We start from the raw sequence: 115,343 nt of genomic DNA on the forward strand, positions 1-115,343 counted from the left end.
GCGAGCCGGGCGGCCGCGGCCCGCACCCGCAGATCCAGCCGGCGCCAGGTCAGGGTGCGGTGGACGCCGCGCGACTGCGGCGCGGGATGGTCGACGAAGGTGAACGCCCGGCGGTCGGGAGTGGTCTCGGCCCAGTGGCGCACATACTCCGGCAGACTCCGGAAGGCGGGCGCGAGCGGGGGGCGGCGGCTGTCCATCGGGCATGGCTCCTCACGGCGCGGGACGGCTTGCGGTCGCGGCGGCCACGGCGGAAGACGGCGGTGACGGCCGTGGCGGGGTTCGGCGGATGGCGGCGCCGGGCGCGGGACTCGGCGCGCACGACGGGGCGCGCTCAGGCGGGGCACGCTCAGAGCGGGATGTTGCCGTGGCGCCGTTCCGGCATCGGGGCCCGCTTGCCGCGCAGGGCGCGCAGGGCGCGGCAGATGTGGGCCCGGGTGTCGCGCGGGGCGATGACGGCGTCCACGTAGCCGCGCTCGGCGGCGAGGTACGGCGTCCCGTACGTGCTCTCGTACGCGGTGACCAGGCGGGCCCGCAGCGCCTCGGGGTCCTCCGCGGCGGCGAGTTCGCGGCGGTGCAGGACCCCCACCGCGCCCTCGGCGCCCATGACGGCGATCCGGGCGGTGGGCCAGGCGAGGTTGATGTCGGCGCCGAGGTGCTTGGAGCCCATCACCGCGTATCCGCCGCCGTACGCCTTGCGCACCACCACCGTGACCTTGGGGACGGTCGCCTCGGCGTAGGCGTACAGCAGTTTGGCGCCGCGCCGGATGATGCCGGCCTGCTCCTGGCGGACGCCGGAGAGATAGCCGGGGACGTCGGCGAAGGTCAGCAGGGGGATGCCGAACGCGTCGCAGAACCGCACGAACCGCGCGGCCTTCTCGGAGGCGTCGATGTCGAGGACCCCGGCCGAACGCAGCGGCTGGTTGGCGACGACGCCGACCGGGGTGCCCTCGACGAGAGCCAGCGCGCAGATGATGTTCGGCGCGAACAGCCCGTGGATCTCCAGGAGTTCACCGTCGTCGACGACCGCGCGCAGCACGTCCCGCATGTCGTAGACCTGGCCGAGCCGGTCCGGCACCACCGTGTCGAGGCACGGCCCGGCGGGCGCGGCCCCCGGCGCGTACCGCGGGGGCCGCTCCAGGTTGTTGGCGGGCAGGTACGACAGCAGGTCGCGTACGGTGTCGAGGGCGTCGACCTCGTCGGCGGCGAGGAAGTGGGCGTTGCCGTTGACGGTGTTGCTGGCGCGGGCGCCGCCCAGCTCCTCGGCGCTGGTGCGTTCTCCGGTGACCGTCTCGATGACGTCGGGTCCGGTGACGAACATGTGCGAGGCGCCGTCCACCATCACGGTGAAGTCGGTGATGGCCGGGGAGTACGCGGCCCCGCCCGCGCAGGGGCCCAGCACGACCGAGATCTGCGGGATCACCCCGGACGCCTGGACGTTGCGGCGCACCAGTTCGGCGTAGAGGGCGAGGGAGGTGACGCCCTCCTGGATGCGGGCGCCGCCGCCGTCGTTCAGCCCGACGACCGGACAGCCGGTCTTCAGGGCGAGGTCCATCAGGGCGAGCGTCTTCTGCCCGAAGGCCTCGCCCATGCTGCCGCCGTACACCGTGGCGTCCTGGGCGAACACACAGACCTGACGGCCGTCGATCGTGCCGTGCCCGGTGACCACCCCGTCGCCGTGGGGGCGCCGGGCGCCGTCCCCGGTGGGCCGTGCCCGCACGAACAGGCCGGTCTCGGTGAACGAGCCGGCGTCCAGCAGCAGATCGATCCGCTCACGGGCCCCGTACTGCCCGCGTCTCCTCGGCCCGACCGGCAGGAGGGCCCGCGTCCGGCGACCCTCCAACTCCGCGATGCGGTCGGCGGTTCGGTCGCGGGCGGGCTCAGGGACCGGCCGGGGGACCGGTTCCGGGACCGGCGCGGGCACACGGCCGGGCGTAGGTTCCGCCACCTGCCTCGCCCGGGATGTCCTCACCTCTAGTGTCACAGCCACCTCCGAAGTGGCTTTCGAATATGGCAGCGGAGGAGGGGCCGACCGGACCGATCCCCGTTCTGTTTGCGGGAGATGAGTCCCTCGGGGCCCGGGTTCGTCCGTGGGTGACAAGGGTCCGGCGCGGCTCGGGTGTTCCGGGCGGACGGCCGTGAAACGCTTCACCTGACCGCCACCTCACCGGCGTCGGACCCGGCGTCGGACCGGTATCACCGTCACCGCGAACGCCGACCGGCCGGGCCGCGCTCAGTTCACCGAGCGCTGACCCGTGGGAAGGGTGAGGGCATGGACATCGACGCACTGCGCCGGGACACCCCCGGCACCGCCCACCGAATCCATCTCAACAACGCCGGAGCGGCCCTGGTCTCCCGGCAGACCCTGGACGCCGTCACCGCCCACCTGGAACTGGAGGCGACCATCGGCGGCTACGAGGCGGCACGGCAGGAGCAGGACCGCATCGACGCCACCTACACCGACCTCGCCCGCCTGATCGGCGGACGCCCCGACGAGATCGCCCTGTTCGACAACTCCACCCACGCCTGGAGCGCCGCGTTCTACGCGCTCACCTTCAAGCCGGGCGACCGCATCCTCACCGGCCGGGCCGAGTACGGCAGCAATGTGCTCGCCTACCTCCAGGTCGCCCGGCGCACCGGCGCCGAGATCGTCGTCGTCCCCGACGATCCGTCCGGACAGCTCGACACCGCCGCCCTCGCCGACCTGATCGACGAACGCACCCGACTGGTCGGAATCAGCCACATCCCCACCAGCGGCGGCCTGATCAACCCGGCGGCCGAGATCGGCCGGATCACCCGCGCCGCCGGGGTCCCGTACCTCCTCGACGCCACCCAGTCCGTGGGCCAGTTCCCGGTGGACGTCGAGACCATCGGCTGCGACATGCTCAGCGCCACCGGCCGCAAGTTCCTGCGCGGCCCGCGCGGCACGGGCTTCCTCTGGGTGCGCACCGAGGCGCTGGAGTACCTCGACCCGAACGTCATCGAGATCCACTCGGCGACCTGGGACGGCGGACGCGGCTTCACCTGGCAGCCCGGCGCCCGCCGCTTCGAGACCTGGGAGACCGGCTACGCCAGTGTCCTGGGCCTCGACACGGCCGTGCGCCAGGCCCTCGACCTGGGCCTGGACCGCATCGGCGACCGCGCCCTGGCCCTGGGCGCGTATCTGCGCGACCGGCTCGACGCCCTGCCCGGCGTCACCACCCACGATCTCGGCGAACACCGCTGCGCCATCGTGACCGCCAAGGTCGACGGCCTGGCCGCGACCGAGGTCGCCGCCGGTCTCGCCCGGCACGGGATCAACGTCACCACCACCTTCCCGGAGCACACCCAGTTCGACACCGAACACCGGGGCGTGCACCCCCTGGTGCGGCTCTCCCCGCACTACTACAACACCGAGGCCGAACTCGACCGGACCGTCGAGGTCATGGCCGACCTCGCCCGCACCGCACGCTGACGCCCGACCGACCGACGGGCCGCCGTCCGTCAGGTCGGCGGCTCCGCGAGGAACTCCCGGGCGCCGCGCAGCCGGGTGCGCAGACCCCGGCGGGTGACCCGGCTGTCCAGCCGGACGTCGAGGGCTCCCCGCCGGGCGCCGTCGACCTGGCGTCCGGCGGGCAGCCGGGCCGGATCGAGGCCGTCGCGGCGGGCGACGAGGACGCCCAGCTCGTGCCGGGTGAGGGCGTCCGGCCCGGCGACGTGCCGCACGCCGACCACCTCGGACGCGGCCAGTTCCAGGAGCGCGGCGGCCAGGTCGGCCACCTGCACCGGACAGCGCACCACATCGGTGAAGAGCACACCGTCGCGGGCACCCGCCACGAGATCGTGCACATGCTGTTCGTGCACGGACAGCGAGCGGCCGTCCCCGATGATCAGCGAGGTCCGCACCACTACGGCGTCCGGTGCCAGCAGCCGGACGCCGGTCTCCGCCGCCGCCTTCGCGGCGCCGTACGGGGTGACGGGATCCGGGAGACACGTCTCGTCGTAGCGGCCCGCGTCACCCGAGAACACGGCGTCGCTCGACACATGGACCAGCCGACAGCCGCGCGCGGCCACGGCCGCCGCCACTCGGACCCCGCCCTCGGCGGTGACCTCCCAGTCCGGGCCGCCGCTCGACGCGTTGACGACGACCGAGGGAGCGACCCGCGCCATCACCTCGGCCGGCCGCACGGGGTCCCGGAGGTCGAGGGCGTGCCAGGAGACGTCCGGCGGGACGTTCCGCCGGGTGTCCGGCGGGTGGGCGGCGTAGGTCGCGCACGTCTCGTGTCCCGCCGCCACGGCCCGGCGCGCCAACTCGCCGCCCAGGAAACCGCTGCCGCCGATGATCAGAAGCCTCATGGCGGGCAACGGTATGCCGCCCCAGAAGTCCCTCAGGACTCCTTGCCGCGGCCGCTCAGCGCGTCGCGCATCCGGTCGACGAGGCCGAGGCCCGGCGCCAGGATCTTGTTGGCCGGCGGCTTGACCGGGGCGGCCGGGTGGGGGCGGGTCGGCGCCAGCTTCTTGGCGCGGCGGACCCTGTCACCGAGGTCGTTCAGCACCGAGGCGGAACAGGCCTTCGCCAACTGCGGGAAGAGATTGCTCTCCTCGTCCCGCACATGGTGGCGGACCTCGGCCATCAACTGCGTGACCAGCCGGTCGAACTCAGGGTCGTCGGCGGCGCGCCGCTCCAGGTCCTTCATGGTGCGCTCGGCGGCGGTGTGATCCGCCAACTCCCGGTCGGCGACCGCGTCCCCGTTGCTCAGGTGCTCGCGGACCGCCGGGTAGAGGTAGGCCTCCTCCGCCACGGCATGCCGTACCAACTCGATGGTGACCAGGTCGGCGAATTCCTTGCGCTTCGGGTCCCCGGAAGGCAATTCCTCGATTTTGCCGAAGAGTTCCGCCACCTCCCGGTGGTCCGCCTTCAGTTCCTCGATCACGTCTCCGCCGTGTGCCATTTCCGTCGCTCCTTGCCTGCGCGTCCCGGCGATCGTCCCGGTCCGGACCTGTGGAGGTCAGTGAAACCCTCACCGTCCCGAATGCGTCGTATTGACGTCCGGTGAGTCAGTGCGGCGCACAGGTGTGGCCCAGGACACGTCCATTCCGTGGCCTGCGCCATTTCAGGGCGACCGGCGCACGACTACGTTTTGCCACGCGTTCCCCAGTACCCACGGATGGCCCAGCGTGCTCGCAGCTCTCTCCCCGCTCATAGCGGCGACCACCCAGTGGCTGACGCGCGCCTACCCGGCGGGCGGCGGCGCGCTGGACGGCGCGCTCTGCGAGGCACAGGCCCGGCAGGCCGTCACCGCCGCCGCCTGGCTCCGCTATCCGACACCCATGGACGCGGCCCTCGTCGGCATGGCCGGACCGGGCGGCTCCGCCCGGCTCGACTGGATCACCGGCCAGGACGAGACCCCGACCCCCGACGAGTACGCCTGGCGGACCTGGGTCGACGAGGTCGTGGCCAGCTGGGCGGCCTGCCTCCTGGCCGATGCCGAACTGGCTCACGCCGCCGTGTACGCCCTCGACGGATCCCCGCACACGGCCGGCCCGCCCGCCGCCTTCCGCCGCCTCCTCACCCCGGACGACCTCGACCGGCGGGCCGCCGCGCTCCTGCGCCACCCCGACCTCCTCGCGCCCGTCGCGACGCTGCACCACACGGGCCTGCTCGACGCGCTGCGACCGGGCCGGGCCCTGTCGGCCTGAGCCCCGGTGCCCACGGCAGCTGGGCCGCACCGGGCAGCCCGGCCGCGCTCGGCAGTCCCGCCGTACCCGCCTCGGGGCGCGTCACCAGCGCAGTGGCAGTCCCCTCGCTCCACGACCACCGGATCATCTCCGGCCTGCTGGAACCCACCTGGCGCGACGGGGCTCTGGGAGTGCTCCCATGGTGCGAGCGTTATCGAAGGTGACCGCCCCGCGGGCCACCGCCAACCCTCGTGACGACATCCGTCGCAACCCGCCGCCCCGGCCCCCGTCGTAACCCCCGCCGCCTCAGCCCTCCGTCGTACTCGCCACCTCCGGTGTGTCGGTCGTCGTCAGGGTGCCGTCAACTCCGTCAGGTCCGCCAGCAGTTCGGAGACGGCCACCGGGTCGATCTCGCCGAAACGTGCGCTGTGCCGGTCGTGCGGCCAGTAGTCGGTGGGGCGGGTGCCGAGCCACAGGTACTCCACCTTCTGCTGCTCGGCCGGGTCGAAGGAGCCGACGGCGATGCCGTGGTCCGGAGTGAGCACCGCGTACCGGTTGGGGGCGAGCCGTTTGGAGATCCAGCGCTCCACACCTGCGTCCAGCGGTTGGCCGCGCCGCCAGCCGCGCCGCTCCAGCCCGACCAGCCGGCCCGTCGTCACCGTCAGACCTTCGAAGCGCTCCAGGCGCCAGTGGGCCGCCTCCTCCGGTGTCAGCTCGAACACCGGCCGCCCCAGCTGCGGGAACGGCTGCTGGATGCCGTGGTCCGCGAACAGCTCCGCCCAGGCGTCCAGTTCGTCCGGCAGCCGCAGCGGGTGCGCGATCCGCACGGTCGCCGCGTCGGGCAGGGGGAACGCACTGCCCGTGGCATCCGCGAACGAACGGTCCTCCGCCACGCGGAACGAGGTCGTCGTGCCCTCCGTGTCACTCAGCCAGACCAGTCGGCGGACGAGGTGCCACAGCAGCGGATGCCCCACGAACAGGTCGCGGAACTCGGGCGCCGACCACGAACGGCCCTCCACCATGGCCGATTCCAGCCGCCGCACCTGGTCGGCGGCGACGGTCCGGACGTCCTTCTTCAGCGCCATGAACCTCTTGCGCTCGGCGGCGGCCAGCTCCGTGTCGTCCTTCGCGCCCGGCGCGGGCAGATCCTTCCGGCGCTTGCCGTCGGCGTCCCGCACGAAGGGCCGCAGCTGTTCGTCGAAACCGACCGTGAACGAGCGGCTGCCGTAGTCGATGACCGTAGTGCCTCGCGCGTCCAGGCCGAGGTCGGGCACCAGCCGGTCGGCGAGCTGTTCACCGGTCAGTCCGAGGCCCTCCGCCAGCTCGGCGATCTTCTCCTGCGCACGGGCCTTGAGAGCCTTGAACTTCACCCGCTGCGCCACGCCGTGCAGATGCATCAGCGCCACCTCGGTGCCGATCGCGGCCAGCACGCCGAGGCCGTCCACCGCTCGCTGGTGCGCACCCTCACCGGGCCAGGCCCTGATCAACGGGGTGAGCCCGCGCACCGTCCCGTCGTCGCCGAGCAGGCCCAGCGCGGTCAGCGCCCAGCTCTCCTGGCTCGGCATCCCCGCCAGTCGCCACTGCTCGAACAGGGCCCAGCCGAACGCGGCGAGCGACTCCGGCACACACGATTCCCGGACCACGGCCAGCCCCGGGTACGCCTCGCCCGGCCGCGACATCGCGAGCATGGTCACCAGGTGCCGGGTGGCTTCGGCGGGCAGGGCGCCCCCCGAGCGCAGCAGGATCTGCGGCAGCAGCAAGGGCTCCGCCCACTCGACGGGCTCGGGCAGCTGCTTCGGGAGCGCCGTCACCAGCGGATCGGCGGACAGCAGCTCCCCGATCCCGGCCACGGCCTCGGCGCCGTACCGTTCGGCGGCGGTCCGCACGACCTCCTCCCCGTGCAGGGCCACGATGGTGTGCAGCGCCTGCTGGGCGTACCGGCGCGCGGAACCCGCCCTGCCCAGGGCGTCCGGCACCAGCAGCGGTGCGGCTGCTTCCCCGTGCCGCCTGAACCAGGAACGGGCCGTCGCCCGGGCCGACTTCAGGCGCGCCGCCCACTCCGCGACCAGCCGGGCCGCCCCCACGCTCACATACGGGTCCAGCAACGGCGCGAGCGCGGTCGGCCACTTGGGCGCGGTGCGCAGCACCAGGTCCAGCGCCTCCGTCCCGAAGCGGGCGACGACCGGCTTGAGCGCCGCGTCGCTGTCCACGCCTCTCGGGTCCCACTCGTCCAGCAGTGGCCGGACCAGGTCCACGGGCTTGTCGAGGAAGATCCCCAACGAGCCGACCTTGTCCGCGCGGACCGCGCTCAGCAGGGCCTCCGGATCGTCCGGCCACTCGGAACGCCGGGCCCAGTCGCGCTCCCAGGACGGGGTGTCCGCCCACTCCTGACGCTCTCCCGGCAGCCACTCGATCCGCGGCTCGTCCTCGGCGACCAGCCCCCGGACCGTACGGACCTCGGCGACCGTGCGCGGCCGGGTCCACGGGGGGTCCGTGAACAGGTCCGGCAGGGACGCGGCCGGGGCGTCCGGCACCCGGTCCCGCGGACTCAGCAGCGGCTCCACGGCGGCCGCCGCCCCGGGCGAGAGCGAGCCGAGCGCCTCCTCGACCAGGTCCGGGTGGGCGGACACCTGCACCAGCAGCGCGTGCCGGAGGGCGTCGGCGTTCGGCCCGCCCGCCGCGACGGCCTCGGCGAGCATCCGCAGGGCACGCCGCGGATACCGGCGGGCCGCCTTCGCCACGAAGGGCTGCGTCCGCTTGTCGTCCAGCTGCGCCAGCAGCAGCCCGAACGCCTCGTCGGACGGGAACTCGACCAGGACCGAGTTGACCTTCCTCACGGTGTCCGACGTGACGTACGAGCTCCGCAACTGCTCCGCCACCAGGGGCGCCACCGCCGTGCCGATGCCCTCGGCGACGGTGGCGACCATCGGCATCGACCAGCCGTTGTAGCTCAGCGCGGCCACCCCACCCAACTGCCGCATCTGCTCGGGGTCGTTGAGCGAGCACAGCAGCATCGAGCGCAGGACGTGATCGCGGGGACGGTCCGCCTCGGGGCCGCCCGCGCACTCGTCGACCCAGGCCGTCTCGCTGGGGACGAGGTAGGACACGACGACCCGTCGGCGGGCGCTGCTGCGCAGGTCGGCCAGGGCCGCGACCACGGCACGGTAGGTGACCTCGTCCGCGGCCGCGAGCCGCGCCCGAAGCCGGTCGGCGACGGCGCGCACCCGCCAGGCGTGCCCCGCGAAGGCGGTGTCCGGTGTGCGCTCCACGTACGGATCGAAGCGGTGGCGCCCGTGCTGGGTGAAGTGCACCTCGATGTCGAACAGTTCCACGGTCGCCCGGGCGGCGAACACCGGTCCGTGGGCCTCGACCCAGGCATCGGCGCAGGCCGTGCCCGACCAGGCCGTGTCGGAGGTGACGGCGAGCACGGCCGCGCCCAGCGGGTCCGCCGTGCCCGCGAGGTGTCCCTCGGCGGCCCGCACCAGGTCCGGGTCGCTCCGGGGACTGTCCAGGTACTGCCGCACCCAGGTGGTCGCGTCACGCAGTTGCCGCTCGGCCTGCTCGGCGGCCCCCTTGCGCGGGGGTGTCGGCCGGCGCGGGACACCCCCGCGACGCGGATGCAGATGGCGGTGCCAGGCGGCCGGCAGCACGAAGGTGTCCTCGTCCACCACGGGGGCCTCCGCGGCAGGCGTGTCATCTCCCTCGACCGCCGGGGCCGCCTCCGGACCGGGCGTGTCACCTCCGTCGGCGGCGACCGCGGCGGCGACCTCCCGATAGCCCTTGCGCTCCTTGGCCGCGGAGGTCTTCCGCAGGTAATCGGCGGCCTCCTCCGCCGAGGCGCACTCCTTGACCTGGGTACGGCCCTCCGTACCGCAACGGCCGTACCGGACGGTCACCGTGGCACCGTCCGTCGCGGCCTCCCAGAACTTCGAGGAGTTCCCCTCCGCATACTCCCAGCGGCGCACGCCCCCACCCCTTCCGACCGTGCCGGATCCCCCGGCCCACCCCACGCGGATCAAGCCGCTGACCGGCGGATACAGGCCAGTTCAGCGACGAGGACCACAGTAGGGGGACCCACTGACAACGCCGTCGGGAGGCCGAGGCGAAGGAGGACGAGAAGGCCGACCAGGAGGCCGGCGAGAGCGCCGAGGAGAGCGTCGGCGAGAACGTCGGCGAAGCGGTGTCACCGGACGGTCCGGTGCCCCCGGCGCCTGCCGGCCGCCTCCAGTTCACGACGCAGCCGGTCCGGATCCCAGGCCTCGCCGACGGCCTGCCGGAGCAGATCGGCCTGGGAGGGCGGGGCGAGGCCGTCGACGGGCGGGTCGCGGTCCAGGTCGGTCGGGAAGGGGTAGCCCTCGGCGGTGGCGGCGACGACGCGGCGCAGCCAGTCCTCCGTGGCGCCCTCGGACACGCGGTGCAGCAGGACGGGGAACAGGGCGTTGACCATCGCCTCGCGGTCCACGGTCTCCATGGCCCGGCCGAACGCGGAGGAGATCTGCAGCAGGTTCGCCATGCGCCGGATGTCCGACGAGCGGTTGTGCCCGGCGGCGTGGAAGAGGGCGGGGTTGAAGAAGGCCGCGTCCCCCTTGTCGAGGGGGAGTTGGACGTGGTGGGCGTCGAAGTACGCGACGAACTCCGGCAGTCGCCACGCGAGGTAGCCGGGCTCGTACTTCTGCGAGTGCGGCAGATAGAGGGTGGGGCCCGACTCCACGGGCATGTCGCAGTGGGCGACCGCGCCCTGCAGGGTGAGGACGGGGGACAGCCGGTGGACGTGCGCCGGGTAGGCGGCGGCCTGCCGCTGGGAGAGGAAGCCGAGGTGGTAGTCACGGTGCGGGCTCTGTGCGGCGCCGCCCGGGTTGACCACGTTCACCTGCGAGGTGACCTGGTAGGCGGGGCCGAGCCAGGCCTCGGCGACCAGGGCAAGCATGTCGTTGGCGTAGTAGTCGGCGAAGACGTCCGGCGCGCGTACGGCCATCTTGTCCAGGGCGCTCCAGACCCGGTCGTTGGCGCCGGGCTTGGCGAAGTGGTCGCCCCGGGCCGTACCCGAGGCGCGCTCCTCCTCGATCAGTTCGCGGAAGACGTCGGACGCCCGGTCCACGACGGCCGGGTCGGGGAACGCGCCCTTGAACACGGCGATCCCGGGACCCTCCAGGAGAGTGCGGACCAACTCCGCCTGGACAGCCTGACGGCCCTCCGGCGTGGCTGTCAGGGCGCGGAGCCGGTCGCTGTCGTAGAGCGGCACGTTCTGCTCGACCCGCTCGGCCGAGGGGTGGTCGGCCGGGTCGGTGACTCGCTCGACGACTGCCCGGAACGTGTCGAGATCGCAGTCCGCCTCGGCCAGCCAGGTCCGTGACACCGCAGCGATGGGGGACATCGCGGCTCCTTTCGCAGCCCTTGTGTTGCTGCCAGTCTGAGGATCTCGAATCCCTCATTCAATGCGCGAAAACCCATCAAGAACACCTCACGGAGCGCCTTGGGGGAGGGGCGCAGGGGGCGAGAGGCGTGGGGTGCGGTGGGTCCGTGTCGTCGCCTGGCCGGTCGCCGTCGGCGACGTAGCGTGGGCCGGGCAGGTGAGCGGTCGAGCCGGAGGCGGCGGGATGTGCTGGAGTGCGACGGCCGATCTCGTGGCGGGTGCCGGTGTCGCCGCGGTCGGGGTGACCTGTGTGGTGCTGGCGCGCGACCGGCGGGATCTGCCGCTCGCCGCGCTGCCGCTGCTGCTCGGCGCCCATCAGATCGTGGAGTCGGTGGTCTGGTCCTCGGGCGGCGGCAGCGGGCCGGCGACCGTCGCCTGGGCCGTCGTCGCCCTGCCGCTGCTGGCCGTGTGGGTGCCGGCGGGCGTGTGGTGCGCGGCCCCGGCGCGGGCCCGTCCCCGGCTGGTCGTCCCGCTCGCCGTCGGCGTCGCGACCGCCGTGCCGCTCGCCCGGGCCCTAGCCACCGGCCCGGTGACCGCCGAGATCCGCGGCCGCACCGTCGGCTACACGATCGACCTCGCCCACCCGCCACTCCTGGTCGCCGGCTACCTCCTCGCCACCGTCGGCTCCCTGCTCCTCTCCGGCGACCGGCGGCTCGTCGTGCTCGGCGCCCTGGCCGCCGTCGGAGCCGCGGTCTGCTGGGCTCTGTGGCGGCTGGAGTTCATCTCCACGTGGTGCGCCTTCGCGGCCCTGTGCTCGGTGGTGCTGCTGGGCTGGGTGCGCGCCCGCGCGAGAGCGCCCTCGCGACCGCACCGCAGCGCCTGACCCGACCCGACATGACTGCCCCGACATGACTGACCCGACCTGACCGGACGTGACGGACCTGGGCAGGGGCCTTGATGGTCCTTGGTGAATCATTCATCCATCGAGCTGTTGACTTTCGGCTCGACCAGCCAGAGGATTTCGGAGGTGACCCACTCCGCCGCCGGGCCCCTCGGCCCGGTTCTCCCCGCGGCCCTCGACGAGGCGGCCCACCGCTGCCTCGTCGCGGGCTTCGACGGTACGACGACCGTCCCCGACACCCTGAAACGGCTGATCGACCGCGGCCTGGGCGGGGTCATCCTGTTCACCCGCAACATCCGTGACGCCGACCAGGTCCGCGAACTCACCGGCACCCTGCGGACGTTGCGGCCGGACCTGCTGATCGCCATCGACAACGAGGGCGGCGGCATCGGCCACCTGGTCGCCGCGGGCGCTCCCGAGGTACCCGGCTCGTGGGCGCTCGGTGCCGCCGACGATCCCGGCCTGACCGCCGCGTGCGCCGACGCCCTCGCCGGACACCTGCTCTCGCTCGGGATCACCGTCTCGTACGCCCCCGTCGCCGACGTCCAGAGCCGGCCCGAGAACCCGATCGTGCGCACCCGCGCCTTCGGCGGCGACCCCGAGCTGGTCTCCCGGCATCTGCGCGCCTGGATCGCGGCCACCGAGTCGCGCGGCGTGGCCTCCTGCGCCAAACACTTCCCCGGCCACGGCGGGACCGTCACCGACAGCCACCACGAACTGGCCGTGGACCCGCGGCCGTACGAGCGACTCGACCTCGCGCCCTTCCGGGCCGCCGTCGACGCGGGTGTGCCGATGCTGATGAGCGCCCATGTGGTCTTTCCGGCCCTCGACCCGGAGCTGCCCGCCACCCTCAGCCCGAGGATCCTCTCGGACCTGCTGCGCGGCGAACTCGGCTTCGACGGCGTCCTCGTCAGCGACGCGCTGGAGATGAAGGCCATCGCCGACCGCTACGGCGAGGCGGCCGGCGCCCGTCTCGCGCTCGCCGCCGGAGCCGACCAGGTCATCGTGGCCGTGCCGGATCTGGAGGTCACCCTCGCCTGCCGGGACGCCGTGCTCGACGCGCTCGGAGCGGGCGACCTCGCGGAGGAGCGGGTGACCGAGGCCGCGGAACGGGTACGGCGGCTCGCGCTGCGGTACGCGGGGCCGTACCGGCCGGGCGTCGTGGCCGCGTGGGACGCGCACGCCGGGCTGAGGGCGGCGCGGCGGGCCGTACGGAGCGGGGGTCCGTTGCCGCGGCCGGTGCCGGGCGCCCATGTGCTCGACTGCTTCCCGCCCCCGCACCCCGCCCTCAACTGGGGCGGCGAGGACCTGCTGACCGAGGTCCGCGCGCTCGACCCCACCGCCACGGGGGCGGCGGTGCCCGGGGAGCCTGGCGATCTCGCGGCCGTCGCGGGGGAGGCGCTGCGGGCCGCCGGGGCGCGTCCGCTGGTCCTCGCCCTGTGCGATGCCGAGCTGTACCCCTGGCAGGTCCGCCTCCGCGACCTGTTGCTGAACGCCCGGCCGGACGCGCTCGTGGTCTCGACCGGGTTGCCGGAAGAGGGTGACGTAGTGGCCGCGCACGGGAGGGGACGGGTGAATCTGCGGGCGGCGGCCGAGATCATCACGGGCCGGACGCTCTGAGCGGCGGTGCCCTCCGGGGCATCGGTGGGTGCGCGGGTGCGGGGGCGTGGGCGGGGGGTGCGCGGGTGCGCGGCGTCCGGGCATCCCGCCCCGGCCCGCCTGCCCGCCTGCCCGCCGGCTCGTCGGTTCGCAGGTCGTCGGCTCTCCTGTGGGCTCGGGGCCTGGCTCGCCCGTCGGCTCGGCGCCCGGCTTGCCAGCCGGTCCGTTCGCTCGCCGGTTTCGCCTGTCGGCCTGTCCGCTCGGCCCCCGGCCCGTCGGCATGCCTGCCTCGGCCGGCCTGCCGTCCCGCCCGCGCGGCTGGTCCCGTGGGCGGCGCCGGTCGCGCCGCCCGGCCGCCGCTCTCACTTCGCCTCGATCACCTCCGTGATTCCCCGTGCGGCCAGGTACTCCTTGTCCTCCGCGCGCTCCGCCAGGACCACCGCCGGGCGGGCCCGCTCCTGTCGTAGCCGCATCCAGGTGTCGAAGAACGCGCCGCCGGGGCCGGAGACGGAGCGGGTGGACGGGGTGCAGTCCAGGACCAGGGCTGCCGTACGGGGCGCGGGCCGGGCGGAGGCGGTGCGCAGCTCGGCCACCGTCGTGGACAGGGCCTCCGCGATCGGTTTGGGGCGCCCGGTGGAGTCGAACAGGCCGAGCGTGTACTCCAGTTCGGGGAAGTCGGCCAAGGCGCGGTCCACGTCGTGGGAGCACCACCAGGTGACGCCCCACAGGTGGGTGCAGCCCGCCGCGTTCAGCAGGGTCGCGCGGGCGAAGTCGGGGGCGTCGGCGGCCGGGATGTGCGGCTCGGGGGCACCGGTCTCCTGGACCCAGACCGGGCGGGCCGGGTCGGTGGCGTAGGCGGCGGCCAGCTCCGTGCCGTACTCCGCGAGGTGGTGCACCTCGGGTGAGCGCGGGCCGTAACGCCGGGCGCAGTCCGCGGAGAAGACCCAGGGGTGGACCGTGGTGAGGTCGCCCTTGCGGGCCGAGGCTTCGGGGGTGAACGGGTGGTCGTCGCCGTACCAGGCGGCGTCGTACGCCGAGTGGGTGACCAGACCCCCCGCCTCGCCGAGCCCGTCCCGCGCGGCGCCGAGGAGGGTGTCGAGGTAGTGGTCGACCTCGGCCGCGGTCACCGGGTTGTGCTCGACCAGGTTGTTGAGCTCGTTGCCCAACTGGAGGCCGATGAGGCGGGGGTGGCCGGAGAGGGCGCGGCCGAGCGTGCGCAGCAGCAGTGCCTGGGCCTCGATCGCCTCCGGGTCGGTGAAGACGTTGCGATGGTGCCAGCTGCGGGTCCACTCGGGGTAGAAGTCGAAGCTCGACAGGTGGCCCTGGACGCCGTCCACGAGGACGTCGAGGCCGCACTCGCCCGCCAGGTCCACCAGCCGGACGAGCTGGTCCACGGCCGAGGCCCTGACCAGGGTGCGGTTCGGCTGGAGCAGGGGCCACAGGTGGAAGACCCGGACGTGGTCCAGGCCCAGCCCGGCGATCTGGGCCAGGTCCTCGCGCGCGAGCCCGGGGTCGAAGTCGTGCCAGGCGTGGAACCAGCCCTTGCGTGGGGTGTAGTTCACTCCGAAGCGGAGTGCGGGCGCGGGCGCGGGTGGCGTGCTGATGGCGTCCTCCTCAAGAGATGGACCTTGTCTCCGGCGAATGTATCAACCACCATGGACCGCAATGAATAGTGATTTGAACCAAGCCTCCGGGCGGCTGGCCTTCGGGCACCAAGCCTCCGGGACTAACCCGGCACACGACCCCCGGTCGGTGGCCGGTCCCGGGCCGGCGGCGGATGAGAGGCCGGCGCCCGGCGCGTGGTCGGAAGCCGACGGGTGGTCGGTGGCCGGCGGATCATCGGCGCCCGGTCGGTCGTCGGCGATCGATGCGGGGCCGACCCCCCATGCGCGGCCGACCCCCCATGCGCGGCCGGCCACCCATGCCCGGCCGGCCACTGATACGCGGTCGGCCACTGATGCGGCACCCGCGGCCGAAGCGCGGTCGGCTGCCGGCATGGCCCGCGCCGCCGGTACGGCCCGCGCCGCCGACGCGGCTCCGGCTGCGGGGGCCTCCCCGAGCGTCCACGGGTCCCCGGGCCCCGCCGCGTCCACCCCCACCCCGACCGACCACGCGGTTCCGCCCGCCGCCTCGCCCGCCCCCTTCTACGTGGTCGGCATCGACGCCGGCGGTACCCGTACGCGTGCCGTTCTGGCGGAGCTCGGCGGTGGGGCGGTGACCGGTGAGGGGGCGGCGGGGCCGGGCAACTCGTTGACGGTGCCCGGGCCGCTGCTCGCCGACCACCTCGTCGAGGCCGTCGCGCGAGCCGTGCCGGAGGCACTGCGCGCACGGGTGGTGGCGGTGGCGGGCGGGTTCGCCGGGGCCGGACACCAGGGCCAGGGCGCCGACGAGCCCGGCCGGCTGAGGGCCCGGGCCGCCCTGTCGGCCGCGCTCGCCCGGCTCGGTGTCACCGCCGCGTCGGTCGGCGTCCACAGCGACATCGAGACGACGTTCGCCGCGGCTCCAGGCCACCCCGCCGACGGCCTCGTTCTGGTGGCCGGTACCGGCGCGGTCGCGGCCCGGATGACCGGCCGGGTGCCGACCGCGACCTCGGGCGGCGACGGCTGGCTCCTCGGCGACGACGGCGGCGGCTTCTGGATCGGCCGCGCGGCCGTACGCGCGGCCCTGCGCGCGGCCGACGGCCGCGGCGGGCCCACCGCCCTCGTCCTCGCCCTGGGCCGGGACCTGGGGCTGCCGGAGGAGGTGCTCCCGCCGGAGGGCCACGGGGCCGGCGGGGCCGCCGGGTGGAGTGCCGAGCGGCGGACCGCCTACCGGGCCAGGCTGCTGCCCGCCGTCATGGACCGTGCGCCCGTCCGGCTCGCCGACCACGCGCCCGCGGTGGTGCGCACCGCCGAGGAGAAGGACGCCGTGGCCGTCGGGATCCTCCAGGAGGCCGCGCGCCGTCTGGCCGACACCGTCGCCGCCCTGGCGCCCCGCCCCGGTGAACCCCTCGTCGTCACCGGCGGTCTGCTCGCCCTGGACGGCCCCCTGCTGCCGCCGCTGACCGAACGCCTCGCCCCCCTCGGACTCACCGTCACCCCGGTCGCGGACGGTTCCCCGGGCGCCGTAGCGCTCGCCCGCCTCGCCCACGGCCGGAGCGACTGACCGACTGACCGACTGACCGGACGGGTACCCCCCCGAGCCCGCACGGGGTCCCCACCACCGGGTCGCACACCTCCCTCGGCCCCAAGCCCCCTCGCCGACAAGGACCACCCATGCCCCCACAGGACCAGCCGCTCGCCCCGGCCACCGCGCCGGCGCGGCCGCCGTACCGCGACCCGTCCGCCCCCGTCGAGGCGAGGGTCGCCGACCTCCTCTCCCGGATGACCCGGCGCGAGAAGGTCGGCCAGCTCAACCAGCGGATGTACGGCTGGGACGCGTACCGCCGCACCCCGGCCGGGGACTTCGAACTCACCGAGGCCCTCTCCGCCGAGACCGAGCGCTTCTCGGGGCTCGGCGCGCTCTACGGTCTGATGCGGGCCGACGCCTGGTCCGGCGTCGGCCACGGCGACGGGCCCGGTGCCGCAGACAGCGCCGACCTCGCCGACCTGGTCCAGCGCCACGTCCTGGAGCGCAGCAGGCTCGGGATCCCCGCCCTCTTCGTCGAGGAGGTCCCGCACGGCCACATGGCCCTCGACGGCACGGTCCTGCCCGTCAACCTGGCCGTCGGCGCCACCTGGGACCCGGACCTCCACGAGCGGGCCGCCGCGCACGCCGCCGCCGAACTCCGCGCCCGTGGCGGCCACGTGGCCCTCGTCTCCGCACTCGACATCGCCAGGGACCCGCGCTGGGGCCGCACCGAGGAATGCTTCGCCGAGGACCCCCACCTCGCGGCCCGCCTGACCGAGGCCCTGGTCAGGGGCATGCAGGGACCGCCGGGTGCACAGGCGGCCCCTGACGCTCAGCAGACCTCCGGCGCTCAACCGTCCCCGGGCCCGCACACGACGCCCGTCCCGGCGCCCGTCCCGGAGCGCTTCGCCGACGACCGCGCCCCTGTCGTCCTCAAGCACTTCGCCGGGCAGGGCGCCACCGTCGGCGGCCGTAACTCCGCCGAGTCCGAACTCGGCCGCCGTGAACTGCACGAGATCCACCTCCCGGCCGCCCGTGCCGGCGTCCGCGCGGGCGCCGCCGCCGTCATGGCCGCCTACAACGAGGTCGACGGCATGCCCTGCTGCGGCAATCGGGCCCTCCTCACCGGGCTGCTCCGCGAACGCTGGGGCTTCGACGGCCTGGTCATGGCCGACGGCCTCGCCGTCGACCGCCTCGCCCGCATCACCGGCGACAAGGTCTCCGCCGGAGCCCTCGCCCTGGACGCGGGCGTCGACCTCAGCCTCTGGGACGAGGGCTTCACGCACCTGGAGGAGGCCGTGGAGCGCGGCCTGGTCGACGAGGCCGCCCTGGACGCCGCCGTCGCCCGTGTGCTGCGCCTGAAGTTCCGCCTCGGCCTGTTCGAGAACCCCTTCACCCGCCGCGCGTCGGTCCCCGAGCACATCGGACGCGCCCGCAGCACCGACCTCGCCCGCGCCTGCGTCACCCTGCTGCGCAACCCGGAAGGCACCCTGCCCCTCGGCCCCTCGGCACGTCGGATCGCCGTGCTCGGCCCGCACGCCGCCACCACCGGTCACCACCTCGGCGACTACACCGCCCCGCAGCGCCCCGGCACCGGCACGAGCGTCCTCGACGCCCTGCGCCGCCTGGCCCCGCCCGGCACGGACGTCCGTCACACCGAGGGCGCGGCCCTGACCGGCGCCGACCGCTCCGGAATCCCGGACGCGATCGCAGAGGCCGCCGCGGCCGACCTGGCCGTGCTCGTGCTGGGCGGCAGCAGCGCCCGTACCCCCGACACGGAGTTCGACGCCAACGGTGCCGCGCGGACCGTGGTGTCGGAGATGACCTGCGGCGAGGGCGTCGACCTCGCGGGTCTACGGCTCGGCGCGGCGCAGGAGGCCCTGCTGGACGCCGTCGTGGCGACGGGCACGCCCACCGCGGTCGTCCTGATGCAGGGCCGCCCGCACGTGCTGCCCGACACCCCGGCCGCGGCACTGCTCACCGCCTGGTACCCGGGCCCGTGGGGCGGCGAGGCGGTCGCCGAGGTGCTCCTCGGCCTCGCCGAGCCCGCCGGCCGGCTCCCGGTCTCCGTCCCCCGCTCGGCCGCCCAGCTTCCCGTCCACTACAACCACAAGGACACCGAGTACGGCGGATACGTCGACGAGAGCGCCGAGCCGGCCTACTCCTTCGGCCACGGGCTGTCGTACACGACCTTCGAACATGGCGCGCCCCGGGTGTCGGGGCGCACGGTCGAGGTGGACGTCACCAACACCGGGGACCGGTACGGGCGTTCGGTCGTGCAGGTGTATCTGCGCAGGCTGATCACGCGCACCTGGCCGCGCACCCTCGAACTGTGCGCGTTCGAGGGTGTCGGCCTGGCGCCGGGGGAGAGCCGTACCGTCTCCCTGGCGTTCGAGGTGCCCGCCGGGACCGACTCCGTGGAGCTCCGGGTCGCGCGGTCCGCGCGGGAGGCGCTGGACGTCGTACCCGTCGTCGTGGACCTCGGAGGTCGTGGTGGACCTCAGAGCTTGACGGCCCCGGAGGACACGCCCTTGTAGAACCAGCGCTGGGTGATGACGAACAGCACCAGCACCGGGATCACGGAGATGACCGAGCCCGCCATCACCATCCGCTGGTCGTAGCCGAAGGAGGAGGACGTGAGGCGGGACAGGCCGAGTGTCAGGGTGAAGTGGTCCTCGGTGCGCAGCACGATCAGCGGCCACAGGAAGTCGTCCCAGGCGCTGATGAAGGTGTTGATGGTGACGACCAGGATCGCGCCCCACGCGGACGGCAGATAGAGGTACCGGAACCGCTTCCACTCGCCCGCCCCGTCCAGCATCGCCGCGTCCTCGACCTCGCGCGGTACGGCGAGGAACGCGGCCCGCATGATCAGGACGTTGATGGCGGCGACGAAACCGGGCAGCCAGACGCCCACCAGGTTGTCGACGAGCCCCAGGTCACGGATGCTCAGGAACAGCGACACCATGATCGACTCGAAGGGGAACATCATGGACGCCATGAGCAGTACCCAGACCAGCCTGCGGCCCTTCCAGCTCGGCTTGGAGAGCATGTAGCCGGCGAGCGTGGAGAAGACCAGCTGGCTGGTGACGGACAGGGCCACGACCACCAGGCTGTTGCGGATGTACGTCCAGACCGGGACCTGCGCGAACACCTCGCGGTAGGCACGCAGCGTCGGATGATGCGGGAGGAGGGAGGCTTTCTCGCCGAACACGTCCTCGCCGACGCCCTTCAGCGACGACAGCAGCTGCCACAGCAGCGGGCCCACGGTGATGCCGAGGACGAACAGCAACAGCAGGTAGCGGACGACGAGTTCGCGGGGGCGGCCGTAGTCCCTCCAGCGCGGCATCAGCCGCCGCCTCACGACGGGGGCCGGGGCCGTGGCCGTCCGCGGCTCCTTCACGGCGGTGGTCACGACTCGTCCTCCTTCGTCAGTCGCTGTGCGAGCAGCGTGAGGCCCAGGGTGAGTACGAAGAGGGCGACGCTGACCGCCGAGCCGTAGCCGGCGTTGCCGGTGAGCGGGTCGAGGGCGACGTCCCGGATGTAGAAGGGGAGGGTGCGGTCGGCGCCGCCGGGGCCGCCGGTCGCGCCGCCGAGCATGTAGATCTCCGTGAACACGCGCAGCGAGCCGATACCGGTGAGGGTGCCGACCAGCATCATCGAGGTGCGCACGCCCGGCACGGTGACGTGCCAGAAGCGGCGGACCGCGCCCGCGCCGTCCACGGCGGCGGCCTCGTGCAGTTCCTTGGGCACGTTCCCCAGCGCGGCCAGGTAGAAGATCATGTACCAGCCGAGGCCCTTCCACAGGGTGAGCCCCATCGCGCACAGCAGGATCAGCCAGGAGTCCGACAGGAACGGGATCGCCGACCGGATGATGTGGGCCTTCTGCAGCCAGGTGTTGACCAGGCCCTGGTCGCTGAGCAGCCACTGCCAGCTGAGGCCCACGACCACGCTGGAGGCGAGGACCGGGGTGTAGAACGCGGAGCGGAAGAAGCCGATGCCGGGCAGGTTCTTCTCCACCAGCACGGCCAGCATCAGCGGGAGCAGCACCATCAGCGGGACCACGATCAGCGCGTACAGCACGCTGTTGCGGGTGGCGAGCCAGAAGTCGGAGTCGCCCAGCATCCGGGTGTAGTTGTCCAGGCCCACGAACGAGGCGGCGCCGCCGAGCGGTTTGGCGTCGGTGAACGACAGCAGGAGCGTGTTCAGGAACGGGTACAGGCCGAAGACGCTGATGCCGATGATCGCCGGGGACATCCACAGCCACGGCAGCCACCAGCGGCGGTACAGCGCGGCGCCGCCCGCGTCGGCGCCGGGGCCCGGCTTGAGGGCCCGCAACAGGCGGCGCCGGCGGCCGGTCGGTTCCCCGGGGCCGGGGTCGCGGGAGGGGACCGCGACCCCCGCCCCTTCGGTGGGGGGAGAGAGGGTGGTCATACTCAGCTGCCCTGCTCGATCAGCTCGTTGGCCTTATTCTGGGCCTCGTCCAGGGCGTCCTGGGCGCTCTTCTTGCCCTGCATGGCCAGCTGGATCTGGGCCGTGATGGCGTTCAGCTCCCCGGGGGTCAGGGCGATCTCGTCGGCCGTGGAGGTCTTGCGGTCGCTCGCGACGATCTTGCGGGCCTCGGCGAACGGGTCGTCACCCTTGACCGACTGGAAGAACGGGTCGTCCAGGGAGGCCGTGGTGGAGGGGAAGATGACCACGTTCGGGTCCTTCGCCCACTCCAGCTGGTTCTTCGCGTTCGTGAGGAACTGTGCGAAGGACAGCGCGGTCGCCGCGTTCTTGCTGGTGGACGCGACGCCTATGTACTGCGGGGCGCCGACGGTGTGGCCGAGGTCGTCCAGCATGAAGCGGGCGACCCCCGTCTTCTTGTAGACGCTCGGGTTGTTCTGCTGGATGAAGCGCAGGAAGTTGGGGTTCGTCGGGCCGTAGACCAGCTTTCCCTGGCCGTAGACGTTGGCCGGGTCCTGGGTGGAGGAGAGCGAGTCCCTCGGCATGCCGCCGGCCTTGTAGAGCTTGGTCATCGCCTCCACCCACTGCGCGGTCTTCGGGTCGTCGGCGAAGGTGAACTTCTTGCCGTCGGAGGAGAGGACCTTGATGTCCATCTGCTGCCAGTCGGCGGGGATGCGCAGCTGCGGGTTGGCGAGGAAGGCGTAGTACTTGCCGTCCGAGACCTCGGCTATCTTCTGCGCGTCCTCGAACAGACCGAGCACGGTGGTCGGAGGTTTGGCCGGATCGAGGCCCGCCTTCTTCATCAGGTCGGTGTTGAAGGTCTGCACGATGCCGCCGGAGTACCAGGGGAGCACGCTGTGCACCTCGGTGCCGGACGCGTCGGCGTACATGCTCGACTTCCACAGGTTGGGCACGAACGGCTCGCCCGCGCCCGGGGCCTTCTTGTCCAGGTCGAGCAGATAGCCGTTCTTGGTGAGCGCGATCGCCGTGTTGACGTTGATGTTCACGACGTCCGGCAGTGTGCAGCCCTGCGCGTCCGCGACCAGACGCTGGGTGAAGGTGGCGTCGCCCGGGTCGTCGACCCACTTCACGGTGGTGTCCGGGTGGGCCTGCTCGAAGGCTTTGATGACACCGTTGAAGTAGCCGCCGAAGTCCTTCTTCAGATTCGTCGTCTGGAAGGTGATCGTGCCCTTGACGTCTCCGGTCAGCTTCCCTGACCCGACGTTGCCCTTGTCGACCTCGCAGCCGCCGGCGGTGGCGTCCCCGCTGTCGGATCCCCCGCCCGACAGGCCGCAGCCCGCGGCGGTCAGGGTGAGGGCGATGACACCCACCACACATCCGGTCAGTCTTCTCGCGCGCATGTCGCCTCCTGCGATCAGTCAGCTGCCTGGGTCGAGCCGCTGGGTCGAGCTGCTGGTTCAAATCACCAACTTGGACTGTGATTGATGAAAAGGTGGACCAGAATTCATCGGAGGTCAATGCCTGGCCGTGTTGCTTTTCGGTTCCAGGGCGTTTCCGACGGGTTCGGAGCCGGTGGGTGTGTTCAGTGCCGGTGCTCGTGGTCGGGGTGCGAGGGGTCCTCCGGGTGCTCGTGCCCCGGCGCGTACTCCACGTCGGCCCGCGCCCGGTCCAGCCAGTCGAAGAAGGCCTGTCGGCCCAGGGCCCGCCGCAACTCCCGTGCGACGTCGTCATGGACCGCGTCGTACGGCAGGAAGTCGCCCGGCACCGCCCCGCCGTACGGGTCGACGCCGCGCCGCAGTGCCTCCGGGGTGAGGAAGCGGTCCGGATTGCGGTCGTAGTAGTCCCGTACGGCCTCCTCCGGCACCCTCTGCTCGGCCTCCAGCGCCGCCAGCAGGGTGCGCGCGGCGGGGGAGTGGGCGAGCGTCACCGCGATGATGCTGCCGAGGTCGGCGACCTCTGTCCCGGACACCGCGAGCGGGCGGGCCGGTGCCTCGCCTGGCGGCGGCGCGAGCCCGCGCGCGGCGCACGCCCGCCGGGCCAGCTCGTCGGCGACGACCACCTGCGTGGCCCAGCGCCGCCGCTGCCGCTCCGCCCGCGCCTGCCCCTCCGGCCGGACCTCCCGATCCCGCGCGGGCACCACCGCCAGCACGACGTCCACCCGCTCCCGGGCGACCGGCTCACCGCCGACGAGCGCGGCGGGCGCCATGGGCGTCGTGTGCGCGGCGGGTCCCGGACGACCGTGGGCCGCTGAGTGGTCGTGCGCTGCCGAGTGGTCGCCTTGGGGCTCGGCTCCGGTCGACGCCTCCGGAGCTGGGTGCCGCGTGTGCTGGTCCGGCGCCGGGCGCCCGCGCGGTGGGGTGAGACGGTCCGGCCCCGTGCCGCCGCCGTGTGCCGTCCGTCCGTTCACGGTCCCACCTCCAGGACGACCGCCTCCGAGTAGGCCACGCAGCCGTGCCAACCGGCCTTCGCCATCAGCCAGTACGAGCCCGGGGGCACCGCCGAGCCGTCGATCTCGATCAGGCACTCCGTGCTCTCCCCGGCGGCCAGGGAGAAGCCCTGGAGGCCCGGTGCGACGCCCGCCCACGTCCCCCACGAGGACACCGCCCAGAGCGCTCCGCCCACCTGCCCGCGGGTGGTGTTCCGCAGGCGCACCGGCACGCGCGCCCGTTCGCCCCGGCGTATCTCGACCCGGTCGACGCCCAGCTCCATCACCAGACTCGGCCCGGTCCGCCCGTCCGGCTCGCCCCGGACCGCCGCGCCGGGCACGTCCAGGGCGACCACGTCCTCGAACGTCTGCCCGCCGTGGGTGAGCCGCGCGGCCAGCGCGTAACGGCCGGGCACCGCACCCGGCGGGGGCGTCACGGTGACCTCGGTGAGCGAGAAGCCGCCCGCGCCGAGCGCGTACGGCAGTTCGGCGGGCTCGGCGCTCCAGCCGGGCGGTACCTCCAGGGCGACCGTGCCCGAGACCGGCGCGTCGGTGAGCTCGGAGGAGATCCGTACCGTCGCCGTGACCGGGCCGTCGGCGGTCAGCGCGGCCGGCGAGAGGTAGACGGCCACGGGCATGTTGCCCCGGGGCGCCGGACCTGAGTTGTGCAGCCAGTAGCGGGTGTGCACGGGCTGGGCGGGCTCGTGCGCGCCGACACCGGCACCTTCATCGGGGAGCGCGCAGGAGGACGAGAGCTGCTCGGTGGGGCTCCCGTCGCCGGACGCGCCGGAGGTGGTCCCGCAGGCCCGTACGGGCGGCGCGGCGGCCACCGGCGAGGCCAGCACGGTGGCCACCTCGAACCCGGTGAGGTCCAGCTCCAACGCCCCGTCCGCGCCGGGGGCCAGCGCCTCACCGGGCCGCTCCAGGACGTCCGCCCGGCGGCCCCCGGCCCACGCCGCAGGCCCGGTCACCCGCGCCCGCACCGGCCGCCCGTCCACCTCGTGCGCGCGGACGACGACCTCGCGCGCCGGGTCCACGGGCGTGGTGCCGCCCCGGGCCAGCGGCGACCCGGCCGGCTTCAACGCGTCCAGGACGACCCGGCCCTCGGGCTCCAGCGCCAGCAGGGTCACGGTCCTCGGCAGGCCGGCCGCCGCCTGGGCGGGCTCGCGCAGCCGTGCCGTGAGCGGATGCTCGGGCGTGCGCAACCGCCCCGTGAGCGGATGGTTGAAGGCGTGGCCCGCGCGCGGCCAGCCCAGGTCGCGCCAGTCGCCCTCGCCCGCGACGACCGCGTACTCGAAGGTGTGCGACCAGCGCTGGAGCTGGAAGCCGGAGCCGTCGGGCGCGGTGCGGCGGGGCGGGTCGACCCAGATGCCGGAGGGCCAGCCGGTGCAGGAGCGCATCAGCGACATGTGGAGGTCTCCGCAGGAGGTGACGACGCAGCCCGGGGTGCCGCGGTTCAGGATCGCGAAGCCCCGCCCGTCCCAGGCGTCGCCCGGAGGCAGCGCCTCGCCGCCTCCGGCCGCGACGGCCCGTACGGTCGCGTCGTCGAGGTCGGCGATCAGCGCGTCCACGGCCTTCGCGTCGTCCTCGGGGCGGGCGCCCGCCACCACGAGCAGCGGCAGCCGTTCCAGGTCCCGCAGGTCGGCGCCGGGCACCCACTCCTCGCGCAGGGAGGCGCGGGGTGCCACCCACACCGCCGCCAGGCCGTCCTCGGCGAGTTGGCGGCGCAGTTCGCGGGCCGCCGCCGGGTCCCAGCCGAGGACCTCGGCGACCAGGGCGTTGCGGTCGGGGCCGCCGACGGCGACCCGGATGTCGGGCAGGTTGGAGTCGACCTCCAGATCGCCGTAGCGGGGGCCGTCCGCGATGGTCGAGGTGGCCGTGACGCCGGTGCGGACCAGGGCCGCGGCGAGCGGTGTGCCCAGTTCACCGGCGGCGTCCCAGTCGCCGAAGACCAGTTCGGCGACGCCGATGGACCGGTGGCCGAGCAGGGCGCCGGTGTCGTCGTGGACGGCGACGCGGGCCGTGGAGCCGAGCCCGAACCAGGTGTTGGCCGGGTTGTCGAGCGTCCACGGGAACTGCTCGCTGTCCACCTCGACGAAGCCGAAGCCGCGTCCGACGACCGCGTCCGCGACCTCGTGCACCGGCAGCCCGCCGCGTACGTCGGAGGGCCAGCGCACCCGGATCAGCCGGTCGGCGCCGTCGTATCCGTCGACGGTCGTCGTCACGTCCAGCCGGTCGACACCCGTCCAGAGGGTGAGCCGCTGGGTGTACCGGAAGAGGCCCAGGTCGGCGCGGACGGTGATGCGGGAGCCTGCGGGAGAGTGCTCGACATCGATGTCAGCCCTCACGTCCCGGCTCCGGGCGGCCGTGGTGCCGGTCGGGGTGAGGTGCCAGGGGCCCTCTCCGAAGCGCGGGTGCCTCGGGTACTCCTCCTGCACCACCAGCTCGTTGCCGATCTCCCCGGGCCGCAGCAGCTCCCGGCCGCCCCCGGCTCCGGCGAGCGCGCGCAGACTGCTGACACCGCCGCCCCGCGCGGGGTCGACGGTCACCTCGTAGAAATCGTTGCGGATCGTCGTCCCCTCGCCGGCCGTCCAGCCGGGCACCGAACCGTCCGCCAGCGACAGCGCCTTGAGCCCCATCCCGGGCACGTCCGGCACGACGACGCTCAGTTCGCCGTCCTCGGACACGGCGGGCAACGGCAGGCCGGTGTGGTCCAGCGGGATCCGGCCCGGGTCGGCGACGGTCAGCACGTCCCCCCGCCGCCAGGTCGCGGAGTTGAGGACGACCAGGTCCGCTCCGTCGCCCGGCAGTGGCGCGACCCGGTCGGCGAGCGCCTGGGTGGCGTCGGCGTGCACCTCCCGCGCCAGGTCGTACAACTCCCGCCAGCCGGTGAGCAGATCGATGTACACCTGGTCCGACTCGGAGCCGGTGATGGCGTCGTGGTGGGCGCCGTAGATCAACTGCCGCCATGCCTTGTCGAGGGCCGCGTCCGGGTAGGGGTGCCCGACGGTGAGGGAGGCGAGGGTCGCCCAGGCCTCGGCGTCGGCGAGGAGCGCCTCGCCGTACCGCTGGGCCTGCTTGGTGTCGATGTAGGAGACGTCCTTGCCGGTGTAGACCGGGTTCATGTCCCGGGTCTGCGGGGAGGCCGTGCGTCCCTCCCGCTCCAGCTCGGCGCGGACGGCGGCGAAGAAGTCCCGGGGGACGCCGCTGACGAACCGGGGCCAGACGTACCGCTCGTTCCAGTCCCGGTGGATGCCCATCACCCAGCGGCACGGCGGCGCGTAGTCGCCGCCGACCGGCAGCAGGACGTTCCGGGTGAGCGCGACCTTCTTCAGGCCCCGGAAGAGCTTGAGCGCGGCGGCCTCCGCCTCGGGGAGCGTGGGCGCGTTGTCGATCGCCCAGCCGGCGCCGTAGTGGTTGACCATGTACGCGGTCAGCAGGCCGCGTCCGGAGGGGGCGATCCAGCTGAACTCCGCCGGGAACTGCATCCGCCGCGGATCGCGCGGTTCCTCCCCGAACACCGACAGGGTCGGCCCCCACTGGTGGAAGGGACCGCGCGCCCAGGAACTCGACGTGACCCCCGCGTCCGCCATCAGCCCCGGGAACTGCGGGTCGTGCCCGAAGGCGTCCAGCTGCCAGGCGGTCTCCGGCGAGGCTCCCATGATCCCGCGCTGGAAGCCGTCGCCGTACAGCGCGTTGCGCACGGTCGCCTCTGCGCCGGTGAGGTTGGTGTTGGGCTCGTTGTAGGTGCCGCCCATGATCTCGACGCGGCCGGCGCGGATCAGCTGCCGCAGGAAGGCCCGCTCCTCGGGGAAGGCGTCCCAGTACGGCTTGAGGTAGTCGACCTCGGCGAGCACGAACGTGTACGCCGGATCGCGCCGGGCCAGATCGCAGTGGGCGCGGACGAGACTCATGCCGGACTGGCCACGTGAGTCGAAGGTCCGCGCGGGCAGGCCGGTGAGGGCCGGGTCGTCGGCGACGTCCCAGGTCTCGGTGTAGGCGGCCTGGGTGTTCCACCAGACGGGGTCGTAGTGGAAGTGGCTGACCATGAACATGGTCCAGCCGGGCTCGGCGACCGTGAAGCCGGCGGTCCGCCGGGCCACCAGCTCCCCGTCGGCGGCTGTGACGGTGATCTCCCGGTGGTCGCCGGGGGCGAGTCCGTCCGTGGCCACGGGTATCTCGGCGCGTACGGTGCCGTCCTCGCCCACGGTGACGACGGTCCGCCCGGCGGTGCGGACACCGGGGCCTTCCACGCTCAGCCGGACCGGCCGGCCCGCGTCGTGCCCGACGTCCACGGCGACCACCTGGTGCGGCTGGTCCTCCGTCCCGACGAAGAGCTCGGTCGACTCGACAGAGATGACGCGCATGGGGCTCCTACGAGTGCTCGGGGGAGCCCCATCCTGGCAGCGCGGGGTGGTTCAATCAACCATGCATCGGAATATTGGTTGATTCAACCAGGCAAAATCGCTCGCCGCCGCGGCCGCGCCGCGCCCTGGTCAGCGGCTGCGCCGGGACTTCACCGCGTGTGCGCCCGCGATGTGGTCGGTCAGTGCCAGGGAGGCGCTCGCCCGCTGGTAGGAGAGCTGGCCGACGCGGACGTAGAGGCAGTCGATGAGCATCAGCACGGAGTGGCGGGCGCCGATGCTGCCGGTGCGGAAGCTGGTCTCCGACGACGACGAGATCAGCCGGATGTCGGCGGCGCGGGCCAGCGGCGAGCGGGGATCGGCGGTCAGGGCGATGGTGGTGGCACCGCGCTCCCTGGCCAGCTCGAACGGCTCGATCACCTCCCGGGTGGCGCCGGAGTGGGAGATGCCGATCGCCACGTCCGCCGGGGTCAGCAGGGCGGCCGAGGTGGTCGCCGCGTGCACCTCGGTCCAGCCGCGCACCGCGCACCCGATGCGGAACAGCCGGGTCTCCGTCTCCTGCGCGACCGCGCCGCTGCCGCCGACGCCGTACACGTCCGTGCGCCGCGCGCGGGCCACGGCCTGCGCCGCCCGCTCCACGGAGTCCAGGTCGATCCGGTCGATGGTCTGCTGGATCGCCCGCAGATCGGCGGTGCCGACGACCTGGACGACCCGCTCCAGGCTGTCGTCGGGGGAGATGTCCGGGCCGATCTCGGCGCTGCCCCACTCCGAGGACTCGCCCCGGCCCCGCTCCTGGGCCAGCTCGATCAGCAGGTGCTGATAGGAGTCGAGGCCGATGGCCCGGCAGAACCGGGTCACGGTGGCCTGGGAGGTGCCGGTGCGCCGGCCCAGCTCCGCGGCCGAGCAGTGGGTGACGGCGGCCGGATCCTCCAGGATCAGCTCGCCGACCTTCCGCAGGGAGCCGGCCAGCCGGGGCAGCTCGGTGCGGATCAGGGTGGTGACATCGGTCGAGGGCATGCAGAGAAGGTATCAGCCACCCGTTGGCGCATCGGCTGAATACCAGGACCGGCCTTCGCGGTCGTACTCGGGGATGAACTGCGCCATTGCCCCCGATGCCGCGCCTGTGATTCAGTGATTCACTGATAGGTGTGTATGGGGTGGTTCAATCCACCAGTGGGGAGTCTCAGGTGTCCGTCGAGTCCGCCAACGAGTCCGTGACCGAGCCGGTGAGCGCCGACCGCTTCGCGCGCGAGGGCCTGGCCGTCCTGCACCGTCTCACCGAGTCCGCGCGCGCCGACGTGAGCGCCGCCGCCACGCTGATCGCCGACTGCGTCCGCGAGGACGGCGTCGTCCAGGCCTTCGGCACCGGCCACTCCCAGGCCATGGTCCTCGAACTCGCCGGCCGCGCGGGCGGCTTCGTGCCCACCAACCGGATCCAGATGGCCGACCTCGTCCTCTTCGGCGGCGACCACCCCAGCGGCCTCGACGACCCGCTGCTCGAACGCGAGCCCGGCATAGCGGTCCGCCTCTACGAACTGGCGGCCCCCCGCCCGCAGGACCTCTTCGTCGTCATCTCCAACTCCGGCGTCAACAACGTCATCGTCGAGATGGCCCTGCACGCCAAGGAGCGCGGCCACCGCCTGCTCGCCCTCACCTCCCTCGCCCACACCCACTCCGTGCCCGCCACCCACCCCAGTGGCAAGAAGCTCGTCGACCTCGCCGACGTCGTCCTCGACAACGCGGCCCCGCGCGGGGACGCCCTCCTGGAACTCCCGGGCGGCGGCGCGGTCTGCGCCCTCTCCACCCTCACCGGCGTCATGCTCGTCCAGATGACCGTCGCCGAGGCCGCCGCCCAGCTCCTCGCCACCGGCGACCGCCCCCCGGTCTACGTCTCCGCCAACGTGCCCGGCGGCTTCGAGGGCAACCTCGGCCTGGAGCAGCGGTACGCCGGCCGCATCCGGCGCACCGCCAGCTGATCACTCCTGGGCGCCTAGTCCTAGGGCACCGGCACCGGTACGGGCGTCAGCGCGACCGCCAGGGGATAGGCGCCGGTCGTCAGCGGCGCCCCCGCGGTGCCGGTCGCGGTGTCGACCGGCACCAGCCTGTTCCCGTCGGCCGTGGTCACGTAGGCGGTGCGGCCGTCCCAGTCCAGGCCGACGTCGAACGCGGACCTCCCGACGGCGATCCGCCTGCCGGGCGCGCCCGTCACGGTGTCGACCGGTGTGACGTGGTCCCCGGTGCTGGGGCTCACCCACAGCGTCCGGCCGTCCGGTGACAGCCCGAGCCCGTACGCCTGACCGGAGACGAGCAGTGTCGGCCCGGTGTCGTTGCTCGCGGTGTCGATCGGAGTGACCGTCGATCCGCCGGAGTTGGACACGTACACCGTCTTCCCGTCCGGCGCGGCCACGACGTTGAAGGGGCGGGGGCCGACCGGGATCGCCGCCCCGGCCCTCCCGGTGCCCAGGTCGACCGGCGAGACGGTGTTGTCGTGGATGTTCGCCACGTACAGTGTCCGCCCGTCCGGGGTGATCGCCATGTTCTCCGGTCCCGACCCGACCGAGACCGTGGCGCCCGCCTGGAGCGTGTCCGTGTCCACCGGCTGCACCGTGCCGTCCGTGTAGTTGGCGACCCACAGGGTGCCGCCGTCCGGCGTCAGCGCGAGCCCGGCGGGGACACGGCCCACCCGCACGGTGGCGGTGACCTCGCCGCGCGCCACGTCGATGACGCTGACCGAGTTCGAGCCCTGGTTCGCGGCGTAGGCGGTCCGGCCGTCGGCGCTCACGACCACCTCACCGGGGTTCGCGCCCACGGCGATGTCCGTGCTTCTCCCGGACGAGAGGTCGATGGAACTGACCGAGGCCCCGCTGAAGTTGGCCGTCAGAGCTCTCGACGACCCGTCCCCGTCCGTGACCCGGACCGGGATCGCCCGGTCGAGGACCCCCGAACCGGAGACGACGACGGAGTGGACGCCCTCGGTGACCCCGGTGAGGGTGACCTCGGCCGAGGCACTGCCCCCGGCCGGGACGGTCACGGTCCCCTCGACGGGCGAGGCCGTCACCCCGTCCGGTACGTCGAGTTTCCAGGTCACCGTCCGTGCCTTGGCTGCGGAGGAGAAACGGAGGGCCACCGACCCGGAGGCACCCGGCTTCAAGGAGAGCGAGCCCGGGGCGAAGGAGGCGTCGACGCCCGGGTCCGGCGCGTGCCGGAGCATCGCCCGGTACAGGAACTGGTCCATCACTCCCGGCGACACCTGCTGCGGTATCGCGTCCAGCGCCTTGCGCTCGCTCCGCAGCCGGTTCCAGTACCTCGACACCGCGTCCGCGTCACCCCGTTCACCGGCCAGCAACAGGTCCACGGCCGTCAGTCCGGCGGTGCCGTAGGAGCCGAGCTTGTCCAGCCAGGGCGAAGTCTCCTTCAGGAAGCCGGGGTTGGCGAGACGGGCGCGCAGCCGGGCGGGCGTGGCGGCCATGTCCGTGAAGTACGACCGCAGCGCGGCCGCCGCCCCGTCGAGGCCGCTGCCCTCCTCGTACGCCTCCTGGAACGCGGCGAGCAGCTTGGTCAGCGTGGGGGCCTCGGTGGCGTCGAGCTGGGAGGAGTAGCTGTTCTCGGCGAAGATCCGCAGCCACGGCGCCGCGCCCGGCCCCGCCAGATCCCGCACGGAGGCGAGGAAGGCGGCCCGGGGGTCGTACGCCTCCGCGTTCCACAGATAGGCCGCCGACGTGAACAGCGCGAGCTTGCTCGCCTCCGCCTGCACCATCGGGTTGGCGGTGACACCGACGGCCTCACGAGCCACCCCGGCCTCCCGGCCGGTGTAGGGGCCGAGCAGGAGACGGCTGGTGACGTAGTCGTTGACCGGGTAGTTGTCCCAGACCAGGATCGGATGGCCGTAGACCTCACGGGCCTGCCGCAGCTGCGCGGCGGTGATCGTCGGCGCGATCACCCCGACACCGGTCCACTCCACGACCACGTCCGCGTCCAACCGCTCGCGCAGCGCCTTCTTGTACGGGGTGTCCGCGAGGTCCGAGTACTCGGTGGGGACCATCTCCAGCGGGTCGAGCCCGGTGCGCCCGGCGGAGAACTCTTCCCACACCCGGTTCAGCAGCTGTGCCTGAGCCTCGCCGGCGGCGCCGCCCCCGCTGCCGAAACGCTCCTCGTCCGCCGCGCAGTTCCACTTGGTGTAGCTGATGTCGTCCAGCGGGATCGCGAAGGACCGCACCCCGATGTCGTACAGCGAGGCGAACTTGCGGACCAGGGCGGTGATGTCACCGTCCGAGGAGTAGCAGACCGACAGGCCGGGCGAGAGGGCGTAGGTGAAGCGGACGTGGTTGGCGGCGGCCCGCTCGACGAGTTCGCGCACCAGAGCGAGTCGGTCGGCCGGGTACTCGTCGCGCCACCGCTCCCGCAGATACGGGTCGTCCTTGGGGGAGTAGACGTACACGTTCTGCTTGGTGCGGCCGTAGAAGTCGAGTTGGCTCAGCCGTTCGGCGTGGGACCAGGGGGTGCCGTAGAAACCCTCGACGACACCGCGCCGTGCGGCCGTCGGCCAGTCCCGGACGGTTACCTCGGGCAGGTGCCCGCCGGTGAGGAGCCTGCGGAGGGTCTGGGCGGCGTAGAACGTGCCGGTGGTGTCGACGCCGGAGAGGGCGAGCAGGGTACGGCCGGAGCCGCGTCCGGAGGCCAGGACGTACCCCTCGGCGGGCAGCCCGGCCGGGGATCCGACGCCGAGCCGCCGCAGCGCGCCCGCGGTCGCCGGGTTCTCGTCGGGCCCGCCGACGTAGACGGTGAGCCCGGCGGCGGGCGGACGTTCGCCGGCCGGCACGGTGACGATCCGGTCGGCACCGGCGGCCCGCAGCGCGGCCTCGACGACCCTGCGCGCGGAGGGGTCGGTGCGGGGCCCGACCACCTCCACCACCCGGTCGGGAACGGCGAGTCGACGTCCGCCGCCCTCGATGTGACGGGGCGTCGGCCACACCTCGGGCACCGAGGGGCGCTTCGCGGACGTCGGCTTGGACGGTGTGGACGGCGCGGCCGGTGGGGCGGCGTCCGCCGGGAACGACGGGAGGCTCAGGCTCAGGGCCAGCAACAGCGCCCAGGGGAGACGTCGGCGGCGTGGGAGGAAAGAGGTGATTGAAGCCATCGACAGAGGCTAGAGCTGCTGAATCAAGCATTCAATAGCGCCAGGCCGGGTCATGGAGCCCGACCGGGCCGCCTCGGTCATGAGGAGGGAAAATCTGTGCGGATCCGCCGACGGACCGCACCGCCCGGCGGGATAGAAAGGGGCCATGACTGAACGCGATGGTCCGGCGGGTGGCGTGGACGACGTCGACGAGGTGACGCGCGCGGTGCTCACCGCGTCGCGGCTGTTGGTCGCGATCTCCGCACGGTCGCTCGCCGCCGTCGAGGAGCGGGTGACGCTGCCGCAGTTCCGGATGCTGGTGGTGCTGTCCGTGCGGGGCGCCACGAAGCTCGTGGTCCTCGCCGATCAGCTCCAGGTCGCCCCGTCCACCGCGATGCGCATGGTCGACCGGCTGATCGCCGCCGGGCTCGCCGACCGGCAGACCAACCCCGACAACCGCCGCGAGACGCTGCTCCGGCTGACCGACGAGGGCCGTCGCGCCGTCGAGGAGGTCACGGCCCGACGGCGCACCGAACTCGCCACGGTCGTCGAGCGCCTCGCCCCGAGGCAACGGGCGGCGCTGGTCGAGGCGTTGACCGCGTTCAACACGGCGGGCGGGGAACCCGTGGCCCCGGCGGCGGACGATGCCGAGCCGTATCCGCTCGGCTGGGTGGACGCCGGGGTGGTCGGAGGAGGCTGACACGCGGCTCGAAACGGTCATAAGGTGCTTTCGGGGCGCCGTGTCCTCGCCCTCCTGTCCGGTGTCGCCCCGAGCCGTGAGGACGTGGACGTATGAGCGCGCATCCCGCCGTCTCCCGTGAGGAGTTCGACGCACTCTTCGCGGCGGTCCGGACCTGGGGTCGCTGGGACCGGGCCGATCGTGGCGCGTGGAACCGGGTGACCGAGGACCATGTGCGGCGGGCCGTGGCGGGAGTGCGGTCCGGTGTGGTCGTCCCGATGGCACTGCCCTGGAACACCCGGTCGGGCCCGGACAACCGCAAGCCCGCCCTGCACCACATGACCGACCTCGGCGACGTGGAAGGCCCCGAGCCCACGACCCACAAGGACTTCATCGCCGCCGACTACCACGGCAAGGCGGTCACCCATCTCGACGCCCTGAGCCACATCGCCTACGCGGGACTCCTCTACGACGGCAGGCCGGCCCGCGAGAACGTCGACGCCGCGGGCGCCCGGTTCGGCGCGGTGTCGGCGCTCGGCCCCCTCGTCACGAGAGGGATCCTCCTGGACCTCCCCGCCGTGCTCGGCGTCCCCTGGCTGGAGCCGGGGCACGCGGTGCGCGCCGGGGACGTCCTTGCCGCCGAGGAGGCGCTCGGCGTGACGATCGGCGAGGGCGACGCGGTGCTGCTGCGCTCCGGGCACGCACGCCGCCGCGCGGAGCTCGGCGCCTGGGACCCCGGTGCGGCGAGCGCGGGGTTCCACGTGGACGCCGTACCCCTGCTGGCCGAACGGGGCATCGCGCTGCTCGGCGGGGACGGGGACAGCGACGTCAGGCCGTCGCCCGTGGCGGGTGTGCACTCGCCGGTGCACGCGCTGGCGGTGGCCGCGATGGGGGTGCCGCTGCTGGACAACCTGGACCTGGAGGCGCTGGCCGCCGCGACCGCCGAGGCGGGACGGTACGAGTTCCTGCTCGTCGTGGCCCCGCTGAATGTCCCGGGCGGCACGGGTTCCCCGGTCAACCCGGTCGCCGTCCTGTGACGCCGGGCCCGGTCACCAAGCGTGACGAGGCCGGTGAGCCGTGACTCGTGTTGCTGATGCCCGTATCCTCGTCAATGCCAGATATTTCCGATAAGCGGATTGTTCAGGGCGCGAGTGAGGCCAGCGTGGTGCGATCCGACGGTGAGCCGATACCCACAGGGCGTGCGACAGACGGCACGGGCCCCACACTCTTCCGTGAGCGGTTCCTGCAGGGGGAGCCGCTGGAGTCGGGCGTGCGCGCCACCATCCTCGACTCCTGGCGGCGCTGCCGGTCCCTGGGGCTCGCCCCGGAACGCTCCGACCTCCCCTTCCGCGACGACTTCGACCGTGAGGACCCGGTCGCCCGTGCCGCCGTGCCGGTCCTCGACCGGCTGGAGTCCACGTTCGCCGGCAGCGCCATGAACATCTCCGTCGCCGACGCGAACGGCACGGTGCTGCTGCGCCGCTTCGGCGAGGCGTCCCTGGCCCGAGGGCTCCCGGACATCCAGACCGTGCCGGGGTTCGTGTTCGCCGAGCGGTTCGCCGGCACCAACGGCATCGGGCTCGCCCTCGCGGAACGGCGGCTCATCCGGGTCTACGGCGCCGAGCACTTCGCCGATCGCTCCCAGGGCAGCGCCTGCCGCGCGCTTCCCGTGCGCGACCCGCTCAGCGGCCGGATCGAGGGCGTCCTGTGCTTCGGCTATCCGCGCGACTTCGAGAACCCGGCGCTCACCACCGTCATCCGCAAGGCGGCCGCCGCCATCGAACGGCGGCTCCTCGGGCAGAGCTCCGCACGTGAACGTTCCCTGCTGCGGGCGTATCTGGACGCGGGGGTCGGGGCCGACGCGGGCCCGCACCGCGTCGTCGGCGTCGACGAACTGGCCCTCGGGCTGCGCCCCGTCGACCGGGCGGCCCTCCTGGAGAAGGCCGCCGAGCTGATCTCGCGCGCGCAGCGGGCGGCCGTCGAGGTCTCCCTGACGGACGGCCGCCGTGTCACGCTCGTCAGCCGCCCGATGACCAGCGCCTCCGGGGTGGAGGGCATCGCCGTCGAGGCGGTCCTGCCCGTCTCCTCCCCGCCGGCGGCCCTCACCGCCCCGCACGGGGCCGAGCCGGTGCCGAGCCTCACCACCGGGCCCGCGAGCCCCCTCACTCCCCTCGCATCCGTCGACCCCTCGGCGGTCCTCCGCGTCCGCGACGCCCCGCTCTCCGTCGTCACGGCCCCCGGTCGGCTGCGCGAGGTCCCGCCCCCCGCCCGGGCCAGGACGGGCATCGACGGCGTCGCACCCGAGGGCCGCACCCCCGACAACCCCGCGGACGCCCTCACCCCCGGCACTCCGCTCACCACGGAGGGCACTCCTCCTGCCGCCGACGGCCTGCCGCACACCCCCGTACCCCCGCACGCCCCCGTTCCCTCGCCCATCACGGACGGCCTGCCCGGCGACCGTTCCGGCCCCCCGGCGTCGGAGCGGGGTCTGGTGATGGTGGGGGAGCCCCACGTCGGTGGCTACGCCCTGGCCGCGCGCCGTCGGCTGGAGCTGCTGTCCGAGGCCAGCGCCCGGATCGGCACCACGCTGGACGTGCGCCGCACCGCCCAGGAACTCGCCGAGACGGCGGTCCCGCGCCTCGCCGACTTCGTCACCATCGACCTGGCCGAGCCCGTGCTGCGGGGCGAGGAGGCCGCCGACCCGCGCAACGATCTGCGGCGCACGGTGGTCCACGGCATCCGCGACGACCTCCCCTTCAGCCCGGTCGGCAAGCAGGTCGACTACGGCCCGACCGTCCCGCAGCTGCGCTGTCTGACCAGCGGAGAGGCCGTGCTGGAACCGGACCTGAGGGCGGCGGCGGGCTGGCTCGCGCAGGACCCCGAGCACACCGAGCGGCTGCTGGGCCACGTCCACTCCCTCATCGTGGTGCCCCTGGTCGCCCGGGGTGTCGTCCTCGGTGTCGCCGCCTTCTACCGCGCCCAGGACCCCGCCCCCTTCGGCGACGACGACCGCTCACTGGCCCAGGAACTCGCCACCCGGGCCGCCCTGTCCATCGACAACGCCCGGCGCTACACCCGCGAACGCACCATGGTCCTGGCCCTGCAGCGCAGCCTGCTCCCGCAGGGACTGCCCGACCGGGACTCCGTGGAGGTCGCCCACCGGTATCTGCCCGCCGAGTCCGACGTCGGCGGCGACTGGTACGACGTCATCCCGCTCTCCGGGACCAGGATCGGCCTCTTCGTCGGCGACGTCGTCGGCCACGGCATGCTGTCCGCCGCCACGATGGGTCGCGTCCGCACCGCCGCCCGCAGCTTCGCCGAACTCGACTTCCCGCCCGACGAGGTCCTCACCCACCTGGACAACCTCGTGGGACGCCTGGACCGGGAGGACCCCGTCTCCGACGGCGGCGGCATCATCGGCGCGACCTGCCTGTACGCCGTCTACGACCCGACCTCGCAGCAGTGCACCCTGGCCCGCGCCGGCCACCCGCCGCCCGCCCTGGTCCGGCCCGACGGCACCGTGACGTTCCCCGAGCTGCCCGCCGGGCCCCCGCTCGGCCTCGGAGGTCTGCCCTTCGAAGCCGTCGACGTCCATCTGCCCGAGGGCAGCACCCTCGTCCTCTACACCGACGGCCTCATCGAGGACCGCGAACGCGACGTCGACGTGGTCCTGGAACAGCTGCGCGAGGCCCTCGCCCACCCCGAACACACCCCGGAGGAGACCTGCCGGGTGGTCCTGGACACCGTCGCGTCCCCCCACCCCTGCGACGACATCGCCCTGCTCGTCGCCCGCACCCACGCCTTCGATCCGCACAGCGTCGCCACCTGGGAGCTGCCCGCCGACCCGGCCCGCGTCAGCGAGGTCCGTGCCGCTGCCCTGCGGCAACTGGCCGACTGGGGCCTCGACGAGGCCTCGTTCGCCGCCGAACTGGTGCTCAGCGAGCTGATCACCAACGCGATCCGGCACGGCGCCGGGCCCATCCGCGTACGGCTGCTCCGGGACCGCGCCCTGATCTGCGAGGTCGCCGACACCAGCAGCACCGCCCCGCACCTGCGCCGGGCGGCCACCACGGACGAGGGCGGACGCGGTCTGTTCCTGGTCGCCCAGCTCTCGCAGAGCTGGGGCACGCGCTACACGGCGGAGGGCAAGGTCATCTGGGCCGAATGCGGGCTCGACAGCGCCTGAGGCGAGGGGCCCGGCATCCCCGACCGGTCGGGGCGGCCCGGCCTCCGCCCCGTCGGGGTCGGCGACGGCACCAGGTGTCGCCAATGGTGTGAAAGGCGCGAATATGGCGAAATGGGCGGTTAGCATCGCTCGCGCAAGTCGAAGTCGGAAGAACTCGCCAGGCCGACCCCCGGAGCTGTCCGTGCACGACGCTCACGACACCTCTGCGCAGCCGACCCCGCCCAGCGGGGCGGAGCCGCTGGTGTGTGTCCGTGGCCTCACGAAACGTTTCGGCGGCACCCTCGCACTCGCCGGGGTCGACCTCGACGTCCACGCCGGCAGCGTCCTCGCGCTCCTCGGCCCCAACGGAGCCGGGAAATCGACCCTCATCAAGATCCTCGCCGGAGTGCACCACGCCGACTCGGGCCGGATCACCGTGGACGGACACCCGCTCGGGACCCACGCCGCCACCCACCGCATGTCCTTCATCCACCAGGACCTCGGCCTCGTGGAGTGGATGACGGTCGCCGAGAACATCGCCCTGAGCACCGGGTACGCGCGCCGCGCCGGACTGATCTCCTGGCGGCGCACCCGGGACCGCTGCGCCGAGGCCCTGGCGCTCGTCGGCGGCGCCGTCGATCCCGACGCGCCGGTCGTCCGCCTCGGCCCCGCCGAACGGTCACTGGTCGCCATCGCCCGCGCCCTGGCCACCCGGGCCGGACTCATCGTGCTCGACGAGCCGACCGCCCGCCTCCCCGCCGCGGACTGCGCCCGCCTCTTCCGTGTCCTGCGCGCCCTGCGCGACCGAGGCCACGGCATCCTCTACGTCAGTCACCGCCTGGACGAGGTGTACGAGGTCGCCGACTTCTTCGCCGTCCTGCGCGACGGCCGTCTCGTCAGCCAGGGCTCGACGGCGAGCCACAGCCCACTGCGGCTGGTGCGCGACATCACCGGTGAGGAACCGGCCGGCCCACGCCCCGCCCCGGCACCCGGGCGCGCCCCGGTACCGTTCGCCGCCCCGGCGGTGCTCGCCCTCGACGGCGTACGGACCTCCGGCGCCGGACCCGTCGATCTGGAGCTGCGTGCCGGGGAGGCCCTGGCCCTGGTCGGGCTCTCGGGCGCCGGACACGCGGAGCTCGGCCGAGCCCTCGCGGGGGCCCGCCCCCTCCTCGGCGGACAGATCCTGCTCGACGGCAGCCCCTACCGGCCGCGAACCGTCACCGACGCCGTCGCCCGAGGTGTCGCCCTCGTCCCCGGCGACCGGCAACGGGAGGGCTGCCTGCCCGAACTGACGGTACGGGAGAACCTCCTGGCCAACCCCCGCGCGGGGGACGGGCCCCCGCCCCGCTGGATCGCCCCCCGCAGGGAACGCGCCGCGGCCGCCGCCCTGACCGAACGCTTCTCGGTGCGCCCCCGCGACAGCGAGACGACCATCACCACCCTGTCCGGCGGAAACCAGCAGAAGGTCATGATCGGCCGCTGGCTCAGGACCGGACTGCGCCTGCTGATCCTGGAGGAACCCACGGCGAGCGTCGACGTCGGGGCCAAGGCCGCGATCCACCGCCTCCTGGACGAGGCACGGGCCGGGGGCCTCGCGGTCCTGCTCATCTCCACCGACTTCGAGGAGGTGGCGGGCGTCTGCGGGCGCGCCCTGGTCTTCGTCCGGGGAGCGGCGACCGCCGAGCTGAGCGGCCCGGCCCTCACGGTCGCGGGCTTGACCCGGGCGGCTTCGGCCATGCCCTCCTCCGGCACCGCGACGCGTCCGTGACCGCCCCGCCGTCCCCGCCCGCGCCGCGCCCGCGCCGTCCGCGTCCCTCGCGCCGGCTCGGCGCCCGAGGCGGCGCCGGCGGGCACCTCGTCGGCGCCTACGGCCTCCTCGGCCTGACCGTCCTGCTCGTCCTGGTCTTCTCTCTCACCCTGCCGAGCACCTTCCCGACCCTGGACACCCTCGACGCGATCCTCTCCACCCAGTCGATCCCGGCCGTCCTCGCGCTCGCCGCCATGGTCCCCATCGTGACCGGCGCGTTCGACCTCTCCATCGGCTACGGCCTCGGACTGGCGCACGTCATGGTGCTGTACCTCGTCGTCGAGGCCGACTGGCCCTGGCCGCTCGCCTGCCTCGCCGTGATCGTCGGAGGGACGGTGGTGGGCGTCCTCAACGGTGTCATCGTGGAGTTCGGCCGGATCGACTCCTTCATCGCCACCCTGGGCACCGGCAGCATGATGTACGCCGTCACCGGCTGGATCACCGACGGCGGCCGGATCGTCCCGGGCCCCCAGGGCCTGCCGCCCGCCTTCACCGACCTCTACACCTCCACCTTCCTCGGGCTTCCGGTCCCCGCCTTCTACGTGCTGGCGCTCACGGTCGCCCTCTGGCTGGTGCTGGAGCGGTTGCCGATCGGGCGGTATCTGTACGTCGTCGGCTCCAACCCGCGCGCCGCCGACCTCGTCGGCATCCCGGTCCGCACCTACACCGTCTGCGCCTTCGCCACGTCCGGCCTGATCGTCGGCATCGCGGGGGTGCTGCTCGCGGCCCAGCAGCAGATCGGCAATCCGAGCGTCGGCCTCGACTATCTGCTGCCCGCCTTCGTCGGAGCCCTGCTCGGCTCCACCGCGATCAGGCCGGGCCGTCCCAACGCCCTCGGGACCCTCGTGGCCGTCGCCGTCCTCGCCGTCGGCCTCACCGGCATCGCCCAGATGGGCGCCGACTTCTGGACGGTGCCGCTCTTCCACGGCGGCACCCTGCTCCTCGCCGTCGGCCTGGCCGGCTACACCGCCCGCCGCCGGCTACGCACCGGCGCCTTCGCGTCCCGCACCGCCCCCGCCGCACCACCGAACGCCCCGCCCGCACCGCCCCCGGACGGCACCCCGAAGGACAACGGCCGATGAACTCCCTCCGCTCCCGAGCCCGAGCCCGCGCCCACGTCCCCCGCCACAGCACCGCCGTCGGCCGGGCGTGCCTGGGCCGGGCGTCGTCGCCGGTCGGGGGTCGGGGCTCCCTGGCCGAGGCTCGGCCCGTGGATCTCGGGCAGGGCACCTGGGTGCTGGGCCCCAGCCAGGCCCTCGGCCCTCGGCCCGTTCCCTGCCCCCGCACCGCCGTCGGCCGGGCGTGCCCGGGCCGGGCGTCGTCGCCGGTCGGGGGTCGGGGCTCCCTGGCCGAGGCTCGGCCCGTGGATCTCGGGCAAGGCCCCCGACCCCTGGGCCCCAGCCAGGCCCTCGGCTCCTGCCCCCGTTCCCGTCCCTGCCCCCGCACGGCTGTGGGCCGGGCGTGCCTGGGCCGGGCGTCGTCGCCGGTCGGGGGTCGGGGCTCCCTGGCCGAGGCTCGGCCCGTGGAACTCGGCCAGGGCACCTGGGTGCTGGGCCCCAGCCAGCCCCTCGGCTTCTGCCCCCGTTCCCGTCCCTGCCCCCGCACCGCCGTCGGCGGGGCGTGTCTGGGGCGGGCGTCGTCGCCGGTCGGGGGTCGGGGCTCCCTGGCCGAGGCTCGGCCCGTGGAGCTCGGGCAAGGCCCCCGGCCCCTGGGCCCCAGCCAGGCCGTGGGGTGTGGACCCCCCTGACCCCGGCCCCGGATCACCCCTGACCGCCCAGGCCCCGGAGCACCCCGGTCGTCTTTCCCGCTCGTCCCTCCGCGAGGAGTCCCCGTGCACCACAACCGCAAGGCCCGCTCCGGCGCCCTCCGGGCCCGCCGTACGGTGGCCGTCCTGCTGACCGCGGTGGCCACCGCCGTGCTCGGCGGCTGCGAACGCGGATCGTCCGGCGACCCGGAGTCCTCCGCCACCGGCCCGAGCGGCTGCCCCGCGGTGCAGGCCAGGGCCGAGGCCGCCGTCGAACGGGCGGAGCGCGACGACGTCCCCTGGAACGGCCCGACCACCGGGCCCAGGGCCGTGACCGGCAGAAGCCTCGTCTACGTCGCCCAGACCATGACCAACCCGGGAGTCGCGGGCGCCGCCGAGGGCGTACGGGAAGCCGCGCGGGTCATCGGCTGGGACCTGCGGGTGATCGACGGCGGAGGCACGCCCGCCGGCATCCAGGCCGCGATGAGCGAGGCCGTGGCGCTCCGCCCCTCCGGCATCGTCATCGGCGGCTTCGACCCCAACTCGACCTCGCAGCAGATCACGCGGGCCGAGCAGGCCGGCATCCCGCTCGTCGGCTGGCACGCCGTCGCCGCCCCGGGCCCCAGCAGACGCCCCGCTCTCTTCACCAACATCACCACCCAGGTCGAGGACGTCGCGCGGATCAGCGCCCGCTGGGTCATCTCGACCTCGAACGGCGACGCCGGGGCCGTGATCTTCACGGACGCCTCCATCCCCTTCGCCAAGAACAAGTCGGAACTGATCAGGAAGGAACTGGCCACCTGCGCGGGCGTGGACCTCCTCGCCTACGTGAACATCCCGATCCCCGACGCGAGCAGCCGCACGCCCCGCGAGGTCTCCTCGCTGCTCTCCCGCTTCCAGGACCGCTGGACCCACTCGGTCGCCATCAACGACCTGTACTTCGCCGACGCGGCCCCCGCCTTCCGCGCGGCCGGCAAGGACGGCTCGGGCCCGCCGTTCAACATCGGTGCCGGGGACGGCGACCCCTCCGCCTTCCAGCGCGTCGACAGCGACCAGTACCAGGCGGCCACCGTCCCCGAACCGCTCACCCTGCAGGGCTGGCAGATCGTCGACGAGTTCAACCGCGCCTTCTCCGGCAGCGCCGCCAGCGGCTATGTGGCGCCCGTCCACATCAGCACGGCCGACAACAGCGAGGGCGCCACGAGCTGGAACCCGTCGGGCTACCGGGAGGGGTACCGGAAGATCTGGGGCAGGTGACGCCGCCGAGACCCGACGGCAGGGCCCCGGGCGGCACGCGGCGGCCCGCCGGTCACAGCCGCAGGACGATGAGCGCGGTGTCGTCGGTGTTGCCGGCCGCCGGCAGCAGATCCGCCAGCAGGGCGTCGGCCAGCGTCTCCGGGTCCTTCTCGCGGTGGTGGGCCAGGGAGGCCGCGAGGCGTTCCAGACCGCTGTCGATGCTCTCCGTACGGCGCTCGATCAGCCCGTCCGTGTAGAGCACCAGCGTGGAGCCCTCGACGAAGGACGTGCGGGCCTGGGGCCGCGGGACCTGGACGGGGCGGGCGGCGAGCGGCGGGTCGGTGGCGCCGTCGAGGAAGGTGACGGTGCCGTCGGGACGCACCAGCGCGGGCGGCGGATGGCCCGCGCAGCTGTAGGTGATGGTGTGGTCGGTCCAGTCGATGAAGGTCGTCACGACGGTGGTCGACTCGGCGCCGTCGACGGAGCGGGCGTAGCGGTCGAGGGCCTCCAGGGCCTGGGCGGGACCGTGCGCGACGCGCGTGGCCCCGCTCAGGGCACTGCGCAACTGCCCCATGGCGCAGGCGGCGGCCAGACCGTGGCCGACGACGTCACCGACGGCCACCGCGAGGCCCTCGCCGTCCAGCCCGACCAGGTCGTACCAGTCGCCGCACACGTTCAGCGCGCCGATGGCGGGCCGGTAGCGCACGGCGGCGTCGTGCGACCCGGTGGGGCCGGGCGGGGGCAGCATGGCCGCCTGCAGCGCCAGCGCCACCTCGCGCTCATGGGCGTGCGCCGTGCGCAGACGTTCGTTGACCTCCTGCAGTTCGCGGGCGCGGGTGTAGAGCTCGGCCTCCAGCACCCGGGCCCGGTCGTGCTCGCCCGGACCGATGGAACCGCCCCGAACGTCACCGCCGGCGCCGCCCCGGGCGCGGATGAGTTCGGTGACCTCCTCCACGCGGTGCACGATCAGGACCACCTTGCCGTCGGGGCCCAGGACGGGGGCGTTGACCGGGCTCCAGTAGTGCTCCTGCCAGAGGCCGGGCCGCTGCGGGTCCTCGATGTCGTAGCGGAGCAGCGCCATCGTGTCGCGCTCCCCGGTGGCCACGGTGCGCAGCATCGACGCCTCCGTCTCCCGCATACCGGCGGCGGCCGGTTCGTTCGGGTTCTCGGGGAAGACGTCGAAGATGTAGCGCCCGAGCAGCTGTTCGCGGCTGCGTCCGGCCAGCCGCAGGAAGTCGTCGTTGGCGTCGGCGTACACCAGATCGGGCGTGAGCAGCGCCACCATGCCGGGCAGGGCCCGGAAGACCTCCGCATAGTCGATATGCGGTTCCCTCATGTCCAGCCTGCCTTGGCGCCGAGCGTCGGTGTGTCGTTCCACGATAGGCGCGAACCGGCCGCCGGACCCGTCAGTCCGCGGCACAGGCACCGGAACCTTTCCGATCCGCCACGTGGGTGTCCCACGAAAGAGTGGTGCGCGCCGCGGATCGGCCCGATCCGCTCGCCTCCCCGGGCGGCGGATCGGGCCGGTCCGACCCGTCAGAAGATGCCCGGGCCGGGAGTCAGGACGCCCTGCGGGTCGAAGCGGGTCTTCCACGACGCGAACCGCTCCCATTCCGCGCCGTAGTGCGCCCGCCAGTCGGCCGCCGTGAACGCGCACGCGCCGTGCGGGTAGCGCACTCCGCCGACGGCCGCCGCGTCCTGGTAGAAGCGGTAGTTGCGGTCCGTCATCCGGGAGGCGAACTCGGGGTCGGGGCCGGACCGGGCCGCGTCGGTGAGCACGCTGACCAGCCAGACCCAGGGGCCGCCGGTCTCGTCGGGCAGCCGCAGCAGCGGCCGGCCGTAGCTCGCGCGCAGCATCGGGAAGACGAGGCCGAAGCCGGTCGGGCCCAGGTCCTCGGCGGTCAGCGAGGGGAACACCGACGCGACGTACTCCTCGACGGCACCGTCCGGCAGGAAGAGGTCCGACCAGGGCTTGACCTTCGCGTCCCAGTCCAGGGTCGCCGCGAACGCGTCGTACAGGTCGGTGACCAGGGATATGTACTCGAGATAGGTGTAGTCCTCGAAGGCGGCGGAGGCCGCGGCGGGGCTGAGCCCGCGCAGGAGGTGGGACGTGTCGGGGGTGTCGCCGGGGTTGTGGAAGACGGTGGCCCACAGGACCAGGGGCTGCGCCGTGCCGGGCTGCGGAATGCTGCCGAGCGAGTCGAACTCGCCCCGGTTCGCCAGGACTCGGATGTCCTGGAAGAAGGTCGGGATGTCCGGGTAGCCGATCCGGTAGGTGCGGGCCAGCTGCTTGGCCGGCACCAGATCGACGGTGGCCCGGGTGATGACGCCGCACTGCCCGAGTCCGGCGAGTGCCGCCTCGAACAGGTCGCTGTTCTGCGCGTCGGTGCACCACCTCGACCGGCCGTCGCCCGTGACCACCTGGAGCCGCCGGGCGTGGTCGACCTGCGCTCCGACCCGGTAGGACGACATCATCCCGATGCCGCCCATCGACAGGGTCCCGCCGATCGTCGTCCTGGTGTAGCTGGTGATCGACGCCGGGGTGAGGCCCTCCTCGTACGCGGCCTCGATCAGGTCCTTCCACAGCACACCGGCGTCGACGTCGGCGCCGTCCGGGCCGATCGAGTGGATCGTGTTCAGTGACCGCATCTCGACGACCAGGCCCCCGCTCACGAGCGGTTGGCCGAACATCGCGTGGTGGGCGCCGGCCGGGGCGACCGGGATGTCGTGATCGGCGCAGAAACCGACCATCTTCCTGATGTCGCGCACCGATCCGGGCCGCAGCACCGCGCACGGTGTCCGGAACACGATGTTGCCCTGGTCGTGCGCGTTCGCCGCGAGCGACTCCGCGTCGAAGACGAGCGTCCCGTCGAGGGACGGGGCGGCGGCGAAGGCCGCGCCGTCCGCGGCCGCGGCCTCGGTCACCCACTGCCGGGTGAGCAGATCGAAACCGGCCACGAGTGCCAGGGTTCCGGCCCCGAACCTGGCCAGGAACTGCCGTCTGCCGACGGAACCGCTGGGTCTTTCTGTCATGACAGCCTCCGTGATGTCGACGCGGCGGATCGTCGGCACGCCGCGCCGGGTCTGTCGTCCTGCCGGGGGTGGGGGTCGAAGCGCGACCGGTGCTCGACCGAACCGGCGCGCTGACCCTCCGTGATCGTCATCACCAAGAGCGATCTCCCCCTGACAATCCGCTTACGGCTCATCATGACTTCTCGCAGGCCCCTCGCGCGACGGGATCGGCGACGCCGGAGGCGCTCGTCGGGGCGGTGGGAGCGCTTGCGGAAGTGGATTTAGCGCAAGGCGCGGCAGAAAACCCTTTTCGGCCCAACTCGTGTGAGCGTCGGGCGGCTCAACCTGCGCAAGCATTGCCCAGGTTGACGATCCGTCACCAGGTCGAGTGATGATACGATCACCGCACTTACCGAACGGACGGATGGGTGCAAAAGGAGCACCTCTCGCCATTCGTGGAGGCCTGGGTGGCAACCCCGGAGTGGCTGGCCTTCGGTCTGTGTGAATTGACGGAAATTCAGTAGCTGGCCATCGGCCGCCTGAAGAGGGTCTCATGACGCAATACATACAAAATCCGGCGCTCTGGGCACTCATTGTCGTAACCCTTGCCGCCGTCGCCCTGATCATTCGTCAGCGACGGGCGGCGCGAGCATTACGACAGGAGATCGCAGGGCTCAGAAATCACTACGGTGAATTGGAGAGCCAATACTCGGATTCCGTCCGCGCGGCCCAGCAGGAAGCCGAAGGTGAGACGAGGACGGCCCTGAAGGCCGCGATGCGGACCCTCCAGGGTCTCGCCGCGGAGCAGCAGCGCATCATCTCCGGGCTGCAGCGCAAGTACGGCGACTCCGTCATGCTCCAGGACCTCCTGGAGATCGACCACATGAACGCGCAGTTCGGCCGGCGTGCCCAGTCCATCGCCGTGCTGTGCGAGGGCTGGCTCGGCCGCCACCGCGACGTGGCCTCGGTCTACGACGTGGTCCGCAGCGCCCAGGGCAGGATCCGCCACTTCCAGCGGGCCCACATCCTGTCCAAGGTCGACTTCGGCGTCACCAGCCGGGCCGTCGAACCGGTGGCGTTGGCCCTCGCGGAGCTCCTCGACAACGCGACCAGCTACTCCAGCCCGGACACCGTCGTCGAGATCAACGTCCGCTCCGTGCCCAAGGGCGTCTGCATCATCGTGGACGACGCCGGTGTCGGCATGAACGAGGAGGAGAAGGCGAGGGCCGAGAAGCTCCTGACGAGCGAGCGCGTCACGGGTGTCTCGGGGCTCGGCAACCCTCCGCAGTTCGGCTTCGCGGTCATCGGTGTGCTCTGCGAGCGGTTCGGCTTCACGGTGTCGGTGGACTCCACCTCCCCCTACGGAGGTGTGCGGGCGGTCGTGCTGCTGCCCGACGAGCTGCTCACCGCGATGCCGGAGCCCAAGCAGCCGGCGGTGCCGGTGGATTCGGCCCCGCCGCGGGAGGTCCCGGCACCCGTGGAGGTCGGGCCGTCCGCGTACGACACCGCCTCCGAGTCATCGCTGCCCGTGGGCACGACCGAGGACGGTCTGCCCAAGCGGCGTCGCAAGCGGCCGATGGCCCTGGTCTCCAACGGCCCGTCCGCCGCCCCGGCTCCGCGGCGCCGCAGCGAGGACACGGCAGCGATCATGGCCGCCTTCAAGCAGGGCACGGACGCCGGTCGCGCCACTCACCCGGAGGCGGGGGAGCGGTCGAGCGGCCCCCATGACGCAAGCAGCGAAGGGCACGAGGTCCAATGAACAACGATCTTTCATGGATGCTTGACAGCGCCCTGGAGATCCCCGGAGCTCTCCACGCGGTTCTGGTCTCCTCCGACGGGTTGCTGAGGGCCCGTTCGAAGGGAGTGGACAAGGACGACGCGGACAAGGCCGCCGCCGCGATGAGCGGTATGCAGTCGCTGAGCCGGTCGCTCGCGTTCTTCTGCTCCCGTTCGGATCTGCGCTGGCAGCAGACCCTGGTCGAGTTCGACGGCGGCTGGATCTTCCTGATCTCGGCCGGGGACGGCGCCTACCTCGCGGTGTCGGCCTCCTCCGACGTCGACATGGCCGACATCACCTTCCGGATGCAGCAGCTCGTCGGACAGCTGGGCAAGGTCATGACCGCTCCGCCCAGGGAGAGCAGCGTGGTAGGGCCATGACCGATTCCGACAGGCATGAGCACGAGGCCGCCGAGTTAGTACGTCCGTATGTCATCACCGGTGGCCGCAGCCTCCCCGGCGAGAGTCAGTTCTCCCTGATCACGTTGGTCACGGCGGTCGCCGACCAGCAGCAGCGACCCGCGCGCCTCTCGCCCGAGGAGCAGGACCTGCTGCGCATGTGTGTCGGCGGTTACCTCTCCGTCGCCGAGATCGCGGGGCACATCCAACTGCCGGTGGGAGTGGTGAAGATCCTGCTGGCCGCGCTCTCCGAGGCCGGCTATCTCGTCACCCGTCCGCCGGAGACCCGTGCTCCCGTCGCCAACCTGAAGATTCTCGAGGAGGTGCTCAATGGTCTCCAGTCCAAGTTTGGATGAACGGGCGTACGTCCCGGGCGGAGAGACGCAGACCGCCGTGAAGATCCTGGTCGTCGGGCACTTCGCGGTGGGCAAGACCACGTTCATCGGGTCGATCTCCGAGATCTCGCCGCTCTCCACCGAGGAGACGATGACGCAGGCGGGCGAGGCGATCGACGACCTCAAGGGCGTCCAGGGCAAGACCACCACCACGGTCGCCATGGACTTCGGCCGACTCACCGTCAGCGACCGTGTCGTGCTGTATCTCTTCGGCACACCCGGCCAGCAGCGCTTCGTACAGATGTGGGAGGACATGGCACGCGGCGCCCTCGGGGCGCTGGTGCTGGTCGACCCCGAGCGGCTGGCCGACTCCTTCGCCGTGATCGACCTGATCGAGCAGTACGGACTCGACTACGCGATTGCGGTCAACCATTTCGACGGTACGTCGATACGTGATGCGAGGGCGCTGCGCGAAGCGCTGGATCTCCTCGACGACACCCCCATCGTCACCTGCGACGCACGGGACGAACGGTCGTCGGCCGAGGCTCTGATCACGCTCGTCCGCTACTTGATGGACCGCGCCCGTTAGGAGCAGAGCAGACATGACCCCCGACCCCACCCTTCCCTCACCCCCGCCGGGTTGCCCGGCCCACGGCAGCGGACTGCGGGTCCCGCTGTACGGACCGGAGTACGCGGCCGATCCGCAGGCGTACTACGCGTACATGCGGCACTATGGGCCGACCGCGCCGGTCGAGATCGCGCCCGGTGTCGACGCGACCCTCGTCACCGACCACGCGACCGCGCTGAAGCTGCTGCAGGACCCTGCCAACTTCCGCAAGGACGCACGCCGTTGGCGGGACGTCGCCGAGGGCAAGGTCGGCCCGGACAGCCCGGTCGTCCCGATGCTGGGCTACCGTCCCAACGCGATGTTCACCGACGGCGCCGAGCACGCGCGGCTCCGGCAGGCGATCACCGACAGCCTGGCCAAGGTCGACTCCCGCCGGATCAGCGACATGACCAAGCGGGCCTCCGACTACCTCCTCGCCCAGGTCTCCGGCCGCGGTTCCATCGACCTGATGAACGACTACGTCAAGCAGTTGCCGCTGCTCGTGTTCAACGAGCTCTTCGGCTGCCCGGCGGACATCGGCGACCGGGTCGTCTTCGGCATCTCCGGAGTCTTCGAGGGCGTCAACGCCGAGAAGGCGAACCAGGTGCTGGGCCAGGCCGTGTTCGAACTGGTGGCACTCAAGCGCGCCCGCCCGGCCGACGACGTCACCTCGTACCTGATGCGGCACGAGGCGCGCCTGACCGACGAGGAACTGGTCCACCAGCTGATCCTGCTCCTCGGCGCGGGCGCCGAGCCGCTGCGCAACCTCATCGGCAACACCCTGCACCGGCTGCTCCTGCACGACCGGTACGCCGACGGCGGGCTGATCGAGGAGGCCATCGACGACACGCTGTGGGAGAACCCGCCCATGGCGAACTACGCGCCGCACTACCCCGCGGCCGACATGGAGTTCGGCGGTACCAAGCTGCGGGCGGGCGACCTCGTCCTCGTCAGCATGACGGCCGCCAACACCGACCCGGCACTCGTGGCGGCCGGTCAGACCGGCGGCAGGCGGGCCCACCTGTCCTGGAGCGCCGGCCCGCACGCCTGCCCCTCCAAGGAACTCGCCCGGCTCGTCACCATGGTGGCCATCGAGAACCTGCTGAACCGCCTGCACGACATCGAACTCGCGGTCCCCGAGGACAGCCTGACCTGGCGTCCGGGCCCCTTCCACCGCGCACTGGCCGCGCTTCCCTGCCGCTTCACCCCGCAGGTCGTCCAGCGCCCGAACCCGCCCCGCGCGACGGAGCCCTCCGCACGCGAGGAGAACGCCCCGGCGGGCCGGAAGGCGGAGCGTGGCGTGTGGGGCTCCTTCCTGCAGTGGTTGAAGGGGTGACGCAGACAACAGTCTGTGGCGGCCGGTACTGCATGAGTGTTCAACCAAAGGGGTAGTAACGCGGCGGCATTCGTGGTGACCATTGAACAAAGGGAGGTGTCGTGGACCACATATCCATCGGCGCCGCTTCTGCTCGACATCCGGATCTGATCCGCCGCTCCCTGCGAGACATCGACTTACACCGCGCGGAGACCAGGGGCGTGACCCGCCACCAGTCGCCGCGACACGAGATACCCGCCCAGGCCGGCGGGTATCTTTCTGTGTCCCCGCACACCCTCCGCCGCCGGGGCGCGTCGGCCGGGCCCGCGTACTGCGAGCAGCGGCGGGAGACGTGGTGAGGCCCCTCGGGTCCGGCTCCGGGGAGATCCCCGGGGACCGGACGCTCGGCGCTCTGGTGTCCGGCCAACTGCTGCGGCTGTGCGAGGAATCGGGGCTCGGCCGCGACGACGCGCGGAACTACGCGCGTCTACTGACCGATTCACTGGGGGCGGTGGCCGAACGGCCCCTGAACCTGCCGCCCCCGTCCCTCAGTTTCCTGTCCGACGACTCCACCCCGGTGGAGTTCTCGCTCTCCCTCACACCGGACGCGCCCCCGGCGATCAGGGTGCTGCTGGAACCGGGATGCGGGGCCGGCGGTCTGCGGGACAACGGCCTCGAAGGTCTGCGCGCCGTCCGTGCGATGGCACGGCGCTGGGGCTTCGCCACCGACCAACTCGACGTGCTGGAGGACCTGTTCCTCCCCGCCGACCCGCAGGGCCTCCTGGCGCTGTGGATCGCGCTGGAGCTGCGTCCCGGTGGCGTCCCCAAGATCAAGGTGTATCTGAACCCGTCGGCGTCCGGCGAGGAACGGGCCGCCGAGACGGTGCGGACGGCCCTGGACCGGCTGGGCCACCGGCACGCCTTCGACACGCTGCCGCCGGCCGACGGCTATCCGTTCTTCGCGCTCGACCTGGGGGACTGGGCGGCACCCCGCGTGAAGATCTACACCGCTCACCGCGACCTGGCGGTGAGGGACGTCGGCGGGTTGTGCCGGATGGAATCCGGCCCCGACCGTACGACGTTGGAGGAGTTCCTCCGCATGGCGGGCGGCTTCGAAGAGGGAGGGGACGGCTCCGGGGCCCGGCCGGAGGCCCGGTTCGACCGGCGGCCGGTCCTGTCCTGCCATTCCTTCACCCGGACGACCGGAGGGCCCACCGGTTTCACCCTCCATGTCCCGGTCAGGGACTACGCCCGCGACGACGCGGAGGCACTGCGCCGGGCCGGGGCCGTCCTCGGCCGCCACGGGATCGACCCCGGCGCGCTCGACCGGCCGCTGGCCGCCGTCACCGGACGCCCGCTGACGGACGGGGTGGGGCTCGTCGCGTACGTGGCACTCGCCCACGAGCAGCGCAAACCGGCCCGGGTGACCGCGTACATCTCCTCGGAGGCCTACGCGGTCCGCCCGCCGAACGGACGCCCGTACAACGATCACGAACCATTCAGCACCACGTCAGGAGCAAGAACCCCTATGGAGCCCTACCGCATCAAGGTCGTCGAGCCCATCGCGCTCACCACGCGGGAACAGCGCGAGGCGGCGCTGGAACGGGTGCACTACAACCTCTTCGACCTGCGCGCCGAGGAGGTGACCATCGACCTGCTCAGCGACTCGGGCACCGGCGCCATCTCGGCCGCTCAGCTGGCCGCGGGCATGGAGGGCGACGAGTCGTACGCGGGCTCGCGCTCCTTCTACCGCTTCCACGAGACCGTGACGGAACTGACCGGTTACCGGCACATCCTGCCCGCGCATCAAGGGCGCGCCGCCGAACGCATCCTGTTCAACACGCTCCTGGAGCCGGGCGGCATCGTCCTGGCCAACACGCACTTCGACACGACCCGGGCCAACGTCGAGCTTTCCGGGTGTCAGGCCCATGACATCCCGTGCGCGGAGGCCCGTGACCTGGACAGCGAAGTGCCCTTCAAGGGCAACATCGACCTGGACAGACTCCGGCAGACGCTGGAGGGACCGGACGGCTCCCGGGTCCGCGTGGTGATCATGACGATCACCAACAACGGCGGCGGAGGCCAGCCGGTCTCCATGGAGAACCTGAAACAGACCGCCGAGATCTGCCGCCGGCACGGCGTCCCGATGATCCTGGACGCCGCCAGGTTCGCCGAGAACGCCTGGCTGGTGACCCGTCACGAGGAGGCCTACCGGGGCCACACCCCGCGCCAGGTCGCCGAAGAAGCGTTCCGTCTCGCCGACGGCTGTGTGATGAGCGCCAAGAAGGACGGCATCGTCCACATCGGCGGCTTCATCGGGCTCAACGACCCCGAACTCGCCGAGAAGTGCGAGCGCCTCCTCATCGCCACCGAGGGCTTCGCCACCTACGGCGGTCTCGCCGGCCGCGACCTCGACATGATGGCCACCGGCCTGCTGGAGGTCACCGAGCCCGCCTACCTCGCCGAGCGCGCCGACGTCGCCTCCCATCTCGCCGACCGTGTCCGCGCGGCGGGCGTCGACCTGCTCGAACCCCCGGGCCTGCACGCCCTCTACCTCAACGCGGGCCGTCTGCTGCCGCACATACCGCCCCACCACTACCCGGGCCACGCCCTCGCCTGCCGCCTCTACCTCGAAGGCGGCATCCGCTCGGCCGAGCTCGGCTCCCTCTACCTCGGCGAGGAGGACGAGGACGGCAACCCCGTCAAGAGCGCCCCGTACGAACTGGTCCGGCTCGCGCTCCCGCGCCGGGTCTACACCCGCAGCCACTACGACCACGTCGGCAGGACCCTGGAACGCATCGCCAAGGAGAGTGAGTCCGTCCACGGCTACCGCATCGTCGAGCAGTCCCCGATCCTGCGGCACTTCCGCGCCAAACTGCAGCCGGTGACCGGCTGAGCCGACGGTGGTCGCCCCGCGCCGTGCGGGGCGACCACCGCCCGGCCACCGGGCGTCAGGCGTCGTAGATGTGGAAACCGCGTCCGCTCTTGCGGCCGAGGTGGCCGGCGGCGACCATGCGGCGCAGGAGGGCGGGAGGCGCGTACAGCGGCTCCTTGAACTCCTCGTACATCGACTCCGCCACGGACTGCGCCGTGTCGAGGCCGATGAGGTCGAGCAGGCGCAACGGCCCCATGGGGTGGGCGCATCCGAGCTCCATGCCCCGGTCGATGTCCTCCGGCCGCGCGGCGCCCGACTCCACCATCCGTACCGCGCTGAGAAGGTAGGGCACCAGGAGGGCGTTGACGACGAAGCCGGAGCGGTCGGGCGCCTGGATGGCCTGTTTGCCCAACTGCTCGGCCAGGCCGCGGGTGCGCCGCACGGTGTCCGCGCCGGTGGTCAGAGCGGGAATGAGCTCGACCAACCGCTGTACGGGCACGGGGTTGAAGAAGTGCATGCCGATGACCTGCGCGGGTCGCTCGGTGACGACGGCGAGATCGACGACCGGGATCGAGGAGGTGTTGGTGGCCAGGACCGCCGAGGGGTCCTCGACCGCCTTGTCCAGGGCGCGCAGGACGTCACTCTTGATGTCGCGGTTCTCGGCGACGGCCTCGATGACGAACTGACGGTCGGCCATGTCGCCGAGGTCATGGGTGAAGGACAGCCGGGCGAGGGCCTGGTCTCGCTGCTCCTCGCCGAGCTTGCCGCGCCGTACGCCTCGGTCCAGGGAGGCGGTGAGCCGGCGGCGGCCCGCCGCGAGCGCGTCCGGCGTGGCCTCGGCCACACGGACGTCGATGCCGACGCGGGCGGCGACTTCGGCGATGCCGGAGCCCATGAGGCCGCATCCGACGACGCCGAGGCGGGTGACGGGATCCATCTGAGGTCCTCTCTGATGAGCCGCTACGTGGTCCACGGGCCGGATCACACGTTGCGGCGGTACTGGCCGCCGACCTCGAAGAAAGCCTCGGTGATCTGCTGGAGTGAGCAGACCCTGGCGGCGTCCATGAGGACGGCGAAGACGTTGCGGCCGTCCATGGCCGCGTCCTTGAGCGCGGTCAGGGCCGTGTGGGCGTCGTCGCGATGGCGGGACTGGCAGGCGCGCACGCGTCGCAGCTGGGACTGCTTCTCGTCCTCGGTCGCGCGCGCCAGCTCGATGGCGCCCGGCCCGGCCGTGTCGGCGTGATCGTTGCGGAAGGTGTTGACGCCGATGACGGGCAGGCTGCCGTCGTGCTTGCGCTGCTCGTAGAGCATCGACTCGTCCTGGATACGGCCCCTCTGGTAGCCGGTCTCCATGGCGCCGAGGACACCGCCGCGCTCGCTGATCCGCTCGAACTCCAGGAGCACCGCTTCCTCGACCAGGTCGGTGAGCTCGTCGATGACGAACGACCCCTGCAGCGGGTTCTCGTTCATGGCCAGGCCCCACTCCCGGTTGATGATCAGCTGGATGGCCAGGGCCCTGCGGACCGAGTCCTCGGTGGGGGTGGTGACCGCCTCGTCGTAGGCGTTGGTGTGCAGGCTGTTGCAGTTGTCGTAGATCGCGATGAGCGCCTGCAGTGTCGTGCGGATGTCGTTGAAGTTCATCTCCTGGGCGTGCAGGGAGCGGCCGGAGGTCTGCACGTGGTACTTCAGCTTCTGGGAGCGCTCGTTGGCCCCGTACCTGTCCTTCATCGCGACGGCCCAGATACGGCGGGCGACCCGGCCGAGGACGGAGTACTCGGGGTCCATGCCGTTGGAGAAGAAGAACGACAGGTTCGGGGCGAAGTCGTCGACGTGCATGCCGCGGGCGAGATAGGCCTCGACGTAGGTGAACCCGTTGGCCAGGGTGAACGCCAGCTGGCTGATGGGGTTCGCCCCGGCTTCGGCGATGTGGTAGCCGGAGATCGACACCGAGTAGAAGTTGCGGACCCGGTTCGTGATGAACCACTCCTGGATGTCGGCCATCATCCGCAGCGAGAACTCGGTGGAGAACAGGCAGGTGTTCTGGCCCTGGTCCTCCTTGAGGATGTCGGCCTGCACCGTGCCGCGTACGTTCGCCAGCGCGTGCGCGCGCAGTTCGGCCGCCTCGTCCGGCGACGGATCGCGGCCCTCGGCGACGCGGAATTTCTCGGTCTGCTGGTCGACGACGGTGTTGAGGAAGAAGGCCAGGATGGTCGGCGCGGGTCCGTTGATGGTCATGGAGACCGATGTGGTCGGAGCGACGAGGTCGAAGCCGTCGTAGAGGGCCTTCATGTCGTCCAGCGTGGCCACCGACACACCGGAGGTGCCGACCTTGCCGTAGATGTCGGGACGTTCGTCCGGGTCGCGGCCGTAGAGCGTCACCGAGTCGAAGGCGGTCGACAGCCGGGTGGCCGGCTGCCCCTCGGAGAGCAGCTTGAACCGGCGGTTGGTGCGGAACGGGTCGCCCTCGCCGGCGAACATCCGCGCCGGGTCCTCGCCGTCGCGCTTGAAGGGGAACACCCCGGCCGTGAAGGGGAAGTGGCCCGGCAGGTTCTCCCGGCGCCAGAACCGCACGAGCTCCCCGTGGTCGGAGAACCGGGGCAGGGCGACGCGAGGGATCTTGTTCCCCGACAGGGACTCGCGGGTCAGCCGGGTGCGGATCTCCCTGTCCCGGACCTTCACCACCTGCTCGTCGCCGGAGTAGGAGGCGATGACGGCGGGCCATGCGCCGATCTGCTCCCTGATGTCGTGCGGGAGCCGCTTGACGGCGTCGTCGAGCAGTGCCCGGACGTTCCCCGCGTCGGAGCCCGCCTCGACGAGCTCGGCCTCGACCGCCTCCAGTCGCTGCACCCGCCGGGCCGCCTCGGCCAGCCTTCCGGTGTCCGCGTGGTACGTGCGGACGGTGTCGGTGATCTCGGCGAGATAGCGCACCCGGTCGGCGGGCACCACCTGGCGGATGCCCGAGGAGTGGCGCACGTCGGCCGGTGCCAGCGCGCCCTCGGACAGCGGCAGCCCCTTGCCGGCCAGGTCGGTCCGCAGGTGCTGGTAGAGGGCGGTGACTCCGTCGTCGTTGAAGGTCGCCGCCGAGGTGCCGTACACCGGCATGTCCTCGGGCCGCTTGTCGAACGCCTCCCGGTTGCGCACCAGTTGGCGGCCCACGTCACGCAGGGCGTCCTTGGCGCCGCGCCGCTCGAACTTGTTGATCGCCACGACGTCGGCGAAGTCGAGCATGTCGATCTTCTCCAGCTGCGAGGCGGCACCGAACTCCGGCGTCATCACGTACAGCGAGGTGTCCACGAACGGCACGATCGCCGCGTCGCCCTGGCCGATGCCCGGCGTCTCGACGATCACCAGGTCGAATCCGGCGGCCTTCACGACGTCGATGACGTCGGACAGGTGCTCGGGCAGCTCGTGGCTGCCGCGGGTGGCCAGACTCCGGAAGAACACCCGGTCGCCGTCCAGGGAGTTCATCCGGATCCGGTCACCGAGCAGCGCGCCGCCGCCACGGCGACGGGTCGGGTCGACCGCGATCACCGCGGTCCGCAGCTTGTCCCGCTGGTCGACGCGGAAGCGGCGCACCAACTCGTCGGTCAGTGAGGACTTGCCCGAGCCGCCGGTACCGGTGATGCCCAGCACCGGTACGACCCGGGACGCGGCGGCGGCCCGCACCCGCTCCAGGAAGTCGGGCGGAAGCTTGCCCAGTTCGGCGCCGGTGATGGCGCGGGCGATCGCGAACCGGTCACCGGCGAGCACGGCGGCCGCGTCGGCCGGCCTGTCGTCCCAGAGGTCGAAGTCGCAGTCCCGCACCACCGAGTTGACCATCCCGGCCAGGCCCATCCGCTGCCCGTCCTCCGGGGAGAAGATGGTCACCCCGCTCCCGCGCAACCGGGCGATCTCGGCGGGCACGATGACGCCGCCTCCGCCGCCCACCACGCGGATGTGCCCCGCTCCCTGCGCCCGCAGCGACTCGACCAGGTACTCGAAGTACTCGACGTGTCCGCCCTGGTAGGAGGAGACCGCCACACCGTGCGCGTCCTCCTCCAGCGCCGCGTCCACGACCTCGCGCACCGACCGGTTGTGTCCGAGGTGGATCACCTCGGCGCCCTGGGACTGGAGGATCCGCCGCATGATGTTGATCGAGGCGTCGTGCCCGTCGAACAGGGCCGAAGCGGTGACCAGACGGACGGGGTGCACCGGTCGATGCTGATCGCTCATGAGGGCCTTCCGGGGCAGGGTGGAGTGCTGCAGGACGAAAGCGGTACGAAGAAATACTAGGACGTCCTAGTAAATTGCCGGGGGTGATCGCTGTCACAGATCGAGGACGAGCCGGGGCCCGCACGAGCGGGAGACGCAGATGAGCATGGTGTCCCCGGCGGCCCGCTCCTCCTCGGTCAGCAGCGCGTCCCGGTGGTCGGGCGTGCCGTCGAGCACGTCGGTCTCGCACGTGCCGCAGGTGCCTTCCCGGCAGGAGAAGTCGACCGCGACGCCGGCTTTTTCCAGGGTTTCGAGCACCGAGCGGTCCGGGGGCACGGTGAGGGTGAGCCCGGAGCGGGCGAGTTCCAGCTCGAAGGCCGCGGCCGGGGCGGCTTCGTCCGCCGGTGCCGACGGGGCGAACCGTTCGACGCCCAGGGCGCCGGGCGGCCAGCCCGCGCACCGCTCCCGCACCGCCCGCAGCAGCGGTTCGGGACCGCAGGCGTGCACGAGGGTGTTCTCCTCGGGCTCGCCGAGGTGGGCGGCGAGATCCAGCAGACCGTATTCGTCCTGCGGACGGATGAGCACGCGGTCCCCGTACGGGGCGAGGCGGTCCAGGAACGCCATCGAGGTGCGGGTGCGGCCGCCGTACAGCAGACGCCAGTCGGCCCCCGCGGCCTCCGCGGCCTCGACCATGGGGAGGATGGGCGTGATGCCGACGCCGCCGGCGATGAACAGATGGCGTGCGGCGGGCCGCAGCGGGAAGTTGTTCCGTGGTCCGCGGACCCGCACGGTGTCGCCTTCGCCCAGGTGGTCGTGGATGTACGCGGAGCCTCCGCGCCCCTGTGGCTCGCGCAGCACGGCGATCTGCCACGCCTCGCGTTCGGCCGGGTGCCCGCACAGGGAGTACTGACGGATCAGACCGCCGTGGCCGTCACCGTCGCCGGACCTGCCGTTCTCGCTGTTGTCGCTGTTCTCGCTGTTCAGGAATACGTCGACATGGGCGCCCGGCGTCCAGGAGGCCAGCGGACCGCCGTCGGGGCGGCGAAGGGTGAGGCAGACCACGCCGTCGGCGGCGATGGTGCGGCTCGCCACGGTGAGGGTCGTGTCGATCGGGGGCAGTCGGTCGTTCATGGGAGTCGGCTCCGGGTCTCAGGCGGGTGTCGGTACGTGCAGCAACAGCGCGTCGCCCTGGCCGCCGCCCCCGCACAGGGCCGCCGCTCCGCTGCCGCCTCCGCGCCTGCGCAGTTGCGCCGCGAGAGTCAGCACCAGCCGGGCGCCGGTCATGCCGACCGGGTGCCCGAGCGCGATCGCTCCGCCGCCCACGTTCACCTTGTCCAGGGGGATGTCCAGCTCCCGCAGCGAAGCCAGGGCCACTCCCGCGAACGCCTCGTTGATCTCGAACAGGTCCAGGTCGGCGGCCTTCAGCCGGCCGTCCCGGGACAGGGCGTCGCGGACCGCGCCGGCCGGCTGGACCAGGAGCGAGGGATCCGGGCCCGCGACCGTGCCGTAGGCGCCGATCTCGGCGAGCGGCGTCAGGCCCTCCCACCGGGCGCGTTCCGCGCTCATCACGACGACGGCCGCGGCGCCGTCGGAGAGCTGGGACGAGTTGCCCGCCGTGATGGTGCCCGCGCCGGAGAAGGCCGGCCGCAGGCGCCCGAGCCCCTCGGCGGTGCTCCCGGGCCGTACGCCCTCGTCGGTGTCCACCACCGTCTCTCCCCGGCGTCCGGTCACGACGACCGGGGTGATCTCCTCGGACAACGCGCCCGACTCCTGCGCGAGGGCGGCTCTTCGGTGGGACAGCGCGCTGTACTCGTCCTGCTCCTCGCGGGTCAGGGCGAACGGCTGCTGGTAGCGCTCGGTGGCCGCGCCCATGGAGACGCCGTCGAAGGCGCAGACGAGAGCGTCGCGGTCGAGGGCGTCCTCCACCGCCGTCGAACCGTACTTCCAGCCGGTGCGGGCTCCGCGCAGCAGGTGCGGGGCGCCGGACATGGACTCCATGCCACCGGCGACGACGACCTCATGACGTCCGGAGGTGATCATGAGGTCGGCCAGGGCGATGGCGTGCAGACCGGACAGGCAGAGCTTGTTGACGGTGCTCGCGGGGACGGAGAACGGGATGCCGGCGCGGATCGCGGCCTGCCGGGCCGAGTTGGGTCCGGCCCCCGCCTGCACGACATGGCCCATGACGACGGCCTCCACGGCCGCCGGATCCAGGTGGGCGGCGGACAGGGCCGCGCCGATGGCGTGGGCGCCGAGGTCGACCGCGGACAGGGGGCTCAGGGTGCCCATCAGTCTGCCGATGGGTGTCCTGGTTCCGGCGACGATGACGGATCCGGGCATGGCGGGACCTCCTTGGGTGGGTCAGAGGGATCCGGCGGCCGCGTCGACGGCGCGCTCGGCGATCAGGTGGGCCGTCTCGTTGACCGAGTGCAGGACGAGGCGTCCGCCCGGCATCCGCCGCACGCGGCTGACCGAGGTGTAGCCGGGGTGGAACCAGAACATCGTGGGCAGGCCGAGCATCGTCGCGAGATACGTGTTGATGATTCCGCCGTGGCACACGGCGGCGACCCGCTCGCCGGGGTGCGCGTCGAGAATGGTGTCCATGGCGCGTACGGCACGCGCGCGGAAGGCGTCCCAGTCCAGGTCCGGTACGAAGTCCTCGTACCGTCCCTCGGAGAGCGCCACCGACCGGGGGTCGTCCCGCTGTATCTGCTCGGGCGGCGTGTAGGGGTGCGAGACGTCGGTGTCCCACTCCCGCAGGTCGTCCAGGACGGTGGCGGTCATGCCGGTGAGCCGTTCCAGGGGCGCCACGGTCTCGCGGGCGCGCCGGAACGGACTGGAGTAGAGGGCGTCGAGGTGCTCGTGCGCGAGCCAGGCGGCGGCGCGCTCGGCCTGGGCCGTGCCCTCGGGCGAGAGCCCCGGGTCGAACACGCCTGCCATCGGGAGGCCGTGCCGGACGAGGAGAAGTTCGGTCATGGGTGATCCTTCGTGCGGGAGAAGGCGGGAGAAGGCGGGAGAGCGGGAAGGTCGGGAAGGGGGAGGCGGGCCGGCCGGAAGGCGACGGGGCGGGCATGCTCAGCCGGCGATGGTCCGCTCCGAGCCCCAGTAGGGGCGGCGCATCGCGCGTTTGTCGAGCTTGCCCATGGCGTTGCGCAGGAGTTCGGGGACGAACTCGTAGGACTTCGGGCATTTGTAGGCGGCGAGGCGTTCGCGGCAGAACAGGTCCAGCTCAGCGGTCGGCGGCTCGTCGGCCGCCACCACGACCAGGGCCCGCAGGGACTCACCGAAGTCCGGGTCCGGCACGCCGATGACCGCGACCTCGGCGACCGCCGGGTGCTGCCGCAGCACCGCCTCGCTCTCCGCCGGGTAGAGGTTGACCCCGCCGGAGACGACGACGTCGGCGGCGCGGTCGGTGATGAAGATGTAGCCGTCCGCGTCGACGAAGCCGATGTCGCCGAGTGTGAAGACGCCGGGGGAGAGGTAGGCGGACCTGGTCTTGTCCGGGTCCGCGTGATAGCGCACGCCCTGGTCCTCGGGCGCCCGGAAGGCGAGCAGCCCGTGCTCGCCGGGCGGCAGCACCCGGCCGTCGTCACCGGTGACCAGCACCTCGAACGGGGACCGGACGCGTCCGACGGATCCCGGGTGGGCCAGCCATTCGGTGCTGCTGATGCGCGCCACGGTTCCCGCCTCGCTCGCGCCGTACGACTCCGTCAGCACCGGACCGAACCAGTCGATCATGGCTCGCTTCACGTCCGGTGGACACGCGGAGCCGGTGTGGGAGACCTGCCGGAGGCTGGAGACGTCGTACCGGGCGCGGACCTCGTCCGGAAGGGCGAGCAGCCGTTGGAAGTGGGTGGGCACCATCACCGTCGAGGAGACCCCCCACCTCTGCACCCGGTGGAGGAACGCCTCCGCGCCGAACCTGCCCAGGACGACCACCGGCTGCCCCGCCGCCAGGTGCCGCAGCGAGGTCAGCGGCGCGTTGTGCTGCAGCGGGCCGCACACCAGGTGGGGTCCCGGAGGGAACCCGGGCCGGGCGGACACCGCGGCGAGGTAGGCGGAGGCGTCGGCGACCGGGCCGCTCACCCAGCGCACCTCGGTGCCGCGCGCCCGTCCGGTGGTGCCCGAGGTGTAGACGAGCGGAGGCCGGGCGGGCCGGTCCGTGGGAAGGGCGCGTCCGGCGGGTGCGGCCGCCAGCCACAGGTCCCAGTCGAAGGCGTGCCCGACCGGCGCGGTCCCGTGCGTCACCAGCGGCAGGCCCAGTTCCCGTGCCGCGTCGAGGGCGGCGCCCGCGCCGGCGGGCCCGGCGATGATCCCGGTCACACCCGCGTCGATGATCTGGTCGACGAGCTCCCCCGACGTGAGGTTCCGGGACGTGGCCACGGTCCCGACCCCGGCCCGCAGGCCGGCGAGATGGGCCACCAGCGTCGGGATCGCGTTGTCGCCGAGGACGGCGATCCGGTCGTCGGGGCCGGGCGCGAACTCCAGCATCCGGGCCGCCGCTCGCGCGACCTGGTCGACGAGTCCGGACCAGCACAGCACGTTCAGGTCGTCCGCGAGGGCGGGTTCGTCCGGTGTCTCCTGGGCGCGGTGGTCGAGTGGCAGCAGCGACATGGCTCCTCCGGCGGCTCCTCGGTCCTCTCCCGATTCGAGGAGAGGACGGATGTCGAGACTGTAGCGTTTATCAAGAAAGTGCGGAACACTCTGATCCCAGACGGAGCCATTACCGCATGCTCGAACCGTGAGTGCGGCCCACGCTCCACTCCCTCTTACTCAATCTTTCGTCTGGTAAGTGCCCGAGGAGGAGCCATGTCACAGCCCGATCCGGACGCCTGGCGCACACAGGTCCGGCAGTGGCTGGCCACCGTGCTCGAACCGGCGCGGACGCCGCAGTCCGCCGGAGCGGCCGCCGACCTCGCCGTGTTCCACAACCTCCCGGAGGACGAGGAACGCCTGCTGCTGGAACGCTGCCGCGCCTACCAGCGCGCCCGCTTCGACGCCGGCTACCAGGCGCTGACGCTCCCCGCGGACAAGGGCGGCGCGGGTCTGACCGCCGCCCACGCGGCGGTCTTCGCCCAGGAGGAGTCCGCCTTCGAGGTGCCGCCGTCCACCGAGCTGATCAGCGTCACCGTGCGCCTGGTCGCGATGGCCGTCTCCCTGTTCGGCACGGCCGAGCAGCGCGACCACTACGCACGCGCCTTCCTGCGCACCGACCTGCTGGCCTGCCAGCTCTTCAGCGAGCCCGCCGCCGGATCCGACCTCGCCGCCCTGCGCACCCGCGCTCGGGCGGAAGGCGACGACTGGGTGGTCGACGGCCAGAAGGTGTGGACCTCGGGCGCCCAGTTCGCCGACTACGGTCTGCTGCTCGCCCGCACCGACCCGGACGTCGTCAAACAGGCCGGCATCACCGCCTTCCTGGTCCCGTTGGACGCGCCCGGCGTCGAGGTGCGGCCCATCCGTCAGATGAGTGGCGGCGCCTCCTTCAACGAGGTCTTCCTGACCGGCGTACGCGTCCCGGACCGGCTCCGGATCGGGCGACCGGGCCAGGGCTGGGAGGTCGCCACCGCCACCCTCGCCTTCGAGCGGACCGCCTCCGGCAGCGGCAACCGCCGCAAGGGCGGCACCTTTCCGGACGTCCTCGCCCTCGCCCGCTCCCTCGGCCGCAGCGGGGACCCGCTGGTCCGCCAGCGCCTCGCCGACCTGTACGTACGTACCGCTCTGAGAGCGGCGACCGTCGACCGGGTCGCCAGGACGAGCGCCGCCGGCGGCCGGCCGGGCCCGGAGGCGTCGTTGACCAAACTCATGGCCTCCGAGCTCATGACCCGTACGGGACAGGTCGCCGCCGAGCTGATGGGAGCGCGGATCAGCGCCGACACCGGGGAACCGGGCGCCTTCGCCTGGACCCAGCACCTGCTCGGTGCCCCCGGCTACCGGCTGGCCGGAGGCACCGACCAGATCCAGCGCAACCTGATCGGCGAGCGCGTGCTGAAGCTGCCGCCGGAGCCGCGGGCGGACCGGGCGCCCTTCTCGCAGCTGCCCGGTGACTGAGGTGACCGAGGTGACCGAGGGGTCTGTCCCGGTGGCTGCGAGACCGGGATTCGTTCGCACAATCACAAAGGAGTGACATCGATGGATCTGGGACTGACGGGCGCGAAGGCGCTGGTGACCGGGGCGAGCCGGGGAATCGGCCGGGCTGTCGCCGCCACCCTGGCGGCCGAGGGCTGCTCGCTGGCGCTGTGCGCCCGCGGCGAGGAGGGGCTGGCCAAGGCCGCCGCCGAACTGCGGGCCGAGGGGGCCACCGTGTTCGCGGAGGCGGTGGATGTCACCGACCCGGCCGCCCTCGCGGGCTTCGTGGAGCGGTCGGCCGCCGAACTCGGTGGCCTGGACCTGCTGGTGTCCAACGTGTCGGCGGGCAACGTGAAGGGCCCCGAGTCGTGGGAGGCCAGCCTGCGCGGCGACCTGATCCCGTTCGCGGGACTCGTCGAGGCGGCGCTGCCGCACCTGGAGGCCTCCGACCGGGCCGCGGTCGTGGCCATCGGCACCACCAACGCCTCCGACACCGCGCGTCCGGCCGGAGCGAACTCCTACTCCGCGCTCAAGGCGGCCGTCGTCCAGCACGCCTCGGCCCTCGCGCACGCCCTCGCCCCGAAGGGCATCCGCGTCAACACCGTCTCGCCCGGCCCGATCGACTTCCCCGGCGGCGCCTGGGAGACCATCCGCACCAGCCGCCCCGAGGTGTACGAGGAGGTCCTCGCCAAGCTGCCGATCGGCCGTTACGGCACCGCGGAGGACGTGGCCGCGGCGGTGGCGTTCCTGCTCGGGCGGACCGGCTCCTTCTGTGTCGGGGTCAACCTCGTGGTGGACGGCGGGCTGCTCACCCGCGTCCAGTACTGAGCCGTGGCGGGCCCGGCCGGCCGCCTGGACGCCGTACTGGTCTGCGGCGGCCGATGGCACGACTTCGACCACGCGCGACTGCGGCTGCTGGAACTGCTCGGTGAGCATCCGCGCGTGCGCACCACGGTGTACCAGGACTACGACTGCGAGGCCGCCCTCGACGAGGCCGACCTGCTGGTCACCTACACCTGCGACGTCCGGCCCCGCCCGGCCCAGCGGGCCGCCCTGGCGCGGTTCGTCGAGCGGGGCGGGCGCTGGCTCGCCCTGCACGGCACCAACGCGGTGATCGAGCCGTCGAAGGGCGCCGGGCCGCGGGTGTTCACCACGCCACGGCTCCTCGGCGAACTGGCGCAGGTGCTCGGCAGCCAGTTCCTGGCCCACCCGCCGATCGAGCCGTACCAGGTGCGGGTGACCCGGCCCGACCATCCGCTGGTCGCCGGGATCGGGCCGTTCACGGTCACCGACGAGCTGTACGTGTGCGAGCTGCACGGGGAGCTGGAGGTACTGCTGCACGCCGAGTACACGGGACCGTGCCGCGGCTTCGCCGAGGGCGACTCGGCGGCTCTCGACGACGCGCCCCGCCCGGTGCTGTACCTCAAGCGCCACGGCCGGGGCGAGGTCTGCTACTTCACCCTCGGCCACTGCCGGGGGCGCTACGACGTGCAGGACCTCGGCGTGGACGACACGGGGCGTGTGGACCCGGGCCCCTGGCGGACACCGGAGTTCCTGACGGTGCTGAGGCGGTGCGTGGAGTGGACGGTAGGTGTGCGGGGGGCGGCGGGTGGTTGAGCGCGGCGGGGGCGGCCGGAGGATTCCGCCCCCGCCGCCCCTACCTGTTCCCATCCCTGGGGCCCTGCGTCCCCAGACCCCCGCTCCGGCCCTGAACGGGCCTTGTTCTCACACGCCGGTCGGGCTGAGTGGGCCGTGCGGCAGTACCACCGCGCGGCCGCTGATCTCCCCGGCGTGCAGACGCTCGTACGCCTCGGGTGCCTGGTCGAGCGTGAAGGTCTCGACGTGCGAGGACACCAGACCCTGTCGCGCGAGCTCCAGGACCTCCATGAGTTCCGTCCGACTGCCCCAGTAGGGGAAGGCGGCCGACACCTCGAACGGCAGCCCGCCGCCGAAGCCGACGGCCAGCGTGCCGCCGCCGAGGCCGACGACGGTGACATCCCCCTCCACCGCCACCGACGCGGCGGCCACCGCCAGGGTCGCCTCGGCTCCCACGAAGTCCAGGACGACCTCCGCTCCCGTACCGCCGGTGAGTTCCCGCAGCCGCGCGGCCGCCTCGCCGTCGGAGAACAGTGCCTCATGGGCGCCGACCTCGCGTGCCAGCTCCAGCTTCTCCGTGCTCACGTCGAGGGCGACCACCCGGGCCGGGGTCAGCGCGCGCAACAGCTGCACGGCGAGATGTCCCAGACCGCCCACGCCGATCACCACCGCCGTGCTGCCGGGCAGCAGCTTCGGCAGTGATCTGCGGATCGCGTGGTACGGGGTCAGCCCGGCGTCGGTGAGGGGCGCGGCCTGGACGGGGTCGACCCCGTCCAGCGGAATCAGGTGGCGGACCGAGTCCACCAGCATGTACTCCGCCAGGGCCCCGGGCCGGCCGAGACCCGGCGGCAGGATGCCGAGCCCGGCGGCGTACGCGCAGCAGTTCTCCTTGCCCTCGGCGCACTTGTGACAGCGCCCGCAGCCCCACGGCCCGTACACCGCCACCGCCTCGCCCTCCACCACGGCGGTCACTCCGGCGCCCACCGCCGCCACCGTCCCGACACCCTCGTGACCGAGCGTCATCGGCAGCGCGTAGGGGAACTGGTCCTCGGGCCAGCCCATCACCGCCAGGTCGGAGTGGCACAGCCCCGCCGCCGTCACCTTCAGCAGCACCTGGCCCGGGCCGGGTTCCGGCACCGGAACCTCCACCACCTCGGGGGCGTGCCCCACCCGTCGGTACTGGACCGCTTTCATCGTCGGACCTCCTCGCTGGTGGGTTCCTCCTGACGGGCCCCCGTCCGGCGGCGCAGAACGGCGGGCAGGGCGACCCTGCCACCCGTGAGGACCAGCGCCACGATGAGGACCGAGCCGGTGAACAGGCTCGCGGCCCACTGCGCGCTGGTGGCGAGCCCGAGTCCGGTGATGCCGGTGCCGAGCAGGAGGACCGCGAGGACCGTGCCCCAGGCGTTGAAGCGGCCCGCCCGCAACTGGGTCGCCCCGACGAACGCGGCGGCGTACGCCGCCAGCAGGTACGGCGTGCCCGCGGTGGGCGAGCCGGAGCCGACCGAGGACGCGAAGACGACGCCGGCGAAGCCGGAGAGCAGCGCGGAGGCCACCAGGGTCAGGAAGCGCAGCCGGTCCGTGCGCACCCCCTGAAGCCGGGCGGCGTCCGCGTTGAAACCGGTCGCGTACAACCGGCGCCCGGTGGCGGTGTGTTCCAGCAGGAACCAGATGGCGACGGCGGCGAGCAGCAGATACAGGACCGGCAGCGTGATACCGCCCGCGTCCAGCTGGGCGATGCTCGCGAACGGCTCGGCGAGCAGCTGCACACCGGTGATCGAGCTGTCGTTGGTGACCATGGTGATCAGGGACTGGATCAGCGCGCCGGTGGCCAGGGTGGCGATGAACGAGTCGACGCGCAGGACCACCACCACGATGCCGTTGACGACCCCGATCAGCAGCGCGACGGTCATCGCCAGGGCGATGGCCGTGCCGGGACCGAGCCCGGCGGAGACCATGAAATAGGCGGTCAGCACGCTGGTGAGCGACATGGTGTAGGCGATCGAGAGGTCGAAGACCCGTGCGGCCAGCGGCGGTACGACGCTGAGGGCCACCAGGCCCGCCACGGCGTTGCCGTTCAGCACCTGCTTGACCGTGATGGCGGTCGGGAACGTGTCCGGCGCCCACACGGAGAAGAGCACGACGATGACCAGCCACACGTACACGGCGCCGATGTTCCGGAACGACAGGGCGGCCACCGCCCGTCGGACCGCTGTCCCCGGTACGGACACCATGGATCTCTCCGGTGCGGACGGCGGGAGCCCCGCCGCCCGGGTCGGGGTGGACGTCATGTCACTCGGTTCCTTCCAGGACACATGTCACTCGGTTCCTTCCATGGCGTGCACGAGCGCGGACTCGGTGATGTCCCGGCCGCTGATCTCCCGTGCGATCCGGCCGTCCCGCACCACCAGGACACGGGTGCACAGCGCGAGCAGGTCCTGTGTGTCGGTGGAGGACACGATGACGCCCATGCCCTCGCCGGCCTGCCGCTCTATCAGGTCGTACAGCTGCAGACGGGTGGCGATGTCCACGCCCGCCGTGGGTTCGCACAGCGCCAGCACCGGCGGGCGCTGTGCCAGACAGCGGGCCATCACGACCTTCTGCTGGTTGCCGCCGCTCAGTGTGGTGATCCGCGCCCCGCGGCCGGCCGTCCGGACACCGACCCGCCGGATCCAGTCCTCCACCAGGGCGGACTCGTGGCGTCGGCGCAGCCGCCCGGAACGGGCGCGCAACCGGCCCAGGAGCGGCAGGGTGAGGTTCTCGCCGACCGAGAAGTCGCCGATCACGCCCTCGCCCGCCCGGTCCGCGGGAACCAGGGGAAGGCCCAGACCGTCGGCGTCGCGGGCCCGCGTCCACCGCTCGGAGCGCCGGGGCAGCCGCAGCCTGCCACTCACCCGCCCGGCAAGGGCCCCGCACACCGCGTACGGCACGATCTCGTGGCCGGAGCCGGCCAGGCCGGTGATGCCCAGACGCTCGCCTCCGGCCAGGTCGAACCCGACGCCCCGCAGGGGCCCGGCCCACAGGTCCCTGACCTCCAGCACCGGGTCGGCGCGGCTCGAAGGGGTCGGGGGGCGGTGGTCGGTCTCCATCTCCTCGCCCGCCATCAGCTCCGCCAGCGCACGCGGGGTGAGCTCGGCGACCGGGCGGGTGGCGATCCGGCGTCCGCCGCGGATCACGGTGACCCGGTCGGCGAGCGCGAAGATCTCGTCCATGCGGTGCGAGACGTACAGGACGCCGGCGCCCGCGTCGCGGACCTCGCGCACGATGTCGAAGAGGCGGGCCACCTCGCCGGGCGGCAGTACGGCGGTCGGCTCGTCGAGCACCAGGACACCGCGCCGGCCCTCCCAGCCCTGCAGCGCGGCGGCGATGGCCACTACCGTGCGCTGGACGGGGGTCGCCGTCGCCAGCGGCCGGCGTACGTCGATACCGAGGCCGAACCGCTCGACGAGGGCGCTCGTGCGCCGCTCCATCTCCGGCCAGCGGATGTTGCCGAAGGCCGTACGGGCGAAGCCATGGCTGAGCGCGAGGTTGTCGATGGCGCTCAACTCGCCCACCAGCCCCAGCTCCTGGTGGACGAAGCGGAGCCGGTCGTGCCGGGAAGCCGTGACCTGGCCGAGGTCGAAGGGCTCACCGTCGAGTTCGGCCACGGCGCCGGGCTCCGCGTGGTGGTAGCCGGCGAGGATCTTGATGAGGGTGGACTTGCCGGAGCCGTTGGGCCCGATCAGGGCGTGGATCTCGCCCGGCTCGACCTCCAGATCGACGTCCTGGAGGGCCTGGGTGCCGCCGAATCTCTTCGACAGGGCGGCCACCCGGAGCACCGGCCCGGTCAACTCAGCCCCCACAGCGCCTTGAACTGCGCCTGGTAGTCCTCGACGATCGGGAAGTCGCCGTCGGCCGAGGGCAGGTTGTCCTTGGTGACGAGCATGTTGGGCAGTGCGGCCTTCTGGTCCACGTCCATGGGCTGGCCGGTGAAGTGCCGGGCCAGTGCGTCGGCCTGCAGCCAGGCCGTCTCGTGGGAGTTGAGCGCCATCGCGCCGTCGGTGAGACCGCTCTGGATGTACTGGTAGTTCTGCGCGTCACCGACGTTGACGACGATGCGCTTGCCGGTGATGCCGGCGGTCTTCAGCGCGGTCGGCACGCCCACGTTGAGCAGGCCCAGGGAGAAGACGACGTGGGTCACCTTCGGGTGCGACCGGAGGTACGACACCACGCGGTCGGGCATGTCCTTGCCCACGGCGGTGATCGGCACATCGACGTTGTCCAGCCCGCAACCGTCGCACCACTTCTTGTACTTGGCGGCGAAGGAGTCCTTGACGGGCTTGAGGATCGTGTACGCCGGAAGGTCGAAGTAGACGGTGTTCGCCTTGGCGTCACTGTTCGACACCACCCATGAGGCGAGCATCTCGCCCTGGACGCCGACGTCGTCCGGCCCGTTCTTGAGCAGGGAGATGCCGTCGCCCAGCAGGTCGTCGGCGTTCGACTGGATGACGGGGATCTCGGCGGCCTTCAGCCGGGCCAGCTGCTTGGCGTAGACGGCGCGCGGGAAACCGGAGGCGACGACGGCGTCCGGCTTGTCGCGCAGGGCCTGTTCGTAGGCGGCCTGGACGGACTCCGGGGTGCCCTGGGTGGCGATCTGCTTCACCTCCCAGCCGAGTTCCTCGGCGGCCTCGGTGAAGAAGTCGGCGAGGTCCTTGCAGGACTGGACGCCGCAGAGGATGAAGTCGATCTTCTTGCCCTTGGGGATCTTCTTGCCGACGGGCTCGGTCACGGAGATCGTGGTCGGGCGCTCGGAGTACTTCGCCAGGGCCTCGCGGGCCGCCGTCAGGCCGGGGGAGCCCGGCGCGGCCGCCTGCGTGGAGTCGGTGGCGGGAGTGCTGCCGCCGCCGCACGCCGCCAGGGCGAGCAGTGAGGCGACGGAGACGGTGGCGGTGAGGGCACGGCGGACCGTGCGACGGGGTCTGGAACTCATCGTTGAGTACTCCCGAGAGGTGTCGCCTGCGCTGCCGCGACCCACGTCGCTCCCGCGTCCGCGGTGGTCGGGCTCCGGTCAGGCGGATCGATTCCGTGTTGCCCCGGGGCGAGGACGCCGCGGCGCTGGGGCCGGGACGGCAAAGACCGTCCGGCAATGGAGAAACTTTTGAGGAACTACAGCCTCAAGTGGGTCGGAGTGTGACATGTCCCAGCGGTCTTGGGGAGAGGTCCGCCACAAGAAATTCCGGTACCAGCGGCGAACATCGTGGTGGGCGAGGAAATCGCGAGAGTCCATCCACCGGTACGAGTGTTGCTCCACGCCGCCACCCGTAACTACACTCACTCTAAAGTTTCTGCCGGAGGAGAGATGATGGACGAAACATCGGAGCTGGGCACCGCGCGGTGCCCCGGGCCCAGCGTCCAGGACTACCTCGACCAGGACAGCCGACCCGTTCCCCCCGCCCTCAGGTTCGAGCGGAACGACCACCTCGGCAGCGAGGACGTCGACACCGCCCGCTTCACCTCCCGCGAGTGGGCCGAACGGGAGATGCGGCAGGTCTGGCGGCGCGTGTGGCAGTTCGCCTGCCTGGAGAGCGAGATCCCCGAGGTCGGCGACCACGAGGTCTACGAGATCGGCGACGACTCGCTCATCGTCGTCCGCACGGCGCCCGAGGAGATCCGCGCCTTCGTCAACGTCTGCCTGCACCGCGGACGCAAACTGCGCACCGGCGGCGGCAACGTCGGCGAGTTCCGCTGCTCGTTCCACGGCTTCACCTGGAACCTCGACGGCACGATGCGGACCCCGCCGTGCGCCTGGGACTTCCCGCACGTCAGCCCGGAGAAGTTCGCCCTCCCCGAGGCCCGGGTGGCCACCTGGCGCGGCTTCGTCTTCATCAACATGGACCCGTACGCCGAGTCCTTCGACAGCTACCGCGGCACCTTCGACGACTACTACATCTGGCCGCTGGAGAACCGCTACAAGTCGCTGCACATCGGCAAGGTGCTGCCCTGCAACTGGAAGGTCGCCCAGGACGCGTTCATCGAGTCCTTCCATGTGATCGCCACCCACCCGCAGATGCTGCCGTGGCTCGCCGACGCCAACTCGCAGTACGACGTCATGGCGGACCAGCCGAACTGGAGCCGGATGATCAACATCCAGGGCGCGCCCAGTCCGCACGTGGCGGACTCCGTCACGGAGGAGGACGTCCTGGAGACCTTCTACGACTCGCGCGCGTTCTACTCCGCCGCCCAGGGCCGTGACCTGGTACGGCAGGAGGGCGACGAGCTGCCGGCGATCCCGCCCGGCGGCACCGCCCGCCAGGTCCTCGCCGAGCGCATGCGGGCGCAACTGGCGGCCACCTCGCGGCAGGACTTCTCGAACACCCCCGACACCGAACTGCTGGACGCCATCAACTACCTGCTGTTCCCCAACTTCAACCCCTGGGGCGGCGCCAAGTCGAACATCATCTACCGGTTCCGGCCCCACGGCCTCGACCCCGACTCCTGCACCGCCGAGATCATCTTCATGTCGTCCCCGAAAGAGCCAGGCGAGCTGCCGCCACCGGCGAAGATCCGCTGGGTGCCCGAGGACATGCTCTTCGCCGACATCCCCGAACTCGGCGTGCTCGGCCCCGTCTTCGACCAGGACTGCGAGAACCTGCCCTACGTCCAGCAGGGCCTGAAGGCCATGCGCAAGCCGGGCATCACCCTGGCCAACTACCAGGAGAGCCGCATCCGCCACTTCAACCGGACCCTCGACCGGTGGATGGAAAAGTGACCCACCGCGTGTCGGTCAGACCCTCCGGCGTCGAGCTCGAAGTACGCGACGGCGAGGACCTGTTCACCGCCGCCCGCCGACTCGGCTACCGATGGCCCACCGTCTGCGGCGGCAAGGGCACCTGCCGCATCTGCTTCGTCCGGGTCGAGGAGGGCGCCGAGAACTGCTCGCCCGTGGGCCTGCTGGAGCGCGAGGGCATCGAGTCCCTGCGCCGGCCGGTGGACGGCTCGACCAGACTCGCCTGCCGGCTCCTGGTCGAGGGCCCGGTGACCGTGACCAAGAGCGGCGTGCGCCGCCGAGCGCAGGAGTGAGGCCCCATGTCCAAGCAAGTGATCCACCCCCTGACCGGGCATGTGTACCGGCTCACCGAGGACGGGCTGGTCGAGGTGACCGACCCCGGGACGGGGGCACAGGGCGTCTTCGACTTCCAGGCCCGGTGGCAGTCGGGCGAACTGCGTCACGCCGACCTCCAGATGGCCGGCTGGGTCGGCCGCCTCGCCCAGCGGCGCGCGACGCCGCAGCCCGAGGAGTGACCCGGTGACGCCCCGCACCACCCGGGCGGTCTGTCTGGTGCGCCGACCGGACGGTGAGCCGCTTCCCGGTGACTTCGCCGTCGAGGAACGCCCGCTGCCGCCCCTGGAGGCGGGGCAGCTGCTCGTGCGCAACCTCTACATGAGCGTCGACCCGTCCATGCGCGGCCGCCTGGAGAGCACCGAGAAGCACTACACGCACAACTTCACCCCGGGCGCCCCGCTCGACGGCCGCGCCCTCGGCGTCGTGGAGGAGAGCCGCTGTGCCTCCGTGCCGCCGGGCACCTACGTACGCCACCAACTCGGCTGGCGGGAGCGGGCGGTGCTCGACGAAGGGGCCGTGGACGGCGCCGGTCGCATCGACCCGGAACTCGCCCCGCTGCCCACCTGGTTGGGCCTGCTCGGCCAGACCGGGTTCACCGCCTACGTCGGCCTGACCCGGATCGCGCAGCTGCGTCCGGGCGACACCGTCCTCGTGTCGGCGGCGGCCGGCGCGGTCGGTACCGCCGCCGGTCAGTTCGCGCGCCTGCTGGGCGCGGACCGCGTCATCGGGACCGCCGGAGGGCCGGACAAGTGCGCCCTGCTGGTGAAGGAGTTCGGCTACGACGCGGCCGCGGACTACCGTGCCGAGCCGGTGCGCGACGCACTGGCCCGGCTGGCGCCCGACGGCATCGACGTCTACTTCGACAACGTCGGCGGGGAACAGCTCGCCGCCGCGCTGCACGTGCTGCGCACCGGTGGCCGGGTCGCGCTGTGCGGCATGATGTCGCAGTTCGGCGGCGACGGGCGGTCCGCGGACATCAACCAGCTGATCCAGGCGGTCCTCAAGCGGCTGACCCTGCGCGGTTTCATCGTCCGCGACCACGACGACCTGCGGCCGGAGTTCGAGCAGCGGGTCGCGGGCTGGCTCGCCGAGGGCCGGATCACCGCGCGCGAGACGGTCGTGGACGGTCTGGACAACGCGGCACACGCCCTGCTGTCCCTGCTGCGGGGCGGCAACATCGGCAAGATGCTGGTCCGACTGAATGACTGACGACTGAATGAATGACTGACGACTGCATGACTGACTACTGAACGACGAACGACGAACGACGAAGGGCGCCCGCGACGCGGGCGCCCTTCGTCGCACGGGCCGGGACCGCGGTCAGCGCATGGGGCGCGACGCGGCGACCGTATGTGCCTGCAGGGAGACCCCCAACCGGGTCAGTCCGGCCACGGCGGTCCGGAAGTCCTTGATGTGCGGGGTGGCGAAGTGCTCGTCGAGGGCCTGCTGGGACACCCACCGCTCGAACACCCGGATCCGGCGGCCGTCCGTGGGGTCCGCCGTCATGGCGTAGTCCAGGCAGCCGGGCTCTTCCTCGCGGGTGCGCTTCCCGACTTCGACGAGGTGCCTGAGCATCGTGTCGCGGTCCGCGGGCTCGTAGTCCATCCAGCCGGCGACGATGATTTCCTCTGACACGGTGGTCCTTTCCCCTTCCACGGTCATGGCTCATGACCGTGGGCCCGCCGCCCCTCTGTCAGGAAGGAGCGACGGGCCCATGGTTGCTCAGATGCCGGGTGCCGCCGGGACGCCGTCCACGGTGACCGTGCCCTTCTCGCCGTCGACCGTGATCACCATGCCGTCCCGCAGCCGTCGTGTACCGCCCTCGACGGAGATGACGGCCGGGATGCCGAGTTCGCGGCAGACCACGACGGCGTGGCTGTTGAGCGCCCCCACGTCCACGACGGCTGCTCCCGCCACGAGGAACAGCGGGGTCCAGGCCGCGTCCGTGATCGGCGCCACCAGCACCTCGCCCGGCTCCAGCGCCTCGCACGAGGCCGGGTCGGTGACCACCCGCACCCTGCCGGTGTAGGCGCCGTGGCTTCCGCCGACGCCGGTCAGGACATCGCCCTCCGCGGCGGTCGCGACGCCGTCCTCGCTGCGCCGCGGCCAGCCGTCGATCTCGGTCTGTGCGTCCTGTGCGACGAAGAACGGCGGTTCCAGCTCGCGCAGCCCGGCGTATTCCTGAAGCCGCTGGGCGATGACGGGCTCGAAGCCGCCCGGGTCGGCGACATAGTCGTCGAGCTCCGTCTCCAGCAGCATCATCACGTCCTCGGGCTCGGCGAAGCGTCCCGCCTCGACTCCGCGACGACCCAGCTCCCTCACCGTCATACGGATTTCGTTGATGACGGTCACACAGTTGGCCTTGGTCCGCTCACGAGCCGGGATCCACACCTGGGAAGCGTGCATGCCGGCGTCGTACATCGGCCGAGTGTCCTCGGGGAGGGCCGCTCGGATCTCCGCCGCGAGTTGTTCGCGGCGCTCGGTCAGCCTGCGGTGACGCGCGGCCGGAGAGTTGTCGTCGGAGGTGTGCCGGATCCGATCGACCAGAGCCAGCGCCTGGACCGGCGCCGCCTCCCAGGACAGCGCGTGGATGTCCCACTCGTTGGGGCCGCGGTCGCCGGACTCGGCGATGAACTCGTCGAAGGAGTCACGGAACGCCTTGACGTCTCCGGTCGCCCCTTCGAGAGCCTGCTGCACCGCGGCCGGACCCCGGTCGAACAGAGCTGTCAGCTCCGCCGAGGCGACCACCTGGCGGGAGAGCGTCCACAGCCCGGTTGACGGAGAGGCGGAGTCCACGCCTCCCAGCCCGCCGATGAGGTCGAGCATCGCGCCGGGACGGCCGACGCTCGCGCACAGCGGTCCGAGGATCGCCGGCCCGACGGACGCGGGCAGCGAGGACTCGACATGCCGTTGGAAGGTCGTCTCCACGTCGGCCAGCAACGAGCGGGCGTAGGCCACCAACTCGACGTCGGACAGGGACGCCAGGTCGGGTCGCTCGCGCCTGATACGGCGCAGCCGCTCATGGTCGGCGTCGCCCTCCGGGTAGCCGGCCTGACCGAGCATCCCCTGCAGCGTCGCTGTGGCCTTGGCCGTCAGTTCCGCGTCCCGGTCGTCGGGGTGCGGCACGTACACCGGTGTGTCGGAGCGCTGGCCCACGAAGGCGGTGTCGATCTGGTCCGCGGTCTGCCCCATGCGGATGCCGAACAGCCGCAGGTGCGACAGGTTGAGGTAGAAGTAACCGCCGAAGATTCCGACGAACGGAGGGCGAGGGCCGCTGGTCTCGTCCTCGCGGTAGATGCCGAACTCGACGAAACCGCGACGCCAGCCCTGCAGACCGCGCCCCCATACCAGGGTCCAGCCCAGCGGGCTGGCCGGCTCCGGCAGGGTTTCGCCCGCGTTGGCCCGGGTGTAGTGGGGCAGTCGCTCGCTGCGCTGCCAGTCGGTGATCCAGTGCTTCATGGCGAGGGGGTTCCCTCCGTCCGCTCCGGCGCTCACCACTGCGCCGTTCCGCCGTCGACGCTGATCAGCGTGCCCGTGATGCCCGCGCCGGCGTCGCTCGCGAGCAGCGAGGCGACGCTCGCGATCTGTTCCACGGTGGTGATCTTCTTGGTGGCGGCGTGCTCGGCGAACCGGGCCAGCCACTCCTCGTACGAGATGCCCTCGGCCTCGGCCGCGGCAGGCCCGGCGGCCCGCATCAGGTCGGTGTCGACGGCGCCGGGGCAGATCGCGTTGCAGGTGATGCCCATGGTGCCGTACTCGAAGGCGGTCGCCTTGGTCAGACCGTGGATGGCGTGCTTGTTGGTGATGTAGTGGCTGATCGCGGGCTTGTTGGCCTGCTTGCCCTCGACCGAGGAGATGTTGATGACCCGGCCCCAGCCACCTTCCAGCATGGGCCTCAGCGCACGGCGGGTGCCGTAGAAGTAGGCGTTCAGGTTGAGGTCGAGCGCTTTGTGCCACGCCTCGTCACTCAGCTCGTGGACCGGGGCGAAGCCCTCGGTGCCTCCGACGTTGTTGACCATGACGTCCAGTCGACCGAAGCGCTCGACCGTCCAGTCGACCAGCGCCTCGATGTCCGGCTGGCGGCTCGAGTCGCAGGTGTGGAAGACGGCCTTGTCGCCGGCCTGGAGTTCTTCCAGAGCCTGCTTGCCCTTGATCTCGGAGCGGCCGCTGAGCACGACCGTGGCTCCGTCGGCCAGGAAGGCCTCGGCGATGGCGCGGCCGATACTGCGCGTGCTGCCCGTGATCACCGCGACACGTCCGTCGAGGCTGCCCGTAGCCACCATGTTGTTCTCCTGCGGTTTCTGAGGGTTCGTCATCTGGACGCTTCGTCCAGGAGGCGGTGGATGGTGCGGTGGAAGTGCTGCAGTCCGGGTTCGTTGCGTCCGAAGACGAAGTCGGTCCCGGCGAGGGCCTTCAGCCCCCGTTGGACTCCGTAGGTGGTCGCGTAGTCCTCGTCGCGGACCACCTCGTAGAACCACTCGCCGAACTGGTCGGCGGCGTGGCGCTCCTCCTCGGTGACGGCCGGTTCGCGCAGCAGGATGATCTGCTGGGTGACTGATTCCGTGGCCGTACGGGGGATCACGATGGAGACGGCGATCTTGTTGCGCCAGGTGCCGGCGATGGCCAGGCCGGGGAAGAGCCAGTAGATGGCTCCGACGATGTCGCCGGGGTCACGCTTGTCCGCGGGCAGGTCCGCCAGGTCGGCGACGGGCCGCAGGGCCGCCGCGAGACGCTGGTGGGGCCCCCAGGTGTCGTGGGCCATCATGTTGGAGAAGTTCGTCTCGAAGACCGTCTTCGTGTGCAGCGAGGCGAAGTGGTACGTCTCCAGGTACCCGTCCAGGGTGACCTTCCAGTTCGGGCTGGTCAGCTCCCGGGTCGCGTAGTGGTGGCAGTCCGCGAAGCGGAGCCCCTCCAGCAGTGGCTGCAGATCTCCCAGCCAGGCGTCCAGGTCGTGCTCGGCGTTCGGATCGAGCGATACGAAGACGATGCCGGCGCGCTCACCGACGGGGAGCTGGATCAGGCCGCGCTTCTCGCGCGGTACGTCGCCGAAGGTCTTCTCGGCGTACACGCCGCGCAGTTCCCCCGACAGGTCGTAGGACCAGGCGTGGTACGGGCAGGTGATCCGCTTCGCCACGCCGCAGCCCGGCTCGACCAGCTCGGCGCCACGGTGCCGGCAGGCGTTGATCATCGCGTGGACCGTGCCCTGGCGGTCCCGCGTGATCAGAATGGGGGTGCCGAGCACGTCCAGTGCCTTGTAGGTCCCGGGCTTGGGGAGCTCGGACGACATGGCGAGCGGCAGCGGGACGCTCCGGTGGACGGCGTCCATCTCCCGCAGCCAGCGGTCGACGTCGAGGTAGTTGTCGACGGGTTCCGTCCACTGCTCCTCGGCCTGATGCGTCGTGTTGTTCCGGTAGTGCTCGATGACACGCTCGGCAAGGTCGGCCGCATCCTGCCGCATCGCCTTGCCCGCGTCATCGCTGGAGCGGTCCTGGCCGATCCATGAGTGGTATTCCGGGGCGGGGGGCGGCAAGGGGCGCTCGTCGCCCGCCGCTCGGGTCTCCGGTGAGATCTGGACCACGATGTCCTCAATCCTCCCAGTCGCGAGCTGGTGAAGGGTGCCTGTGCTTCAGCTCCGCTGTGACCGCCACAACAACAGGAGTTAGTGTTGTGTGTCAATAGAAAGTCGCGAAGTTTGGATGCGCGGCATTCCGCAGGTCACCTTCGCTTTCCGTTGCGAGGGTAACCGCCGCTCAGGTCGATCTTTCTGGGGATCGGCTCCAGCTGAAGGGTGGGCGCGGGCGGCGAGTGGGCGGAAGGGGTCCAGTGGTCGATGAGATGGCCGAGCCGGCTCGGGTGGCCAGAGAAGTGGCGATGACCCAGCCCTTCGAGGTCGGTGTCGTGGTGCGCGACCTGGAGGTGTCGGAGCGCTTCTATCGCGAAGTGCTCGGCTGCGTTCCGGTGCACCGCTCGCACATCCCGGACACCATCGGCGGCCCGGCCGGATTGGGTGGGCCCCTGTCGGTCGTCTGGCTCCAGGTGCCGTCCGGGGGCCGGATCAAGCTGATACGACTTCAGGCGGATGCGGATGCGGATGCGGATGCGGATGCGGATGCGGATGCGGATGCGGGCGCGGATGCGGGCGCGGCTGCGCGGCCGTCCGTCGTACCGCTGGCCGCACGCCGCGGCTTGTCCTATGTCACCTTCCACTTCGACGACATCGTGCCGGTCGTCGACGCCCTGCCGGCCGCCGGCGCCCGGCCGCTGTCGTCCCCGGTCGTCGTGGTGGCGCGGGACCGGCGGATCAGCTTCTGGGCGGATCCGGAGGGCAACGTCCTCGAACTGGTGGACCGGCGAGGCGGTGACCAGGAGACCCGTTGGGCCCGGACCATAGTAATTAGAGAACCTCTTCAGTAAGGTGCGCCCTGCTGGTTACTGTAGACCGGCAACAGAAAGTCCGATCGGTTGGAAACCTCGCAACGGGGCGAAGGGGCGGACGATGGTTCAAAAGGCACCGCGGAAGTCGGCCGCGAAGACCACACACCAAGCATCCGCGCAGGTCATCAGGGACCTGCACGAACGCATGGTGCGCATCAGGCTGTTCGAGACCGAGGCGGGAAAACTCATGGAGGCCGGGAAGCTGCCCGGCTTCCTGCACCTCTACGTCGGCCAGGAAGCCGTGGCCGCAGGCGTGATGGCGGCTCTGCGCGACGACGACCAGATCACCTCCACCCATCGAGGCCACGGGCACGCCGTGGCCAAGGGCGTCGGCTTCCGCGAGATGTACTCCGAGCTGTACGGCCGGGTCACCGGCGCCTGCCTCGGCCGCGGCGGGAGCATGCACATCAACGACCTCACCCGCGGCATGCTCGGCGCCAACGGCATCGTCGGGGCCGGCGTCCCGATCGCCGTCGGCGCGGCCTTCGCCGCCCGGTACAAGGGTGAGGACAACATCGCGGTGACCTTCTTCGGGGACGGCGCCACCAACATCGGCGCCTGGCACGAGGGCGCCAACATGGCCGCGATCCTGGACCTGCCCGTGGTCTTCGTCTGCGAGAACAACGGCTACGCGGAGTTCACCCCGCAGTCCGCTCACATGCTGATCACCGACGTCGCGGACCGGGCCGCCGCCTACGGCATGCCGAGCGTGATCGTCGACGGCATGGACGCCGTCGCCGTCCACCAGGCCGCCACCGAGGCCGTCGAACGGGCCCGGTCCGGCGCGGGCCCGATGATGATCGAGGCCAAGACCTACCGCTACTTCGACCACCAGGGCGTCAAGGGCCTGCGGCACCCCTACCGCTCGGACGAGGAGGTCGCCGAGTGGAAGTCGCGCGACCCCATCGACCTGATCGAGGCCCGGGCCGTCGCCGACGGCACCGCCACCCGTGCGGAGCTGGACGAGGTGTGGCAGCGCACGCGCGACGAGATCGCCGAGGCCATCGCGTACGCCGAGTCGAGTCCGCTGCCCGACCCCGCCGACATGCTCCTCAACGTCTATTCGGGATGACCGCCATGACCCTCACCACCGAAGCACCGGCCGGCGTCCCGGTCGCAGCCGCCCGCAGACTGTCCTACGTCAAGGCCTTCAACGAAGGCCTCGCGCAGGCCATGCGCGAGGACGAGAACGTCTTCGTCGCCGGCGAGGACGTGGCCGGATACGGCGGCGTGTTCCGCATGTTCGACAACCTGCTCGACGAGTTCGGCCCCCGCCGCATGATCGACACCCCGATCTCCGAAGCCGCCCTGGTCGGCCTGGGGGTGGGCGCCGCCGCCCGGGGTCTGCGCCCCGTCGTCGACCTGATGTTCATGGACTTCATCGGCGTCTGCCTCGACCAGATCGTCAACCAGGCGGCCAAGATGAAGTACATGTTCGGCGGCGGGTTGTCCGTGCCGCTGACCATCACCACCGCCTCCGGCGCCGGCCTCGGTGCCGCCGCACAGCACAGCCAGAGCCTGGAGGCATGGCTGGCCCACGTGCCCGGCCTCAAGGTGGTCATGCCGAGTGACGCCTACACCGCCAAAGGCCTGACCGTCTCGGCCATCCGGGACGACAACCCGGTCGTCGTCATGCTCAACAAGGTCCTGCTCGGCAGCACCAGCGAGGTGCCCGAGGAGATCTACGGCATCCCGCTGGGCCAGGCGCACACCGCGCGGCAGGGCTCCGACGTCACCGTGATCGCTCTCGGCCGCATGGTGGGGGAGGCCCTCGCGGCCGCCGACGAACTCGCCGCCGAGGGCGTGGAGATCGAGGTGATCGACCCCCGCACCGTGCAGCCCCTGGACACCGAGACGATGTTCGCCTCCGTCCGCCGTACCAACCGGGTGCTCGTGGTGCACGAGGCCGTCACCTTCGGGGGCCTCGGAGCGGAGATCGCCGCCCAGATCCAGGACGTCGTCTTCGACTATCTGGACGCGCCGGTCCTGCGCATCGGCGCCCCCTTCTCCCCGGTTCCCTTCTCGCCGGTCCTGGAGAAGGCGTACGTGCCCGATCGCGCCCGTATCGCCCAGGGCTGCCGGCGTCTCCTCGAAAGGTCGTGACGGACGTGGCGGTCGAGGTTCTGCTGCCGAAGATCGGCCTGACCATGCAGGAAGGCACGATCGACGAATGGCTGGTGGCCACCGGCGCGGCCGTCGCGGAGGGCGACGCACTGCTGCGGCTGGCCACCGACAAGGTCGACGTGGACGTCGAGGCGGAGGCCGGGGGACTGTTCCACCCGGCGGTCCCGGCCGGGACCACCGTCCCGGCCGGAGCCCTCATCGGCTGGCTGCTCGCCGAGGGCGAGCAGCCACCGGACCCGGGGAGTACGCCGATGCCTCCCGGGTCCGGATCCGGCGCAGGTGTGGCGGTCGTGCCCGCCCTGGACGGCGGCGGCGCGGCAACGACCCTCGTGCCCGCTCCCGCCGGCGGCGCGGCTCGGGCCGTCCAGCCGGCGTTCACCGGCACCGGCGCGGCCCTCGACGCCGGGGTGCCCTCCGTCAACGGCACCGGCGACCGGCTGCCGTCCTCACCGAACGCTCGAAGGGTCGCCGCCGACGCCGACGTGGACCTCACCGCCGTGCGCGGTACGGGGCCGGGCGGCCGGATCGTCTCCGAGGACGTGGAGGAGTTCCTCACCGCCCTCGCCGACGACCTCGTCACGTCGGCCGCGCCGGTCGGCGCCCCCTCCTCGCCTCTGGTCCGCAAGCTCGCCAAGGAGCGGGGCATCGACCTCTCCGAGGTGAACGGCACCGGCCTCGGCGGCCGGGTCCGCCGCTCCGACCTCGACGCCGTCGCTCCCGCGCCTGCTCGCCGGAACGCGGTCCCCCGGCCCGGCGACGTCATTCCCCTCACCGGGATGCGCGGCACCATCGCGCGCAGGATGCACGCCAGCCTCCAGGAGATGGCGCAGCTGACGCACGGCTACGAGGTGCGAATGGACGCCGTGGTGTCCCTGCGGGAGCGGCTCAGACAGGAGTGGGCCGACAGCGACCTGCCGGTGCCCAGCCTCAACGACTTCCTGCTGAAGGCCGCCGCTCTGGCCCTGCGTGAGCACCCGCTGCTCAACGCGACGGTGCGGGAGGACGGCATCCATCTGCTCGACGGCATCCACCTGGGCTTCGCGGTGGCCGTCCCGGGCGGCCTGATGGTGCCCGTGATCGAGGACGCGGTGACACTGCCGCTGCCCGAGATCGCGCGCCGGTCGAGGGCTCTGGCCGAGGCCGCGCGCGAGGGGCGGATCTCCCCTGCCCAGCTGGAAGGGGCCTCCTTCACCGTCACCTCCCTCGGCGGATACGGCGTGGACTTCTTCACCCCCGTGATCAACCCCGGCAATGTCGCGATCCTCGGGGTGGGCAGGCTCAGGGACGGCGTGGAGTGGGACGACGACCGGCCGCTGCGGACACGGGTGCTCACCCTGAGCCTCACCTTCGACCACCGTGCCGTCGACGGGGCTCCCGCCGCCGAGTATCTGCGCACGGTCGGTGAGTTGCTGCGCAAGCCGCTCCGTCTCCTGGTGTGAGCCGTCGGGGCGGGGTGGCTCGACCGCGGCCGTGGGAAGCCGATGCGAGGACTGCGCACCGGGACCGCCTGTCGCGGTCGGTGCCCGCACGCGCGGGCGCACCACCCATGCCGAACACGATGCGGGGCCTCGCCGGCGAGCGCAGTCACCCACTGGTCGGCCAGGCACGTTCCCGGCCTCCCGCTGATCGCGGGACGGCATCGCGGCCGACATGCCCACGCGCCGTTGCGCTGCTGTGCGCCCGGTGGCGATGCGACGACTGCAGCGCCGTGTCGTTGCCGTGACCCCGACTCCGTCCAGGCGAGAGGCCCCTCACACTTGAGTGCGAGGGGCCTCTCCCATGCCCGCGCCCTTGCTGCGGACGCTCTCTAGACGGTCGGGTCGGCGATCCGGTCTGCCAGCGCGGCGACCTCGCGGACGAACGCGCGGTGCCCCAGCGACCGGTAGACGTCGTCGCCCCGGACCTGTGAGATCGCCGCCGTCTCCAGGAGCGCCAGCAGGCCCAGGCCGATCACCGCCGCCTCGGCGTCGGAGACGGACTCGCGGGCCTTGCGGATCAACCGCATCATCTCCTGGAGCAGCTCGGCGCGGCTTTCCTGGCGCAGTGCCTCCGCGTCCTGGCTCATGCCGGCCGACGACACGAAGAACACGGTGGCGGCGGATCGGTGCTCGCCCATCCAGGCCAGCAGCACGGTGACCGCCGCCGCGATGTCCGAGCCGGGTTCGTGTGCCGCCGTGAGTGCCCGCAACTGCTCGCGCAGCGCAGTGGCGAACGCCCGCATCCCCTCTGCCAGGACCTGGTCCTTGGAGGAGAAGTGGTAGTACACCGCTGCCGAGGTCATCTCGGCGCGAGCGGCGATGTCGGCCACCGTCACCTCGTCGGGCGGCTGGGTGGCGAACAACTCGGTGGCTGCTTCGATCACCCACTGCTTGCGCGACGGACGATGAGCGGCTCGGGTCCGGGAGGTCGTCATGGTGTCAAGTATGCCGGGATCCGAAGGTCCCGGAGCCCCATAATCAGCAGGAATTATGCCAACCAGCGGTGCTAGTTACTGCATAGAATGGTCAGTACGCAGGGCCCACGCACGCGGGTTCACGGCAGTCGGCAGGGAGCATGATGGCCACCACGAAAAACGGCAAGCAGCCCGCCCACCGACCCTCGCGACGGCAGCACATCATCACCGCCGCCGTCCGGGTGTTCGGCCGCAACGGATTCGCTGAGACCAGCATCCAGGACATCGCGGACGAGGCGCAGGTGGTGCCGACGGCCGTCTACTACCACTTCGACGGCAAGGAGGAGCTGCTCGAACTCGCCATGCGCCGGGTCTTCGACCAGCTCAACGCGGTCGTGGAGGCGGCCCGGCCGGAGTCCGAGCCGGGTGACGCGGAGGGTCTGGTCCGCGTCATCGACGCCGTGTGGGACTGGGTGGAGAAGAACCCGGACGAGGCCCGCCTGTACCAGGTACAGGTCGCCTCGGCCAACGGCAGTGTCAAGGTGCTGCGGGACGAGTTCGAACAGCGGCACATCCAGCGCGGCTACGACTATCTGCCGGAGAGCACCACCCGCAGCCCCCGGGCGGCGAAGACCCGGCACGCGGCACAGGCGCTCGCGGTCCGCACACTGATCAGTACGACCATGCTCGTCACCGCGCTGCGGGCGGAGGGCGGCCCGCTGTCCCAGTTGCCCTCCCGGTCCGTGCTGGAGGCGGTCAGGGAGCTGGCACTGCGTATCGTCGCCACCGAGCGGAACCCGGCGAAGACGGCCTCGGCTCCGGCGACGTCACCGAGCTGAGGCGGTTCACCAGGGCAGTGGCCGGCGCTCGGCGAACAGCCCGCCCGTCGTCAGGTCGCCCTCGGGAAGGGTCGCCAGCCAGACCGTGGTGTCCGCACCCTCCTCCGGCCCGCGCGGAGCGGACGGGCCGCCCATGCCGCTGCGGGTCCAGCCGGGGTCGGCGGCGTTGACCAGGACACCCGTACCGGCCAGTTCGGCTGCGAGCATCCGGGTCAGGGCGTTGAGCGCCGTCTTGGAGATGCGGTAGGCGGGGTGCCGGCCGGAGTCCATCAGCGCCAGTGAACCGTACGAGCTGGTCACGTTCACGACCCGGCCGTAGCCGGCCTCCACCATGCCCGGGACGACGGCCTCCGCCACGCGCCAGGCGCCGGTGAGGTTCGTGTCCAAGGTCGAACGCAGAATGTCCTCGTCGATGTACGGGGGCCGCAGCTCCCCGTCCAGAGACACTCCCGCGTTGTTCACCAGGACGTCGATCCCGCCGGTCAGCTCCCGTGCCTCCCGCACCGCTTCGGTGACGCTCCTCGCGGAGATCACGTCCAGTGCCAGCGGCAGCGCCGACCGGCCGATGGCGCGGCACGCCTCCTCAGCCGCCGCCCGTTGCCGCGCCCCCACCAGGACCCGTAGCCCCCGGTCCGCGAGCTGTCGGCCGATCTCCAGGCCGATGCCGCGTGCCCCGCCGGTCACCAGCGCTGTTCTGCCGTCGTGCCCCATGACGCGCCGGCCGCCTCTCACACCGTCAGGATCGAGCAGGCGCTGATTCCGGGCGCCCCGTACACATGGGTGAAGCCCACCCGGGGGGCGCCCGGCACCTGCACACCGGGTGCCCGGCCCTGCAACTGTCGTACGACCTCGTGGAACTGCCGTAGCCCGGAGGCGCCGACGGGCTCCCCGCCGGCCAGGCATCCGCCGTCGGTGTTGACCGGTATCCGGCCCGTGGCTTCGGTGGCCCCGGCGGCCAGCAACGCCTCCTGCTCACCATGGGCGCACAGCCCGGTCTCCGCCAGGTGGATCAGTTCCGAGCCGCTGTCGGTGTCCTGCAACTGGGCGACACCCACGTCGGCGGGCCGCACCCCCGCCGTGCGGAAGACCGCCTCCGCGGCGTCGACGCTGGGGCTGCGGTGCGGCCCCGGCGGCAGCCAGGGCGAGAACACCTCGAAGGAACCGAACCGCCTGGTCCGGAAGGCCAGCGACGCCAGCCTGACCGGTCGCTCGCACAGGTCGAACGCACGGTCGCCGAGGGCCAGGACCAAGGCCGCCGCGCCCTGTCCGGGGGAACAGAACATGTACTGGGTGAGCGGGGGACTGACCTCGGCGGAGTCCAGGATCTCCTGCTCGGTCAACGGCTTGCGCCGCCAGGCCAGGGGGTGGTGCGAGCCGTTGCGGAAGGCTCGCGCGGCGACCATCGCCAGCGCCCGCTCCGCGATCCCGTGCTCGTACAGGTACCGCTGGGTCTTCAGCGCGAAGAACTGGGTGGTGAGCATCATGCCGGTCTCGGCGTACCAGTCGCCCAGTCCGTAGCGGGCCGCGGAGACGTGGAACGCGCCCCGCTCGTGCTTGTCGAACCCCACCGCGAGCCCCAGCGAGGCCTCGCCCGCGCGCAGCGCGTTCGCCACCGTGAGCACGGTGGAGGCGCCGGTCGCGCAGCCGTTCTGCACGTTGACGAACGGCACTCCGGTCAGGCCCAGACGGCCCACCAACGTGTCGGGCTTGCCGGACACGTCGGAGCCGCCGGCCGCATAGCCGATGTCCTCCCAGGCGACGCCCGCGTCGGCCAGCGCCTCGCGCACCGCGTGCTCGGCCATGTCCATTCCGGTGACGCTCTCGTCGCGGCCGAAGGCATGCATCCCGCATCCGACCACGTACACGTCGTTCGACCCGCTCATCGCTCCCCGTCCCATTCCGGGCGGAACGCGAAGGTCACCACCTCGGTTCCGTCCTCGTCCTGGTAGGCGGGCATGGTGGTGAGCCGGACCGGCAGGCCGATCCGGATCTCCGCGCGGGGCACCGCGAGCCGCGCTTCGACCAGCACCTCACCGAGGTCCACATAGCCCACGTGGTAGGGCCGGTGGCCGCCGGCCGGCACCCGGTACGGCGACTTCGGCGGGAACGCCTGAAGCGTCCAGGACCACACCCGCCCGCTCACCGGCAGTACCCGCGGCGCCATCGTCCCCTGCGAACACCTGGGGCACGAGTCCTGCCGGGGGAAGACCACGGTGGCGCAGCCGGAGCAGCGGGCGCCCACGAGACGCGGTGGATCCCCGTCGCCGTACTCCCCGTTCTCGAACAGGGACTCGTCGATGAGTCTGGTGGCCATGCCGTCCCGCCTTCCATGTCACCAGCCGAGCAGCCCGGCCAGCCGTTCCCGATGGTGTGCGGCGCCGCCCAGCAGGACCGCGTCCGACTGGGCGCGCCGGAAGTACAGGTGCGCGTCGTGCTCCCAGGTGAAGCCCATCCCGCCGTGGAACTGCACGCACTCGGCGGCTACGGAGACGAACGCCTCGCCGCACCACGCCTGTGCCACGGCTGCCGCCTCGGCCAGCGCCTGCGGCGATCCGTCCGCCCGGACCGCGCGGACCACGGCGGACCGGGCGGCCTCGACCTGGAGCAGCATGTCGGCGCAGGCGTGCTTGACGGCCTGGAAGCCGCCGATCGCCCTGCCGAACTGGGTCCGTTCGCGTACATGGGCCACCGTCATGTCCAAGGCGGCCTGCGCTCCGCCCAGTTGCTCGGCGGCCAGAGCCACCAGGGCCACGTCCAGGGCGCGGGAGACGATGTCCGCCCCCTCGCCGCCGACGGTCAGCGGCCGTGCCCGGGCAGCGGAGAAGGTGACCACCGCCTGGCCCCGGCTGAGGTCCAGAGTGGGCACCCGGCGCACGGTGACTCCCGGCTCACGCGGGTCGGCCAGGAACACGTCCACACCGTCGGGCCCGGCCGCGGCCACCACCAGCGCCTCGGCGTCGGCGCCGTCGAGGACGAACGGCGCGGTGCCGTCCAGCAGCGGGACGCCGCCCCGCCAGGAGACGGCCACCGGCACGGCGTCCGCCCGCCACGCCCCGTCGGGCGCGGCCACCGCCAGCGCGTGCACGGTGCCCTCGGCCAGCGCGGCCGACGCCTCGTCGGCGGTGCCGCAGCCGGCCAGCACCTGCCCGGCCAGCACGGTGGAGGACAGCAGCGGTACGGGTGCCAGTGTCCTGCCCAACTCCTCGCAGACGGCGGCGATCTCGGCGAGGCCACCCATGCCTCCGGCCGACTCGGGCAGGCCGAGGGCCGCGAGGCCGACCTGCCGGCCGAGGGTGTCCCACAACTCGGCGTCGATGCCGGGCGCGTCCTCGGACAGCCGGCGTACCGCGGCGGTGCCGCCGGTATCCGCGCACACCGAGCGAACGGTCTCGCGCAGATCCGCCAGCTCGGTCTCCGACAGGGCCGTGGCCTCGGTCATGGTGCTCGTCATCGTGTGCTCCCGCTCTCGTCGCGCCGCTCGGCGTCCTGCCGTCGGCCCAGGGCACTGTGCGCGGCCGCCATCCGGGCCACCGGCACGCGGTGCGCGGAACAGGAGACGTAGTCGAGGCCGAGGTCGTCGCAGAACGCGATCGACTCCGGATCCCCACCGTGCTCACCGCACACGCCCAGCTTGATACCGGGCCGCACGTCCCGTGCCCGCTCGGCGGCCAGGCGGATCAGGGCCCCCACCCCGTGCGGGTCGAGCCGCGCGAACGGGCTGGCGGTCAGGAGCCCGCGTTCCTGGTACGACACGAGCACCTGCCGTTCGACGTCGTCCCGGGAGAACCCGTAGGTGAGCTGCGTGAGGTCGTTGGTGCCGAAGGAGAAGAACTCGGCGTGCTCGGCGAGTTCACCGGCCAGGAGTGCGGCGCGCGGAGTCTCGATCATCGTGCCGAGCCGGTACGGGACCCGCACCCCGGTGCGGGCGGCGACCGTGTCGGCGGCATCCCGTACGTACGCGGCGGCGGCCGCCAGTTCCTCCGGCAGGCTGACGAGCGGGATCATCACCTCCAGCTCCGGCCGGACCCCGGTGGCGGCGACATCCGCCCAGGCGGCGAAGAGGGCCTCGGCCTGCGCCGGGTAGAGCCTCTCGTGCAGCAGTGCCAGCCGCACACCGCGCAGCCCGAGCATCGGGTTCGCCTCGCGCAGCGCGGCGGCCCGCTGCTCCTCGGCCGCGTCCAGGGCCTGCCCGGGGGCGGGCAGGAACTCGTGCAGCGGGGCATCCAGCAGGCGCACGGTCACCGGGCGGTTCCCGACCGCGGCCAGCAGCGCGCGGAAGTCCTCGTGCTGGGCGCGCTCCAGCGCCGTCAGCGCCTCGTCGCGGGCGGCCGGGTCGGCGGCCAGGAGCACTCGCCTGATCAGCGGCAGCCGCTCGCCGAGGAACTGGTGCTCCGTACGGCACAGCCCCACACCCTCCGCGCCCAGGGCCAGGGCCGTGTCCACCTCGGCGGCCGTGTCGGCGTTGACCCGCACGCCCAGTCGGCGCATGCCGTCCGCCCACTCCAGCAAGGTGGACAGTTCGGGTGGCGGTCCGGCCACACTGACCCGCAGCGTCCCCGCGTACACGGCGCCGCTGCGGCCGTCCAGCGAGATCGGGTCGCCCTCACGCAGTACCCGCTCCCCGATGCGGACCGTCCCGGCGGCGAGGTCCACGCGCAGCCCCTCCGCGCCGCACACCGCGGGCGTGCCGGCTCCCCGCGCCACGACCGCGGCATGCGAGGCGATACCGCCACTGCCGGTCAGCACGGCGGCGGAGACCAGCATCCCGGGGACGTCCGCCGGGGTCGTCTCACCGGCCACGAGCACGACCCGCGTGCCGTCCGCGGCCAGTTCGAGGGCACGTTCACTGGACAGCACGACCGCGCCGGTCGCCGCCCCCGGGGACGCGGGCAGCCCCTTCGCCAGGAGCTCCTCCCCACCGGTCAGCCGTAGTTGGGGGTGCAGCAGTTCCTGCACCTGCGCGGGCGTGATCCGCCGGACGGCCTCCTCGCGGCCGAGCGCCCCGTCCCGGGCCAGGTCCGTGGCCAGGCACACCGAGGCCCGGAGCGGCGGGCGGGACTGCGGCGAGGCGGCGAGCAGGGAGATCTCGTCGTCGCGCACCTCGAAGTCGACCGACACCGGCGCGCGCAGATGCCGCTCCAGAGTGAGCAGGGAGTGCTCAAGGAGTGCGGTGCCACCCGCGAGCCGGTCCAACGGTTCTCCGGTGTTCGGCGGCGGGGCGCTGCGGCGCACTCCTCGGAAGAAGGAGCCCTGCGGGGAGAGACGCCCGGTCTCGGGGTCGCGGCTGGTCGCCGTGCCGTAGCCGGAGTGGTTCGCCGGGCCGATGCGCAGGGCCTGGACATGCAGGGCGACGGCCAGGTCGGCGGGGAGCCGCTGGGCGCGGCGGGATCTTCTCGCACGAGGCGAGTCCCACCGGGCGAGGAGGGCACGGGCGGCCAGCGCCAGCTGCTGCGCCGGCTCGTCGGGGAAGGGGCCGGAGCCGTGTTCCGCCGTCAGCGACAGCAGTGCCTCCACCCGTACCCGTGGCGTCGGCGTGTCCAGGAGGGCGTCGTCGAGCACCGCGCCGGGCACGTCCAGGGCGTACTCGGCGATCATGCGCACGGTGGCGGCCCACACCTCGTAGAGCGCGTCCGCACGCCCGATGAGGGCGCACAGGTCGTCGGCACGGGCGGGAGCGACGCCGAGACAGGCCAGGTCGGGCGGCAGTCCGGCGATCTCGGTGGGCGCGCTCGCCGACAGGCGCAGCAGCAGCGGCCGGGACGCGTCCTCGATACGCCGGCCCGAGAGCTGTTCGACCAGGTCCACGGCGGCCTGGGCGGTGTCGGGATCGCACAGCGACGCGGCGGCGCCGGCGGGCACGGTGAGCCCCGGCACGACCGGCAGACCGAGGGCCACCAGGCCGTCCACCGCCGCCCCGTGCGCGCCCAGTTCGTCGGCTTCGAGGCCCCGGGTGCGTCCCTGTCCGTAGGGCACCAGGAGCCGGCCGGGGGTTCCGGACGGCGCGACAGACATCCGGGACCGTGCGAGCGGCCCCGCCTCGCGGTCGCTGACGCTCACCCTCTGCTCCTGGTGACGAGCTCCTCTTCGAGAGCCTCGTCCTCGGCCCTGCTGATGCCCAGGACGAGCAGCAGCTCCTGGTGCAGCCGCATCCACACGGTGTGGTACGAGTCGCACAGCGGCGAGGCCAGCCACTGCGGCGCGCCGTCGTCGAAGCGGTCGAGGGCCTCCTCCAGGGCCGTCAGGTACCGTCCGCTGCCCGCGAGCACCAGGTCCAGCCTGCGCAGCACGGGCTGGATCGCCTCGTGCACGTCTTCCAGCGACTCGCGCACCCCGGCGTCGTACACCTCGTCGGAGTGGTCGTTGACCGAGCCGTCGGGGCGGCACTGCCAGGCCGTGCAGACGTCGCGGATCTTGCGGTTGACCGGCAGGAACGCCTCGTACGCCGCGGTGATCCGGCCCTCCTGCTCGGAGCCCGGGGGGACCCGCAGGATCCGCGCGACGACGGCCTTGGCGCGCTCGGTCGGCAGCACCACCGGCCCCTTCACCATGGCCAGCCCGGCGTCGACCAGCGGGCGGTGCTCGGACTCCGGCCGGCCACGCCACATACCGCGCAGAACGAGGTCGACGACGCCTTCTGTGAGGGTCTCGTCGAATGCGTCCGGAACATCCACGGCAGCAGATTGCATCGCCACACCATTTCCCCGGTTCTGTGGTGACCGGTTCCTCGGTCCTGTGTTGCCCGGAGGTTACGCCCCGGCGGGCCCGTTAGTGAAGAGGAACTCAAGAAACACTTTCCGCTTGCCTGGCCTCGGCCCGGCCGTCAGCGGCCTTCGGGCGGCTGCCCTCGGCGAGGAACGACGCCATGCGGTCCTGCGCCTGACGGCCGTCGGCCAGGGCGGCGATCAGCCGTGCCTCCTCGGCGAGGTGGCGACGCAGCTCCTCGCCGGCGCCGAAGCGCAGCAGGCCCTTCGAGGCCCGCAGCGCGTCCCCGGCGCCGGCGGCCAGATCGGCCGCGGTCCGATACGCCGCGTCGTCCAGTTCCCCGTCGTCCACCGACCGGGAGACCAGGCCCCAGCGTTCGGCGTCGTCGCCGGTCAGGACGCGATTGGTCAGGATCAGGTCCGCCGCCCTGCGCGGACCCAGCAGCCGTGGCAGGAACCACGAGGCCCCGCAGTCCGGCGTGAGTCCGATCGCCGTGTACGCCAGCCGGAACCGTGCCGACCGAGCCGCCAGGACGATGTCACCCACCACGGCGAGGCCGATCCCCCCGCCCGCGGCCGCTCCGCGCACCGCCGTCACCAGCGGCACCGGCAGTTCGTACAGGGTCTGTATCGCGGCGTGCGCGGCGCTCGCCACGGCGTGCACGTAGGGGCCGGTCCCCGCACCGAGACCGGCGAAGGCGCGCAGGTCACCGCCCACGCAGAAGCTGCCGCCCGTCGACCGCAGCAGGACCGCGCCGCCCGGGTCCGCGGCCACCTCGACGGCCGTGTCCCGCAGGGCCTCGGCCGTCCCCAGATCCAGGGCGTTTCCCCGGCCGGGATCGTCCAGCCTCAACTCGACGACCCCGTCGGGGTGCCGGACGATCCGGACCGGCTCGGTACTCGCTGGGACGCTCATCACGCTTCTCCTGCCGTCTTCCCGTCGCCGGGTGCTTCCCGGCAAGATACTGAAGACGCTATACAGTTTCCAGGAGGCGGCGGGCACCGATGCCCGTACGCCCGTCGGCGGGAGGCCACGTGCCCATCCAGTTCGATATCGATCCGGCTGTCGCGCGACTTGCCGCGTCCACCGCCGAGTTCGTGCGCGAGGTCGTCATTCCGGCCGAGCGCGAGTGCGGCGGGTCCGTGCACGACGCCCCCGAGGCACTGCGCGAAACCCTGCAGAAGGCCGCCCGGGAAGCGGGAGTGTTCGCTCCGCACGTACCCACGCGCTGGGGCGGACACGGGCTCGACCTGCGCGGCCAGGCGGTGGTGTTCGAAACGGCGGGCTACTCGCTGCTCGGACCGCTGGCGCTGAACTGCGCGGCCCCCGACGAGGGCAACATGCACCTGTTGGAGAAGGTGGCCACCGACGAGCAGAAGCGGAGGTATCTCGCCCCGCTAGCCGCAGGCGAGACCCGCTCCTGCTTCGCCATGACCGAACCGGCTCCAGGAGCCGGCGCCGATCCCCGCTCCCTGCGGACCACCGCGACCCGGGTGCCCGGCGGCTGGCGCATCGACGGGCACAAATGGTTCATCACCGGTGCCCACGGCGCCGGCTTCGCCATCGTCATGGCCCGGACCTCCGGCAGCCCAGGCGACCCGGGCGGCGCCACCATGTTCCTGGTCGACGCGGACACCCCCGGCATGCGTCTCGTCCGGTCCATCGAGACCCTGGACGAGTCGCTCTTCGCCGGACACAGCGAGATCGTCTTCGAGGACTGTGTGGTGGGCGAGGATCGGGTGCTCGGCGCGGTGGACCGCGGTTTCGAAGGCGCCCAGGTCCGGCTCGGACCCGCCCGGATGACCCACTGCATGCGCTGGCTGGGAGCCGCCCGCCGCGCCCAGGACGTCGCACTGGAACGGGCGGGCAGCCGGATGGCGTTCGGCTCGGCGCTGGGAGACCTCGGCATGGTCCAGCAGATGCTGGCCGACTCCGAGATCGACATCGAGGCGAGCCGCGCACTGATCCTGCGCACCGCCTGGGAACTGGACACCGGCTCCACCGCCGCCTCTCAGCTGACCTCGGTGTCCAAGACCTTCGTGGCGGAGGCGGTGAACCGGGTGGTGGACCGGGCGGTGCAGATCTGCGGAGCGCTCGGCATCTCGGCCGCCGACGCCCCGCTGGCCCGCCTCTACAGGGAGGTCCGGCCGTTCCGGATCTACGACGGCCCCTCGGAGACCCACCGCTTCGCCATAGCGCGCCGCGCGGTACGGCCCTACCGACAGCCACGCCCGACCACCGCCGACGGCTGACCGTGCGCCACGGCACCTGACGGGAGCCTCGTCCGGTCGGCCGAGGCGCTGTTCCCCCGAGTCGTGGGACGGCCCTCGGGCCGGGGCGGCCCGGCCCCGCGATCCGTCGGCTTGTGAGCGCTGACGGGGTCGCGTGACCCGGGCGGGCCCGGCCTTCCGCCGAGCCCGCCACGCCGGCTCCCTACCGGAGCCGGACTCGAGTCACGCCGTCATCGCTGCAGTGTCAGCAGACCCGGACGGTAGGGCCAGAAACCGTACTCACCGCCGGAGTTGGGGTTGCGCCCCTGGTAGAGCAACTGCAGATTGCAGGGATCGACGGTCATGGTCTGATCGGCGCTGGTGCGGATCAGTTCGCCATGGCTGATGTCGTTGGTCCAGGTGGCGCCACTGTTGGCCTTGCCGGCGAAGGGATTGCTCTCGGTCGCGGCCTGGGGGGTCCAGGTGCCGTTGAGGCTGGTGGCCGTGAAGGAGCGGAAGTAACGGCCCTGCGAGCCGATCGCCTCGACGATCATCAGGTAGCGGTTCTGGCCCTGGAGCTTGTACACCTGCGGGGCCTCGAACAGGTTGTTCGTCGTGTCGCTCATGATCGTCGTGTAGGAGGATCCGAAGCTGCCCGGGAAGTTCCCGATCGGCATACTGGCCCGGTAGATCTTGCCGTTGTCGCCGGCGAAGAACAGGTACATGTTCGTCCCGTCAGCGATGAGCGTCTGGTCGATGGGCCCGGTTCCGGAGTCGGAGATGCTTCCGGAGAAGAGCGGCTGCTCGGCGGACCAGCCGTTGGGGTTGGTCGGGTCGCTCGACGTCCGGTAGGAGAAGGCGGTCCTGCCCCACTGGTAGGCGAGCACCCAGATGTTCTTCGGCGCGAAGTAGAAGAGCGTGGGCGCGACCGTGGAAGTCGACATCGTGTTCTGGCTGGCCGAGGCCATCTCCGACCAGTTGGTGAACGGGGTGAAGTTCATCGAGCCCCAGGCCCTTCCCGTTCCCGCGGCGCCGTGTGTCGTCGCATAGACGAGCTGCTTGCCGTTGTAGGGGGCGACGGTGAAGTCCTTGAGTGAGGCCCACCCGGCCTTGGGCTGCGCCAGCGCGCCTGTTGACGTCCAGCGGTATGTCGACGGGAGATTGCAACCCGGGCCGGGGTTGCCGGCGCCGACCTTGACGAGCTGCCACTGCTGGTTGGTGCCGCCCCAGTCGTCGTACTGGACGATGTTCGCGTTGTCGGCGGTGGAGGCGCCCTGTACTTCGAGCGCCTTGTTGCTGTGGCGCGAGACGAGCCTCACGTAGCCGTCCGAGCTGTCGGCCAGCCGCCACTGCTGGTTGGTGCCGTTCAGGTCGGCCCACTGGACGATCGAGCCGCCGTTCGCGGTGGACTGGTTGTGGACGTCCAGCACCTTGCCCGAGTGGCGGGACTTGATGCGGTAGTAGCCGCCCCCGGAATCGACGAACTGCCACTGCTGCTGGTTCTGATCGTTCCTGGTCCACTGGGTGATGCGGGCGCCGTCGTTGGTCGCCATGTTGTAGAGATCCAGGGCCTTGCCGCTGTTGCGGTTGACCAGCACATAGGAGGCGTTGGGGTCCACGGTCGCCGCTTCGGCGGGCTGGGCACCGAGGACGGTGGCCATGAGCAGCAAGGGTGCGAGGACGGCGAGTAACCGTCTCGGACGGACCGGGGACGGGGGGCGAAACCACATCGGACGGCCTCCTTCGGGGGCGAGGTGGGGTGGCCCCGGTCAACCACGGAGCGGACGTGCCGGGGGACAGGGCCAATCTCGAATGTTTCGAAGAATTCCCGGATGCTTCGACGCCACAAGCTAGGAATGCGGGGCCTTCTGGTCAAGGCCTGTCGCCGATCTGTCCACAAACAGCGCCTCTTCTCTGGGCTGACCAGCTGCCGCGCCGACCGAAATCGCTCGGATTCCGCGGGTACGGCTCGCGGGTCCAAGGCGTCCGCGTGGACAGGAAAGCCGAGCAAGCGGCGCCCGTCCACGCGTCTCGGCCCTCGGGCCCCACGTCATCCGCCGACGCGGTGCGTGCGTTCGCCCTCGGCTCGACGGGAATCCAGAAAGTTTCGGACGGCGAACCGAAATTTCTTCCGCGGCGAGTATTGACGATCCATCGTCAATCCCGCAGTCTCCCTGCCTGAGAAGCCGGTCGCAGTTCGAAATATCGAACCGGCTCTGAGCGATCTGTGCTGCTGTACGAAGAGCCGCGCGCAGCCGCACGACAGATCCGCGCACCACAGCACCTGCGCCACCCTGTCTTGTTCCGGTGAGGTTCGCCCAGCGCATTCCGGCTTTCGCGCAGTTGGAAAGGTGCGCGACGCCGCGTGGCGGTCCCCCGGCTGAGCCGCGATGGAGTGCCCCATGCCTGAAATCGTCCCGGTCCCATGACCGCGGTGTCCGGTGATTCCGGGCCGCCCAAGCTCGGGCCCGCCCCGTCCGTCTGCCGCGTGGGAGCGGGCGACGCATTCCCCTGCGCTTCAGTCCTTCCCTGATTTTCACCTTGGAGGCACAGTCATGAGTTCGTACGCCCTGCCCAGACCCGTTGTCCGACGGAAGATCCGCGGCCTGCTGTTGGCGCTGGTCGCCGGCGTCCTCGGTGCGACCGCCGCACTGGTCGCGCCGTCGACCGCGCACGCCGCCGAGAGCACACTGGGCGCCGCGGCGGCGCAGAGCGGGCGCTACTTCGGCACCGCCATCGCCTCGGGCAGGTTGGGCGACTCGGCGTACACGACCATCGCAAACCGTGAGTTCAACTCGGTGACGGCCGAGAACGAGATGAAGATCGACGCCACCGAACCCCAGCGGGGCCAGTTCAACTTCACCGCCGGCGACCGCGTCTACAACTGGGCGGTGCAGAACGGCAAGCAGGTGCGCGGCCACACCCTGGCCTGGCACTCGCAGCAGCCCGGCTGGATGCAGGCGCTCGAGGGCAGCAGCCTGCGCCAGGCGATGATCAACCACATCAACGGCGTGATGGGCCACTACAAGGGCAAGATCGTCCAGTGGGACGTCGTGAACGAGGCATTCGAGGACGGCAATTCGGGGGCCCGGCGCAACTCCAACCTTCAGCGCACCGGCAACGACTGGATCGAGGTCGCCTTCCGCACCGCGCGCGCCGCCGACCCGGCAGCCAAGCTCTGCTACAACGACTACAACGTCGAGAACTGGACCTGGGCCAAGACCCAGGCCATGTACGCCATGGTCAGGGACTTCAAGCAGCGCGGCGTGCCGATCGACTGCGTCGGCTTCCAGTCGCACTTCAACAACGGCAGCCCCTACAACAGCAACTTCCGCACCACCCTGCAGAACTTCGCCGCCCTCGGCGTCGACGTGGCCATCACCGAACTCGACATCCAGGGCGCCTCGGGCACGACCTACGCCAACGTGACCAACGACTGCCTGGCCGTGCCGCGCTGCCTCGGCATCACCGTCTGGGGCGTGCGCGACTCCGACTCCTGGCGACCGGAGCACACACCGCTGCTGTTCAACCGCGACGGCAGCAAGAAGCCCGCCTACACCTCCGTCCTCAACGCACTCAACGGCGGCTCCAACACGCCCGCTCCGGGTTCCGGTCAGGTCAAGGGCGTGGGCTCCGGCCGCTGCCTCGACGTGCCCGGCGCCTCCACCGCCGACGGCACCCAGCTCCAGCTCTGGGACTGCCACAGCGGCACCAACCAGCAGTGGGCGCCCAGCAGCTCCGGCGAACTGCGGGTCTACGGCAACAAGTGCCTGGACGCCGCCGGTACCGGCAACGGCACCAAGGTGCAGATCTACTCCTGCTGGGGCGGCGACAACCAGAAGTGGCGCCTGAACTCCGACGGGACCATCGTCGGCGTCCAGTCCGGGCTGTGTCTGGAGGCCGCCTCGGGCGGCACCGGCAACGGCACCCAGATCCAGCTCTACTCCTGCTCGAACGGCAGCAACCAGCGCTGGGCCCGCAGCTGATGGGGCCTTCCGCAGAGGAAAGGGAGAGTCGATGAAGACCCACGGTGCCGCCTCCGGCGCCCCTCCACGACAACACCGTTGGTGGTCCCGAGTCGCCGCCGTGGTGGCGGCCACCCTCGCGGTCGGCCTGCTCACCGCAGTGGACCCGCCGCCCGCCGCGGCGGCGACGGTGGACCCCAACGCCTGGTACGCCCTGGTCAACCGCAACAGCGGCAAGGCGCTGGACGTCTCCGGCACGTCCACCGCCGACGGCGCGCGGGTCAACCAGTGGACACGCAACGACACAGCCGCCAACCAGCAGTGGCAGTTCGTGGACTCCGGCGGCGGCTTCTACCGCATCAAGGCCCGGCATTCGGGCAAGGTCCTCGACGTGGCCGGTGCCTCGACCGCCGACGGTGCCGCGATCCAGCAGTGGAGCGACCACAACGGGACCAACCAGCAGTTCAGCCTCGCAGACTCCGACGCCGGCCATGTCCGGCTGATCAGCCGCAACAGCGGCAAGGCGGTCGAGGTGCAGGGCGCCTCCACCGCAGACGGCGGCAACGTCGTCCAGTACACCGACTGGGGCGGCGCCAACCAGCAATGGCAGATGGTCAAGCTGTCGTCCGGTGGCGGTGGCGGTGGCGGTGGCGGTGGCGGTGGCGGTGGCGGCGGCGGATGCGGCAGCGCCCCCACTCTGATGAGCGGTACACACACGATCCAGAGCGGCGGCAAGAGCCGCAGCTTCATCCTCAGGGTCCCCGCCAACTACGACAACAGCCGCCCCTACCGGCTGATCTTCGCGTTCCACTGGCGGGGCGGCACGGCCGCCGAGATCTCCTCGGGCGGCACGAGCGGGAGCGCCTGGTCCTACTACGGCCAACAGGAACAGTCGAACAACTCGGCGATCCTCGTCGCCCCCCAGGGCCTCGGCAACGGCTGGGCCAATTCCGGCGGTGAGGACATCACCTTCGTCGACGACATGATCCGGCGGATCGAGGGCGGCCTCTGTGTCAACCCGGCACAGCGCTTCGCCACGGGATTCAGCTGGGGCGGCGGCATGAGCTACGCACTCGCATGCAGCCGGGCGAACGTCTTCAGGGCTGTCGCGGTCATCTCCGGCGCCCAGATCAGCGGGTGCAGCGGCGGCACCCAGCCCATCGCCTACTTCGGGATCCACGGCATCAGCGACAACGTCCTCGGCATCGACCAAGGACGGTCCCTGCGCAACAAGTTCGTCAGCAACAACGGCTGCACCGCCCAGAACCCGCGCGAGCCCGCGCCGGGCAGCCGCACGCACATCACCACCACCTACTCCGGCTGCCGTGCCGGCTACCCCGTCCAGTGGGCCGCCTTCGACGGAGGCCACATCCCCGGCCCGGTCGACGGATCGTCCGGCGAAAGCGGCGTCACCACCTGGACCAAGGCCGAGATCTGGAGGTTCTTCGCACAGTTCCAGTGACCCGTCCGCGCCGTGGAGTGGAGCCGGAGACGACCTGGCTCCACTCCACGACCGTGCTGTCGTCCTGCCGTCTCCGGTCCGGAGCGAAGTGTGGACACATGGGGCTGAGGTCCTTAGCCTTGTCGGCGGACCATCCCGTCGATGTGACCCGACAGCGCGGTAGCCATCGACTTCTTCTGTTCCCGAGCTGTTGCCCCCGCTCGGCACAGTGGCCCGCTGATGCCCAACCGGCGGGCCGAAGCGGCGACATCCCGCTGCGGTATCGGCGCGACAGCGCGCGTCCCGAGCCTGGCAGCCACCTGTTCATGCACCTGTCCATGAAGGGGACTCGATTGTCATGTTCATGAGACTCAGGGCTGCGGCCGCGCGTTGGCCGGCCATCGGCTCGGCTCTGCTCCTGGTCGCGGCCGCTCTCGTCGGGGTCGTGTCCGGCGCGCCCCCGGCCTCGGCGCACCCGATCAACGGCGCCGACTTCCAACAGGTCCAACTGGCCCGCGGGGTCGCAGAGGTCGGCGAGCCGATGTCGCTGGCCGTACTCGCCGACCGGTCCGTGCTGCACACCGCCCGCAACGGGACCCTGCGCCGCACGGACGCGGCCGGCACCACGACGGTGATCGGCAACATCCCCGTGTACGCGCACGACGAGGACGGCCTTCAGGGCATCGGCATCGACCCGGGCTTCGCCACCAACCGGCACATCTACCTCTACTACGCCCCGCCGCTGTCCACACCGGGCGGCGACGCACCGACCACCGGCGGCAACTGGTCGACGTGGCAGGGTGTCAACCGGCTCTCCCGGTTCACGCTCAACGCCGACTTCACCCTCAACCAGTCCAGCAAGGTGGACATCCTCGACGTGGCTGCCGACCGGGGCATCTGCTGCCACGCCGGTGGAGACATCGACTTCGACGCGGCAGGCAACCTGTACCTGTCCACCGGCGACGACACCAACCCGTTCGAGTCCGCCGGATACTCCCCCCTCGACGAACGGACCAACCGCAACCCGGCCTTCGACGCGCAGCGCTCCGCCGCCAACACCAACGACCTGCGCGGCAAGATCCTGCGGATCAAGGTCAACCAGAACGGGTCGTACTCGATCCCGGCGGGCAATTTGTTCGCGCCCGGCACGGCCAGGACGCGGCCGGAGATCTACGCGATGGGCTTTCGCAACCCGTTCCGGATGAGCGTGGACAAGGCCACCGGCGTCGTCTACGTCGGCGACTACGGCCCCGACGCCGGCTCCACCTCGGCGCGCGGGCCGCAGGGCCAGGTCGAGTTCAACCGCGTCACGGGCCCGGGCAACTACGGCTGGCCCTACTGCACCGGCACGAACACGAACTCCGAGACGTACGCCGAGTGGGACTTCGCCGCCAACTCGGCGGGCGCGAAGTACAACTGCTCGGGCGGTCCGACGAACAACTCGCCCCGCAACACCGGCCTGAGCGTGCTGCCCGCAGCGAAGCCCGCCTGGATCCGGTACGGCGGCGATGCCGCCAGCCCGCCGGCGTTCGGCGGCGGCTCGGAGTCGCCGATGGCGGGCCCGGTGTACCGCTACGACCCCGCCGTCACCGCGCCCACGAAGTTCCCCCAGTCGTTCGACGGGCAGTTCTTCGCCACGGAGTTCGGCCGCGGCTGGATCAAGCCGATCCACCTCAACGCCGACGGCACCCCAGGGACCATCGACAGCTTCCCCTGGACCGGCAAGCAGGTGATCGACTCGGCGTTCGGACCGGACGGCTCCTACTACGTGCTGGACTACGGCTCCGGGTTCTACCAGGGCGACCAGTACTCCGCCCTGTACCGCTTCGACTACGTCGGCAGCGGCAACCGCGCGCCCACGGCGATGGCCGGCGCCAACCGGACCTCCGGCACGGCACCGCTGACCGTGACGTTCTCCTCGGCCGGCTCGTCCGACCCCGAGGGCGGGGCACTGACCTATGCCTGGAACTTCGGTGACGGCACCAGCTCCACCGCCGCCAACCCGACGAAGACGTACAGCACGAACGGCGAATACACGGCCACGCTGACCGTGCGCGACCCGCAAGGTGCCACCGGCACCGCCGACGTGCGGATCACGGTCGGCAACACCGCGCCGACCGTGACCATCAACAGCCCCGCCGCGGGGGAGATCTTCGCCTTCGGCGACACCGTGCCGTTCAGTGTCACCGTGACGGATCCGGAGGACGGCACGGTCGACTGCGCCAGGGTCAAGATGACGTACATCGTCGGTCACGACAGCCATGGCCACCCGATCACCTCGAAGACCGGTTGCTCCGGCACCATCACCATCCCGGTCGACGGTGAGCACGACGACGCGGCGAACATCTTCGGGGTCTTCGACGCCGAGTACACCGACGACGACGGGCTCACCACGCACACGCAGCACACCCTGCAACCGAAGCACCGGCAGGCCGAGCACTACAAGACATCGTCCGGCGTCACCACCTACGACAAGTCGCCCGCCGAGGGCGGCAAGTCCGTCGGCGACATCGAGAACGGCGACTGGATCGCGTTCGAGCCGTACAAGCTGAGCAACGCCACGTCGTTCAGCGCCCGGGTGGCGTCAGCCGGCGCGGGCGGCACCCTTCAGGTCCGGGCAGGCTCGCCCACCGGCACCGTCCTCGGCTCCGCCACCGTCCCGGTCACCGGCTCGTGGACGACCTTCACCACGGTCAACGGCTCGATCTCAGGGCCGCCGGCCGGCACCACGACGCTCTACCTGACCTTCGCCGGCGGCTCCGGATTCCTCTACGACGTCGACGCGTTCACCATCGAGACCGGCAACGGCCCGGCCCCCGGCGCGGGTCCGATCACCGGGCTCGCGGGCAAGTGTCTGGACGTGCGGAACGGCAGTTCGGCGGACGGGACCGCGGTGCAGATCTCGTCGTGCACGGGTTCGGCGGGGCAGCGGTGGACGGTGTCGCCGGGGTCGACGGTCAAGGCCTTGAACAAGTGCCTGGACGTCAGTGGCAACGGCACGGTGGACGGCACGAGCGTCGTGCTGTGGTCCTGCAACGGGGGCGCCAACCAGAACTGGCAGGCGAACGCGGACGGGTCACTGCGCAACCCGCAGTCGGGCAAGTGCCTGGACGTGACCGGTGCCAACTCGGCGGACGGCACCCTCGTGCACCTGTGGACCTGCAACGGCGGAGCCAACCAGAAATGGACCCTGCCGTGATCCCTGTCACCGAGAAGAGAGCGACGGACATGCGCAGAAAACCCCGATCCCTGCTCGGTGGGGCGGTCGCGACACTCGCCGCCCTGGCCCTCCTCGGGCAGCCCAGCCCCGTCCATGCCGCCGACACGGCCTACGACGTCCTCGTGTTCTCCAAGACCGCCGGGTTCCGGCACGACTCGATCCCGGCGGGGACCCAGGCCATCCGCGACCTGGGCGCGGCGAACAATTTCACCGTGACGGCGACGGAGGACGGCAACCAGTTCACCACCGCCAACCTGAGCCGCTACGAGGCGGTGATCTTCCTCAACACCACCGGCGACGTCCTGAACGACGCCCAGCAGTCGGCGTTCCAGTCGTACATCGGCGCGGGCGGCGGCTTCGTCGGCGTCCACTCGGCCGCGGACACGGAGTACAACTGGCCGTTCTACGGCGATCTGGTCGGCGCCTACTTCGCCTCGCACCCCGCGGTGCAGCAGGCCAACGTCAAGGTGGAGGGGCGGGCGCACGCGGCGACCGCCCACCTGCCGCAGACATGGACCCGCACCGACGAGTGGTACAACTTCCGGACCAACCCCCGTGCCACCGCGCGCGTGCTCACCACGCTGGACGAGTCGTCGTACTCGGGCGGCTCGATGGGCGCCGACCACCCGCACACCTGGTGCAAGACCTACTCGGGGGGCCGGTCCTTCTACACCGGCGGTGGGCACAGCCAGGCGTCGTACGCGGAGCCGGCGTTCCGGGCGCACCTGCTCGGCGGCATCCGGTACGCGGCAGGCCGGACCAAGGCCGACTGCCGGCCCGAGACCGGCTACACGGCCCTCTACAACGGCTCGACCACCGGCTGGTCGCAGGCCGGCCCCGGCGGCTTCACCAACTCGGACGCCACCCTCACCTCCTACGGCGGCATGGGCATGCTCTGGCACAGCGCTCGGCAGTTCACCAACTACTCGCTGAAGCTGGACTGGAAGATGCCCGGCGACGACAACTCCGGTGTGGTCGTGGGCTTCCCGCCGACGAGCGACCCGCAGTCGGCACTGGACAACGGCTACGAGGTCCAGATCGACGCCACCGACGCGCCCGACCGCACGACCGGCTCCATCTACGCCGTCAAGGGCCCGGACACGGCAGCCCGGGACGCGGCGCTCAACCCGCCGGGCGAGTGGAACACCTTCGAGTTGCTGGTGGAGGGTGAGCGGCTCCAGGTCTGGCTCAACGGCGTGAAGATCAATGACTTCACCAACACCGACCCCGCCCGCTCGCTCGCCGGCCACGTCGGCATCCAGAATCACGGCACGGGGGACGACGTGTCGTTCCGCAACGTCCGGATCAAGGAGCTGGGCGGCGGCCCGACACCCACCCCCGGCTCGGGTCCGATCGTGGGGGTCGCGGGCAAGTGTCTGGATGTCCGTGACGGTGGTTCGGCGGACGGTACGGCGGTGCAGATCTCGTCGTGCACGGGTTCGGCGAGGCAGCAGTGGACGGTGGCGCCGGGGTCGACGGTCAAGGCGTTGGGCAAGTGTCTGGACGTCAGCGGTGGCAGTACGGCGGACGGCGCGAGAGTGGTGCTGTGGTCCTGCAACGGTGGTACCAACCAGAACTGGCAGGCCAACGCGGACGGGTCGCTGCGCAACCCGCGGTCGGGCAAGTGTCTGGATGTGTCGGGCGCCGGCTCCGCGGACGGCACCCTCGTCCACCTGTGGTCCTGCCATGGCGGAGCCAACCAGAAATGGACCCTGCCCTGAGCTGACGCGGCACGCCAAGAGGGCCACCTCCCCCGGGGGAGGTGGCCCTCTCGTGTGTCTAGGCTCGCGCCCAGCGCTGGTTGGCGCCGTCGTGGCAGCTCCACACGACGACCGCGGAGCCGTTGGCGGTGCCCGCGCCGCTGACGTCCAGGCACAACCCGCTCTGGGCGTTGCGGACCGTGCCGTTGCTGTTGAGGGCCCACTGCTGGTTGGCGCCACCGCTGCAGTCCTGGATCTGGACCCGCGTGCCGGCGGCGGCGTCGGGCGGGACGTTCAGGCACTTGCCCAGCACCTGCAGCGCCTGACCGTTCTGGGTGAGCTGCTGGTTGGCGTTGCCGTGGCAGTCCCAGACGATCATCGGTGTGCCGTTGGCCGCGTTCGCGCCGTTGACGTCCAGGCACCGGCCCGAACCCTCGTTGCGCAGCCGGAACGTGGTCGGGTTCGGCGTGGGATCCGAGCCGTCGAGCTGCGTGAAGAAGTTCCACACCACCGCCCGGGTCCACGACCTCTCACCGGGTTCGTAGTCGCCGGCCGATCCGTCGACAGGACCGGGCGTATGACCCGCGTCGTACGCGGCCCACGCCACGGGGTAGCCGGCGCGGCACCCTGAATAGGTCGTGACGACGTGCGTGAGGCTGCCCCGTGCCGGCTCCGGCGGGTTCTGGGGAGTGCAGCCGTTGTTCCGTACGAACCTGTCACGCAGCGAACGTCCCGTGGCGATCGGGAGCACCGGGTCCCGCAAGCCGTGCAGTCCGATGTACGCGACCGGCTGGGTGCCGCCGTTGCACCCGCTCAACTGGCCGCCCGCGTAGACGGCGACCGCGCGGAACACGGTCGGCCGGGCGCACGCGAGGGCGAAACTCATGCCGCCGCCGTAACTGAAACCCCCGGCGAAGCGCTGGTTGGTGTCGACACACAGGCCCGCCTCGATCTGCCTGATCATGTCGTCCACGAAGGTCAGGTCCTCGCCGCCCGAGTTGGCCCAGCCATTACCGAGGCCCTGGGGCGCCACGAAGATCGCGCTGTCGTTCGAGAGTGCCCGCAGGCCGTAGTACGACCAGGAGTATCCGCTGGTGCCGCCGGAGTCGACGTCGCCCGCGGTGCCGCCGTTCCAGTGGAAACCGAAGACCAGGCGGTACGGGCGGTTGTTGTCGTAGGTGGCGGGCACCCGCAGGATGTAGTTCCGCGTCCTGCCGCTGCTCTGGATCGAGCGCGGACCACTCGACAGCGTGGGGGGCTTGCCGCATCCGGCGCTCGGGGCGACGGAGGGGGCCTCGGCCGCGGCGGCGGACGTCAGTCCGATGCCGCTGATGCCGGCCGCGGCGAGCAACAGGGCGATGGCCACGGCGATCGATGTGCGCCATCGGTGACGATTGTTGCCTTGTCGCATCACGTTTCTCCTTTTCATGGGACGCAGCGACTCAGCGGTAGCCGGCGGCGATGATGTTGGCCTGTACCGCGTTCTCGGTCGCGTCGGACGGGTATCCGGACACCATCGCGCCCTCGTAGAAGGTGCCGGCGCTGAGGTTCGCGCCGCCGCCGGGCTTGCAGCAGTCACCACCGCTGCCGAGGATGATGGCGCCCTGCTTCTTCATGGGGCTGTAGCCGGGTGGAAGCGCGCCGTCCCAGAGCGTGGTCAGGCTTCCGGTCTGGGCGTTGGCACCCTTGAGCGCGAAACGGCTCGTCCCGTTGTTCTTCAACATCGCCGTCACGAACTTGCTGGTGAAGGCCCGTTGGTTCGTGTTCCAGGTCTGGCTGCCACCGGAGTAGAGGCCCCATTCGAGGTCGGCCTGGACCCATGGGCCGTTGCCGGCGCACCCGCCGAACCAGCACTGGGTGCTGAAGTTGATCGCGTCCATCGCCCCGGCCGCGTCGGCCGCGCGGGTCGTCTCACTGTTGCCGTAGTCGAAGCAGCAGCCGCCGTTGACATGGGTGCCGCTGGTCACCATGTACATGCCTTCGGGCGCGCTGCCGGTCGGCACTCCGGTCAGGTGGCCGTCCCGCCAGTAGCTGTTGCCGGGGTTGATGTAGAGCGAGTAGGCCTTGTTGCCGCCGACCGCCAGCGACTCCGACGTCGCGGTCGCCGGGCGGCTCTGGCTGGAGCCGGGGACGACACTCGATCCCTGGTACCACAGGTCGTTCCCGCGACCGGACTGGTCGTAGACGACGGTGATGACACAGGTGGTCCCCGCGCAGAACGAGTCCTGCGCCGCCGCGTCGGCGGAGCCCCCCGAGCTGCGGACGCCGATGTTCCGGGTCGTGCTGTCGGACGAGCGCCGGACCTGGTAGAGGTTGCCGTTGTAGGTGCCGTAGAGCGCTCGTACGGTGCTGTGGGCGGCGATGCAGGGGGTGCCGCCCGAGGCGTAGATGTCGCACGTGCCCGCGCCGCCGGGCACCGGCGGGGTCGGCGAGTCCCACTGCTGGTTGGTGCCGCCGTTGCAGGACCAGAGGATGATCCTGGTGCCGTTGGCGGTGCCTGCGGCGTTGGCGTCGAGGCAGAGTCCGGAGTGGACGCCGGTGATGGTGCCGTTGGGGTTGACGTTCCACTGCTGGTTGTTCTGTCCGTTGCAGTCCCAGACGATGACCGGGGTGCCGTTGGTGGTGCCGCGTCCGCTGGCGTCGAGGCACTTGTTGCCGGGGACGGTCAGTTGTTTGCCGGTGGTGTGGGTCCAGGTCTGGCCGGCCGCGTCGGTGCAGTCCTGGAGTTGGGTCGGGGTGCCGTTGGCGGTGCCGGGGACGGTCAGACAGCGGCCGGACTGCGCACCCACGATGGTGGCGCTCTGCCCGGGCTCGATCGGCGCCGCCACCGCGGTGGCGCCGACGGCTACCAGCAGCAGGGCGGTGCCCAGCGCGGACAGACGTCCGTACCAGCGGGGCCGAGGTATGCGAAACACCATGGCGGTTCCTCACCTGGTCGTAGGAAGGGATGCCCGGCACGCGACCGCGCCGGGCATCCACCGGACGGGCTATACGGCGGTGAACCGCCACTGCTGGTTGGTGCCGCTGTGACAGGCCCACTGCAGGAGCCGTGCGCCGTCGGCCGTCGAGCCGCCGTTGACGTCGACGCACAGTCCACTCGGGACGCTCTTGATCGTGTACACGCCCGCCGTGGTCGACGGGGTGACGAGGAACTTCTGCGCATTGCCGTTGTCGCAGGTGGACTGCTGGAGGAACGCTCCCTGGGCGGTGGACCCGCCCGTGACGGCGAGGCACTTGTCGCTGTGCGCCGCCTTCAGGTGAACGGCGCCTCCACCGGCGTCGACGGCCTGCCACTTCTGGTTGTTGCCGCCGGTGGACGGCCACTGGACGACCTGGGCGCCGTCAGCGGTCGAGGCGCTGCTGACGTCCATGAACTTGCCGCTGTGCTGCGCCGCGACCGTCCAGGTCCGACCGGCGACGCCACCGCCGCCGCCGGGGCCCGGTTCGCCGACCCCGTTGCCGCCGAACGTGACCGAGTCGAGGTCGAACCAGTTGTTCGAGGTGCCCTTGAACACCAGGTAGAGCGGGTGCGAGCCGGAGAGATCGGCTGTGTTCACCGCCGACGTGGACTGGTAGGTGTTCCAGCCGCCGGTGCTGGGCACCGGTGTCGTCGCCAGGAGCGTGCCGGTCGGGGAGTCGGCGCGCAGTTCGATCGATCCGCCGCCGCTCGGCGACGACAGGCGGTACTTCACGCTCGTGATGCCCGACAGGCTCATCGGCTTGAACGCGACCCAGTCGCCGTCGGAGATGTCGCCGACCCGCTTGCCACTCTCCGCGCCGGCCTGCTCGACGACCTGCACACCCGACTGGTCCGTGTAGAACTCGGCCTGCTTGTGCTTGGGCTGGAGGATCACTTGGGCGTAGCCGGTGAGCGGGCTCGCACCGCCGGGGCCGCCGTCGTCGGTGTAGCGGGCGTTGAGGACGTAGTACAGGTTGGCGCCGTCGGGGTGTCCGCCCAGCAGCGTCGTGTCGATGGTGCCCGAGCACCCCGGATGGTCCGTGGTCTCGTGCTGGTGGTCGTCGTGGCCGAGGGCGGGGTTGACGAACACCTTGGCGCAGTCGACGGGCCCGCCACCGGGGTCCGAGACGGACACCCTGTAAGGGACGCGGTCGCCGAAGTCCAGCATGCCGCCGTTGGACGGAAGGGTGAGGGTGACGGTCGGTGCGGTGTTGCCCACGGTGATCGGCACGTTGGCGAAGGCCGTCCTGCCGGTGTTGTCGGTGACCTTGAGCTGGGCGGTGTAATTGCCGTTGGCGGTGTAGGTGTGTGACGGGTTGGCCGCCGTGGACGTGGTGCCGTCGCCGAACGTCCAGTGGTGGCTGAGCGTGTTACCCGGATCCGGGTCCGTGGACCCCGCGCTGCTGAACTGCACGTTCAGTGGCGCGTCCCCGTTGGTGGGCGTTCCGGTGGCCTTGGCGATCGGCGACCGTCCGCCGTGGTTGTAGTCGATGCGGTAGAGCCCGGAGTCGTTGTTGCCACCCGAGAAGTTGTTGCCCCATTCGAGCAGGTACAGCGAGCCGTCGGGCCCGAACTCCATGTCCATCGGCTTGAGGAACTTGGCGGCGGGCAGGAAGGGGTTGGTCCGGGTGACCGCGGTCGCGGAGTCGAAGTGGACCTCCTTGACGGTGTGGCGCGACCACTCGTAGAAGAAGTGGACCCCGTCGTAGTAGGGCGGGAACTTCGTCTCGGACGGGTTCGCGGCGTCGTAGCGGTAGACCGGACCGCCCATCGGCCCCGAGCCGCCGGAGCCGAGTTCGGGGAAGTTCGGTGAGACGCCGTAGCCGTACCACATGTTCGGCGCGACGATCGGCTTGAGGCTGGTCAGGCCGGTGTTGTTCGGCGAGTTGTTGACCGGCGCGTTGCAGTTGAACTTGGCGCCGACGACGCCGGTGCTCGGGTTGTACGGCGCGTAGGCCTGGTTGTCGCCATGGCAGAACGGCCAGCCGTAGTTGCCCGGGGACTTGATGACATTGAGCTCGACGAGCCCTTCGGGGCCGCGGTTGGTCGTGGGCGGGTTCCGGTCCGGGCCGTAGTCGGCGAGGTACACCCACCCGTTCTCCGGGTCGATCGAGAAGCGGAACGGGTTGCGGAAGCCCATCGCGTAGATCTCCGGCCGGGTCTGCGCCGTGCCCTGCGGGTAGAGGTTGCCGGCCGGGACGGTGTAGCCGCCGTCGGCCGACGGCCGGATGCGCAGGAGCTTGCCCCGCAGGTCGTTGGTGTTGCCGGCGGTGCGGGCGGCGTCGAGGTTGGCCTTGCCCTGCCGCCAGTCCAGCGGGGCGTAGCCCTGCCAGGCGGGGTCGAGGTTCGGTGGGACGTCGTCCCCGGTGCCGATGTAGAGGTTCTTGTCGGGGCCGAACTCGATGTACCCGCCCGTGTGTCCGGGCTCGGCGAACGTGCGGTCACGGGTCGCCGGGATGTCGATGATCGTCACCTGGCTCGACATGTTCAGGGTGTCGCCGGTGAGCGTGAACCGGGAGACCCGGTTGATGTCGTTCGGGACTCCGGCCGGCGAGTGATACAGGTACACATAGCCGTTGTCGGCGAAGTCGGGGTCGAGCGCCAGCCCGGTGAGGCCGTCCTCGCCACCGGTGTAGACGCTGAGCGTGGCGGCTGTCACCGTCCTGTTGGTGGTCGGTTTGAAGATCTTCAGCTGCCCGCCCCGCTGGACGTACAGCACCCGCCCGTCCGGGGCGACCGCGAGGGCCATCGGGTCCGCGGTGTTGTCGTCGAGGGTGCGCTTCTCGAAGTTGCTCCACACGGTGCCGCCGCAGTCGCCGGACTCGTTGCCGGCGGCCCACTTGACGCCCCCGAGGACGTGGTTGCGGAAATGGGTCTCGCTGTAGGCCGCGCTGGTGTGCCCCATGCCGGTGGCCCACACGCGGCCGCCGCCGGTGTTGCGGCACCAGGAGATGGGGTGGTCCGGCCCCATGGCGCGGGGGCCCGGGTTGTACGTGCGCTCGTCCGCGGTCACCAGGACGTGGACGTCGCCGCGGGGGTTGCGGTCGAAGTTGTACCACTCCTCGCTGCGGTTCCAGCGGTCCGGCAGGCCGGCCGTCGACGGGTGCTTCTTGTCCGCGACGACGGCGGTGCCGGACAGCACGCCGGGGGAGTGCTCCGGCATGTGCGCACCGCCGTTGATGGTCTGGTCCCACCACGGGTACTCGTTCTCGATGCCCATGTCCGTGGCGTTGTGAATCGCGACGATGCCCTTGCCGCCGGCGAGGTAGCCCTCCACCGCCTGCCGTTGGGCTGCCGTGGTCCACACCATTCCCGAGGTCTGGAACATGATGAGCACGTCGAAGGTGGCGAGATTCGCCGGGGTGAAAACGCTCGAGTCCTCGCTGTGGACCAACTCGAAGTTGTTGGCCGCGGCCTGCTCCCGGAACATCGTGAGGCCGGCCGGGATGGAATCGTGCCGGTAACCGGCCGTCTTCGTGAAGACCAGGGCGCGGAAGGCCGGCGCCGCTGACGCCGGTTGGGCGACGACGAGCGACAGGAGCACGCTCGCGATCGCCCCGAAGATTAATGTGATGCGACGCATGCCGTCTCCTATTCGGCGGAGCAACGATGGCATGACCACGGGCACGCGCCGGCCGCACCTCCGATGCGCCAGAGTGCAGAAGCGCGTCGGAGGCGCGCGTGTGCCGTCAGTTCGTCGTCCCGTCCGCCGTGACGGGCAGTCAAGTCCCTACGGAAGCAGGGGGAGTCACACCAGATGCGACCGTCTCCCGTGGTCTGCCGGTCAGCATGCAGCGGGGTTTCGCAATAGTCAATGAGAATCGGCTGCGGCTGATTCCATAACACATTTCGCGCATCATTCTTCGTGGTTCGCAGTCTTCATGGTCCGGTGCGCGACTGGCGGCGGGGCGATTCGATAACAGATTTTGGCGTATCAATCGCTCTCCACCGATCGCCGGTCCACACGAGGCAGTTGGCTCCCATGGTATTGCCAGGCGCTCATCGAGGCATTTACCCTCGGTGCCGCGATGTCGCCATTGCGTCCGGCGAAAGTTCGAAACAATTCGACGACAGCTCGCGGGCGAGAGCTGTCATTCCATGCCCGGCCGTACCCGGACGATTCAGCTATCGGTGACTCATTCCTGCCGACTACGCGAATGTTGAGGGTCCACCACGATGTCTGGCCTGCCGTCGCCGCTGCTCGCTCTGCGAGGCATCGGCAAGTCGTTCCTCGGCGTGCGGGTGCTCGACGGCGTCGACCTCCAGGTCCGGCCGGGCGAGGTGCACGCGGTCGTCGGCGAGAACGGCGCCGGCAAGTCCACGCTCATGAAGGTGGTGTCCGGCGTCCACCAACCCGACGAGGGAACGGTCGAGTTCGCCGGCGCACCGCGGACGTTCCGCAGCCCGCGTGAGGCCCAACAGGCCGGCATCAGCATCGTGTACCAGGAGCTGACCCTGCTGCCCGAGCGCACCGTCGCGGAGAACGTCTGGCTGGGCCGTGAGCCCCTGCGCCGCGGGCTCGTCGACCGCAGGGCGATGCTCGGCCACACCGCGGGGCTCCTCGCCTCGATCGGGGAGGACTCGTTGTCGCCCGACACGCGCGTGGGACGACTCGGTGTGGCGCAGCAACAGGTGGTCGAGATCGTCAAGGCGCTCGCCCTCGACGCGCGGCTGCTCATCATGGACGAGCCCACCGCGGCTCTCGCCGACCACGAGGTCGACCAGCTGTACGCGCTCGTACGGCGGCTGCAGGAACACGGGATGGGCGTGCTGTACGTCTCGCACCGCCTCAAGGAGGTCTTCGACCTGTCCAACCGGATCACCGTACTCAAGGACGGCCGGGCGGTGGCCACCTTGGACACCGCGGACTCCAGCCCCGATCAGCTGGTGCGCCACATGGTCGGCCGCGAGCTGTCGAGCTACTACCCCGACCCGGCGAAGCCGCGGGAGCCGGGCCCGGTGCGGCTGACCGTCCGGGGCGGAGGCAACCGGAAGCTGCGCGGTGTCGACCTGCGGCTGCGCGCCGGCGAGGTGCTCGGCGTCGGCGGCCTGCAGGGCTCCGGCCGGTCGGCGCTCGCCCGCGCACTGTTCGGCGCCGCCCCGTTCGAGACCGGCCGGGTGACCGTCGACGGAGCGCCGGTCCGGCTGCGCTCGCCCCGCGCCGCGATACGGGCCGGCATCGCCTACGTCTCCGAGGACCGCAAGGGCGAGGGGATCGTCGCCGAGCAGTCGGTGCTCGACAACGCGCTGTTGGCCGGCCGCGCCGTCCGTACCGCCCACCCGGGCCGGGGCGGCCGCGGTGCCCGGACCGCGCGGGTCCGGGAGCTGCTCGCGGCCGTCGAGCTGCGTGCCGCAGGGGAGGACCAGGAGATCCGTTTCCTGTCCGGGGGCAACCAGCAGAAGGTCGTGTTGGCCAGGTGGCTCGCGCTCGCCCCGAGGATCCTGCTCTTCGACGAGCCGACCCGGGGCATCGACGTGGGCGCCAAGTCGGCGATCCACGATCTCGTCCGTCGGCTGGCCCGCGACGGTGCCGCCGTGCTGATGGTCTCGTCCGAGCTGCCCGAACTGCTCGGCATGAGCGACCGGATCATCGTCATGCGCGACGGCCGGATCGCAGGCGAGCTGTCCGCCGGCGCGACGGAGGAGGATGTCGTCGCCCTGGCGGTCGGCACCGCGCGGAAGGCGGCGGGATGAGCGGCGCGCTGTCCCTGCCGGCCCGGTGGACCCCGCCCGGGGTGTTCGTCGCCCTGGTCCTCACCCTGGCGATCGGCTGGATCGTCGTCACGGCCGACGGCGGTCGGCTGTTCAGCCTGCCGACGACGGTGAGCCTGCTGCACGTCGCCGCCGGTCTGGGCCTCGTCGCGGTCGGCCAGACGCTGGTCGTCGTCGGGGGCTCGCTGGACCTGTCCGTGGCGTACGTGGTCAGCCTGAGCACCCTCGTCGCCGCCGAGACCATGGCCGGTGACGACGGTGCGCTGCTGCCGGCGATCGGCCTGACGCTCGCCGTCAGCGCCACGATCGGCCTCGTCAACGGCCTGCTCGTCACCACGGCGCGGATCAACCCCTTCATCGCGACCGTCGGCGTCGGACTGCTGCTGAAGGGATACCTCGACTACGGATACGACGGCCCGGCCGGCAAGACCGCACCCGCCCTGGTGCAGGGCCTGGGATACCAGCGCGTCGGCCCGGTGCCGCTGTCTTTCCTGCTGCTGCTCGCCGTCGCCGCCGCGGCCTGGTTCGTGCTGACGCGCACCCGCTTCGGCCACCACCTGATCGCCGTGGGCGGTGACCCGGAGGTCGCCCGGCTCTCCGGCGTGCGGGGCGGCCGGGTCCTCGTCACCGCCCATGTGCTGTGTGCCCTCTGCGCCGGCCTCGCCGGGATCTACCTCGCCGCTCGGCTCGGCGCCGGCGCACCGAGGGTGGGCACCGAGGGACTGTACGACCTGGAGTCGATCGCCGCGGTGGTGCTCGGCGGCACCGCCCTGGCCGGCGGGCGCGGCGGCGTCGTCGGCACGGTGGGCGGCGTGCTGCTGCTCGCGAGCATCGACGCCATCTTCAACCAGCTCGAGGTCGACGTGTTCTTCAAGCAAGTGGTCCGTGGCGTGATCATCATCGCGGCGGTCGCCGTCTACGCCCGCCGGGCGATGCGAAAGGCGTCCTAGCATGCGGATCGCGCGCCCCCTGCGGCTCCTTGAGTTCCGCTCCGGCGGTCTCGCACCGATCGTCGTGATCCTGGCGGTGTTGCTGGTTCTGCTGACCGCCCGCCAACCGGACTTCCTCTCGCCGCCGTCACTGATGTCGTTCCTCGGCCGCTCCGCGCCGGTCGTCCTGCTCGCCGCCGGCCAGTACTTCGTGATCGTCTCCGGCGAGCTGGACCTGTCCGTCGGCTCTCTGGTCACCGCGCAGGTGGTCATCGCCGCCCGGCTGATCGACGGCGATCCGTCGGCCGGCTGGCCTGTCGTCGTGCTCCTGCTCGCGTTCGGCATCGCCGTCGGCCTCGTCAACGGCCTCGTCACCACGCGGCTGCGGGTGCCGTCGTTCATCACGACCCTGGGGATGTTCCTGATCCTCGTCGGCGCCGTGTACCTGTGGTCCGACGGTGCCCCGAAGGGCGGCCTCTCCGAGGAGTTCCGCCGGCTCGGCCGGTCGGGTTTCGAGGACGTGCCCGGGCTGGGCCGGATACCGTACGCCCTTCTCGTCCTGCTGGCGGTGGCCGCGGTGGCGCTGGTGCTGACCCGTTCGGACTTCGGCCGCACCCTGGTCGCCGTCGGCGGCAACCCGCGGACCGCCGAGCTCAGCGGCGTGCGCGTGTGGCGCGCCAAGACCACGGCGTTCGTCCTCAGCGGCCTCGCCGCCACGCTCGCGGCGATCCTCATCGGCGGGTACAGCGGAGTGTCGTTCCAGGCCGGTGCCGGCCTTGAGTTCGGCGCGATCACCGCGGCGGTCCTCGGCGGTGTCGCCCTGGGCGGGGGCCGCGGGTCGGTCGTCGGCGCGATGCTGGGCGCGCTGACCCTCGAGACGCTCTTCACGCTCATGAACTTCTACGGCGTCTCCGGCGCCCTCGAACCGACCGTCCAGGGCGCGATCATCCTGTTCGCCGTGGCGGCGGCGTCCTTCCGTTTCCCGTCCAGATAAAGGGGCTTCAGTGAGGCATTCCATGACGGTGCTGGCCGTGAGCACCTTACTGCTGCTGGCCGGCTGCGCCACCGACGAGCCCACCACCGGCGCATCGGGTTCGCCCTCCGCGGGCACTGGGCCGGGCACCGGTTCGGGCACCGGGGAGCAGTCGAAGTTCTTCGTGCGGGCCGACTACGACAAGCAGCTCGCCCTCCTGGACGTCGCGCCCACCGGACCGGCCGGCAAGCCCTGGGAGCAGGCTCTCGACCCGGCGATGGTGGAGACCGCGAAGTTCAAGAAGCCCGGACCGTACAAGATCTGCTTCTCCAACGCGGGGCTGAACAACCCCTGGCGCCAGGTCGGTTTCAAGACCATGCAGGCCGAGGTCGACACGCACCGCGGCCGGATCTCCGAGTTCGTCCACGTCGATGCCGAAGGCAAGGACCAGAAGCAGATCGCCGACATCAACGACCTGCTCGGCAAGGGCTGCCACGCTCTCATCGTCTCGCCGAACACCACTGCGACGCTCACCCCGGCCGTGGAGGCCGCCTGTGAGAAGGGCCTGCCGGTCATCGTCTTCGACCGAGGCGTCGACACGACCTGCCCGGTGACGTTCATCAACCCGATCGGCGGCTACGGATTCGGCCATGTCGCGGCGGAGTTCGTCACCCAGAAGATGAAGCGGGGTGGCAAGGTGCTCGCGCTGCGCATCCTGCCCGGCGTCGACGTGCTGGAGACCCGTTGGTCCGCGGCGAAGGTCGCCTTCGACAAGGCGGGCGTCGACGTCGTCGGCGTCGAGTTCACCGACGGCGACCCGGCCAGGACGAAGAAGATCGTCAACGACTACATCCAGCGGTACGGCACGATCGACGGCGTCTGGATGGACGCCGGGGCGGTCGCGGGCGCGGCGGTCGAGGCGTTCGAGGACGCCGGCCGGCCCGTGCCGCCGATCAACGGCGAGGACCAGCTCGACTTCCTGAAGCTGTGGAAGGAGAAGAAGCTCACGGCGATCGCCCCGACCTACCCGACCTACCAGTGGCGCACCCCGATCATCGCCGCGCTGAAGATCCTCGACGGCGAGCGGGTGCCGAACCCGTGGAAGCTGCCACAGCCGACCATCACCCAGGACAACCTGGACGAGTACGTCGACCCCACCATGCCGCCCCTGCACTACGCGATGTGCGGCTGCACCGACCTGCCCGGATACCCGAAGCGCTGGAAGTAGTCCCGTGTACCCCATCGGTGTCAACCCGTGGGTCTGGGCCTCGCCGGTCGACGACGACGCGCTGGCCGAACTGGTGCCGCGCATCGCCGCGTTCGGGTTCGACGCGGTCGAGCTGCCGATCGAGCGACCCGGCGACTGGGACCCGGCCCGCACCCGGGACCTGCTGGCGGCGTACGGCCTGCGCGCGGCCGGCGTCTGCGCGGTCACCTCACCCGGACGTGACCTCGTGAACGCCCCGCCGGAGGTCGTCGCCTCCACCGTGGCGTACCTGAAATCGTGTGTGGACAGTGCGGTGGCCGTCGGCGCGCCCTGCGTCGGCGGCCCGGTCTACGCCGCGGTGGGGCGGACCTGGCGCATGTCACCGCCTGAGCGCGCGGCCTGCTACGCGGACGTCCGCCGCGCCCTGCGGCCAGTGGCCGACCATGCGGGGGAGCGGGGCGTGAGCATCGGCGTGGAGGCCCTCAACCGCTATGAGACGAGCGTCGTCAACACGGTCGAGCAGGCGGTGGAACTGATCGACGGCCTGCCCGCGAACGTCGGTCTCATGATCGACACCTATCACATGAACATCGAGGAGGCCGACCCCTGCGAGGCGCTCGTCACGGCCGGTCCGCACATCAAGCACGTCCAGGTCAGCGGCACCGACCGCGGCGCCCCGGGGGCCGACCACTTCGACTGGCC

The 115,343-nt window shown here is 71.8% G+C and carries 83 protein-coding genes (2 of these 83 running past the window's edge); 41 read left to right on the top strand and 42 right to left on the bottom strand.

The window, feature by feature from the left end; all coding sequences use genetic code 11:
* Both ACZ9QC_RS36725 and ACZ9QC_RS36730 read right to left on the bottom strand, forming a co-directional pair.
* Window positions 1-197 carry the start of a fatty acyl-AMP ligase gene (locus ACZ9QC_RS36725; RefSeq protein ID WP_472917025.1) on the bottom strand. Its footprint begins 1,555 nt before the window's first position, so only the first 197 of its 1,752 coding nucleotides appear in the window; its start codon is at window positions 195-197; its stop codon lies off the left edge, out of view.
* Window positions 198-346: 149 nt separating this feature from the next.
* Window positions 347-1,921 carry an acyl-CoA carboxylase subunit beta gene (locus ACZ9QC_RS36730; RefSeq protein ID WP_472917026.1) on the bottom strand — a complete coding sequence of 525 codons (1,575 nt, stop codon included), beginning with the start codon at window positions 1,919-1,921 and terminating at the stop codon, window positions 347-349.
* Window positions 1,922-2,269: 348 nt separating this feature from the next.
* Between ACZ9QC_RS36730 and ACZ9QC_RS36735 the strand changes: the two genes are divergently transcribed.
* Window positions 2,270-3,451 (top strand): aminotransferase class V-fold PLP-dependent enzyme, encoded by a 1,182-nt coding sequence (locus ACZ9QC_RS36735; protein ID WP_472917027.1) that lies wholly within the window; start codon window positions 2,270-2,272, stop codon window positions 3,449-3,451.
* A 29-nt stretch (window positions 3,452-3,480) separates the two neighbouring features.
* Here ACZ9QC_RS36735 and ACZ9QC_RS36740 read toward each other — a convergent pair whose 3' ends face one another.
* Together ACZ9QC_RS36740 and ACZ9QC_RS36745 are read right to left on the bottom strand one after the other, a co-directional pair.
* Complete coding sequence (locus ACZ9QC_RS36740) at window positions 3,481-4,332, bottom strand: sugar nucleotide-binding protein (RefSeq protein WP_472917028.1); 852 nt, start codon at window positions 4,330-4,332, stop codon at window positions 3,481-3,483.
* Window positions 4,333-4,364: 32 nt separating this feature from the next.
* A complete protein-coding gene (locus tag ACZ9QC_RS36745) occupies window positions 4,365-4,928 on the bottom strand; it encodes a hemerythrin domain-containing protein (protein ID WP_472917029.1) in 564 nt (187 codons plus the stop codon).
* 226 nt (window positions 4,929-5,154) lie between these two features.
* On the opposite strand from ACZ9QC_RS36745, the gene ACZ9QC_RS36750 reads away from it, so the two are divergent.
* Window positions 5,155-5,676, top strand: a complete 522-nt coding sequence (locus ACZ9QC_RS36750; RefSeq protein WP_472917030.1) for a hypothetical protein — start codon at window positions 5,155-5,157, stop codon at window positions 5,674-5,676.
* Window positions 5,677-6,005: 329 nt separating this feature from the next.
* Here ACZ9QC_RS36750 and ACZ9QC_RS36755 read toward each other — a convergent pair whose 3' ends face one another.
* Both ACZ9QC_RS36755 and ACZ9QC_RS36760 read right to left on the bottom strand, forming a co-directional pair.
* Window positions 6,006-9,620, bottom strand: a complete 3,615-nt coding sequence (locus ACZ9QC_RS36755) for a DUF4132 domain-containing protein (RefSeq protein WP_472917031.1) — start codon at window positions 9,618-9,620, stop codon at window positions 6,006-6,008.
* Window positions 9,621-9,838: 218 nt separating this feature from the next.
* Window positions 9,839-11,029 carry a phytanoyl-CoA dioxygenase family protein gene (locus ACZ9QC_RS36760; protein ID WP_472917032.1) on the bottom strand — a complete coding sequence of 397 codons (1,191 nt, stop codon included), beginning with the start codon at window positions 11,027-11,029 and terminating at the stop codon, window positions 9,839-9,841.
* A gap of 223 nt (window positions 11,030-11,252) precedes the next feature.
* On the opposite strand from ACZ9QC_RS36760, the gene ACZ9QC_RS36765 reads away from it, so the two are divergent.
* Together ACZ9QC_RS36765 and ACZ9QC_RS36770 are read left to right on the top strand one after the other, a co-directional pair.
* Window positions 11,253-11,891: a DUF6629 family protein gene (locus ACZ9QC_RS36765; RefSeq protein ID WP_472917033.1), complete on the top strand. Its 639-nt coding sequence runs from the start codon at window positions 11,253-11,255 to the stop codon at window positions 11,889-11,891.
* 144 nt (window positions 11,892-12,035) lie between these two features.
* Complete coding sequence (locus ACZ9QC_RS36770; RefSeq protein ID WP_472917034.1) at window positions 12,036-13,529, top strand: glycoside hydrolase family 3 N-terminal domain-containing protein; 1,494 nt, start codon at window positions 12,036-12,038, stop codon at window positions 13,527-13,529.
* A 341-nt stretch (window positions 13,530-13,870) separates the two neighbouring features.
* On the opposite strand, the gene ACZ9QC_RS36775 is transcribed toward ACZ9QC_RS36770, so the two are convergent.
* The gene (locus ACZ9QC_RS36775) at window positions 13,871-15,151 is read right to left on the bottom strand and encodes a glycoside hydrolase 5 family protein (RefSeq protein ID WP_472921913.1); all 1,281 of its coding nucleotides are present in this window, start codon (window positions 15,149-15,151) and stop codon (window positions 13,871-13,873) included.
* A 352-nt stretch (window positions 15,152-15,503) separates the two neighbouring features.
* On the opposite strand from ACZ9QC_RS36775, the gene ACZ9QC_RS36780 reads away from it, so the two are divergent.
* Both ACZ9QC_RS36780 and ACZ9QC_RS36785 read left to right on the top strand, forming a co-directional pair.
* Complete coding sequence (locus tag ACZ9QC_RS36780; protein WP_472917035.1) at window positions 15,504-16,652, top strand: BadF/BadG/BcrA/BcrD ATPase family protein; 1,149 nt, start codon at window positions 15,504-15,506, stop codon at window positions 16,650-16,652.
* 110 nt (window positions 16,653-16,762) lie between these two features.
* Window positions 16,763-19,153, top strand: coding sequence for a glycoside hydrolase family 3 N-terminal domain-containing protein (locus ACZ9QC_RS36785; protein WP_472917036.1), 2,391 nt, complete (start codon window positions 16,763-16,765; stop codon window positions 19,151-19,153).
* Here ACZ9QC_RS36785 and ACZ9QC_RS36790 read toward each other — a convergent pair.
* From ACZ9QC_RS36790 to ACZ9QC_RS36815, 6 genes are all read right to left on the bottom strand, one after another.
* Window positions 19,117-20,028: a carbohydrate ABC transporter permease gene (locus tag ACZ9QC_RS36790; RefSeq protein ID WP_472917037.1), complete on the bottom strand. Its 912-nt coding sequence runs from the start codon at window positions 20,026-20,028 to the stop codon at window positions 19,117-19,119. The genes ACZ9QC_RS36785 and ACZ9QC_RS36790 overlap by 37 nt on opposite strands.
* A complete protein-coding gene (locus ACZ9QC_RS36795; protein ID WP_472917038.1) occupies window positions 20,025-21,047 on the bottom strand; it encodes a carbohydrate ABC transporter permease in 1,023 nt (340 codons plus the stop codon). The genes ACZ9QC_RS36790 and ACZ9QC_RS36795 overlap by 4 nt, the downstream gene beginning before the upstream one ends.
* Window positions 21,048-21,049: 2 nt before the next feature.
* Window positions 21,050-22,423 (bottom strand): extracellular solute-binding protein, encoded by a 1,374-nt coding sequence (locus tag ACZ9QC_RS36800; RefSeq protein WP_472917039.1) that lies wholly within the window; start codon window positions 22,421-22,423, stop codon window positions 21,050-21,052.
* A gap of 182 nt (window positions 22,424-22,605) precedes the next feature.
* The gene (locus ACZ9QC_RS36805; RefSeq protein WP_472917040.1) at window positions 22,606-23,229 is read right to left on the bottom strand and encodes a peptidyl-prolyl cis-trans isomerase; all 624 of its coding nucleotides are present in this window, start codon (window positions 23,227-23,229) and stop codon (window positions 22,606-22,608) included.
* Between the two features lie 197 nt (window positions 23,230-23,426).
* Window positions 23,427-27,815: a glycoside hydrolase family 38 N-terminal domain-containing protein gene (locus tag ACZ9QC_RS36810; RefSeq protein WP_472917041.1), complete on the bottom strand. Its 4,389-nt coding sequence runs from the start codon at window positions 27,813-27,815 to the stop codon at window positions 23,427-23,429.
* A 129-nt stretch (window positions 27,816-27,944) separates the two neighbouring features.
* Complete coding sequence (locus ACZ9QC_RS36815; RefSeq protein ID WP_220650273.1) at window positions 27,945-28,829, bottom strand: MurR/RpiR family transcriptional regulator; 885 nt, start codon at window positions 28,827-28,829, stop codon at window positions 27,945-27,947.
* Window positions 28,830-28,999: 170 nt separating this feature from the next.
* Here ACZ9QC_RS36815 and ACZ9QC_RS36820 point away from each other — a divergent pair, with 170 nt between their 5' ends.
* Window positions 29,000-29,788 (top strand): sugar isomerase domain-containing protein, encoded by a 789-nt coding sequence (locus ACZ9QC_RS36820; protein ID WP_472917042.1) that lies wholly within the window; start codon window positions 29,000-29,002, stop codon window positions 29,786-29,788.
* Between the two features lie 20 nt (window positions 29,789-29,808).
* Here ACZ9QC_RS36820 and ACZ9QC_RS36825 read toward each other — a convergent pair whose 3' ends face one another.
* Complete coding sequence (locus ACZ9QC_RS36825) at window positions 29,809-32,949, bottom strand: beta-N-acetylglucosaminidase domain-containing protein (RefSeq protein WP_472917043.1); 3,141 nt, start codon at window positions 32,947-32,949, stop codon at window positions 29,809-29,811.
* Window positions 32,950-33,094: 145 nt separating this feature from the next.
* Here ACZ9QC_RS36825 and ACZ9QC_RS36830 point away from each other — a divergent pair, with 145 nt between their 5' ends.
* From ACZ9QC_RS36830 to ACZ9QC_RS36855, 6 genes are all read left to right on the top strand, one after another.
* Window positions 33,095-33,628 carry a MarR family winged helix-turn-helix transcriptional regulator gene (locus tag ACZ9QC_RS36830; protein WP_472917044.1) on the top strand — a complete coding sequence of 178 codons (534 nt, stop codon included), beginning with the start codon at window positions 33,095-33,097 and terminating at the stop codon, window positions 33,626-33,628.
* Window positions 33,629-33,720: 92 nt separating this feature from the next.
* Window positions 33,721-34,644 carry a cyclase family protein gene (locus ACZ9QC_RS36835; RefSeq protein WP_472917045.1) on the top strand — a complete coding sequence of 308 codons (924 nt, stop codon included), beginning with the start codon at window positions 33,721-33,723 and terminating at the stop codon, window positions 34,642-34,644.
* Between the two features lie 125 nt (window positions 34,645-34,769).
* Window positions 34,770-37,793 (top strand): SpoIIE family protein phosphatase, encoded by a 3,024-nt coding sequence (locus ACZ9QC_RS36840; protein ID WP_472917046.1) that lies wholly within the window; start codon window positions 34,770-34,772, stop codon window positions 37,791-37,793.
* A 181-nt stretch (window positions 37,794-37,974) separates the two neighbouring features.
* Window positions 37,975-39,540 (top strand): sugar ABC transporter ATP-binding protein, encoded by a 1,566-nt coding sequence (locus ACZ9QC_RS36845; RefSeq protein ID WP_472917047.1) that lies wholly within the window; start codon window positions 37,975-37,977, stop codon window positions 39,538-39,540.
* Window positions 39,537-40,661, top strand: coding sequence for an ABC transporter permease (locus ACZ9QC_RS36850; protein WP_472917048.1), 1,125 nt, complete (start codon window positions 39,537-39,539; stop codon window positions 40,659-40,661). The genes ACZ9QC_RS36845 and ACZ9QC_RS36850 overlap by 4 nt, the downstream gene beginning before the upstream one ends.
* Before the next feature lie 749 nt (window positions 40,662-41,410).
* Window positions 41,411-42,580 carry a substrate-binding domain-containing protein gene (locus ACZ9QC_RS36855; protein ID WP_472917049.1) on the top strand — a complete coding sequence of 390 codons (1,170 nt, stop codon included), beginning with the start codon at window positions 41,411-41,413 and terminating at the stop codon, window positions 42,578-42,580.
* Window positions 42,581-42,632: 52 nt separating this feature from the next.
* Here the strand turns inward: ACZ9QC_RS36855 and ACZ9QC_RS36860 are convergent, their stop codons facing one another.
* Together ACZ9QC_RS36860 and ACZ9QC_RS36865 are read right to left on the bottom strand one after the other, a co-directional pair.
* Entirely contained in the window at window positions 42,633-43,895 is a 1,263-nt protein-coding gene (locus ACZ9QC_RS36860) for a PP2C family protein-serine/threonine phosphatase (RefSeq protein WP_472917050.1), read from the bottom strand.
* 200 nt (window positions 43,896-44,095) lie between these two features.
* Entirely contained in the window at window positions 44,096-45,592 is a 1,497-nt protein-coding gene (locus ACZ9QC_RS36865; RefSeq protein ID WP_472917051.1) for an FAD-binding protein, read from the bottom strand.
* Window positions 45,593-46,124: 532 nt separating this feature from the next.
* Here ACZ9QC_RS36865 and ACZ9QC_RS36870 point away from each other — a divergent pair.
* The 6 genes from ACZ9QC_RS36870 (at window position 46,125) to ACZ9QC_RS36895 (ending at window position 52,899) form a co-directional block, all read left to right on the top strand.
* Entirely contained in the window at window positions 46,125-47,330 is a 1,206-nt protein-coding gene (locus ACZ9QC_RS36870; protein WP_472917052.1) for a sensor histidine kinase, read from the top strand.
* The gene (locus ACZ9QC_RS36875) at window positions 47,327-47,728 is read left to right on the top strand and encodes a roadblock/LC7 domain-containing protein (protein ID WP_086748649.1); all 402 of its coding nucleotides are present in this window, start codon (window positions 47,327-47,329) and stop codon (window positions 47,726-47,728) included. The genes ACZ9QC_RS36870 and ACZ9QC_RS36875 overlap by 4 nt, the downstream gene beginning before the upstream one ends.
* Complete coding sequence (locus tag ACZ9QC_RS36880; protein ID WP_184896998.1) at window positions 47,725-48,102, top strand: DUF742 domain-containing protein; 378 nt, start codon at window positions 47,725-47,727, stop codon at window positions 48,100-48,102. Before ACZ9QC_RS36875 ends, ACZ9QC_RS36880 begins: the two co-directional genes overlap by 4 nt.
* Window positions 48,077-48,670: a GTP-binding protein gene (locus ACZ9QC_RS36885; protein ID WP_013005331.1), complete on the top strand. Its 594-nt coding sequence runs from the start codon at window positions 48,077-48,079 to the stop codon at window positions 48,668-48,670. The genes ACZ9QC_RS36880 and ACZ9QC_RS36885 overlap by 26 nt, the downstream gene beginning before the upstream one ends.
* A gap of 13 nt (window positions 48,671-48,683) precedes the next feature.
* Window positions 48,684-50,024, top strand: a complete 1,341-nt coding sequence (locus ACZ9QC_RS36890; RefSeq protein WP_472917053.1) for a cytochrome P450 — start codon at window positions 48,684-48,686, stop codon at window positions 50,022-50,024.
* A gap of 334 nt (window positions 50,025-50,358) precedes the next feature.
* Complete coding sequence (locus tag ACZ9QC_RS36895) at window positions 50,359-52,899, top strand: tryptophanase (protein WP_472917054.1); 2,541 nt, start codon at window positions 50,359-50,361, stop codon at window positions 52,897-52,899.
* A gap of 55 nt (window positions 52,900-52,954) precedes the next feature.
* On the opposite strand, the gene ACZ9QC_RS36900 is transcribed toward ACZ9QC_RS36895, so the two are convergent.
* From ACZ9QC_RS36900 to ACZ9QC_RS36925, 6 genes are all read right to left on the bottom strand, one after another.
* Window positions 52,955-53,815: a 3-hydroxybutyryl-CoA dehydrogenase gene (locus ACZ9QC_RS36900; RefSeq protein WP_472917055.1), complete on the bottom strand. Its 861-nt coding sequence runs from the start codon at window positions 53,813-53,815 to the stop codon at window positions 52,955-52,957.
* A 44-nt stretch (window positions 53,816-53,859) separates the two neighbouring features.
* Window positions 53,860-57,090: a fused isobutyryl-CoA mutase/GTPase IcmF gene (gene icmF, locus ACZ9QC_RS36905; protein WP_472917056.1), complete on the bottom strand. Its 3,231-nt coding sequence runs from the start codon at window positions 57,088-57,090 to the stop codon at window positions 53,860-53,862.
* A 93-nt stretch (window positions 57,091-57,183) separates the two neighbouring features.
* Window positions 57,184-58,200, bottom strand: a complete 1,017-nt coding sequence (locus ACZ9QC_RS36910; protein WP_472917057.1) for a PDR/VanB family oxidoreductase — start codon at window positions 58,198-58,200, stop codon at window positions 57,184-57,186.
* 18 nt (window positions 58,201-58,218) lie between these two features.
* On the bottom strand, window positions 58,219-59,409 hold the full coding sequence (locus ACZ9QC_RS36915) for an acetyl-CoA C-acyltransferase (RefSeq protein ID WP_472917058.1): 1,191 nt from the start codon (window positions 59,407-59,409) through the stop codon (window positions 58,219-58,221).
* 21 nt (window positions 59,410-59,430) lie between these two features.
* On the bottom strand, window positions 59,431-60,045 hold the full coding sequence (locus tag ACZ9QC_RS36920) for a histidine phosphatase family protein (RefSeq protein WP_472917059.1): 615 nt from the start codon (window positions 60,043-60,045) through the stop codon (window positions 59,431-59,433).
* A gap of 99 nt (window positions 60,046-60,144) precedes the next feature.
* Window positions 60,145-61,683: an AMP-binding protein gene (locus ACZ9QC_RS36925; protein WP_472917060.1), complete on the bottom strand. Its 1,539-nt coding sequence runs from the start codon at window positions 61,681-61,683 to the stop codon at window positions 60,145-60,147.
* A 195-nt stretch (window positions 61,684-61,878) separates the two neighbouring features.
* On the opposite strand from ACZ9QC_RS36925, the gene ACZ9QC_RS36930 reads away from it, so the two are divergent.
* The 3 genes from ACZ9QC_RS36930 (at window position 61,879) to ACZ9QC_RS36940 (ending at window position 64,752) form a co-directional block, all read left to right on the top strand.
* Window positions 61,879-63,117: an acyl-CoA dehydrogenase family protein gene (locus tag ACZ9QC_RS36930; RefSeq protein WP_472917061.1), complete on the top strand. Its 1,239-nt coding sequence runs from the start codon at window positions 61,879-61,881 to the stop codon at window positions 63,115-63,117.
* An 81-nt stretch (window positions 63,118-63,198) separates the two neighbouring features.
* Complete coding sequence (locus ACZ9QC_RS36935) at window positions 63,199-63,963, top strand: SDR family NAD(P)-dependent oxidoreductase (protein WP_472917062.1); 765 nt, start codon at window positions 63,199-63,201, stop codon at window positions 63,961-63,963.
* Between the two features lie 3 nt (window positions 63,964-63,966).
* On the top strand, window positions 63,967-64,752 hold the full coding sequence (locus ACZ9QC_RS36940) for a ThuA domain-containing protein (RefSeq protein WP_472917063.1): 786 nt from the start codon (window positions 63,967-63,969) through the stop codon (window positions 64,750-64,752).
* Window positions 64,753-64,860: 108 nt separating this feature from the next.
* Here ACZ9QC_RS36940 and ACZ9QC_RS36945 read toward each other — a convergent pair whose 3' ends face one another.
* From ACZ9QC_RS36945 to ACZ9QC_RS36960, 4 genes are read right to left on the bottom strand one after another with little or no spacing between them, the layout of a single operon-like run.
* The gene (locus tag ACZ9QC_RS36945) at window positions 64,861-65,925 is read right to left on the bottom strand and encodes an NAD(P)-dependent alcohol dehydrogenase (protein WP_472917064.1); all 1,065 of its coding nucleotides are present in this window, start codon (window positions 65,923-65,925) and stop codon (window positions 64,861-64,863) included.
* Entirely contained in the window at window positions 65,922-67,022 is a 1,101-nt protein-coding gene (locus ACZ9QC_RS36950) for an ABC transporter permease (protein WP_472917065.1), read from the bottom strand. The genes ACZ9QC_RS36945 and ACZ9QC_RS36950 overlap by 4 nt, the downstream gene beginning before the upstream one ends.
* Before the next feature lie 27 nt (window positions 67,023-67,049).
* Window positions 67,050-68,573 carry a sugar ABC transporter ATP-binding protein gene (locus tag ACZ9QC_RS36955; RefSeq protein WP_472917066.1) on the bottom strand — a complete coding sequence of 508 codons (1,524 nt, stop codon included), beginning with the start codon at window positions 68,571-68,573 and terminating at the stop codon, window positions 67,050-67,052.
* Window positions 68,558-69,700, bottom strand: a complete 1,143-nt coding sequence (locus ACZ9QC_RS36960) for a sugar ABC transporter substrate-binding protein (RefSeq protein ID WP_472917067.1) — start codon at window positions 69,698-69,700, stop codon at window positions 68,558-68,560. The genes ACZ9QC_RS36955 and ACZ9QC_RS36960 overlap by 16 nt, the downstream gene beginning before the upstream one ends.
* A gap of 369 nt (window positions 69,701-70,069) precedes the next feature.
* On the opposite strand from ACZ9QC_RS36960, the gene ACZ9QC_RS36965 reads away from it, so the two are divergent.
* The 4 genes from ACZ9QC_RS36965 to ACZ9QC_RS36980 are packed head-to-tail and all read left to right on the top strand — an operon-like array spanning window position 70,070 to window position 73,042.
* Window positions 70,070-71,479, top strand: coding sequence for an aromatic ring-hydroxylating oxygenase subunit alpha (locus tag ACZ9QC_RS36965; protein WP_472917068.1), 1,410 nt, complete (start codon window positions 70,070-70,072; stop codon window positions 71,477-71,479).
* Between the two features lie 8 nt (window positions 71,480-71,487).
* Window positions 71,488-71,790 carry a 2Fe-2S iron-sulfur cluster-binding protein gene (locus ACZ9QC_RS36970; RefSeq protein WP_472917069.1) on the top strand — a complete coding sequence of 101 codons (303 nt, stop codon included), beginning with the start codon at window positions 71,488-71,490 and terminating at the stop codon, window positions 71,788-71,790.
* Window positions 71,791-71,796: 6 nt separating this feature from the next.
* Window positions 71,797-72,012: a transposase gene (locus tag ACZ9QC_RS36975; RefSeq protein WP_472917070.1), complete on the top strand. Its 216-nt coding sequence runs from the start codon at window positions 71,797-71,799 to the stop codon at window positions 72,010-72,012.
* Window positions 72,013-72,016: 4 nt separating this feature from the next.
* Window positions 72,017-73,042, top strand: a complete 1,026-nt coding sequence (locus tag ACZ9QC_RS36980) for an NADP-dependent oxidoreductase (protein WP_472917071.1) — start codon at window positions 72,017-72,019, stop codon at window positions 73,040-73,042.
* A 111-nt stretch (window positions 73,043-73,153) separates the two neighbouring features.
* Here the strand turns inward: ACZ9QC_RS36980 and ACZ9QC_RS36985 are convergent, their stop codons facing one another.
* The 4 genes from ACZ9QC_RS36985 to ACZ9QC_RS37000 form a co-directional block, all read right to left on the bottom strand.
* Window positions 73,154-73,468, bottom strand: coding sequence for a putative quinol monooxygenase (locus tag ACZ9QC_RS36985; RefSeq protein WP_257561681.1), 315 nt, complete (start codon window positions 73,466-73,468; stop codon window positions 73,154-73,156).
* An 87-nt stretch (window positions 73,469-73,555) separates the two neighbouring features.
* Window positions 73,556-75,292: a PEP-utilizing enzyme gene (locus tag ACZ9QC_RS36990; RefSeq protein ID WP_472917072.1), complete on the bottom strand. Its 1,737-nt coding sequence runs from the start codon at window positions 75,290-75,292 to the stop codon at window positions 73,556-73,558.
* A 32-nt stretch (window positions 75,293-75,324) separates the two neighbouring features.
* Complete coding sequence (locus tag ACZ9QC_RS36995; RefSeq protein ID WP_472917073.1) at window positions 75,325-76,149, bottom strand: SDR family NAD(P)-dependent oxidoreductase; 825 nt, start codon at window positions 76,147-76,149, stop codon at window positions 75,325-75,327.
* Window positions 76,146-77,411: an aromatic ring-hydroxylating oxygenase subunit alpha gene (locus ACZ9QC_RS37000; RefSeq protein ID WP_472917074.1), complete on the bottom strand. Its 1,266-nt coding sequence runs from the start codon at window positions 77,409-77,411 to the stop codon at window positions 76,146-76,148. Before ACZ9QC_RS37000 ends, ACZ9QC_RS36995 begins: the two co-directional genes overlap by 4 nt.
* Window positions 77,412-77,656: 245 nt before the next feature.
* Between ACZ9QC_RS37000 and ACZ9QC_RS37005 the strand changes: the two genes are divergently transcribed.
* The 4 genes from ACZ9QC_RS37005 to ACZ9QC_RS37020 all read left to right on the top strand — a co-directional run bounded on the left by ACZ9QC_RS37005 (window position 77,657) and on the right by ACZ9QC_RS37020 (window position 81,831).
* Window positions 77,657-78,247 carry a VOC family protein gene (locus ACZ9QC_RS37005; protein WP_472917075.1) on the top strand — a complete coding sequence of 197 codons (591 nt, stop codon included), beginning with the start codon at window positions 77,657-77,659 and terminating at the stop codon, window positions 78,245-78,247.
* An 82-nt stretch (window positions 78,248-78,329) separates the two neighbouring features.
* A complete protein-coding gene (locus tag ACZ9QC_RS37010) occupies window positions 78,330-79,340 on the top strand; it encodes a thiamine pyrophosphate-dependent dehydrogenase E1 component subunit alpha (RefSeq protein WP_472917076.1) in 1,011 nt (336 codons plus the stop codon).
* Window positions 79,337-80,371 carry an alpha-ketoacid dehydrogenase subunit beta gene (locus ACZ9QC_RS37015; RefSeq protein WP_311591563.1) on the top strand — a complete coding sequence of 345 codons (1,035 nt, stop codon included), beginning with the start codon at window positions 79,337-79,339 and terminating at the stop codon, window positions 80,369-80,371. Before ACZ9QC_RS37010 ends, ACZ9QC_RS37015 begins: the two co-directional genes overlap by 4 nt.
* Before the next feature lie 5 nt (window positions 80,372-80,376).
* Window positions 80,377-81,831 (top strand): dihydrolipoamide acetyltransferase family protein, encoded by a 1,455-nt coding sequence (locus tag ACZ9QC_RS37020; RefSeq protein WP_472917077.1) that lies wholly within the window; start codon window positions 80,377-80,379, stop codon window positions 81,829-81,831.
* 368 nt (window positions 81,832-82,199) lie between these two features.
* Here the strand turns inward: ACZ9QC_RS37020 and ACZ9QC_RS37025 are convergent, their stop codons facing one another.
* Window positions 82,200-82,805, bottom strand: a complete 606-nt coding sequence (locus ACZ9QC_RS37025) for a TetR/AcrR family transcriptional regulator (protein WP_472917078.1) — start codon at window positions 82,803-82,805, stop codon at window positions 82,200-82,202.
* Between the two features lie 143 nt (window positions 82,806-82,948).
* Between ACZ9QC_RS37025 and ACZ9QC_RS37030 the strand changes: the two genes are divergently transcribed.
* Window positions 82,949-83,623: a TetR/AcrR family transcriptional regulator gene (locus ACZ9QC_RS37030; protein ID WP_472917079.1), complete on the top strand. Its 675-nt coding sequence runs from the start codon at window positions 82,949-82,951 to the stop codon at window positions 83,621-83,623.
* Window positions 83,624-83,629: 6 nt separating this feature from the next.
* Here the strand turns inward: ACZ9QC_RS37030 and ACZ9QC_RS37035 are convergent, their stop codons facing one another.
* The 7 genes from ACZ9QC_RS37035 to ACZ9QC_RS37065 form a co-directional block, all read right to left on the bottom strand.
* Window positions 83,630-84,355: an SDR family NAD(P)-dependent oxidoreductase gene (locus ACZ9QC_RS37035; protein WP_472917080.1), complete on the bottom strand. Its 726-nt coding sequence runs from the start codon at window positions 84,353-84,355 to the stop codon at window positions 83,630-83,632.
* Complete coding sequence (locus ACZ9QC_RS37040; protein ID WP_472917081.1) at window positions 84,352-85,506, bottom strand: thiolase family protein; 1,155 nt, start codon at window positions 85,504-85,506, stop codon at window positions 84,352-84,354. The genes ACZ9QC_RS37035 and ACZ9QC_RS37040 overlap by 4 nt, the downstream gene beginning before the upstream one ends.
* A complete protein-coding gene (locus ACZ9QC_RS37045) occupies window positions 85,503-85,937 on the bottom strand; it encodes a Zn-ribbon domain-containing OB-fold protein (RefSeq protein ID WP_472917082.1) in 435 nt (144 codons plus the stop codon). The genes ACZ9QC_RS37040 and ACZ9QC_RS37045 overlap by 4 nt, the downstream gene beginning before the upstream one ends.
* A gap of 18 nt (window positions 85,938-85,955) precedes the next feature.
* Window positions 85,956-87,074: an acyl-CoA dehydrogenase family protein gene (locus tag ACZ9QC_RS37050; RefSeq protein WP_472917083.1), complete on the bottom strand. Its 1,119-nt coding sequence runs from the start codon at window positions 87,072-87,074 to the stop codon at window positions 85,956-85,958.
* Window positions 87,071-89,680: a putative PEP-binding protein gene (locus ACZ9QC_RS37055; protein ID WP_472917084.1), complete on the bottom strand. Its 2,610-nt coding sequence runs from the start codon at window positions 89,678-89,680 to the stop codon at window positions 87,071-87,073. The genes ACZ9QC_RS37050 and ACZ9QC_RS37055 overlap by 4 nt, the downstream gene beginning before the upstream one ends.
* Complete coding sequence (locus ACZ9QC_RS37060; RefSeq protein ID WP_472917085.1) at window positions 89,677-90,294, bottom strand: hypothetical protein; 618 nt, start codon at window positions 90,292-90,294, stop codon at window positions 89,677-89,679. Before ACZ9QC_RS37060 ends, ACZ9QC_RS37055 begins: the two co-directional genes overlap by 4 nt.
* Before the next feature lie 109 nt (window positions 90,295-90,403).
* The gene (locus ACZ9QC_RS37065; protein ID WP_472917086.1) at window positions 90,404-91,240 is read right to left on the bottom strand and encodes an enoyl-CoA hydratase/isomerase family protein; all 837 of its coding nucleotides are present in this window, start codon (window positions 91,238-91,240) and stop codon (window positions 90,404-90,406) included.
* Between the two features lie 119 nt (window positions 91,241-91,359).
* On the opposite strand from ACZ9QC_RS37065, the gene ACZ9QC_RS37070 reads away from it, so the two are divergent.
* A complete protein-coding gene (locus ACZ9QC_RS37070; RefSeq protein ID WP_472917087.1) occupies window positions 91,360-92,577 on the top strand; it encodes an acyl-CoA dehydrogenase family protein in 1,218 nt (405 codons plus the stop codon).
* A gap of 209 nt (window positions 92,578-92,786) precedes the next feature.
* Here ACZ9QC_RS37070 and ACZ9QC_RS37075 read toward each other — a convergent pair whose 3' ends face one another.
* A complete protein-coding gene (locus ACZ9QC_RS37075) occupies window positions 92,787-94,265 on the bottom strand; it encodes a non-reducing end alpha-L-arabinofuranosidase family hydrolase (RefSeq protein WP_472917088.1) in 1,479 nt (492 codons plus the stop codon).
* Window positions 94,266-95,090: 825 nt separating this feature from the next.
* Here ACZ9QC_RS37075 and ACZ9QC_RS37080 point away from each other — a divergent pair.
* From ACZ9QC_RS37080 to ACZ9QC_RS37095, 4 genes are all read left to right on the top strand, one after another.
* On the top strand, window positions 95,091-96,521 hold the full coding sequence (locus tag ACZ9QC_RS37080; protein ID WP_472917089.1) for an endo-1,4-beta-xylanase: 1,431 nt from the start codon (window positions 95,091-95,093) through the stop codon (window positions 96,519-96,521).
* A gap of 31 nt (window positions 96,522-96,552) precedes the next feature.
* Entirely contained in the window at window positions 96,553-97,962 is a 1,410-nt protein-coding gene (locus tag ACZ9QC_RS37085) for an RICIN domain-containing protein (protein ID WP_472917090.1), read from the top strand.
* 343 nt (window positions 97,963-98,305) lie between these two features.
* Window positions 98,306-101,140, top strand: coding sequence for a carbohydrate-binding protein (locus ACZ9QC_RS37090; RefSeq protein WP_472917091.1), 2,835 nt, complete (start codon window positions 98,306-98,308; stop codon window positions 101,138-101,140).
* Window positions 101,141-101,169: 29 nt separating this feature from the next.
* Window positions 101,170-102,882, top strand: a complete 1,713-nt coding sequence (locus ACZ9QC_RS37095) for a lectin (RefSeq protein WP_472917092.1) — start codon at window positions 101,170-101,172, stop codon at window positions 102,880-102,882.
* Between the two features lie 58 nt (window positions 102,883-102,940).
* Here ACZ9QC_RS37095 and ACZ9QC_RS37100 read toward each other — a convergent pair whose 3' ends face one another.
* The 3 genes from ACZ9QC_RS37100 to ACZ9QC_RS37110 all read right to left on the bottom strand — a co-directional run bounded on the left by ACZ9QC_RS37100 (window position 102,941) and on the right by ACZ9QC_RS37110 (window position 109,403).
* Entirely contained in the window at window positions 102,941-104,272 is a 1,332-nt protein-coding gene (locus tag ACZ9QC_RS37100) for a ricin-type beta-trefoil lectin domain protein (RefSeq protein ID WP_472917093.1), read from the bottom strand.
* Window positions 104,273-104,303: 31 nt separating this feature from the next.
* Window positions 104,304-105,779 (bottom strand): arabinofuranosidase catalytic domain-containing protein, encoded by a 1,476-nt coding sequence (locus ACZ9QC_RS37105; RefSeq protein ID WP_472917094.1) that lies wholly within the window; start codon window positions 105,777-105,779, stop codon window positions 104,304-104,306.
* Window positions 105,780-105,848: 69 nt separating this feature from the next.
* On the bottom strand, window positions 105,849-109,403 hold the full coding sequence (locus tag ACZ9QC_RS37110; protein WP_472917095.1) for a ThuA domain-containing protein: 3,555 nt from the start codon (window positions 109,401-109,403) through the stop codon (window positions 105,849-105,851).
* Window positions 109,404-109,996: 593 nt separating this feature from the next.
* On the opposite strand from ACZ9QC_RS37110, the gene ACZ9QC_RS37115 reads away from it, so the two are divergent.
* The 5 genes in view from ACZ9QC_RS37115 to ACZ9QC_RS37135 are tightly spaced (at most 22 nt apart) and all read left to right on the top strand, a layout consistent with a single transcriptional unit that may run on beyond the window.
* Window positions 109,997-111,514: a sugar ABC transporter ATP-binding protein gene (locus ACZ9QC_RS37115; RefSeq protein ID WP_472917096.1), complete on the top strand. Its 1,518-nt coding sequence runs from the start codon at window positions 109,997-109,999 to the stop codon at window positions 111,512-111,514.
* Complete coding sequence (locus ACZ9QC_RS37120) at window positions 111,511-112,482, top strand: ABC transporter permease (RefSeq protein WP_472917097.1); 972 nt, start codon at window positions 111,511-111,513, stop codon at window positions 112,480-112,482. Before ACZ9QC_RS37115 ends, ACZ9QC_RS37120 begins: the two co-directional genes overlap by 4 nt.
* Window position 112,483: 1 nt before the next feature.
* Entirely contained in the window at window positions 112,484-113,455 is a 972-nt protein-coding gene (locus ACZ9QC_RS37125) for an ABC transporter permease (RefSeq protein WP_472917098.1), read from the top strand.
* 22 nt (window positions 113,456-113,477) lie between these two features.
* A complete protein-coding gene (locus ACZ9QC_RS37130; RefSeq protein WP_472917099.1) occupies window positions 113,478-114,662 on the top strand; it encodes a substrate-binding domain-containing protein in 1,185 nt (394 codons plus the stop codon).
* A 4-nt stretch (window positions 114,663-114,666) separates the two neighbouring features.
* Window positions 114,667-115,343, top strand: partial view of a sugar phosphate isomerase/epimerase family protein gene (locus ACZ9QC_RS37135; protein ID WP_472917100.1) — the 5' portion only. It continues 196 nt past the right edge of the window; only the first 677 of its 873 coding nucleotides appear in the window; its start codon is at window positions 114,667-114,669; the stop codon falls past the right edge of the window.

The organism is Streptomyces sp. HUAS MS02, from assembly GCF_055702265.1.

Excerpts from the sequence above, each read along its gene's own strand:
- ACZ9QC_RS36815 (WP_220650273.1), bottom strand. The coding sequence starts at position 28,829 with ATGCCCTCGACCGATGTCACCACCCTGATCCGCACCGAGCTGCCCCGG.
- ACZ9QC_RS36830 (WP_472917044.1), top strand. The coding sequence starts at position 33,095 with ATGACTGAACGCGATGGTCCGGCGGGTGGCGTGGACGACGTCGACGAG.
- ACZ9QC_RS36910 (WP_472917057.1), bottom strand. The coding sequence starts at position 58,200 with ATGAACGACCGACTGCCCCCGATCGACACGACCCTCACCGTGGCGAGC.
- ACZ9QC_RS37015 (WP_311591563.1), top strand. The coding sequence starts at position 79,337 with ATGACCGCCATGACCCTCACCACCGAAGCACCGGCCGGCGTCCCGGTC.
- ACZ9QC_RS36950 (WP_472917065.1), bottom strand. The coding sequence starts at position 67,022 with ATGACGTCCACCCCGACCCGGGCGGCGGGGCTCCCGCCGTCCGCACCG.
- ACZ9QC_RS36810 (WP_472917041.1), bottom strand. The coding sequence starts at position 27,815 with ATGCGCGTCATCTCTGTCGAGTCGACCGAGCTCTTCGTCGGGACGGAG.
- ACZ9QC_RS37075 (WP_472917088.1), bottom strand. The coding sequence starts at position 94,265 with ATGTGGTTTCGCCCCCCGTCCCCGGTCCGTCCGAGACGGTTACTCGCC.
- ACZ9QC_RS36930 (WP_472917061.1), top strand. The coding sequence starts at position 61,879 with ATGTCACAGCCCGATCCGGACGCCTGGCGCACACAGGTCCGGCAGTGG.
- ACZ9QC_RS37130 (WP_472917099.1), top strand. The coding sequence starts at position 113,478 with ATGACGGTGCTGGCCGTGAGCACCTTACTGCTGCTGGCCGGCTGCGCC.
- ACZ9QC_RS36875 (WP_086748649.1), top strand. The coding sequence starts at position 47,327 with ATGAACAACGATCTTTCATGGATGCTTGACAGCGCCCTGGAGATCCCC.
- ACZ9QC_RS36865 (WP_472917051.1), bottom strand. The coding sequence starts at position 45,592 with ATGACAGAAAGACCCAGCGGTTCCGTCGGCAGACGGCAGTTCCTGGCC.
- ACZ9QC_RS36960 (WP_472917067.1), bottom strand. The coding sequence starts at position 69,700 with ATGAGTTCCAGACCCCGTCGCACGGTCCGCCGTGCCCTCACCGCCACC.
- ACZ9QC_RS37100 (WP_472917093.1), bottom strand. The coding sequence starts at position 104,272 with ATGCGACAAGGCAACAATCGTCACCGATGGCGCACATCGATCGCCGTG.
- ACZ9QC_RS37040 (WP_472917081.1), bottom strand. The coding sequence starts at position 85,506 with ATGAGCGGGTCGAACGACGTGTACGTGGTCGGATGCGGGATGCATGCC.
- ACZ9QC_RS37065 (WP_472917086.1), bottom strand. The coding sequence starts at position 91,240 with ATGAGCGTCCCAGCGAGTACCGAGCCGGTCCGGATCGTCCGGCACCCC.
- ACZ9QC_RS36745 (WP_472917029.1), bottom strand. The coding sequence starts at position 4,928 with ATGGCACACGGCGGAGACGTGATCGAGGAACTGAAGGCGGACCACCGG.
- ACZ9QC_RS36760 (WP_472917032.1), bottom strand. The coding sequence starts at position 11,029 with ATGTCCCCCATCGCTGCGGTGTCACGGACCTGGCTGGCCGAGGCGGAC.
- ACZ9QC_RS37090 (WP_472917091.1), top strand. The coding sequence starts at position 98,306 with ATGAGACTCAGGGCTGCGGCCGCGCGTTGGCCGGCCATCGGCTCGGCT.
- ACZ9QC_RS37050 (WP_472917083.1), bottom strand. The coding sequence starts at position 87,074 with ATGACGAGCACCATGACCGAGGCCACGGCCCTGTCGGAGACCGAGCTG.
- ACZ9QC_RS36740 (WP_472917028.1), bottom strand. The coding sequence starts at position 4,332 with ATGAGGCTTCTGATCATCGGCGGCAGCGGTTTCCTGGGCGGCGAGTTG.
- ACZ9QC_RS36935 (WP_472917062.1), top strand. The coding sequence starts at position 63,199 with ATGGATCTGGGACTGACGGGCGCGAAGGCGCTGGTGACCGGGGCGAGC.
- ACZ9QC_RS37010 (WP_472917076.1), top strand. The coding sequence starts at position 78,330 with ATGGTTCAAAAGGCACCGCGGAAGTCGGCCGCGAAGACCACACACCAA.
- ACZ9QC_RS36825 (WP_472917043.1), bottom strand. The coding sequence starts at position 32,949 with ATGGCTTCAATCACCTCTTTCCTCCCACGCCGCCGACGTCTCCCCTGG.
- ACZ9QC_RS37030 (WP_472917079.1), top strand. The coding sequence starts at position 82,949 with ATGGCCACCACGAAAAACGGCAAGCAGCCCGCCCACCGACCCTCGCGA.
- ACZ9QC_RS36995 (WP_472917073.1), bottom strand. The coding sequence starts at position 76,149 with ATGACGAACCCTCAGAAACCGCAGGAGAACAACATGGTGGCTACGGGC.
- ACZ9QC_RS36870 (WP_472917052.1), top strand. The coding sequence starts at position 46,125 with ATGACGCAATACATACAAAATCCGGCGCTCTGGGCACTCATTGTCGTA.
- ACZ9QC_RS36765 (WP_472917033.1), top strand. The coding sequence starts at position 11,253 with ATGTGCTGGAGTGCGACGGCCGATCTCGTGGCGGGTGCCGGTGTCGCC.
- ACZ9QC_RS36945 (WP_472917064.1), bottom strand. The coding sequence starts at position 65,925 with ATGAAAGCGGTCCAGTACCGACGGGTGGGGCACGCCCCCGAGGTGGTG.
- ACZ9QC_RS37085 (WP_472917090.1), top strand. The coding sequence starts at position 96,553 with ATGAAGACCCACGGTGCCGCCTCCGGCGCCCCTCCACGACAACACCGT.
- icmF (WP_472917056.1), bottom strand. The coding sequence starts at position 57,090 with ATGAGCGATCAGCATCGACCGGTGCACCCCGTCCGTCTGGTCACCGCT.
- ACZ9QC_RS37105 (WP_472917094.1), bottom strand. The coding sequence starts at position 105,779 with ATGGTGTTTCGCATACCTCGGCCCCGCTGGTACGGACGTCTGTCCGCG.
- ACZ9QC_RS36925 (WP_472917060.1), bottom strand. The coding sequence starts at position 61,683 with ATGTCGCTGCTGCCACTCGACCACCGCGCCCAGGAGACACCGGACGAA.
- ACZ9QC_RS36735 (WP_472917027.1), top strand. The coding sequence starts at position 2,270 with ATGGACATCGACGCACTGCGCCGGGACACCCCCGGCACCGCCCACCGA.
- ACZ9QC_RS36920 (WP_472917059.1), bottom strand. The coding sequence starts at position 60,045 with ATGACCGAACTTCTCCTCGTCCGGCACGGCCTCCCGATGGCAGGCGTG.
- ACZ9QC_RS37045 (WP_472917082.1), bottom strand. The coding sequence starts at position 85,937 with ATGGCCACCAGACTCATCGACGAGTCCCTGTTCGAGAACGGGGAGTAC.
- ACZ9QC_RS36795 (WP_472917038.1), bottom strand. The coding sequence starts at position 21,047 with ATGACCACCCTCTCTCCCCCCACCGAAGGGGCGGGGGTCGCGGTCCCC.
- ACZ9QC_RS36880 (WP_184896998.1), top strand. The coding sequence starts at position 47,725 with ATGACCGATTCCGACAGGCATGAGCACGAGGCCGCCGAGTTAGTACGT.
- ACZ9QC_RS36835 (WP_472917045.1), top strand. The coding sequence starts at position 33,721 with ATGAGCGCGCATCCCGCCGTCTCCCGTGAGGAGTTCGACGCACTCTTC.
- ACZ9QC_RS36990 (WP_472917072.1), bottom strand. The coding sequence starts at position 75,292 with ATGAAGCACTGGATCACCGACTGGCAGCGCAGCGAGCGACTGCCCCAC.
- ACZ9QC_RS37110 (WP_472917095.1), bottom strand. The coding sequence starts at position 109,403 with ATGCGTCGCATCACATTAATCTTCGGGGCGATCGCGAGCGTGCTCCTG.
- ACZ9QC_RS36890 (WP_472917053.1), top strand. The coding sequence starts at position 48,684 with ATGACCCCCGACCCCACCCTTCCCTCACCCCCGCCGGGTTGCCCGGCC.
- ACZ9QC_RS36800 (WP_472917039.1), bottom strand. The coding sequence starts at position 22,423 with ATGCGCGCGAGAAGACTGACCGGATGTGTGGTGGGTGTCATCGCCCTC.
- ACZ9QC_RS36860 (WP_472917050.1), bottom strand. The coding sequence starts at position 43,895 with ATGAGGGAACCGCATATCGACTATGCGGAGGTCTTCCGGGCCCTGCCC.
- ACZ9QC_RS36975 (WP_472917070.1), top strand. The coding sequence starts at position 71,797 with ATGTCCAAGCAAGTGATCCACCCCCTGACCGGGCATGTGTACCGGCTC.
- ACZ9QC_RS37025 (WP_472917078.1), bottom strand. The coding sequence starts at position 82,805 with ATGACGACCTCCCGGACCCGAGCCGCTCATCGTCCGTCGCGCAAGCAG.
- ACZ9QC_RS36885 (WP_013005331.1), top strand. The coding sequence starts at position 48,077 with ATGGTCTCCAGTCCAAGTTTGGATGAACGGGCGTACGTCCCGGGCGGA.
- ACZ9QC_RS36900 (WP_472917055.1), bottom strand. The coding sequence starts at position 53,815 with ATGGATCCCGTCACCCGCCTCGGCGTCGTCGGATGCGGCCTCATGGGC.
- ACZ9QC_RS37115 (WP_472917096.1), top strand. The coding sequence starts at position 109,997 with ATGTCTGGCCTGCCGTCGCCGCTGCTCGCTCTGCGAGGCATCGGCAAG.
- ACZ9QC_RS36805 (WP_472917040.1), bottom strand. The coding sequence starts at position 23,229 with ATGGCGCCCGCCGCGCTCGTCGGCGGTGAGCCGGTCGCCCGGGAGCGG.
- ACZ9QC_RS36780 (WP_472917035.1), top strand. The coding sequence starts at position 15,504 with ATGGCCCGCGCCGCCGGTACGGCCCGCGCCGCCGACGCGGCTCCGGCT.
- ACZ9QC_RS36965 (WP_472917068.1), top strand. The coding sequence starts at position 70,070 with ATGATGGACGAAACATCGGAGCTGGGCACCGCGCGGTGCCCCGGGCCC.
- ACZ9QC_RS37095 (WP_472917092.1), top strand. The coding sequence starts at position 101,170 with ATGCGCAGAAAACCCCGATCCCTGCTCGGTGGGGCGGTCGCGACACTC.
- ACZ9QC_RS37080 (WP_472917089.1), top strand. The coding sequence starts at position 95,091 with ATGAGTTCGTACGCCCTGCCCAGACCCGTTGTCCGACGGAAGATCCGC.
- ACZ9QC_RS37125 (WP_472917098.1), top strand. The coding sequence starts at position 112,484 with ATGCGGATCGCGCGCCCCCTGCGGCTCCTTGAGTTCCGCTCCGGCGGT.
- ACZ9QC_RS37120 (WP_472917097.1), top strand. The coding sequence starts at position 111,511 with ATGAGCGGCGCGCTGTCCCTGCCGGCCCGGTGGACCCCGCCCGGGGTG.
- ACZ9QC_RS36785 (WP_472917036.1), top strand. The coding sequence starts at position 16,763 with ATGCCCCCACAGGACCAGCCGCTCGCCCCGGCCACCGCGCCGGCGCGG.
- ACZ9QC_RS36915 (WP_472917058.1), bottom strand. The coding sequence starts at position 59,409 with ATGCCCGGATCCGTCATCGTCGCCGGAACCAGGACACCCATCGGCAGA.